Source organism: Comamonas koreensis (assembly GCF_014076495.1).
Classification (GTDB): domain Bacteria; phylum Pseudomonadota; class Gammaproteobacteria; order Burkholderiales; family Burkholderiaceae_C; genus Comamonas; species Comamonas squillarum.
In genome coordinates, this window is the sequence record NZ_CP043575.1 from 4,407,982 (window position 1) to 4,523,324 (window position 115,343).

General features: G+C 62.6%; 95 protein-coding genes, 4 tRNA genes and 3 pseudogenes (2 of these 102 only partly in view). 39 read left to right on the forward strand and 63 right to left on the reverse strand.

Annotated features, from left to right (window positions below):
- Together F0Q04_RS20140 and F0Q04_RS20145 are read left to right on the forward strand one after the other, a co-directional pair.
- A protein-coding gene (locus tag F0Q04_RS20140) for a hypothetical protein (protein ID WP_182343163.1) crosses the window boundary here: on the forward strand, positions 1-134 show its 3' portion. 187 nt of this gene lie to the left of the window's left edge; only the last 134 of its 321 coding nucleotides appear in the window; its start codon lies off the left edge, out of view; its stop codon occupies positions 132-134.
- 268 nt (positions 135-402) lie between these two features.
- A complete protein-coding gene (locus tag F0Q04_RS20145) occupies positions 403-762 on the forward strand; it encodes a hypothetical protein (RefSeq protein ID WP_182345822.1) in 360 nt (119 codons plus the stop codon).
- Positions 763-971: 209 nt separating this feature from the next.
- Here the strand turns inward: F0Q04_RS20145 and F0Q04_RS20150 are convergent.
- Positions 972-1,056 (reverse strand) — tRNA-Ser (locus F0Q04_RS20150).
- Between the two features lie 311 nt (positions 1,057-1,367).
- Positions 1,368-3,614, reverse strand: coding sequence for an IPTL-CTERM sorting domain-containing protein (locus F0Q04_RS20155; RefSeq protein ID WP_182343165.1), 2,247 nt, complete (start codon positions 3,612-3,614; stop codon positions 1,368-1,370).
- A 445-nt stretch (positions 3,615-4,059) separates the two neighbouring features.
- Here F0Q04_RS20155 and F0Q04_RS20160 point away from each other — a divergent pair, with 445 nt between their 5' ends.
- Together F0Q04_RS20160 and F0Q04_RS20165 are read left to right on the forward strand one after the other, a co-directional pair.
- Positions 4,060-4,566 (forward strand): cytochrome b, encoded by a 507-nt coding sequence (locus F0Q04_RS20160; RefSeq protein ID WP_332839213.1) that lies wholly within the window; start codon positions 4,060-4,062, stop codon positions 4,564-4,566.
- 36 nt (positions 4,567-4,602) lie between these two features.
- Positions 4,603-5,298, forward strand: coding sequence for a VIT1/CCC1 transporter family protein (locus F0Q04_RS20165; protein ID WP_182343167.1), 696 nt, complete (start codon positions 4,603-4,605; stop codon positions 5,296-5,298).
- A gap of 468 nt (positions 5,299-5,766) precedes the next feature.
- On the opposite strand, the pseudogene F0Q04_RS20170 reads toward F0Q04_RS20165, so the two are convergent.
- Positions 5,767-6,030: pseudogene (locus F0Q04_RS20170) on the reverse strand (IS3 family transposase); the annotation flags it as partial.
- Between the two features lie 102 nt (positions 6,031-6,132).
- On the opposite strand from F0Q04_RS20170, the gene F0Q04_RS20175 reads away from it, so the two are divergent.
- Positions 6,133-7,080 (forward strand): IS481 family transposase, encoded by a 948-nt coding sequence (locus tag F0Q04_RS20175; RefSeq protein WP_182342099.1) that lies wholly within the window; start codon positions 6,133-6,135, stop codon positions 7,078-7,080.
- Here F0Q04_RS20175 and F0Q04_RS20180 read toward each other — a convergent pair.
- Positions 7,080-7,685 (reverse strand): annotated as a pseudogene (locus F0Q04_RS20180) (IS3 family transposase); the annotation flags it as partial. The gene F0Q04_RS20175 and the pseudogene F0Q04_RS20180 sit on opposite strands and share 1 nt — an antisense overlap.
- Positions 7,686-8,950: 1,265 nt before the next feature.
- Here F0Q04_RS20180 and F0Q04_RS20185 point away from each other — a divergent pair.
- Positions 8,951-11,092 carry an IPTL-CTERM sorting domain-containing protein gene (locus F0Q04_RS20185; RefSeq protein ID WP_165841226.1) on the forward strand — a complete coding sequence of 714 codons (2,142 nt, stop codon included), beginning with the start codon at positions 8,951-8,953 and terminating at the stop codon, positions 11,090-11,092.
- Between the two features lie 1,220 nt (positions 11,093-12,312).
- Here the strand turns inward: F0Q04_RS20185 and F0Q04_RS20190 are convergent.
- Positions 12,313-12,849, reverse strand: coding sequence for a mechanosensitive ion channel domain-containing protein (locus F0Q04_RS20190; RefSeq protein ID WP_182343171.1), 537 nt, complete (start codon positions 12,847-12,849; stop codon positions 12,313-12,315).
- A gap of 438 nt (positions 12,850-13,287) precedes the next feature.
- Positions 13,288-13,554, reverse strand: a pseudogene (locus F0Q04_RS20195) (integrase core domain-containing protein); the annotation flags it as partial.
- 674 nt (positions 13,555-14,228) lie between these two features.
- Between F0Q04_RS20195 and F0Q04_RS20200 the strand changes: the two are divergent.
- The 3 genes from F0Q04_RS20200 to F0Q04_RS20210 all read left to right on the forward strand — a co-directional run bounded on the left by F0Q04_RS20200 (position 14,229) and on the right by F0Q04_RS20210 (position 17,057).
- Entirely contained in the window at positions 14,229-14,528 is a 300-nt protein-coding gene (locus F0Q04_RS20200; protein ID WP_182343173.1) for a hypothetical protein, read from the forward strand.
- A 515-nt stretch (positions 14,529-15,043) separates the two neighbouring features.
- Positions 15,044-16,309, forward strand: coding sequence for a glutamate carboxypeptidase (locus F0Q04_RS20205; RefSeq protein ID WP_232539418.1), 1,266 nt, complete (start codon positions 15,044-15,046; stop codon positions 16,307-16,309).
- A 250-nt stretch (positions 16,310-16,559) separates the two neighbouring features.
- The gene (locus F0Q04_RS20210; protein WP_116927123.1) at positions 16,560-17,057 is read left to right on the forward strand and encodes a DUF421 domain-containing protein; all 498 of its coding nucleotides are present in this window, start codon (positions 16,560-16,562) and stop codon (positions 17,055-17,057) included.
- Here the strand turns inward: F0Q04_RS20210 and aliA are convergent.
- The 4 genes from aliA to F0Q04_RS20230 are packed head-to-tail and all read right to left on the reverse strand — an operon-like array spanning position 17,054 to position 21,502.
- Positions 17,054-18,688 (reverse strand): cyclohexanecarboxylate-CoA ligase, encoded by a 1,635-nt coding sequence (aliA, locus tag F0Q04_RS20215; protein WP_182343175.1) that lies wholly within the window; start codon positions 18,686-18,688, stop codon positions 17,054-17,056. The genes F0Q04_RS20210 and aliA overlap by 4 nt on opposite strands.
- Positions 18,689-18,748: 60 nt before the next feature.
- Positions 18,749-19,900: a cyclohexanecarboxyl-CoA dehydrogenase gene (gene aliB / locus F0Q04_RS20220; protein WP_182343177.1), complete on the reverse strand. Its 1,152-nt coding sequence runs from the start codon at positions 19,898-19,900 to the stop codon at positions 18,749-18,751.
- A 24-nt stretch (positions 19,901-19,924) separates the two neighbouring features.
- The gene (badI, locus tag F0Q04_RS20225) at positions 19,925-20,707 is read right to left on the reverse strand and encodes a 2-ketocyclohexanecarboxyl-CoA hydrolase (protein WP_182343179.1); all 783 of its coding nucleotides are present in this window, start codon (positions 20,705-20,707) and stop codon (positions 19,925-19,927) included.
- Between the two features lie 30 nt (positions 20,708-20,737).
- Complete coding sequence (locus F0Q04_RS20230) at positions 20,738-21,502, reverse strand: glucose 1-dehydrogenase (protein ID WP_182343181.1); 765 nt, start codon at positions 21,500-21,502, stop codon at positions 20,738-20,740.
- Positions 21,503-21,583: 81 nt separating this feature from the next.
- Between F0Q04_RS20230 and F0Q04_RS20235 the strand changes: the two genes are divergently transcribed.
- Positions 21,584-22,102 (forward strand): MarR family winged helix-turn-helix transcriptional regulator, encoded by a 519-nt coding sequence (locus tag F0Q04_RS20235; RefSeq protein WP_116927119.1) that lies wholly within the window; start codon positions 21,584-21,586, stop codon positions 22,100-22,102.
- A gap of 195 nt (positions 22,103-22,297) precedes the next feature.
- Here F0Q04_RS20235 and F0Q04_RS20240 read toward each other — a convergent pair whose 3' ends face one another.
- The 4 genes from F0Q04_RS20240 to F0Q04_RS20255 form a co-directional block, all read right to left on the reverse strand.
- On the reverse strand, positions 22,298-24,418 hold the full coding sequence (locus F0Q04_RS20240) for a hypothetical protein (protein WP_182343182.1): 2,121 nt from the start codon (positions 24,416-24,418) through the stop codon (positions 22,298-22,300).
- Positions 24,419-25,155: 737 nt separating this feature from the next.
- A complete protein-coding gene (locus F0Q04_RS20245; protein ID WP_182343184.1) occupies positions 25,156-25,677 on the reverse strand; it encodes a hypothetical protein in 522 nt (173 codons plus the stop codon).
- A 431-nt stretch (positions 25,678-26,108) separates the two neighbouring features.
- Entirely contained in the window at positions 26,109-27,056 is a 948-nt protein-coding gene (locus F0Q04_RS20250) for a hypothetical protein (RefSeq protein WP_182343187.1), read from the reverse strand.
- Between the two features lie 221 nt (positions 27,057-27,277).
- Positions 27,278-27,421 (reverse strand): hypothetical protein, encoded by a 144-nt coding sequence (locus F0Q04_RS20255; RefSeq protein ID WP_165841243.1) that lies wholly within the window; start codon positions 27,419-27,421, stop codon positions 27,278-27,280.
- 532 nt (positions 27,422-27,953) lie between these two features.
- On the opposite strand from F0Q04_RS20255, the gene F0Q04_RS20260 reads away from it, so the two are divergent.
- Positions 27,954-28,030: transfer RNA gene (locus F0Q04_RS20260), tRNA-Arg, on the forward strand.
- Positions 28,031-28,188: 158 nt separating this feature from the next.
- On the opposite strand, the gene F0Q04_RS20265 is transcribed toward F0Q04_RS20260, so the two are convergent.
- From F0Q04_RS20265 to F0Q04_RS20320, 12 genes are all read right to left on the reverse strand, one after another.
- Positions 28,189-29,661 (reverse strand): DegQ family serine endoprotease, encoded by a 1,473-nt coding sequence (locus F0Q04_RS20265; protein WP_116927555.1) that lies wholly within the window; start codon positions 29,659-29,661, stop codon positions 28,189-28,191.
- Positions 29,662-29,880: 219 nt separating this feature from the next.
- Complete coding sequence (locus F0Q04_RS20270) at positions 29,881-30,642, reverse strand: sigma-E factor negative regulatory protein (protein WP_182343189.1); 762 nt, start codon at positions 30,640-30,642, stop codon at positions 29,881-29,883.
- A 56-nt stretch (positions 30,643-30,698) separates the two neighbouring features.
- On the reverse strand, positions 30,699-31,334 hold the full coding sequence (gene rpoE / locus F0Q04_RS20275; RefSeq protein ID WP_182343191.1) for an RNA polymerase sigma factor RpoE: 636 nt from the start codon (positions 31,332-31,334) through the stop codon (positions 30,699-30,701).
- 61 nt (positions 31,335-31,395) lie between these two features.
- Positions 31,396-31,854 carry a hypothetical protein gene (locus F0Q04_RS20280; protein ID WP_182343193.1) on the reverse strand — a complete coding sequence of 153 codons (459 nt, stop codon included), beginning with the start codon at positions 31,852-31,854 and terminating at the stop codon, positions 31,396-31,398.
- Between the two features lie 214 nt (positions 31,855-32,068).
- Complete coding sequence (fabF, locus tag F0Q04_RS20285; protein ID WP_021027955.1) at positions 32,069-33,313, reverse strand: beta-ketoacyl-ACP synthase II; 1,245 nt, start codon at positions 33,311-33,313, stop codon at positions 32,069-32,071.
- Positions 33,314-33,397: 84 nt separating this feature from the next.
- Complete coding sequence (gene acpP, locus F0Q04_RS20290) at positions 33,398-33,637, reverse strand: acyl carrier protein (protein ID WP_021027954.1); 240 nt, start codon at positions 33,635-33,637, stop codon at positions 33,398-33,400.
- A 105-nt stretch (positions 33,638-33,742) separates the two neighbouring features.
- A complete protein-coding gene (gene fabG / locus F0Q04_RS20295) occupies positions 33,743-34,489 on the reverse strand; it encodes a 3-oxoacyl-ACP reductase FabG (protein WP_116927551.1) in 747 nt (248 codons plus the stop codon).
- The gene (gene fabD, locus F0Q04_RS20300; RefSeq protein WP_116927550.1) at positions 34,486-35,430 is read right to left on the reverse strand and encodes an ACP S-malonyltransferase; all 945 of its coding nucleotides are present in this window, start codon (positions 35,428-35,430) and stop codon (positions 34,486-34,488) included. The genes fabG and fabD overlap by 4 nt, the downstream gene beginning before the upstream one ends.
- A 64-nt stretch (positions 35,431-35,494) precedes the next feature.
- On the reverse strand, positions 35,495-36,475 hold the full coding sequence (locus F0Q04_RS20305; RefSeq protein WP_182343195.1) for a beta-ketoacyl-ACP synthase III: 981 nt from the start codon (positions 36,473-36,475) through the stop codon (positions 35,495-35,497).
- Between the two features lie 5 nt (positions 36,476-36,480).
- Entirely contained in the window at positions 36,481-37,533 is a 1,053-nt protein-coding gene (gene plsX, locus F0Q04_RS20310) for a phosphate acyltransferase PlsX (protein WP_116927548.1), read from the reverse strand.
- 129 nt (positions 37,534-37,662) lie between these two features.
- On the reverse strand, positions 37,663-37,845 hold the full coding sequence (gene rpmF, locus F0Q04_RS20315; protein WP_021027949.1) for a 50S ribosomal protein L32: 183 nt from the start codon (positions 37,843-37,845) through the stop codon (positions 37,663-37,665).
- A gap of 155 nt (positions 37,846-38,000) precedes the next feature.
- A complete protein-coding gene (locus F0Q04_RS20320) occupies positions 38,001-38,558 on the reverse strand; it encodes a YceD family protein (RefSeq protein ID WP_116927547.1) in 558 nt (185 codons plus the stop codon).
- Positions 38,559-38,584: 26 nt separating this feature from the next.
- On the opposite strand from F0Q04_RS20320, the gene F0Q04_RS20325 reads away from it, so the two are divergent.
- Both F0Q04_RS20325 and F0Q04_RS20330 read left to right on the forward strand, forming a co-directional pair.
- Complete coding sequence (locus tag F0Q04_RS20325) at positions 38,585-39,181, forward strand: Maf family nucleotide pyrophosphatase (RefSeq protein WP_116927546.1); 597 nt, start codon at positions 38,585-38,587, stop codon at positions 39,179-39,181.
- Positions 39,178-39,960 (forward strand): SAM-dependent methyltransferase, encoded by a 783-nt coding sequence (locus F0Q04_RS20330; RefSeq protein WP_182343197.1) that lies wholly within the window; start codon positions 39,178-39,180, stop codon positions 39,958-39,960. Before F0Q04_RS20325 ends, F0Q04_RS20330 begins: the two co-directional genes overlap by 4 nt.
- An 87-nt stretch (positions 39,961-40,047) precedes the next feature.
- Here the strand turns inward: F0Q04_RS20330 and F0Q04_RS20335 are convergent, their stop codons facing one another.
- The 4 genes from F0Q04_RS20335 to F0Q04_RS20350 are packed head-to-tail and all read right to left on the reverse strand — an operon-like array spanning position 40,048 to position 43,231.
- Positions 40,048-41,082: a S49 family peptidase gene (locus F0Q04_RS20335; RefSeq protein ID WP_116927544.1), complete on the reverse strand. Its 1,035-nt coding sequence runs from the start codon at positions 41,080-41,082 to the stop codon at positions 40,048-40,050.
- Position 41,083: 1 nt separating this feature from the next.
- Positions 41,084-41,461, reverse strand: coding sequence for a Rieske (2Fe-2S) protein (locus F0Q04_RS20340; protein ID WP_021027944.1), 378 nt, complete (start codon positions 41,459-41,461; stop codon positions 41,084-41,086).
- A 60-nt stretch (positions 41,462-41,521) separates the two neighbouring features.
- Positions 41,522-42,178: an HAD-IA family hydrolase gene (locus F0Q04_RS20345; RefSeq protein ID WP_116927543.1), complete on the reverse strand. Its 657-nt coding sequence runs from the start codon at positions 42,176-42,178 to the stop codon at positions 41,522-41,524.
- A gap of 21 nt (positions 42,179-42,199) precedes the next feature.
- The gene (locus F0Q04_RS20350; protein ID WP_116927542.1) at positions 42,200-43,231 is read right to left on the reverse strand and encodes an RluA family pseudouridine synthase; all 1,032 of its coding nucleotides are present in this window, start codon (positions 43,229-43,231) and stop codon (positions 42,200-42,202) included.
- Between the two features lie 588 nt (positions 43,232-43,819).
- Between F0Q04_RS20350 and F0Q04_RS20355 the strand changes: the two genes are divergently transcribed.
- From F0Q04_RS20355 to queF, 4 genes are all read left to right on the forward strand, one after another.
- Positions 43,820-46,894 (forward strand): Rne/Rng family ribonuclease, encoded by a 3,075-nt coding sequence (locus F0Q04_RS20355; RefSeq protein ID WP_182343199.1) that lies wholly within the window; start codon positions 43,820-43,822, stop codon positions 46,892-46,894.
- A 64-nt stretch (positions 46,895-46,958) separates the two neighbouring features.
- On the forward strand, positions 46,959-47,735 hold the full coding sequence (gene yaaA / locus F0Q04_RS20360) for a peroxide stress protein YaaA (RefSeq protein WP_182343201.1): 777 nt from the start codon (positions 46,959-46,961) through the stop codon (positions 47,733-47,735).
- Positions 47,736-47,773: 38 nt separating this feature from the next.
- Complete coding sequence (locus tag F0Q04_RS20365) at positions 47,774-48,655, forward strand: 2OG-Fe(II) oxygenase (protein ID WP_232539419.1); 882 nt, start codon at positions 47,774-47,776, stop codon at positions 48,653-48,655.
- Between the two features lie 55 nt (positions 48,656-48,710).
- A complete protein-coding gene (gene queF / locus F0Q04_RS20370) occupies positions 48,711-49,568 on the forward strand; it encodes an NADPH-dependent 7-cyano-7-deazaguanine reductase QueF (RefSeq protein WP_182343205.1) in 858 nt (285 codons plus the stop codon).
- On the opposite strand, the gene F0Q04_RS20375 is transcribed toward queF, so the two are convergent.
- The 4 genes from F0Q04_RS20375 to F0Q04_RS20390 all read right to left on the reverse strand — a co-directional run bounded on the left by F0Q04_RS20375 (position 49,569) and on the right by F0Q04_RS20390 (position 54,638).
- Positions 49,569-50,810: a Y-family DNA polymerase gene (locus F0Q04_RS20375; RefSeq protein ID WP_116927538.1), complete on the reverse strand. Its 1,242-nt coding sequence runs from the start codon at positions 50,808-50,810 to the stop codon at positions 49,569-49,571.
- Positions 50,811-50,966: 156 nt separating this feature from the next.
- Positions 50,967-52,310: an MFS family transporter gene (locus F0Q04_RS20380; protein ID WP_182343207.1), complete on the reverse strand. Its 1,344-nt coding sequence runs from the start codon at positions 52,308-52,310 to the stop codon at positions 50,967-50,969.
- 103 nt (positions 52,311-52,413) lie between these two features.
- Positions 52,414-53,325: a DMT family transporter gene (locus tag F0Q04_RS20385; protein WP_182343209.1), complete on the reverse strand. Its 912-nt coding sequence runs from the start codon at positions 53,323-53,325 to the stop codon at positions 52,414-52,416.
- A gap of 143 nt (positions 53,326-53,468) precedes the next feature.
- Entirely contained in the window at positions 53,469-54,638 is a 1,170-nt protein-coding gene (locus F0Q04_RS20390) for an alpha-hydroxy acid oxidase (protein WP_116927535.1), read from the reverse strand.
- A 275-nt stretch (positions 54,639-54,913) separates the two neighbouring features.
- Here F0Q04_RS20390 and F0Q04_RS20395 point away from each other — a divergent pair, with 275 nt between their 5' ends.
- Positions 54,914-56,575, forward strand: a complete 1,662-nt coding sequence (locus tag F0Q04_RS20395) for an L-lactate permease (protein WP_182343211.1) — start codon at positions 54,914-54,916, stop codon at positions 56,573-56,575.
- Between the two features lie 46 nt (positions 56,576-56,621).
- On the opposite strand, the gene F0Q04_RS20400 is transcribed toward F0Q04_RS20395, so the two are convergent.
- The 4 genes from F0Q04_RS20400 to xdhA all read right to left on the reverse strand — a co-directional run bounded on the left by F0Q04_RS20400 (position 56,622) and on the right by xdhA (position 62,977).
- Complete coding sequence (locus F0Q04_RS20400; protein ID WP_182343213.1) at positions 56,622-57,257, reverse strand: YbhB/YbcL family Raf kinase inhibitor-like protein; 636 nt, start codon at positions 57,255-57,257, stop codon at positions 56,622-56,624.
- A gap of 294 nt (positions 57,258-57,551) precedes the next feature.
- Complete coding sequence (locus F0Q04_RS20405; RefSeq protein ID WP_182343215.1) at positions 57,552-58,853, reverse strand: NCS2 family permease; 1,302 nt, start codon at positions 58,851-58,853, stop codon at positions 57,552-57,554.
- A 97-nt stretch (positions 58,854-58,950) separates the two neighbouring features.
- Positions 58,951-61,374 (reverse strand): xanthine dehydrogenase molybdopterin binding subunit, encoded by a 2,424-nt coding sequence (xdhB, locus tag F0Q04_RS20410; RefSeq protein WP_116927532.1) that lies wholly within the window; start codon positions 61,372-61,374, stop codon positions 58,951-58,953.
- 1 nt (position 61,375) lies between these two features.
- Positions 61,376-62,977, reverse strand: a complete 1,602-nt coding sequence (xdhA, locus tag F0Q04_RS20415; protein WP_182343217.1) for a xanthine dehydrogenase small subunit — start codon at positions 62,975-62,977, stop codon at positions 61,376-61,378.
- Between the two features lie 197 nt (positions 62,978-63,174).
- Between xdhA and F0Q04_RS20420 the strand changes: the two genes are divergently transcribed.
- Both F0Q04_RS20420 and F0Q04_RS20425 read left to right on the forward strand, forming a co-directional pair.
- On the forward strand, positions 63,175-64,449 hold the full coding sequence (locus F0Q04_RS20420) for a lytic murein transglycosylase (RefSeq protein ID WP_232539420.1): 1,275 nt from the start codon (positions 63,175-63,177) through the stop codon (positions 64,447-64,449).
- A gap of 18 nt (positions 64,450-64,467) precedes the next feature.
- Positions 64,468-64,788 carry a heavy metal-binding domain-containing protein gene (locus F0Q04_RS20425; RefSeq protein WP_182343220.1) on the forward strand — a complete coding sequence of 107 codons (321 nt, stop codon included), beginning with the start codon at positions 64,468-64,470 and terminating at the stop codon, positions 64,786-64,788.
- A gap of 49 nt (positions 64,789-64,837) precedes the next feature.
- Here F0Q04_RS20425 and pbpC read toward each other — a convergent pair whose 3' ends face one another.
- The 4 genes from pbpC to argH all read right to left on the reverse strand — a co-directional run bounded on the left by pbpC (position 64,838) and on the right by argH (position 75,731).
- Entirely contained in the window at positions 64,838-67,105 is a 2,268-nt protein-coding gene (pbpC, locus tag F0Q04_RS20430; protein ID WP_116927529.1) for a penicillin-binding protein 1C, read from the reverse strand.
- Complete coding sequence (locus F0Q04_RS20435; protein ID WP_232539421.1) at positions 67,102-73,071, reverse strand: MG2 domain-containing protein; 5,970 nt, start codon at positions 73,069-73,071, stop codon at positions 67,102-67,104. Before F0Q04_RS20435 ends, pbpC begins: the two co-directional genes overlap by 4 nt.
- 174 nt (positions 73,072-73,245) lie before the next feature.
- Complete coding sequence (locus F0Q04_RS20440) at positions 73,246-74,232, reverse strand: Bug family tripartite tricarboxylate transporter substrate binding protein (RefSeq protein ID WP_182343222.1); 987 nt, start codon at positions 74,230-74,232, stop codon at positions 73,246-73,248.
- Between the two features lie 41 nt (positions 74,233-74,273).
- A complete protein-coding gene (gene argH / locus F0Q04_RS20445; protein ID WP_116927565.1) occupies positions 74,274-75,731 on the reverse strand; it encodes an argininosuccinate lyase in 1,458 nt (485 codons plus the stop codon).
- Between the two features lie 122 nt (positions 75,732-75,853).
- Between argH and F0Q04_RS20450 the strand changes: the two genes are divergently transcribed.
- Both F0Q04_RS20450 and F0Q04_RS20455 read left to right on the forward strand, forming a co-directional pair.
- The gene (locus tag F0Q04_RS20450) at positions 75,854-76,888 is read left to right on the forward strand and encodes a sensor histidine kinase (protein ID WP_182343224.1); all 1,035 of its coding nucleotides are present in this window, start codon (positions 75,854-75,856) and stop codon (positions 76,886-76,888) included.
- Positions 76,889-76,952: 64 nt separating this feature from the next.
- Positions 76,953-77,744 carry a LytR/AlgR family response regulator transcription factor gene (locus F0Q04_RS20455; protein ID WP_182343226.1) on the forward strand — a complete coding sequence of 264 codons (792 nt, stop codon included), beginning with the start codon at positions 76,953-76,955 and terminating at the stop codon, positions 77,742-77,744.
- Positions 77,745-77,762: 18 nt separating this feature from the next.
- Here F0Q04_RS20455 and F0Q04_RS20460 read toward each other — a convergent pair whose 3' ends face one another.
- Positions 77,763-78,713 (reverse strand): ZIP family metal transporter, encoded by a 951-nt coding sequence (locus F0Q04_RS20460; RefSeq protein ID WP_116927525.1) that lies wholly within the window; start codon positions 78,711-78,713, stop codon positions 77,763-77,765.
- 238 nt (positions 78,714-78,951) lie between these two features.
- Positions 78,952-81,756, reverse strand: a complete 2,805-nt coding sequence (gene polA / locus F0Q04_RS20465; protein WP_182343228.1) for a DNA polymerase I — start codon at positions 81,754-81,756, stop codon at positions 78,952-78,954.
- Between the two features lie 52 nt (positions 81,757-81,808).
- Here polA and F0Q04_RS20470 point away from each other — a divergent pair, with 52 nt between their 5' ends.
- The 3 genes from F0Q04_RS20470 to F0Q04_RS20480 all read left to right on the forward strand — a co-directional run bounded on the left by F0Q04_RS20470 (position 81,809) and on the right by F0Q04_RS20480 (position 84,195).
- Entirely contained in the window at positions 81,809-82,174 is a 366-nt protein-coding gene (locus F0Q04_RS20470; protein WP_116927523.1) for a hypothetical protein, read from the forward strand.
- 127 nt (positions 82,175-82,301) lie between these two features.
- Positions 82,302-83,258, forward strand: coding sequence for a homoserine kinase (locus tag F0Q04_RS20475; RefSeq protein ID WP_182343230.1), 957 nt, complete (start codon positions 82,302-82,304; stop codon positions 83,256-83,258).
- A 139-nt stretch (positions 83,259-83,397) separates the two neighbouring features.
- Positions 83,398-84,195 (forward strand): BPSS1780 family membrane protein, encoded by a 798-nt coding sequence (locus F0Q04_RS20480; RefSeq protein ID WP_182343232.1) that lies wholly within the window; start codon positions 83,398-83,400, stop codon positions 84,193-84,195.
- A 51-nt stretch (positions 84,196-84,246) separates the two neighbouring features.
- Here the strand turns inward: F0Q04_RS20480 and F0Q04_RS20485 are convergent, their stop codons facing one another.
- On the reverse strand, positions 84,247-85,380 hold the full coding sequence (locus F0Q04_RS20485; protein WP_232539422.1) for an FUSC family protein: 1,134 nt from the start codon (positions 85,378-85,380) through the stop codon (positions 84,247-84,249).
- Between the two features lie 296 nt (positions 85,381-85,676).
- On the reverse strand, positions 85,677-88,127 hold the full coding sequence (locus F0Q04_RS20490) for a UvrD-helicase domain-containing protein (protein ID WP_182343234.1): 2,451 nt from the start codon (positions 88,125-88,127) through the stop codon (positions 85,677-85,679).
- Between the two features lie 294 nt (positions 88,128-88,421).
- Here F0Q04_RS20490 and F0Q04_RS20495 point away from each other — a divergent pair, with 294 nt between their 5' ends.
- From F0Q04_RS20495 to F0Q04_RS20525, 7 genes are all read left to right on the forward strand, one after another.
- Positions 88,422-89,399: a GMP reductase gene (locus F0Q04_RS20495; protein WP_021027940.1), complete on the forward strand. Its 978-nt coding sequence runs from the start codon at positions 88,422-88,424 to the stop codon at positions 89,397-89,399.
- Between the two features lie 195 nt (positions 89,400-89,594).
- A tRNA-Lys gene (locus tag F0Q04_RS20500) sits at positions 89,595-89,670 on the forward strand.
- A 67-nt stretch (positions 89,671-89,737) separates the two neighbouring features.
- Positions 89,738-89,813: transfer RNA gene (locus tag F0Q04_RS20505), tRNA-Lys, on the forward strand.
- A gap of 156 nt (positions 89,814-89,969) precedes the next feature.
- Positions 89,970-90,458 (forward strand): copper chaperone PCu(A)C, encoded by a 489-nt coding sequence (locus F0Q04_RS20510; protein WP_116927519.1) that lies wholly within the window; start codon positions 89,970-89,972, stop codon positions 90,456-90,458.
- A gap of 321 nt (positions 90,459-90,779) precedes the next feature.
- Complete coding sequence (locus tag F0Q04_RS20515; protein WP_116927518.1) at positions 90,780-91,679, forward strand: hypothetical protein; 900 nt, start codon at positions 90,780-90,782, stop codon at positions 91,677-91,679.
- Positions 91,680-91,699: 20 nt separating this feature from the next.
- On the forward strand, positions 91,700-92,242 hold the full coding sequence (locus tag F0Q04_RS20520) for a GTP-binding protein (protein ID WP_232539423.1): 543 nt from the start codon (positions 91,700-91,702) through the stop codon (positions 92,240-92,242).
- A gap of 172 nt (positions 92,243-92,414) precedes the next feature.
- A complete protein-coding gene (locus F0Q04_RS20525) occupies positions 92,415-93,653 on the forward strand; it encodes a multidrug effflux MFS transporter (protein ID WP_116927517.1) in 1,239 nt (412 codons plus the stop codon).
- A 111-nt stretch (positions 93,654-93,764) separates the two neighbouring features.
- Here F0Q04_RS20525 and F0Q04_RS20530 read toward each other — a convergent pair whose 3' ends face one another.
- Positions 93,765-95,837 (reverse strand): DEAD/DEAH box helicase, encoded by a 2,073-nt coding sequence (locus F0Q04_RS20530; protein WP_116927562.1) that lies wholly within the window; start codon positions 95,835-95,837, stop codon positions 93,765-93,767.
- A gap of 376 nt (positions 95,838-96,213) precedes the next feature.
- Here F0Q04_RS20530 and F0Q04_RS20535 point away from each other — a divergent pair, with 376 nt between their 5' ends.
- A complete protein-coding gene (locus F0Q04_RS20535) occupies positions 96,214-96,969 on the forward strand; it encodes a hypothetical protein (protein WP_182343236.1) in 756 nt (251 codons plus the stop codon).
- On the opposite strand, the gene orn is transcribed toward F0Q04_RS20535, so the two are convergent.
- Complete coding sequence (gene orn / locus F0Q04_RS20540; protein ID WP_182343238.1) at positions 96,962-97,576, reverse strand: oligoribonuclease; 615 nt, start codon at positions 97,574-97,576, stop codon at positions 96,962-96,964. The two genes, F0Q04_RS20535 and orn, sit on opposite strands and share 8 nt — an antisense overlap.
- 60 nt (positions 97,577-97,636) lie before the next feature.
- Between orn and F0Q04_RS20545 the strand changes: the two genes are divergently transcribed.
- The 3 genes from F0Q04_RS20545 to rsgA are packed head-to-tail and all read left to right on the forward strand — an operon-like array spanning position 97,637 to position 100,252.
- Positions 97,637-98,926, forward strand: a complete 1,290-nt coding sequence (locus F0Q04_RS20545) for a M48 family metallopeptidase (protein WP_420093964.1) — start codon at positions 97,637-97,639, stop codon at positions 98,924-98,926.
- The gene (locus F0Q04_RS20550) at positions 98,919-99,263 is read left to right on the forward strand and encodes a 4a-hydroxytetrahydrobiopterin dehydratase (RefSeq protein WP_021027931.1); all 345 of its coding nucleotides are present in this window, start codon (positions 98,919-98,921) and stop codon (positions 99,261-99,263) included. The genes F0Q04_RS20545 and F0Q04_RS20550 overlap by 8 nt, the downstream gene beginning before the upstream one ends.
- A 5-nt stretch (positions 99,264-99,268) precedes the next feature.
- Entirely contained in the window at positions 99,269-100,252 is a 984-nt protein-coding gene (gene rsgA, locus F0Q04_RS20555; protein WP_021027930.1) for a ribosome small subunit-dependent GTPase A, read from the forward strand.
- A 17-nt stretch (positions 100,253-100,269) separates the two neighbouring features.
- On the opposite strand, the gene F0Q04_RS20560 is transcribed toward rsgA, so the two are convergent.
- A complete protein-coding gene (locus F0Q04_RS20560) occupies positions 100,270-101,235 on the reverse strand; it encodes a LysR family transcriptional regulator (RefSeq protein WP_116927514.1) in 966 nt (321 codons plus the stop codon).
- A 174-nt stretch (positions 101,236-101,409) separates the two neighbouring features.
- On the opposite strand from F0Q04_RS20560, the gene F0Q04_RS20565 reads away from it, so the two are divergent.
- Positions 101,410-102,576, forward strand: a complete 1,167-nt coding sequence (locus tag F0Q04_RS20565) for an MFS transporter (protein ID WP_182343240.1) — start codon at positions 101,410-101,412, stop codon at positions 102,574-102,576.
- 4 nt (positions 102,577-102,580) lie between these two features.
- Here the strand turns inward: F0Q04_RS20565 and F0Q04_RS20570 are convergent, their stop codons facing one another.
- The 6 genes from F0Q04_RS20570 to rpsP form a co-directional block, all read right to left on the reverse strand.
- Positions 102,581-103,558, reverse strand: coding sequence for a CobD/CbiB family protein (locus tag F0Q04_RS20570; protein ID WP_182343242.1), 978 nt, complete (start codon positions 103,556-103,558; stop codon positions 102,581-102,583).
- 47 nt (positions 103,559-103,605) lie between these two features.
- Complete coding sequence (locus F0Q04_RS20575) at positions 103,606-104,349, reverse strand: CoA pyrophosphatase (RefSeq protein WP_116927511.1); 744 nt, start codon at positions 104,347-104,349, stop codon at positions 103,606-103,608.
- A gap of 93 nt (positions 104,350-104,442) precedes the next feature.
- Complete coding sequence (gene rplS, locus F0Q04_RS20580) at positions 104,443-104,826, reverse strand: 50S ribosomal protein L19 (protein WP_027011119.1); 384 nt, start codon at positions 104,824-104,826, stop codon at positions 104,443-104,445.
- Between the two features lie 133 nt (positions 104,827-104,959).
- Complete coding sequence (trmD, locus tag F0Q04_RS20585; RefSeq protein WP_182343244.1) at positions 104,960-105,736, reverse strand: tRNA (guanosine(37)-N1)-methyltransferase TrmD; 777 nt, start codon at positions 105,734-105,736, stop codon at positions 104,960-104,962.
- 39 nt (positions 105,737-105,775) lie between these two features.
- Complete coding sequence (gene rimM, locus F0Q04_RS20590) at positions 105,776-106,348, reverse strand: ribosome maturation factor RimM (RefSeq protein ID WP_116927509.1); 573 nt, start codon at positions 106,346-106,348, stop codon at positions 105,776-105,778.
- A gap of 103 nt (positions 106,349-106,451) precedes the next feature.
- Positions 106,452-106,703: a 30S ribosomal protein S16 gene (gene rpsP, locus F0Q04_RS20595; protein ID WP_116927508.1), complete on the reverse strand. Its 252-nt coding sequence runs from the start codon at positions 106,701-106,703 to the stop codon at positions 106,452-106,454.
- Positions 106,704-106,810: 107 nt separating this feature from the next.
- On the opposite strand from rpsP, the gene F0Q04_RS20600 reads away from it, so the two are divergent.
- Together F0Q04_RS20600 and F0Q04_RS20605 are read left to right on the forward strand one after the other, a co-directional pair.
- Complete coding sequence (locus F0Q04_RS20600; RefSeq protein ID WP_116927507.1) at positions 106,811-107,338, forward strand: GNAT family N-acetyltransferase; 528 nt, start codon at positions 106,811-106,813, stop codon at positions 107,336-107,338.
- A 16-nt stretch (positions 107,339-107,354) separates the two neighbouring features.
- Positions 107,355-107,834, forward strand: a complete 480-nt coding sequence (locus F0Q04_RS20605) for a TM2 domain-containing protein (RefSeq protein ID WP_232539424.1) — start codon at positions 107,355-107,357, stop codon at positions 107,832-107,834.
- Positions 107,835-107,852: 18 nt separating this feature from the next.
- Here the strand turns inward: F0Q04_RS20605 and F0Q04_RS20610 are convergent, their stop codons facing one another.
- The 8 genes from F0Q04_RS20610 to F0Q04_RS20645 all read right to left on the reverse strand — a co-directional run.
- Positions 107,853-108,788 carry an alpha/beta hydrolase gene (locus F0Q04_RS20610; RefSeq protein WP_116927559.1) on the reverse strand — a complete coding sequence of 312 codons (936 nt, stop codon included), beginning with the start codon at positions 108,786-108,788 and terminating at the stop codon, positions 107,853-107,855.
- Positions 108,789-108,860: 72 nt separating this feature from the next.
- Complete coding sequence (locus F0Q04_RS20615; protein WP_116927506.1) at positions 108,861-109,871, reverse strand: inorganic phosphate transporter; 1,011 nt, start codon at positions 109,869-109,871, stop codon at positions 108,861-108,863.
- Between the two features lie 31 nt (positions 109,872-109,902).
- Entirely contained in the window at positions 109,903-110,550 is a 648-nt protein-coding gene (locus F0Q04_RS20620) for a DUF47 domain-containing protein (RefSeq protein ID WP_021027917.1), read from the reverse strand.
- Positions 110,551-110,999: 449 nt separating this feature from the next.
- Entirely contained in the window at positions 111,000-111,731 is a 732-nt protein-coding gene (locus tag F0Q04_RS20625; RefSeq protein WP_116927504.1) for an ABC transporter ATP-binding protein, read from the reverse strand.
- Between the two features lie 2 nt (positions 111,732-111,733).
- Positions 111,734-112,513, reverse strand: coding sequence for an ABC transporter ATP-binding protein (locus F0Q04_RS20630; RefSeq protein ID WP_116927503.1), 780 nt, complete (start codon positions 112,511-112,513; stop codon positions 111,734-111,736).
- Between the two features lie 15 nt (positions 112,514-112,528).
- A complete protein-coding gene (locus F0Q04_RS20635; protein ID WP_021027914.1) occupies positions 112,529-113,605 on the reverse strand; it encodes a branched-chain amino acid ABC transporter permease in 1,077 nt (358 codons plus the stop codon).
- Positions 113,606-113,615: 10 nt separating this feature from the next.
- Positions 113,616-114,545, reverse strand: a complete 930-nt coding sequence (locus F0Q04_RS20640; protein WP_182343246.1) for a branched-chain amino acid ABC transporter permease — start codon at positions 114,543-114,545, stop codon at positions 113,616-113,618.
- A gap of 435 nt (positions 114,546-114,980) precedes the next feature.
- On the reverse strand, positions 114,981-115,343 hold the 3' portion of the coding sequence (locus F0Q04_RS20645) for an electron transfer flavoprotein subunit alpha/FixB family protein (RefSeq protein WP_182343248.1). 570 nt of this gene lie beyond the right edge of the window; 363 of the gene's 933 nt are visible here — the last part of the coding sequence; its start codon lies beyond the right edge, outside the window; it ends in the stop codon at positions 114,981-114,983.

The following is a 115,343-nucleotide window of genomic DNA, read 5'->3' on the forward strand; positions in this document are numbered from 1 at the left end:
TTGGAATTGATAGCTTCGAGTATCTCCTACTATACGCGGTGGAAAGTGTTGAGGAGCGTCAAAAAATCATTCTATTGCGCGATGAATTGACGAAGCACGACTATAGCGTAAATAAATATACTGGTAATGCATAGACTTTCACAAGTACGTGAGCAGATGACAGGAGTGATTGAGTGAATGTCGGCTGCCCTCGTATCGAAACCAAATGCATATAACCTATGAAGAATCAAGCACTAACTCCATTGATGGACGCTACGACACCTCACCAGCAATACATTACTGAGCAAAACGAATTGCAAACGAAGGTCATCGACCAGTTCGAGCAGGATGCAGTCAGTTATGATCGAAGGGTCAGAAATGATCACAAAGATCAGCACACACTCCAGATTGATAGGACTAATTGTGGCAAACCTTACAGACAGCTTGAACGAACTGATGACTCTCGAAGGCGCAACTTGCGCAGCAATCGTCGACTACACCAGCGGGATGACCCTGGCCAGCGCTGGCTCAGGCATCGACATGGAACTGGCCGCAGCTGGCAACACCGAAGTCATGCGCGCCAAGGTCAAAACAATGAAGTCGCTCGGCCTCAATGAACAGATTGACGATATCTTGATTACATTGGGCAAGCAGTATCACGTCCTGCGCCCCTCACACAAGGTCGATGGCGTGTTCATTTACTACGTACTCGATAAGAGCCGCGCTAACCTCGCACTGGCTCGCCGCAAAATTAGCGATGTCGAATCGACTATGACCATGTAATCGTAAAGAATGCAGGATAAGCCGAAAGATAGACGGCACCCAAAACATCGGGTGCTATATTAAATACAGCGATATCCGGATATGCTATAAGCAAGGACGCTGCAAATACTCCCAGTGATACTCCCATATGCCCAGGATCACAGTAGGTAACCTGGAAGGTAGAAATGCAAAACGGGCCACATGGGCCCGTATTTCATAAATTCTTAACTAGGAGGGAGGGATTCGAACCCTCGGTACGTTTGCACGTACGCCTGATTTCGAGTCAGGTACATTCGACCACTCTGCCACCTCTCCGCAGCGCCGAAGCTTCAATTGTAGCAGGCAATTTGAGGGTCTCGGGAAGAAACGCAGATTTCTTGGAAATTGTGATGTGCAGGAGGGTGGTGATTGAGCGGGGTGAGCACCTCGCCTGCTACGGACGGACCAACCTGGAACAGCGGGCAAGGGGGGCCATGGCGGCTGGTGACGGGCAAGCACTGCGAAGATGCTCTCCGGTGCCTGCGTCTCTGTAGCTACTACCCTGGCTAGACCAGGGATGGGTGAGTTGAAGGGGTGGAGCTGACGAGTACCGCCTGGGGCAACGAGCAGTCTCCACCCTCAACAGGTCAGCGCATTCTGGAGCGGCGCAAGCCCATCGCGGTGAAGCCAGCCACGACCAAGGACAGCAGTGCAAGTGCCCATTGGCTGAGCGAAGGCACTGGTGTGGGGGTTGCAGTCGGGGTATTCTGCTTGACGAGCGTGTTTGTGATGACCAGAGTCAAGTTGCCTCCCAATGGCACAGGCCCAGTCGCTGCGGGCAGCGTGGCAGCTCCCCACCCATAACCACTTGGCGCAGCAGGCAACGCACCCTCTGCTACCGAGCAGGAGCTGCCAGCAGTAACCGTGATCGGATCGGCTGCGCCTGCATTGTTCACGACGGCGATGCTGCCTTGCTGGCTGAGGTCGGGCGAGACACAGGTGAGTGTGAACGGAATGCTGCCACTAAATGCTGGAGCACCCTCTGGGCCCACGACCGTCTTGGACACCTGTACCGTGCCCGTATTAGCCTGGGATTGCAGGTACCAGTTGTTACCGATCTTCTGGAGAGAATAGAGAAACTGACCGGCTATCAGTGACCCACCGGGCAAGGCAAACGTACCCGAAGAGCTTCCGTCAACCTGCACAACCAGGATGCCATCGCCGGTAGTAAGCGCGCCCGTTCCACCCAGATTATTAACCTGCAAAATGGTTGTACCCGTCGTGCCTCCCGAGACGTGCAGAACATCCGAAGCAGAGCTGCTGTCTCCCAGCACGGTGTCCAAAGCCAAGCTGCCACCACCAGTGTAGTTACCTGTGACCGTCAAGGTCTCTCCTGCCTGGCCATTGGTCAGAACCAACTGGCCTTGATTGCTTAAATCACTGCTAACGGTAAAGGCCGTTTCTTGCACACGTAAGCTACTGCCTGCGTCCACCACAAGGCCCATAGCCTCGCCCGCCACAGAGCCACCGCCGGCAACCAAAGTGCTGCCAGTCAAGGATAGGTCACTATTGCCTGTTAAACTGATACGTTCCCAGTTAAGAAATTTGGAGCCGGGCTGCGAACCATTGATACCTACCAAGGTCAGGCGATCTATGTATCCATCCGCAAGGGAGACATCATCTCCTCCATCAACTAGCGTTATCTGACTGATATCCGTGCCGTTGATCGTGAGGCTGTCGGAGCCGTCACCCAGAACGACGTTGCCGCTGACAACCGCGCCACTGGCCAAAGTGACGCTGGTATTGCCATTGCCCGGGCCATCAAAAATCGCTCGGCCTGAGGTAGCAGTCAGCTGACCTGCAAGGATGTTGATACTGTTGGCCGCAGCCGTAGAGTTCACTGCGATCGCGTCACCAGTAGTGGCAACTACATTGCCTCCATGCACTTCAACCGTGTTACCCGCAGCGGCTACAGCTTGGATCCCATTGGCACCCTGTACCGTCACCGGCTGCGTACCAATGGTGATAAGGCTCGTTCCTGCTGCTGGATTAGCCGATGTAGGCGAACTATTGCCCAGCGCAACTTGCCCTCCACTGGCAATGATTGAAGTACCGGTTCCACTAATGATTGATGCTGGTATTGGCATATCGATAGTCCCAGCAGAAATATTGATGCCCGTGCCTGCAGTGCTATTGACGCTGGCGGATGACCCTAGCACCTGAATCAACCCAGCACTGTTCGAAATGCCAGTGGCAGAGGTATAAAGCGTAAGCCCATTGTTGAACAGATTAGTTCCAACGGTGCCACTTGAGCCGCTGTTACGAATTCCATCCACCGGCGCTGGGGTTGTGGTTGAGGCATCCGCACCAATGCGCATGTTGCCTGTGACATCTATTACGCCACCGACGTTCTGTACTACAGCCCCACCAGCGCCCAGTGAGCGCATCACTACGAGATTTCCATCCACCTGCAACTTGGATTGTTGGCTGGCAGCATTTGCACCGCCATAGATGTATACGCCTCGGCTATTGGCTCCACGGGATGTGACATTCAAGTTACCTAGCGCATGAACTAACGCAGCAGCCGGTTGCGCACCGATGCCTCCAATATTCATCCCTCCTGAGCTCAGGGTGTAGGTACCGGAGTTGCTGGTGGTCGTGATGCTGGTGCCGGCCTGTAGATTCAGTACTGAACCATCCTGATATGCACCTGCCACATTATTGCCAGTGTAGGCTGTGAGACCGGCACTACACGTGCTGCCTGCGGAGGCCGTTAGAGCAGGATTGCCTGACGCTGCATCAGAGCAGGCGGCCCAAGAGTAGGCTGTACAAGAGAGGGATAGAACAGCCAGAGCGATGGCGTTACGAACAGGATGAGTGAGTGACTGGCTCATTAGAAATCCTTGCGGTAGTACGTATTGTTACTATGCCATAGCATCCTCGATATTTATCAAATATTTCAACAAGATAACAATCATTGAACCTCTGAAGCCTCCACGTACACCAGTGCTTCACCCATCTACTCGTCCATCGTCGCCAGTACCGCACTGGGAGAAACGATCTCAGGTGACATTGCCTCTATTTCACCTAATGCGTTAAGGTCTACATAACCCAGCTACGTCTAAATGATCACGCAGCGGATAAGGCTAGGCAGTGATAGCGATTGATAATCTTTCGCATTCATATACTCGCCCGCTTAAGTGGATGTCGAAATAGAATGCAGCACATCCACCTATACTATGGGCATATCTTCTAGCAGCCTTTTTCAATTGATCACCGGAGATGTTTCACATGAGCATTAAAAATTCGCAACAACGATATAGCTAGTGGGTTATATTTGTGCACTGGCTAACCGTAATTCTCATCGTTGCAGTGTATGCGAGCATGGAACTGCATGGACTATTTCCCAAAGGAAATATTGCACGAGATGTCATGAAGTCATTGCACTTTCTTTTGGGCCTGAGCGTTTTAGCGGTGGTTTTTATAAGAATTCTTGTTCGCAGTCAATCTGGGGTAGGGCCTGATATTGTGCCACCACCGTCTAAATGGCAAACCAGGCTTGCGAGTGCGATGCATTACGCTTTTTACTTATTTATGTTTGCTATGCCACTACTGGGATGGCTCACTTTGAGCGCGTCAGGAAAGCCGATCGTCCTCTTTGGCTTATCTATACCTAGCGTAATCAACCCAGATATCCAACTATCTCGTCAGTTGAAAGATGTACACGAGACGGTTGGCAACCTAGGTTATTACCTTATTGCCGGGCATGCAGCAGCAGCTCTTTTTCATCATTATATAATGCGAGATAACACTCTCACTCGCATGCTTCCAGCGAATCGCGCATAAGCTAGTAAATAGAATTACACAACCCTATATTTGACTATGAGCAAGCTTTTCTATCGCACCCATCTTGAGGCTCATCGCACTGAACATATTGGCTGGCTCCGCGCTGCCGTATTAGGAGCAAATGATGGCATTATTTCTACTGCCAGTCTGATCGCCGGAGTAACTGCAGCCAGTGCGAGTCATGCCAGCATCATCACCACGGCGATTGCGGCTCTAGTTGCAGGTGCTATGTCCATGGCTGCAGGTGAGTTCGTATCTGTTTATTCTCAGGCTGATACAGAAAAAGCAGATCTTTCACGAGAGTCGGAAGAACTATTAAACAATCCAGAAGCAGAGCACAAGGAGCTCACAGCAATTTACATTCAACGCGGTCTTGATCATCAGCTTGCCACACAACTAATGGCTCACGATGCATTGGGCGCTCATGCACGAGATGAATTAGGCATATCCGAGACCTTGAATGCTCGTCCAGTGCAAGCGGCGTTGGCATCAGCGGCAAGTTTTGCCGCAGGCGCGATAATGCCTTTAGTAGTGGTGCTGCTCGCACCTCAAAGCAGCCTGCTTTATTGGATTGTCGCGACAGCCATAATTTTCTTAGCAATGCTCGGAGCTGCGGCTGCCTCTGTGGGAAACACGCCAGTCCTCAAGAGCGCTATCCGGGTATCGTTCTGGGGCACCTTCGCTATGGCCATGACAACCGGGGTAGGGGCAATGTTCAGCACCATTGTATAGAGCAACGACAACCGTACTGCAGCTAGGCACCCACAGTGAGCAATCTGCCAATTTGAAGTTCACAAAGTAGCCATCCTCGCCGCTAAGAAGCAGCATCCGGCATGGGTGAGCCGCAATCGGTCCAATGCTACCTATCGCCCTACCTACCTCAGATTGGCAGTCGCTTGCATTGCGGTGACAAAGCTCGCCCATGAAGCACGCAATCTCTATCAGAATACGCAATGAGCTAGCCGCGCCGCGGCAAATTTGGAGATGTAGATGGACAAACTAGAGGCGCAAGAATATCAAGCACTAACGAAGTCTTCGCAGACGCAGGGATGACCTTAACCATAAACAGTGGCCCCCCAACCGAAAACGAGCTCGCCATGCTCTCTTCCATCGTTCGTGGAATAGAAAACGCACCGAGTAGAGACTACAGCAAATTGGGCTGCTGCCGGAATCATGGACACTGACCTCAGCTTCTTGAGCTTTCTCGAACTCTATCGGACTGACATAGCCGAGCGTGGAATGACGACGCGTCGGGTTGTAGAACCGCTCGATGTAGTCGAACACGTCAGCACGAGCCTGCTCCCTGGAGCGATACACTTTCTTGGCCGTGCGCTCGGTCTTCAATGAACTGAAGAAGCTTTCCATTGCCGAGTTGCCCCAGACCTCGCCCGCGCGGCTCATGCTGCAGGTAATGCCTTGCTCCTTGAGCAATTCCTGGAAGTGCTCGCTGGTGTATTGGCTGCCCTAGTTGTGAAGGTTCAATAGGTTGTATCCGGTGTTCATCCGGGTTGGATTTGAGAGACTGGAAGTCGCCAAACACCCAACCCACTCAGGACAGCCAACCGGATGAACACTCATAAGCATGCCCGACTTACCTTTGCCCGGAGACTGGAGATGGTCAAACAGATGACCTTGCAAGGCCTGGATGCCTCTCAGGCCGGAGCCCTTCAAGGCGTCACCGCACAGACCGCTCGCAAGTGGCTGGGCCGCTACCTCTGGGGCGGCGAAGCAGCCCTGGCCGATGCTTCCTCCAGGCCCATTTGCTCTCCCAAAGCCATCTGCGAGTCCAAGGCCTTACTCATTGTTGAGCTACGCAAACGCCGCATGCTGCAGTCGCGCATTGCCAGCTACGCAGGCGTCTCGGCGTCCACCGTGAGCCGGGTATTGGCCCGTGCGGGCCTGTCTCGACTCAGCGATCTGCAGCCGTCCGAGCCCGTGGTTCGCTATGAGCACGATGCGCCTGGAGACATGCTGCACATCGATACCAAGAAGCTCGGGCGCATCGTTCGGCCCAGCCACCGCGTCACAGGCAATCGGCGCGATTCGGTCGATGGTGCGGGATGGGAGACACTGTTCGTGGCCATTGACGACCACGCACGCATTGCCTTTACCGCTATGCATCCGGACGAGAAAACGCCGCAAGCCGTCGCCTTTCTGCGCAACGCCGTGGCGTACTACGCGGGGCTTGGAGTGAGCATCAAACGCCTGCTGACCGACAACGGTGCGGCATTCCGCTCAAGGGAGTTCGCTGCGGCCTGCAACGCCTTGGGCGTGCAGCACAAGTTCACCAGGCCGTACCGGCCACAGACCAACGGCAAGGCCGAGCGATTCATCCAATCGGCGCTGCGCGAGTGGGCCTATGGTTGGACATACCAGAATTCAGCTGAGCGAACACAAGCCTTACATCGCTGGCAGCATTACTACAACTGGCACAGGCCTCACAGCGGCATTGGTCGAATTACCCCGATGGCCAGGCTCAAATCTGCAAACAACCTCTTGACAGTTCACACCTAGTCCGAGTGATGCAGCAACGCCACCGGCTTGCCCTGGCGCCACATGGCCATCATCAACGCATCGGCCACGAGTTGCGAGGTCATGCTGTCCTGCATCGACCAGCCAACGATGCGACGCTAGTACAGGTCCAGCGCCGCAGCGGCATATAGCCAGCCCTCGGCCGTCCAGATGTAGGTGAAGTCGGCCACCCATTTCTGGTTGGGTGCATCGGCCTGGAACTGACGGTCCAACACGTTGTCGGCGATGGCGCTGCGTTGGTCTCGGTCCTGCGGCAAGCCTCGACGTCGTGGCTTCGCGCGCAGGGGCTGTTCTCGCATGAGCCGTTCAATGCGATGCAATCCGCATTGTTGACCCAGTGCCAGCACGTCATGCCACACGCGCCGCGCGACATAGATGCGGTCGCTGCCCAGAAAGCTTTGGCGCACCTGGCTGCCGAGCACCTCACCGGCCGGACTGCGTTGGCTGCTGGGTCTCATGATCCCTTGCCCGGGGAATGCATGCTGCGGGTCGACCGTCGCATCGCGTATCCACTTGCGCATCACGTTCTCGTGCACATCAAGGTCGCGTGCTGCCTGCGCCACCGCCACGCCTCGCTCCTTAACCAGCTTGACTGCTTCAAGCTTGGACTCTCAGCTGAACTGCCTTCTCGCTCCCATAAACCACCTCAGGTTTCATCTTCCACCTTGACAAAGTGTCTTTGAAACCAGCGGCAGCCCACATCATGCGATTTCGTAACCCAGCCAGCGGACAAATTGAAGAATTCGGGGAAGCCACATGGCTATGGATGCTGCTACTGGGCCCCATCTACCTAGCCTACAAACAGATCAAATCGCAACGACTTCTGAGCATGCTCTTCAGAAACCCTACGTATGGATGATGGTACGCGATGCAGCGGAGCATCAGGGTTGGCAGCAATCACAAGATTTAGCATTCGGCTCTTTTCTGAAAGGACGAGCCGCCGTCGAACCCTGCGGGACCAGGCGGTGCGACCAGTCCAAACGGCGCAATATCTTCCGGGTGTGTAGGCCAGCGCCAAAGATCTATGAAACCACGCTAGCGCCGAGGTTGCACGAGGAGTTACCGATGCGCAGTTCGAAAGACCTAGCCGCTACCCCCATAGTCCAAGTACCTGAGAAATATGCCTAGGTACCACCTCGCATGCCGAAGCTAGGCGCAAGCGGCCGGCATCTGCGAACGCGTTAAAGCGAAAAAATTGAAACTCGGAAATGGGTGACACCCGGCGTTAAGCACACTGATCAGCGTGCTATTGGGTAACTGCCGACGCACGCGGATGTGGGTGCTGCACCAGCCCCACACTGTTGATTACCACGTAATCTGACCCTATCAAGTTGGTGGATCACTTCTGTGTTGGAAATCAACCCATGCCCCTCATCCGCCTGCTTTAGCACGCCGGATTCAACAAGGTGCTTGGCTGTGGCATGTCGAAGAACGACAACAAGGTGCAGACGATGTTTGCCTGAGCCAATCTACGGTTTGCACGCGATCAATTAAGGGGGTGGAAGGATAAGTACGCCTGTGAATAACCTGAGCGAATCAAAATCCACATTTGCGACTTAAAACTGGCGGTAGAAGTGGTCAAAGGCAGGCATGTCAGTGGTGAGCCACCCACTTCTTGATGCAGAGATTTGCATGTTATTTTTTCTATCACAACAGCCATTTTCATCAAGAATTTATTTAATCTTGAGACAATAACAAAAAGCAAATTAATATCAAGAAAAACAAAAAAGCAAAATAGCAAACATAGACAAAATTTCAACTGAGTTTTACTGCTAATGCCAAATGGAACAACGACATGCCTACTAACTTTAATCATTCAGCCCCAATTAAAACACTACTCAAAAGTATTGTAGTGACCGCTCTCGCTGGCGCGCTCGGCATGGCCTATGGGGCGGTATACGCTCCAGATACGTTCGCTTCTGGAGGAGGCACCAATCTGGAGACCATGGTGATGGTCAAGGACGGCAGTGGTCGGGTGGTTATTGGTGGCTTGTTCAACACCGTGGAAGGCCAAGCTGGCTACCAGGGCGTGGCACGTTTCAATACCGACGATTCGCTTGATACCGGCTTCAAGGTGGCGACCAATGACTTCGTCAAGGCCATTGCGGTGCAGCCAGACGGCAAGCTGCTGATTGGCGGCGAATTCACGTCAGTCAAGCCCAAAGGCGCTGCCAGCTTCACCACCTTCTGGGGCATTGCGCGCCTCAATGCCGATGGCACTTTGGATGCGGCCTTCCAGAATGCACCAGCCGGCTCGGTCAAGGCCAATGGCAATGTGCGTGGCATTGCGCTGCAGCCAGATGGTAAGATCATTATTGGTGGTTATTTCAACCGTGTCGATGGCACGGTCGCCAACCGGGTGGCCCGTCTGAATGCGGACGGCACGCTCGATGCCAGCTTCAACGTCGGCACCGGCCCGAACAATGGCATTGAAGATGTCAAGCTGCAGGCAGACGGCAAGATTCTGATCTCGGGAACTTTCTCGCAAGTCAATGGCGTCAATCGTATGAGCGTGGCGCGCCTGAATACCGATGGTTCCGTGGATACCAGCTTTGACGCTGGTCAGGCCATTGCAGGGCGCAATGGCGCTTGGGACGGCTCCTGGCCCGTATATCAGCTGGCGTTGCAGGATGACGGCAAGATCGTATATGCTGGCGGCACGCATCGCTATGCCGATGAAATACACTGGCGCATTGCGCGCTTGAATACCGATGGCACGGTGGATAGCAGCTTCCAGTCCTATGTGAACTGGTGGGCCTCATCGGTGGCCCTGCAGAACGTGGGTGGCGAGCAGAAGATTGTGGTCGGTGGCGATTATGGCCGGGCCGGTGTGACCAACCCTGTCAATGGTGCTGTCCTGACCGACGCTCCGCGCCAGCGTATTGCGCGCTTCAATGCGGATGGCTCGTTAGATACCGAGTTCGATACTTCCTTTAGCGCCAATAGCTGGGTATGGGCCGTGCTGCCCAACAATGATGGAACCGTCTATCTGGGCGGGAAGTTCACCAGCGTTGCCGGCATGGCGCGCCGTGGAATTGCACGTCTGGCCGAGCTCGATCCTACTAAGCAGGTCATCAACTTTCTGGCACCTGAGCCTGGTACCTATTCGGCGATGAATGGCGCTTCGGTTTCCTGGAACCCGACGCCGCCAACCACCAGCAGTGCCAATTTGCCAGTGACTTACAGCAGCGTGACCCCCTCCGTGTGCACGGTGGACTCCACCACAGGCGCTGCTACATTGGTCACACCGGCAGTGACCGGGCTGTGCACGATCGAGGCCAACGCCGCAGCGGGTACCCAAACGATAGGTGGTCTGACCTACGACGTCGACCCCGCACCTGCGGTGCGCCAAAGCATGCAGATCGACGCGCCACCGGACCAAAGCATCACCTTCCCAGCACAGACCTTGCAGCGCAATGTGGCCGATGGGGCGTTCAGCATTGACCCGGCAGCGACGGCCAGCTCAACCCTGGCGGTGAGCTACACAAGCCTAACCCCATCCATCTGCACCGTATCAGGTACCACGGTGACGCCACTGGCTGGTGGTCTGTGCACCATCGCTGCCGACCAGCCGGGGGGCACTGTGGGCATAGTGGCTTTCAACGCTGCCGCGCAGGTGACTCAGAGCGTGACCGTGCAAAGCGCGCAGACCATCACCTTCCCGTCCCAGTCTGCCCACAGCGTGGTGACGGGCAACAGCTTTACGCTGGAACCTGCTGCAACGGCTAGCTCTGGCCTGGCGGTGAGCTACACCAGTCTGACGCCTACCGTATGCACAGTGGCTGGAAGCTCTGTGCGCGTGCTGACAACCGGTACCTGCACCATTGAAGCCAACCAGGAAGGCAACGACTATTTCACGGTGGCTGAGCCTGTGACTCAGTCCATCACTGTCACTGCGCTGCCTGCTGCAACCCCTGTGCCGACGCTGGGAACCTGGTCACTGGCCATGTTGGCTGCGATGCTGGGCTTGGTGGGCTTCCGTCGCCGCGCCTGACAGGTTAGTTAATAAACAATAAGCCTCACCAGTGCCGTAGTGGCGCAGGGGAGGCTTTTTCTATTTTCGGGTGCAAGCCTAAGCATTCCCTTATCGCGTTTTATTACGGCACCTCCCATGATGCTCAGTATGCTGGAAGATCCACAAACTGATACGTCGCTGCACGATCTATTGGCCCTCCAAATGAAGCCTTTAATTAGGAGGGATGGAATTCACACGGTAGATGCAGGTCGCCATGACTACCAGCATCATTTGCTCAAGATGTGTAGCATGGGAAATTTCAGGTTCGATTAAATTAGGGCAGCAATTCTTAGAGCTTGACTCTCCGAAGGCTGTATAAAATTATGCTCTTTTTTCTGGAGTCCATATAGAAGATTCGAAACATGGCATCAAAGTGCCCAAGCTCGAAAAAATAGTCAGAAACAACCACAACCTCGTAGCGCAAGACCTATCGTCCATGCTTATGATCCAGGAAATACGGGCGATGACCCATGAGTGCATGCTTGCCCTCCTCCATGAAGAACATAGGCTGTCCGGCCCTGCTCACTATAACAACCATCATTTATTGGTGCACGAAATCAACCGCCGTGTATGAGCAAGGATCGAGAAGCTGGGCAGTAGTGCCAAGTATCGGGTTCTCGGTGGTTGCTGCTGGCATGTTGTGTATTGTTATGGCTATTGCTTCCTGCGTCGATGGAAGCGCTCCCCTTACGAAGCGCATGCATGAGTTGCAAAATAGTTGGCTCAAGCCCGAAAGCAGCCAAAGCATTACTGGCAGCTGTCTGTCTCCGACCGTCTCGATCATTGAATGACGGAAACAAGCGTCCATCCCCCAGGCTAGCATCATGGTGCAAGTGAATCACAGAGCGCTGAGCCAGACAGCCCCATCCAAGGGAGACGCAGATTCACCTTAGCATAACAAGTGCGCCATGACTAACCCTGGTAGCGCACTCGAACCTCCTGCACCCCGGAAGGCTAAACGGCTGCAGTACACGGTACGTAACTTGTGAACATGCCCAGTGCGGAGTCGAAAGTCAAGCCAGAGAGCTATCAAACTGCTCTTGTTCCGAGGTTGCATGCAGAGTTACCACAGCGCAGCACGAAAAACCTAGGCGGCACTTCCAAAGTCTACGCATCCAAAAAAATCGCCTAGACCTCCTCGGGTGCCGATAAATCATAAATAGCCTACAGGGAGGGAGCTAACAAACAAATACTAATGATCAGAGACCGCGGCTCAATCTTATAATAGAATTACCCATCATTACGCTGTTGGGCACAATTAATTCATGCCCGTCAGCATTAATCAACTGCGTAAACCCTAGAGAGATGACTTCAACCTTAGCGGTCACTACCCCAAGAGGGGAATTAATTTGAATAGTATCCCCAACACGAATTTGTCTATATAGCACCAATGAAAAGCCAGCAATTACGTTGCCCAGCGTACTCTGAGCTGCCATCCCGACTACCACAGACACCACGCTTACTCCTGCAAGTAGCGCTGTACCTAAAGCTCTCAACTCCGGTATCAAATGCGCGTAGAGAACAAACCCAAAGACGCAAGTTAATAGCTGTGCAAACTCGCTCACAAATTGCAGCGCAGTAGTGTCTGATAGGTGTAGTGCCACGTGCCGGACACTTCTACGGATCAGCAATACGACGATAAGTATCAATCCCAGAATCAAAGCACCAATTAATAGTGCGCCAAGAGGAGATCTGGGAGATAAAGCGGTACCGAATGACCCCAAGAAAGCACTCATACAAATCAACCCAGTGTTCGATATATGAAGTGTACCTTGCATAACAGCTATTGACACGAAGATAGTCATAGCTACCATGCCCTGAACTTAAAGAAATGCTGAACATACATAAGTGAAGCCGGAGCTAGCACACACGTCGCATACAGTGCAATCCAGCCACTATCTCCTCCTCCTAGCTCCCACGATCGCAGCGCACTCATACCTCCTGCATCCGGTACCCCCCACCCTCCACCCCTGAAAGGCGTGGCCGGGGGGAAACGAGTGGGGAAGTGGCTACAAGGGTAGCGCGCATGCATCTCGCAAGGCTAACCGACTGCAGGACACAATTTATAGCCAGCGAACACGCCCAAGTGCCGGCATTGGAGTTCAAGCCAGCGAGCCATCAACCTGCGATAGCCACGAAGTTGCATGGTGAGGTACCGAAGTACAGCGCGCAAACTAGCTGTTGATCTGTAATAGGTTGTTCAATCCACGTCGGGAGGCTGGAGGCTTGCGGCCGAAGGCTGAGTGCGGTTTTCGGGCGATGTAGTAAGACAAGAAGGCGGGGAACCACGCAGTGCGCTCTTGGCTGTTCTCCCATATGCACCCGTAAGTCCATTCACGCAGGCACGTCTGGATGAAACGCTCGGCCTTGTCATTGGTTTGCGGGCCATAGGGCCGTTTGAAGGTGTATTTGATACCCATGGCTTGGCAGATACGCGCGAATTCTTAAGGCTGCTCATCCGGCAGAATTCCTCGGAGTTGCTGAAGCGTGGTCACACCAGTTTGCCAGACTTGTCCAGCTGAACAAGCTATTGAAACATCACATGTAGGCAAGCCTCGGAGAATCACCCACCCCTGCATCCGTGACGTCAGCCGGACCCAGAGATCGTGGAGGTCATCGTCCTTTTCGAGGCTGCCTTCCTCCAGCGCAGACAACGTAAAGTTAAAAGGAAGACGCATTGCATTTGCATTGGGGAGAGCCGGGTCAGTCTGGCTAGTGGATCAGGGATAAGCGCCCACCCCCACCTCTGGCTCGTCCAGCCGTTGTCTACAACGACCAGACCTACATATCCAACTCCCGCACCGTTGTGGAAAACATCCACAACAGCACCCATGTGCATGTAGTCAACACGGCTCCAGTGGCAGAGTCAGCCCGACCTGCAATGACCACTGGCGAGCTCCCCGACGGCCACGGGGTCGCGCTGGCAGCCGGCGTAGCAGCGGCAGGCGGCTACGCACTCAGCCAACGCCAGACCATCGACCCGGCTGAGATGCCAATCAGCCCGGGCGTGCAGCCTATGGTCCGCCCCAGTGCCGTGGCACCCATGCAGCCGCTTCCAGACTCCCATGCCCAGACAACCCCGGCACCTGCCCATCAACGGCCCGGCGGGTTGACCATGCCACAACCGATGGCACAGCCGCCAGCACACGGCCAACCCCTGGAAGCACAGCACACACAGCAAGCGCAAGCGCGCCAGCAGCAAATGGCACAGCAGCGCGCACAGCAAGACCAGATACACCAACAGCAGATGGCGCAGCAACGCGCCCAACATGAACAGATGCAACAACAAATAAGAGCCCAACAGCATGCACAAGCAGCGCAAATGCGCCAGCAACAGATGCACCAGCAAGCGCAGTCAAGCGCCCACCCGCAGCTTCGTGAAGGCCAACATGGCGAACGCCGCGACCGCCAGTAAGTCCGCATGGCTGTGTCTGGTGCAGCAGCTGTGCAGGCCATGTGGGGGCTGTGCGGGATGGCTTAATCGCCATAAGGGGCGCAATCTGCTGCACGCACCAGAACGGGAAGCCTAGGCGGCATTCGCCAGCCTCTCCCTGGGGCGACACCCTAGGGCGATGGCTGCACAAACGCAGGCAAGGAATGTCCTCTTTGCGTCGACCTGAGCGCTCTGATTCGGTCCCAGGGGAAGGTCGTGCCGCAGCCGCGGACGGCTACACGATCAACGATGGAGACAACGAAACCCATTGCTTGGCCGTGGTCACGCAGGACCATGGGTATGGCCATATCGCTGCATCCGCGTCGTCAGCGCCGGCATCGCGCCGTAGCAGCCCGGAATGGGCCAACGCGATGACAGGGGCAATGGCCACAGCGCTTGTCTCAGCCGTGACCGCGTTGACGGGGTGCCGTTCTTATCCTTGCATCCGTCGCATGACAATCCCGTGACCCTTTCCGCGGTCTCCTCCCACACCCAAAATGAACATGAAAAAAACCTTGCTGGCCATCGCCGCTGCTGCGGCCCTTTCTTTGAGCGTATCGGGCTGCTCCGACAGCAGCGCCTCCTCGCTGCGCTACAACGCCACGCTGGACCAGGCTTCGCAGGCCGAGAAGGCGGCCGTCCTCCAAACACTGCAGGAGCTGGTCAACATCGAGACAGGTACCAATGACCCCGTTGGCATTCCGCAGATGGGCAACTACCTCGAAGCCCGCCTACAGGCACTCGGCGCCAATGTGGTGCGCCATAAGGCAGAGGCGGGTGTGGTGGGCGACAACATTGTCGGCACTTTCCAGGGCAGCGGCACCAAGAGCCTGCTGCTGATGGCCCACATGGATACCGTGTATGCGAGCGGTATCCTGGCTACGGCGCCTTTCAAGGTCGAAGGCGACAAGGCCTATGGCGCCGGCATTGCCGATGCCAAGGGCGGCATCGCCGTCATCTTGCACAGCCTGGGCCTGCTCAAGGCGCAGAATTTCAGCAAGTTCAAGACCATCACGGTGATGTTCAACACCGATGAGGAAAAGGGCTCCTTCGGTTCGCGCGACCTGATCCAGAAGCTGGCCGCCTCGCACGACTATGTGCTGTCCTACGAGCCTTCCGGCCTGGAAGAAGGCTTTGGCACTGCGACCTCCGGCATTGCCTATGTACAGGCGGTGGTGCATGGCAAGGCATCGCACGCAGGTGTGGCACCGGAGGCGGGCATCAATGCGCTGACCGAGGCCTCGGCCCTGGTGCTGCGCACGCAGGACATCCAGGACAAATCCAAGGAACGCGGCTTTAACTGGACCACGATGACCGCTGGCGGCAGCGCCACCAACATCATCCCGGACAAGGCCGTGGTCAATGCCGACGTGCGCTATGGCAAGAACGAGGATCTGGACCTGATGAAGGGCATGCTCGACAAAGCCGCATCGACGCCCCATGTGCACGGCGCCACCATCGACATCAACCTGACCCGGGGCCGCCCCGCCTTCAACGCCAACGACGAGGGTGTCAAGCTGATCCAGAAGGCGATCACCATCTATGCCGATGTGGGCGGTAAATCGCAGATGTACACCACGCGCGGCGGTGGCGGCTCGGACGCTGCCTATGCCGCGCTGTCGGGCAAGCCAGTCATTGAGGGTCTGGGTCTGCCCGGCGCCAACTACCACTCCAACCTGGCTGAGTATGTGCTGACCGAGCCCATCGCGCGGCGCCTCTACCTGTCGGCACAGCTGATCTCCGATCTGGGACAGGGCATGTAATCCACCCAGCCCACCTCCCCTGTGCAGGCGCCAGCCAACACTGGCGCCTTTTTATTTATGGGGCCCGCCCCATGCACGCGCGGCACTGATGCGTCAGCGGAACTGGCGAAAAAAGACGACGATGCCGGGGCCTGCCAGCGTACGCGGCAGTATCGCGCCCGGCGGCCACTGCGGACTATGATGGCCGGGTCAGTGGGCAGCCCGAGGGTTCATGCAGGCGCTGCCCGCCCCCAGCTTGAGGAGTCATGCCATGTTCTCTATGAGTGTTCCTTGGTGGGAATTTGTCGTTCGCGGCTTTGTCGTCTACGCATTCCTGCTGGTGTTTCTGCGGCTGACCGGCCGGCGCCAGATTGGGCAATACGACCCCTTCGATCTCATCCTGCTGCTGATCCTGTCCAACGCCGTGCAGAACTCGATGAATGCAGGCGACAACTCGCTGATCGGCGGGCTGATCTCAGCCACGACTTTGATCGCCTGCCACTCCATCGTGGCGCAGCTGAGCTACCGCAGCAGGCGGGTGTCGCGCTGGGTCGATGGCATTCCCAAGCGATTGATATCCAACGGCCAGGTCAACCGCCAGGTGATGGATGCCGAACTCCTCACCAGTGATGACCTGAAAGCGGCGCTGCGCGGCGCAGGCTGCCTGCACACCTACGAGGTGGAGCAGGCGACGATTGAGACCAACGGGCAGATAACGATTGTGCTGCGCAACCGCGACAGCTCCTCGGGCGCGTCGGACGCGGTCTAGGCCTTGAGCTGCTCGCGCAGCTTGAACTTCTGGATCTTGCCCGATGGCGTGGCCGGCATGTCTGCGAGCACCACCAGGCGTTCGGGCAGGTAGTGCGGCGCCAGCTTCTGCGTCCGCAAGAACGCGGTCACATCGGCCAGCGCCGGCTCGGCTGCGCCGGGCTTGAGCACGATCACCGCGCAAGCCCGCTCACCCAGGCGCTCGTCCGCATAAGCCACCACCGCGGCCTGCGCCACGGCCGGGTGCTTGTAGAGCAGAGACTCCACCTCCACCACCGGAATGTTCTCGCCACCTCGGATGATCACATCCTTACTGCGGCCGGTGATACGGATATAGCCTTGCGCATCCATGCGCGCCTGGTCGCCGGTATCGAACCAGCCGTCATCGGTGGTGGCATTGAGATGCGGGCGTTTCAGATAGCCACCAAAGTTGGAGTTGGCCCGTACCCACAACTGGCCAATCTCGCCGCGCGGGCGCTCCTGGCCCAGGTCGTCCAGCACCTTGACCTCGGCGCCGGGCAAGGGCAGACCGTCGGTCTCCACCGCGCGCTGCGCGCCATCGCCGGGCAAGGTGGTGGTAACAGCGCCGTTCTCCGACATGCCCCAGGCCGAGATGATCTGCGCGCCCAAGGCCGTTTGCGCCTGCTCCACCAAGGGGCCGGGGATGGGCGCGCCGGCACACAAAAAAGTGCGCAGGCTGGGCACCGCCCCACTGGCAGCCACTTCGCGTGACAGATCGGCCAGAAACGGCGTCGACGCCATCGTGAACGTACAGTGCCATTGCCGTATCAGTTGCGCCGCCGTGGCGGCGTTCCACACATCCAGCAGCACCGCCGTGGCGCCCAGCATCACCGGCATCATCAGCCCGTACATAAAGCCGGTCTGGTGCGCCATGGGCGACGCCATCAGCACCACATCGTCACGCCCCAGCGCCAGGCGCTCGGCATAGGCGTTGATGTTGGCCATCAAGGTATTGGAGGAGTGCATCACGCCCTTGGGCTCACCCGTGGTGCCGCTGGTGTAGATGAGCTGGGTGATGGCATCGGGCGGGACCCGGTGTGAGCTCAGGACCTGCGCGGCATCGGCATCGCGCTCCCAGGCGGGCTGGGTCAGCAGCGCCTCAAAACTGTCTACACCGGCACCACCGATGGCGACCACATGCTGGAGCTGCGGCAACTGTGGCTGAATGCCTTTGAGCATCGCCTCGTAATCGACATTGCGAAAGTCCTTCAGCACCACGACCAGCTTGGCCTCCCCGTGGCCCAGCATGAAGAGCAACTCGCGCTCCCGAAAGATGGGCATCAGGGGGTTGAGCACCGCGCCGATGCGTGCGCATGCCAGGTACAGCACCGTGAACTTCCAGACATTGGGCAACTGGCAGGCCACCACATCGGCAGGCCGCACACCCAGTCGCCACAAACCGATGGCCACGCGGTCGGCCATGCGCGCCAACTGCGCATAGTTGAAGGACTGCGCAGTGTCCTCGCCCGTGCGCTGCGCCACCAGTGCCAGCCGGTCGGGCCAGTGCTGCGCCGCCTGGTCCAGCGCATCGTTGATGGTAGTGTCGCGCCACCAGCCCTGGCTGCGCATCTGCGCACGGCGCGGCGCCAGCAATACGGCATCAAATTGCATGCTTGTCTCCTGTGGGTTGAGGCTCCGCGCTGGTGGGCCGCGCTTGGGAGCAAATCACGGCTATGCCGGCACGGCCTGCCTGCCCGCCCGGTCGCGGGCAATGATGGTCTTCATGATCTGGGCGGTGCCGTCACCAATCTGAAAGCCCAGCACATCGCGCAGGCGCTGCTCCATCACGCCCCGGTCATAGCCGCCATGTCCCAACATCAAGAGGCACTGGTGGATGCAGTCATAGGCCAGCTTGGGGGCCCACCATTTGCACATCGCCGCTTCGGCGCTGTGGGGCTTGCGCTGGTCCTTGAGCCACAGCGCCTGCAGGCACAAAAGGCGTGCGGCGCTGACCTGCGTATCCAAATCCGCCAAAGGGTGCGACACGCCCTGGAACGCCGACAAGGGCTTGCCAAAAGCCTGGCGCTGGGTGACGTACTGCCAGGCATCGTCGAGCGCCGCACGCGCCACGGCCAGAACCTGCAAGCCGATCAGCGCGCGTGAATAGTCAAAGCCCTGCATCACCTGCACAAAGCCCTGGTTCTCCTCACCCAGGCGATGCGAGAGCGGCACACGCACATGGTCAAAAAACAGCGAGCCCCTGCCAATGGCGCGCTGGCCATGGCAATCCAAGCGGCTGCGCGTGATGCCAGGCAAGTCCATCGGCACCAGCAACGCCGTCACGCCATGCGCGCCCGATTCCACCGTGCCGGTGCGGCCAAACACCACGGCGATATCGCACTGGTCTGCGGCAGAGATCGAGGTCTTCTCGCCGTTGATCACATAGCCTTGTGCATCGCGCTCTACGCGCAGGCGCAGGTTGGCCGCGTCCGAGCCACCGCGCGGCTCGGTCAGCGCAATGGCACACAGCGCCTCGCCCGCCACCATTTTTTGCAACCAGCGCTCCGCCACCTCCGGCTGGCCGTGGGCGGCCAGAATCTGCGCATTGAGCGAGGCCAGCAGCGGCACATAGGACATGCTCAGATCGGCGCGCGCCAGCTCCTCATGCACCACGCCAGCGGCCAGGCAACCCAGGCCCTGCCCGCCCAACTGCTCGGGCAGCTCAGGGGCGATCAGGCCCATGGCGCCCATCTCACGCATCAGCGCACGGTCCAGCACGCGGGTCCGGTCGCGCTCCAAAAAGCCCGGCGCCACGCGCGCATCGGCAAACCGGCGCACCGATGCAGCCAGGCTCATCAAGTCATCGTTCAAGTACGGATTCATGGACACCTCTCGCGGCAGGCTGCGTTACTTGGCGTGTTTGCGGAAATCGGGCTTGCGCTTTTCCTTGAGTGCAGCCACGCCTTCGCGCGACTCGTCGGTGTCGTAATACAGCTTGAGCGCGTACATGCCCATGCCGGCAATGCCCGCCTGGTGCGCGGTGTCCATGTTGAAGCTGCGCTTGGCAATCGCAATCGCGGTGGGGCTGCGCTCGCAGATAGTCTCGGCCCATTCCTGCACGGTGGCATCGAGCTGCTCTGGCGCCACGCAGATATTGGCCAGCCCCATGGCGACCGCCTCTTCGCCGGAGTAGCGCTTGTTCAGGTACCAGATCTCGCGGGCCTTTTTCTCGCCCACCACGCGCGCCAGGAATGCCGTGCCATAGCCCGGGTCGACCGAGCCCATCTTGGGGCCTACCTGGCCAAAGATGGCCTTGTCCGAGCAGATCGTCAGATCACAGATGGTGCACAGCACATTGCCGCCGCCAATCGCATAGCCCTGCACGCGGGCAATCACCGGCTTGGGCACATTGCGGATGGCGTCGTGCAGCTCTTCCATCGGCAGGCCGATGGTGCCACGGCCATCGTAGTTGCCATCGTGCGCCGACTGGTCGCCGCCGGTACAAAAAGCCTTGTCGCCCGCGCCGGCCAGCACGATGCAACCCACGCTTTTGTCATAGCCCGCCTTGTTCAGCGCGCGGATCAGCTCGTCGCAGGTGGTGCCGCGAAAGGCGTTCATCTTCTCGGGCCGGTTGATGGTGATCCAGGCCACATGGTTGCGCACGTCGTAGAGGATGTCTTCAAATTCCATACCAGTCTCCTTATTTATTGGGGGGGGCCTTCAGCCGGCCATCGTCAAGCCGCCCGATACGCTGATGACCTGGCCGGTCACATAGGAGGCGTCGCCCGAGGCAAAGAACAGGATTGCGCCGGGCAGGTCCTCGGGCTGGCCGATGCGGCCCAGCGGGATCGCACGGGTAAAGGCCTCGAGCAGCCTGTCGGGGTTGCCCGCGCCCTCCTTGTAGCTGGCAAACAAGGCGGTATCGGTGGGGCCGGGGCAAACCACGTTCACGGTGATGTTGTGGCGGGCATGCTCGCGTGCCAGGGTTTTGGACAGCGCCACCAGCCCGCCCTTGCAGGCGGCATACACCGCCTCGCCTGAGGAGCCCACGCGCGCCGCGTCAGACGCGATGTTGACGATGCGCCCCGCCTTGCGCTCTGCCATGTGCGGCAGCACCGCGTGGTGCATGTGCAGGGCACCCACCAGGTTGATGGCAATGAGCTGCTGCCATTCGCCCTCATGGGTCTTGGTGAAGGGCTTGAACACATCCCAGCCCGCGTTGTTGACGAGCACATCAATCGCAGCCCATTGCTCGGCCTGCTGCACGGCCGCATCGACACTCGCCCGGTCGGTGATATCACAGGCCAGCGCCTGCGCCAGGCCGCCCGCCGCTGCAATCGCATCGGCCACCGCCTGTGCGGCGCCCAGCTGCTTGTCGAGCACGGTCACCCGGGCGCCTTCAGCGGCAAAGCGTTTGCAGGTAGCCCCACCAATGCCGCCACCCCCACCGGTTACTACAACATGTTGCCCATCAAAACGTGCCATGATCCCACCTTTCTTGTGCATTGCATCGTTTAATTAGACAATATATTTACACAAATGCCATGCCATGGCAATATCGGAATCATGAGCAAACTCGCCAAAGACCCTAGAGAAAACCCGCAGCAACTGCGCACCGACCTGGCCAATCGTCTGTATTTCAAGCTCTACCAATGCGCCAACATGTTGCATAAAACTGGGACCAAGGCCGTTGAAGCCCAGGGCCTGACCACACAGCAGTGGGCGGTGATGGGCGCGCTGTCGCGGCCCGAATCAGAGCAGGGCATGGGCATGGGCGACCTGGCCCGCTACCTGTTGGTGAGCCGCCAGAACCTCACCGGCCTGCTGTCACGCATGGAGGCCGCCGGCTATGTGCACAGCGTGCCCGACCCGGCAGACAAACGCTCCCGTCTGGTGCAATTGACGCCAGCCGGGCAGCAGGTGTGGCAGCACGATGCAGCCGAGTCGATTGGCCGCTATTACGAGCAGGCGCTCGAGGGGTTCTCGAGCAATGACATGGTTCACACCCTGCACTACCTGCTCAAGCTGCTGGACAACATGAAGGCGATCGATGCGCAGCAGAATGCGGGCAAGGAGGAGAGTTGAGCGCAGCTCTTTTCCGCGCATGCCGGCAGAGCCGGGCAATGGCTGCAAGGATTGACCGGCACCAAGTGGCTTAAGAACGGTTACGCAGGCCAGGGCCGAAATCAATCAATACATCTACGTTGCCCTGGTTGGCGATACACGGCCTGCGCATACCTGGCTTGCGGTCTTTACCCCGTCTCCACCGCGTCAACTCTGCTACAAATTAACGCGCAAAACTGCACTCTCACTCGCTAGAACCAGGGTGCGGTCATCCAGCGCAGTCAGACCGTATACCCAGTTAAGACTGCCGGGCAGCGCTCCAAGACGGACACCCAGGTTACCCAGCGCTTCGCTGCCAGCCACCAAGCGAAGACCACCGCCGGGCTCCATGGCATAGATAGCACTACTTCCCCCGACAAAATCCGGCTGCGTTGACGACACAAAGATCTGGCCGGAAGGCGAAACGGCCATCTGGTCAAAGGTGGAAACGTCGCTTTCACTTCGCCATAGCTTGCTGGGTTCTGCGCCCTGCCCATCAACGCGGTACACCGCAGCACGCCCGCTGCTGCTGTACAGGTAGACGCGGCCTTGCGAGTCGACCTTGCTATTCCATAGCTGCCATGCCGGCGAGTAGTCCGGGAAAGGCCGCTCCAATACCTGGCCTGGCGTGCCAGCATAGGTGGTCACGCTGCCATCTGGGGTGATACGGCGCAAGGTCTGTCCATACCACAGTCGCAGCACTCGAGGGCTAGGAAGCGCGACACCGCCTCGCTCATATTCATACGCCGGTGCATCGATGACCCAGAGGTTGCCAGCCTGGTCGAACGACAGACCTCTAGGCGATGCAAACCGCGCTTGCAAAGCAGAACCGTCTGCATAGCCCTTCTCTTCGACGTTGCCCGCAAATACCGCCAGACTGCCATCGGCCTTCAGTTGCATGATGGCGCAGCCTGAGGCATAGAAGATGTTGTCGTTCCCATCGGCGGCAATCTCCGTCACGCGGTCAGATAATTTGCCGGGCAATGTAGTAACAGCGCCATCGGGCCTTATTTTTCTGACAACTTGGCGATATGCATCAGCATTGGAGTACATGCCCCCATAGCCCTCAAGCACGAAAATGTCGCCTTTGGCATTGACCGCCATGCCGTTCATGACGCCCGTGAAGCGCGCATTGGACCCCAGGCCATCCACCGAAATACTATCAACGTTGGCGCCCACCCAGGAGCTGACCTTTCTGGTTTGCAGATTGATCCTGCGCAGTGCGTTGGAATCCTCGCCAATGAGCAGATCACCATCAGGCAATTGCACCATAGAGGACGGGCGCTGCAAACGCGCATCCTCGCCCACACCATCGTTCACGTGCCAGAGGTCCAGATGCGCATCCGGAATTCCCACGAACGGCGTGAAGGAGCCGTCCAAACCCAGCTGGACAACGCGGCTGCCCTCCAAGGCATAGAACGACGTGGCGCTGGTCTGCACCAGATTACTGACATTTGTACGCAACTCGTTGGCATTGGACATAGTGTGGACCTGACCGTCCAGTGTGATGCTGCGGAAATGCCTCCTATCCAGCGCCAGAAGGCTGCCGTCCGGTTGCCCGAGCAGTTGGATGAGATCGACAAAGCCTGCTTCGCTGCCTTGACCATCCCTGCGCTCTAGCGGAAGACCTTGCCGCCCCGCAACAGTAACAATCTGACCACCGCTCGTCAGCTTACGAACCATCATGTCTTCCGGCATTCCAAACACGGTTCCTTTGTCGATAAAGTACAAACTACCGTCCGCACCCAACACCGGGGATGCCACATAACCCATCCGTGCGGACGCGCCATCGCCATCGGCGTAGCCAGCCTCCGAAGGATTTCCGGCAATGGGTATCCAGCCGGTGTCGCTTTGGCGGTAAACGCAGGCCAAAGCAAAGGCATGAAGCCGCCCTTGGGCATCTGCAGCTATTTGGTATTCTGAACCTGCAGGGGGACCTGGAACGAGACTGAGCTGCGCATCCTGGTCGACCTTCGCAAGACGACCACCATTGATCGGGATGTAGACAGTGCCACCGGGAGCAATACTCAAGTAATTACGAATTGGCAACCGCGCCTCTGCGCCTTTGCCCTCCAGCAAACCGGCTCCGCCCAGTTGACCAGCCAGAAGAAAAATGCCGGGCTTCTGCACAGCGGGTGGAGGTGCTGGCACCACTTCACCGCCCTCTGAGTCAGAACCTCCGCCGCAGCCTGTCAATACCAATGCCCCCCCACCGAGTGCAGAAAGAAATACCCGCCGACTAAGCCCGTCCAGGCGCACCAAGCCACTTTTCTGTGATTCATTCTGGGTAAATTTCAAGCCACTCTCCTTGTAATTCATCTATCAAATAGCGATTCCACAAAACACTATAGATGAAATACTTTCAACCCATCCAGCATTTGGCACTGGGACCCGGAAATTCTGATGCCCATACTGAGCAATCCATTTACTCCGCCAACAATGCTCGGGGAGCATTTGACTGCGTCCATTGACTGCTGTGGATTAAAGTTGCATTCAATCCAACCGAGGACTTGAAGCCACGCAGACATTGGCTACCGCGGTTTTCCATCGTCCAGAACCCGCGCATCAAACAGCGCCGCCAACGATAGTCGAAGCACCTCCAAATAACATGGATGGACGGTTTCTCTACGTAGAAATCCGGTTGACATACCAGAATCAGGCCGTGCTGAGGAAGAGAATGAATCACGCTTATGCAACAAACTGCAACCACCCCAACTTGCTCCCACGGTGCGAATCATTGCTGACGTTCTGAAAAAGTATTCAGTATTCATAGGACCTCGTACAGGGCGTTGCTTGCAACCAATGCACAGCAAAAACCAGCCCTCAATGGCCAGTTTCGACTACCACGAAGATCGGAAAAGCAGTGATGCAAACCCAAGAGCGAGCCAAGAAAATCAATTCACGTTTTCTTGCCACTCAAGGGCACACCGCAATACGCCCAGCCTCGGTCTCAGCAAGGGTTCGAGCGATCCGAGCCCATCCTATTGGGCGAGCGCATTGCAAAGGGCCCGAGCATGTGCGCGAGCGCCATGCATTCAACGGATTCGGCATCTCGGATAGGCTTCCGCTTCCACTACCGAGCCATCTAGGTTCGTGATGTCCATCGTGCAGCCACTTCCATCTGGGCTCTTGCGCAGGTGAACCCGGTATTGCTTGCCCCTTTCGCCAACAACGAGCTTGTTCTCAGCACTACAACCTCTGCCCGGCGAGATCGATTTGGTACCGAAAGTCGTGTTCGTGGATGTTGTCGCGTACTGAAACCAGCCACCGGATATCACCACAGGTTGCCCGGCAGGCGCAACAATCTTCCAAGGACCTTTCAGGCTTGAATCGCGGTAGTAAGAATCCATTGATTGCATATATGCAACCCCCTGCCGGCTCTTGCACAGATTGGCGTTTCTGACAGGATTGATCTGCGCGGTAAAGCCGGTATCTATCCCGAAGTCAGACTCCAGAAAAAAAACCGGGTCGTCTGCTGCACCAGCATAGTTATATTGCGGTTTGGGCCGCGTCACGCATGCACCGAGGCATGCTGCCAAACCCAAGATCAACGCCATGTGTGCGACATGGGCGCTCTTTATTTTTGAAAGCCTCTGCACGGCGACCTCTTCTATCGGAAAAATAAAGCCGATAGCATAACCGCCTGAGCCCTATTGAAAAAGTACACCGGCCCTTGACTGGGCAAACGAATGTAAACACAGCCTTTCGCTTAAGCAATGAGGGGGGGCTAATCAGAGAAAGAAAGCTCCCTTGGCAATACAGCACAAGTGTCCTATTACGGTGGAATTGGTCGTCAGCCAAAAACGAGAAATCTGACGAGAACAAGATACCCCACCTCTCGTCAAGGCTTGCCAGTGCGTCGAATGAGCATGGCACCGCAAGCCAACAAGCCAAGCGATAGCGTCGCAAACATTCCGTGCGAGAGCACTGGAACAGGTATTGAGGTTGCGCCGACCGGCGCAGCAGCCTCCCCGTCTTCATCGGCAATCTAAATGGAAGCCACCGATGTGCCCGCCAGCAAGCTGTAGCCGCCAGGGTTGGCCGCTGGCACGATGGCGACCGACACGCTGACCTGGCCATCGCCTCCCACGGTATTGGCGATGGCCGTGACCGTGCAGCTCGCCGTGCTGGCGCCCTCTGCAATCTCCAGCGGACCGGCGCAACCACTGTAGCGCGCCGTGTCCCCGGAGGTGCTCAGCACAATGGTCAGCGCAGCCTGCGCAGGCCGGCTCAATCTCAGGGTGCAGCTAGCAGTTTGCCCGTCGGAATCCAACAGCTGCGTCTTGTCGCACAGTATGGAGGCCGTAGGCGGCACCACTTCGAAGTTGGCCGATACCGAGGCCAGCGGCCCGACCACTTCGATATTGTCGATGGCGCCCACAAAGCCGCTGGATCCATTGCCGGCGCCACCCTCGACGGCAAAGACCACCATGTCGGCAAAGCGCGGGTCGGCCTGGAAGTCCGAAAATGGCCGTCGTATGTTGGGATCAAAGCCACCTTGCGCCGCACTGCGCCCTTGCCAAACGATGCCGTGGAGCATATCGGCGGTGGTCCACTGGTTGAGGCCCACACCGTGCACGCCGGCGATGTCCGGGGTGTAGACCAGGGTCTGCGTATGCACCCCTTGCGCATTGCGCAGGTACAGCCGCAGCACGGGCGCCTGGTCGACCACATCGGTGCTGTGCACCAGCCATTGGTAGGAGACGGTGGTCAGCTCCGACAGCTTGCCGAAGGTGGCAGCAGGGTAGTAAGCGAGCCCGGCCTTGGATGAGGTGACATGCAAGTCAAGGCGCAGCGAGCCATTGCCGCTGTTGGGAAAGTCGGTGGTGACCCAGGCCAGGCCTGCACTGGTCTGCCCCACCTGCCCCCACTGGTCGGGGCCGCTGCTGCCCCATTGGAATGTCGCCTCCGGCACCACATCCGCTGCGGCAACCACGGCAGCGCTCGCGCCCGGTGCCCATAAGCATGCCCAAAACCAGACCGCGCCTACTGAAAAAATGCGAAACAACAGCTTCATAGTCACTTCAAACGTTGGAACGCATTGTTGCTTCTAGATGTAAACAAGCCCAGCATTTTATTATTTATTTCTATCGCAATGATGTTTTTTGGGAATGCGTGGAGGGGCCAGAGGCGACTGTGTCAGCACGGAGCATGCGGTCATTCCGCCGTTTCACGGTGCCAGCGCAGGCTTAAAAATCCCAGCACCAGTGCGAAGACCGTCAACAACACCAGTAGCAGCCCACCCAGCTTGGGAGCGGGCCGAGACAGGACACCAGACGCCTGCTCGGTCACGGCCTCCATGCTGTGTCGCACACGGTGGAAAACCGTGCCATCGTCTGGCGCAAGCGCCGTGGCGGCAGCCTGCATGTCAGGGCTGGGCACCGCCACCCCTTGTGCCCATGCGCTGGCCCGCCGTCCTGCGTAGAGCCCTTGGCTATCTGCCCCTGTGTGCTGTGACCCCAGGTTGTGGGCTGCCGACAGGTCTCCGGATGAGGCAGCCGTGGGCACGGCATGCGTGAGCATGCAGCCCGATGCCATCCACCAGCCTAGAACCAAACACCTGCACCACCTCATATCAGCAGCCATATACAGAAATTAACAATGTCGCTAACTATCGGACTGTGCCTGCCAACGGTCAATCCCCAAAATTAGTGAATATCTACTACGGCTGCCGTGGGCGCTGCAGGCTGCTGGCCTCACCTCTGGTGCCGCAATAATGGGCGCAGCACCTCCAGATCCGGATGCAGCAAGTGCCTCTCGACCACCGTGCTTGCTGCCAGCACATCAGAAAGATGGCAGTGATCAAAAATTGCGTGCTATAATCGACCGCTTAGCGGCTGTAGCTCAGCTGGATAGAGTACTTGGCTACGAACCAAGGGGTCGTGGGTTCGATTCCTGCCAGCCGCACCAAACGTAAAGCCTCAGAGTAGCAATGCTCTGAGGCTTTTTCGTTGCTGGGTATTGGGTATTGGGCAGTGCCTGGCTCTTTCACACCCATCCATGAAAAAAGCCGATTTCCATGGCGGAAACCGGCTTGTGGTCAGCACAGCGACAAAGCGCGCAGTGACTTACTTCGTCGGGCGGATCAGCACATATTGCGTCCACTCACCACGGCGGAACAGCACGTTGACGGGCTTGGACTTGTCGGCCTTGGCCACGGCAGCGTCGAACTGCTTGACGTCATTGATCTCGGTGTTGGCAATGCCCAGGATCACATCACCTTGCTTGAGACCAGCACGGGCAGCGGCTTCATCGGCCGACACAATCTGCACTCCACCCTTGAGGTGCATGGACTTGCGCTGCGCATCGGTCAGATCCGTGACCACCAGACCCAGTTGCTGGGCAGCAGTGGAAGGCTTGGACTTCTCTGGCTCCTTACTGGTGGCAGCAGCGTCTGCAGCAGCATCCGACGGAATTTCGATGATGGTGATCGGCAGGTCCAAGGTCTTGCCCCGGCGGAACACCGTGACGGTGCTCTTCGAGCCTGGCTTGGTGTTGCCCACCCAGCGCGGCAGATCCGCCAGCTTCTCCAGCGGCTTGCCATCGAACTTGGTGATGATGTCACCCGCTTCGACGCCCGCCTTCTCGGCGGGCGAGCCGCTTTCCACACCCGTTACCATCGCGCCCTGGGCCTTGCCCAGACCGATGGATTCAGCCACATCCTTGCTCACGGTGGAGATTTGCACACCAATCTTGCCACGCACCACACGGCCGGTGGCGCGCAGCTGGTCGCTCACGCGCACCGCTTCATCGATAGGGATCGAGAACGAGATGCCCATGAAGCCACCCGAGCGCGAGTAAATCTGGCTGTTGATGCCCACCACCTCGCCTCGCATGTTCAACAGCGGGCCGCCCGAGTTGCCGGGATTGATGGCCACATCGGTCTGGATAAAGGGCAGGTAGTCGCCCGTGTCGCGCTGCTTGGCAGAGACAATGCCGGCGGTCACCGAGTTTTCCAGGCCAAAGGGCGAGCCGATCGCCATCACCCACTCGCCCACGCGCAGGCGGTTCACGTCGCCAATCTTGACGGCGGGCAAGCCGGTGGCATCGATCTTCACCACAGCCACATCGGTGCGCTTGTCGGCGCCCACGATCTTGGCCTTGAACTCGCGCTTGTCGGTCAGCGTCACGATCACTTCATCGGCACCATCCACCACATGCGCGTTGGTCATCACATAGCCGTCGGCCGTCAGGATAAAACCCGAACCCAGGCCGCTGGGCACCTCATCGCCATCGGCGCCGGGGCGCTGGGGGCGTTGCTGCTTGGGGATGCTGGGCACCGGCAAGCCAAAGCGCTTGAAGAACTCCAGCATCTCCGGATCGAGGCCGCTTTGGCTTTGGCGGTTGGACACCTTCTCCATCGTGCGGATATTGACCACCGATGGGCCCACCTGGTCGACCAGGTCGGTGAAATCGGGCAGGCCACGCACCACAGCAGGTGCAGGGGTCTGGGCCGCTGCCGGCAGCATCATCGCGCTGCTGACGGACAGGATGGCCGCCAGTGCACTGATCTGAAAAGGCTTCCAACGCTTTAGAGACATATCACTCCTCAATTTGACAATATGGCGGCACCGTATACGCAGTGATTCAATCGCGTCGCTCGTGGTGCCCTGCCGCAATTGGAGGGGCAATAGGCCTCAAGGTTCCAAGCGTGCATCACCATCAGATAGGCAGCAAAACCCAGGTTTCAAGCCTTTGCGCGCGAAAGGCATAAAAAAACACCTGCCATGCAGGTGTTATTTGAGGGGTTCAGCGCATCATCAGCACAAACGTGAAGCCTTGTCGGGGCAGCCATCGCTGCGCTTTTCGGCATTGAAAGTGGCATTGCGCAAGAAGCCCGCTGGCATTTGCAGGTTGGCGGTGCCGCCAATCTGCCCGCGTGCCGCCAGCAGCTCATCCAGGCGCGGATCGCGCAGCATGATGCTGGAGTTCTGGCCCACCGTGACCTGCTGCTGCACCAGGCCTTGGGCATTGGACGCGGCAGACCTTGGTGACGCAGCCGAGGCAACCACCTGCGGCGCAGCAGCTGCTGCCATCTGCTGGCGAGCCTCATTGCCTGCGCCACCCGAGAGCAAACCGATGCTGTTCCAGCCGACCATCGCCACAGCGGCCACGGTAGCAAAGCCAGCCACCATCTTCCAGCGGAAGACCGAATGGTTCGCAGCATCCTGCGCGGCTGGCTGGACGGTCTGCACAGCGGCAGCGGCCACCGCCGGCACGGCGACAGCACCAGGCACGGGCTGGCCCTGGTCGGCCAACGGCGGCTCCAGTGCAATCTTGGCATTGAGCGCATCCAGGAATGCCAGGCTGTCGGAGCACGGTGTGTGCGCCGAGCGCATCAGATCGCCAATGACCTGGTAGGACTGCACCGAGGCGTAGCAGGCCTCGTCCTGGGCCAACTCCGGCAGCTCGGCCAGCAGCTGGCCGAGCGCCTGGTCGTCCAGCTCACCATCGACCCAGGCGGACAACTGCTCACAGGCCGCCTGCATGCTCATGTTCGATGCTTGGTTTTCGAGATTCATAGCCATATTCCTAGCGGGCCCCAGGCCCTTGCAGCCAGTCATCACACTCATATCAGCTACCAACGCTTGCCAGACTGGCGTTCAAGCATGGGCTTTACCTTGGCGGAAATCGCCTCGCGGGCGCGGAAAATACGCGACCGTACCGTACCGATGGGGCAATCCATCGCAGCGGCAATGTCTTCATAAGACATGCCTTCAATCTCACGCAGCACGATGGCCTGTCGCAGGTCCTCGGGCAACGCGTCCATCGCCGTGTTCACCGCCTGGGCAATTTCCTGGGCGGCAATCACCGTTTCAGGCGTCTCATCGGTCGTTAGTTCGCGCCCGGGCACATAAGTTTCATCGTCATCGTCTTTTCCGCGCAGCGCGCTCTCGGTCATCACCGGGTTGCGGCTGAGCTCGACCATCGCCTTCTTGGCGGTATTGACGGCAATTCGGTACAGCCAGGTGTAGAACTGCGCATCACCCCGGAACTGCGGCAGCGCGCGGTAGGCGCGCAAAAAGGTTTCCTGGGCCAGATCGGGCACCAGATCCACATCGCGCACCATGCGCCCGATCAGGCGCTCGATGCGGCGCTGGTACTTGAGCACCAGCAGGCCATAGGCTTTTTGATCTCCTGCCACCGTGCGCTGCACCAGGTGCAGATCGCTGTCATTTGCATTCGGGGTACTGGCCGTTGGCGTTCCCGTCATAAAAGAGGCCCTCTTGGCGCTACAAGCTTGCAGCTATTGTTGTGGTTGTTCAGCTGTAGGCTTACACCTGATGGATGTTCTGCGGTTCAGCGGCAAGCGACGAGTATAAAACCCGACGAATATCCGGCCAGCGCTCTGGATTAGCGGCTCTCGCCACAAGCAGCCACTGACTGGGGCACCGGCTTGGCAACCCCTGGGCCTGCAGCAATATCCAGGATTGCCCATCCATCAGCACGGTCAGTGGCCCCAGTTCCTGGCGCTGCTCCAGCGCCAACGGGGCTGGCCCAAGGCACCACTGAGAGCCAGTCCAGTGCAAACAAGTTCCCTGCGGCCACAGCGGCATGCGCCAGACCAGCCCTACCGCCAATGCCATTACCGCCACTGCCAAGGCGCGCGGCAAGGCCGTAGGAGCTGCTGCATGCATCCAGGCCAGGCACAGAAGCGCGACCAGGCAGACCCAGCCGGCCAACAGCAGGCGGACGCGGCTTGGGCTCACCAGCGCAAAGGACTGCAAGGCCATCAAGGCAGTTGGGCGATGGTGGGGCATGGCTGGGCGGCTATTGACAGAGGCATCACCCCATTCTGCAGTGCACCCATCAGCGATCCCGCAGGGCAAACCCCGTGTTGAAGCGCCAACACCGTGCTGACCGAAGCAGCGCAAAAACAACAAAGGCCTCTGTCACAGAGGCCTTATCCCAGCGTGGCTGGTGTGACGCACCAGGCGCCAACCACCATCAAACGCGTTTGAACACCAGGGTGCCGTTGGTACCGCCAAAACCAAAGTTGTTCTTGACGGCGATGTCCAGCTTGGCATCGCGCGCGGTGTTGGCGCAGTAGTCCAGATCGCATTCCGGATCCTGGTCCACCAGATTGATGGTCGGAGGAATCTTCTGGTCCTTCAAGGCCATCACGGTAAAGACGCTCTCCAGACCGCCAGCACCACCGAGCAAATGGCCGGTCATGGACTTGGTCGAGCTGACCACCAGCTTCTTGGCATGCTCGCCCATGGCTGCCTTGATGGCATTGGTCTCATTGAGGTCACCCAGCGGCGTGGAGGTGCCGTGGGCATTGAGGTAGTCCACCTGGTCGGCGTTGACACCTGCATTGCGCAGAGCAGCCAGCATGGCGCGGCGCGGGCCGTCCATATTGGGCGCGGTCATGTGACCGGCGTCAGCGCTCATGCCGTAACCCAGCAACTCGGCATAGATCTTGGCACCACGGGCCTTGGCGTGTTCGTACTCTTCGAGCACCACGATACCGGCACCCTCACCCAGCACAAAGCCGTCACGGCCCTTGTCCCAGGGGCGCGATGCCGCCTTGGGATCGTCATTGCGTGTGGACAGCGCGCGCATCGCTGCGAACCCCCCCACACCCAATGGAGAAACAGTTGCTTCGGTACCACCTGCAATCATGACGTCGGCATCGCCGTACTCGATCATGCGACCGGCTTCACCAATGCAGTGCAAACCTGTCGTGCAAGCAGTCACCACCGACAGGTTCGGGCCCTTGAAGCCAAAACGCATCGATACATGACCTGCGACCATATTGATGATGGACGCGGGAACAAAGAAAGGCGTGATGCGACGCGCACCACGGCGCTCATATTCACCGTGCGTGTTCTCAATCAGTGGCAGACCACCGATACCCGAACCAATCACACAGCCAATACGAGTTGCGAGCTCTTCATCCAGTGCCTCGCCCAAAGGCAGGCCGGCGTCTTTCACTGCCTCTTGGGCAGCGGCAATGCCGTAATGAATGAAGGAGTCCATCGTGCGTGCTTCCTTGGCACTCATATAGGACTCAAGGTCGAAGCCCTTGACCTCACCTGCAATCTTGCAGCTGAAATCCGTGGTGTCGAACTTGGTAATGAGGTCAATGCCGGATTGACCGGCCAAAATGTTGGACCAGGCTTCAGCAACCGTGTTACCCACGGGGCTGATGCAACCCAGACCAGTCACGACGACGCGACGGCGACTCATGCGTTACAACTTTCTTGTTGATCTCTCGGAAGATTGGCAGCAAGACACTTGCGCCACAAGGGCGCCAAGTGCATGCGCAATCAATTAAGCCTTTTGGTGGCTGTTGGCGTAGTCGATGGCGTTCTGCACCGTCGTGATCTTCTCTGCGTCTTCGTCAGGGATCTCGATCTCGAACTCATCTTCCAAAGCCATCACCAGTTCCACGGTGTCCAGCGAGTCAGCGCCCAGGTCGGCTACAAAAGCCTTTTCGTTCGTTACTTGAGACTCTTCCACGCCGAGTTGCTCGGCGATGATTTTCTTGACACGTGCTTCGATATCGCTCATGGTTTCCCTCTGGGGGTTGTGAATGAACCCGCGATTCTAGCTGCTTCAGCAATACCTGAGTGCAACTTGCCGTCGCGAGGAAACGGCATTCAACTTTCGTCAAATCTACATATACATGCCGCCATTGACATGCAACTCCTGCCCGGTCACATAACCGGCGCCATCTGAGGCCAAATAGACCACAGCGTTGGCAATGTCTTGCGGCTGTCCCAGCTTGCCCAAGGCAATCTGCGACTGCAGTGCTTTCTTCTGCTCTTCGGGCAACTGGGCCGTCATATCGGTCTCGATAAAACCAGGCGCCACGCAGTTGACCGTGATGCCACGGCTGCCCAACTCCTTGGCCAGCGAGCGCGTCATACCTGCCACACCCGCCTTGGCGGCCGCGTAGTTGGCCTGACCGGCATTGCCCGATGCACCCACCACACTGGTGATGCTGATGATACGGCCAAAACGCTGCTTCATCATCGGACGGATGGCAGCGCGGCTGGCGCCGAACACGGCCTTCAGATTGGTGCCCAGCACGGCATCCCAGTCCTCGTCCTTCATGCGCATGGCCAGCGTGTCGCGGGTGATGCCGGCGTTGTTGACCAGCACATGCAAGCCGCCCTGGGTCTTGACCAGGCTGTCGATCAGCGCTTCGACGGCGGCGCCATTGTTCACATCCAGCGCCACACCACGCGAGCCGGCAAAGGCCGACAGCGCTTGCGAGATCTTGGCAGCGCCGTCTTCGGTCGTTGCCGTGCCGATCACTTGGTAGCCGGCAGCGCCGAGCGCCTGGGCAATGGCTGCGCCAATACCGCGCGATGCGCCGGTAACCAGGGCGACTTTGGCTGTTGAAGTGGTTTCAGTCATGCGATGGCTTCTTTGGTTTCTTGCAAAGTGGCGGGGTCATACAGAGCCACACCGACGAGTTCAGGGTCGATGCGCTTGGTCATGCCGGTGAGCACCTTGCCCGGGCCGCACTCGACCAGGTGGGTCGCGCCCAGCGCACGCAGGCGCTGCACGCACTCCACCCAGCGCACGGGGCCAAAGGCCTGGCGGTAGAGCGCATCACGGATCGCATCGGCATCGGTAGGCATCGCCACATCGATGTTGTTGAGCACCGGAATCTGGGGCGCGGCCAGTTGCAGCTCTGCCAGTGCCAGCTTGAGCTTTTCAGCGGCGGGCTTCATCAGGCTGGAATGGAAAGGCGCAGACACGGGCAGCGGCAGCGCGCGCTTGGCACCGGCTTCCTTCACGGCCAGGCTGGCCGCTTCCACCGCAGCCTTGGAGCCGGCGATAACCGTCTGGCCAGGGTCGTTGAAGTTCACTGCCTCGACCACTTCGGCGCCGCCCAGCTGGGCCGTCACCTGGGCGCACACGGCCTTGACCTTGTCCGCATCCAGGCCCAGCACTGCCGCCATGGCGCCAGCACCCACAGGCACGGCCTCTTGCATGGCAGCACCCCGCAGGCGCACCAGCGGCGCGGCCTGGCTCAGGGTCAGCACACCGGCAGCCACCAGCGCGGAATACTCGCCCAGCGAGTGGCCTGCAACCGCTATCGGCATGGGGCCGCCTTCGGCTTGCCAGACACGCCATGCGGCCACGCCAGCGACCAGCATCACCGGTTGGGTATTGGCGGTCAGCGCCAGCGTTTCTTTGGGGCCGTTCTGGATCAGCGCGCCCAGGTCTTCACCCAGCGCATCCGAAGCCTCTTGCAGCGCCTGAACCACTGCGGGGTGGCCACCCCAGGCATCGAGCATGCCCACAGACTGCGAGCCTTGGCCCGGAAATACAAATGCAAAAGCGCTCATGTCTCGGTTCAATCAGTTTTTATCAATCAGCGGATGACAGCGGTCTCGGCAACGCCGAGCCATGCTACATCGTCAGCAGCACGGCACCCCAGGTGAAGCCACCGCCCACGCCTTCGAGCATCACATTCTGCCCGGGCTTGACCTGGCCGCTGCGCACGGCGTGGTCTAGCGCCAGCGGGATCGAGGCCGCCGAGGTGTTGCCATGCTGGTCGACGGTAACGACCACCTTCTCCGGCGCGAGCTTGAGCTTGCGCGCCGTGCTCATCATGATGCGCAGGTTGGCCTGGTGCGGAATCAGCCAATCGATATCGGCTTCCTGCATCTTGGCCTTTTCGAGCGCGGCGCGTGCGGCCTTGTCCAGCACACCGACGGCGAGCTTGAACACCGCCTGGCCATCCATGCGCAGCAGCGGCGAGCCAATCACCTGGCCACCCGAGACATTGCCCGGCACGCACAGAATGTCGACATGGCTGCCATCGGCATGCAGCTCGGTGGCCAGGATGCCGGGCTTGTCAGACGCTTCCAGCACCACAGCGCCGGCGCCATCGCCAAACAGCACGCAGGTCGTGCGGTCATTGAAGTCGAGAATGCGGCTGAACACCTCGGCACCCACCACCAGCACGCGCTTGGCGCTGCCGGACTTGATCATCGAGTCCGCCACCGTCAGTGCGTAGACAAAACCGCTGCACACCGCCTGCATGTCAAACACCGGGCAGCCATTGGCAATGCCCAGCTTGTGCTGCAGGATCGCGGCGGTCGAGGGGAACACCATGTCCGGCGTCGAGGTCGCGACAATGATCAGGTCGATATCGCTGGCCTGGATACTGGCGGCCTGGAGCGCGTTCTTCGACGCCTCCAGCGCCAGATCGCTGGCTACGACATCGGGCGCTGCAAAATGGCGCGCCTTGATACCGGTGCGCTCCACAATCCACTCGTCGGAGGTTTCCAGACCGCGCGTGGCCATCTCAGCGGCCAACTCATCATTGGTGACACGACGTGGCGGCAAATAGCTGCCAGTGCCGATAATGCGGGAATAAATACTCATCGAATTCAGGTAGGAGACGTCACGGTTTTGGCAGCAGCATTGCTGTCTGCCGACATCAGCAGGGGCGCTGCCGTCTGAATCTTGGTCTGCACACGCCCCAGCAAATCATTGCGGGCGGCATCATAGGCGCGCCGCAAGGCATGCTCATACGCCACCGCGTCGGCCGAGCCATGGCTTTTGAAAACCAGGCCGCGCAATCCGAGCAATGCAGCCCCATTGTAGCGGCGGTGGTCCACCCGCTTCATCAAGCGCGCCAGCACCGGGTAAGCGATCACTGCGGCGATCTTCGTGAGCAGGTTGCGTTTGAACTCTTGTTTGAGCCCGTTGCTGATCATGCTGGCCACGCCTTCGCTGGCCTTGAGCGCGACATTGCCGACAAAGCCATCACAGGTCACGATATCAACCGTGCCCTTGAAGATGTCATTGCCTTCGACATTGCCGTAAAAATTGAGGTAACCCGACTGGCCAGCGGTGCGCAGCAGCTCGCCGGCGCGCTTAATGACCTCGCTGCCCTTGATGGCTTCTTCACCAATATTGAGCAGGCCAACGGTGGGGTTTTCTTTGTTTTCCAGGGCGCTGACCAAGGCCGAGCCCATGACGGCGAACTGCAGCAGATGCTCTGCACTGCAATCCACATTGGCGCCCAGGTCCAGCACCGTGGTGGCGCCGCCCTTGGCGTGGGGAAGTTGGGTGGCGATAGCCGGGCGGTCAATGCCCTCCAGCGTCTTGAGCACATAACGGGCAATGGCCATCAGCGCCCCGGTATTGCCCGCCGACACGGCTGCCAGTGCGGCGCCCGACTTCACCTGGCTGATGGCAACCCGCATCGAAGAATCCTTCTTCTTGCGCAGCGCCACTTCCACCGGGTCATCCATAGTGACCACTTCGCTTGCAGGCACGATGGTGGCACGCTCGTGCTGAAAAGACTGCAATGCCTCAGCCTGCCCGACCATCAACAGATGGGCATCAGGGTGGCTATCCAAAAACTTCTTGCATGCGGGTAGCGTGACACGGATACCTGCGTCCCCACCCATGCAATCCACGGCCAGTGTGATCATTCGTTCGGTAATTCTTTGACGTTGTTCGCACCGAGTTCCAGCTCGGCGCGCAGCGCGCCGCAAACTGGCAAGAAATAAAAAAGGCCCGCGCTACTATGTAGCTGCGGGCCTTTTTTATACAGCTATGGCTTAGGCTTCCGACTTGTTCTTCAGCACTTGGCGGCCACGGTAGAAACCGTTGGGGCTGATGTGGTGACGCATATGGGTTTCACCGGTGGTGGGTTCCACAGCGATGCCAGGCACGTTCAGTGCGTTGTGCGAACGGTGCATGCCGCGCTTGGAAGGGGATTTCTTGTTTTGTTGAACAGCCATGATGGCTCCTGAGTCTTGAAAGGGTTGGTGACATGGCCTGCGCAATCACAAACGCATGCCCGAAATTTACGCGACTAGCCCATTAAAGACACGAGGGATTCGCGCGAAGCCTCAAATTATAGCAAAGATCGCAAGCAGGCTTCAAGCCACCCGAACTAGGATTGGGTTTTATCAATGCGCAGCGATGCCAGCGCCGCGAAGGGATTGGCTTTTTCCGCAGGGCGGTCGTCAAAATCCTGGGTGGCGGACTCCAGCTTCACATCGACGGGGCAGACTTCGTGCATGGGCACCATGGGCAGTGCCATCAGCAACTCATCCTCGATCAGCTCCAGCGCATCAATCTGGGGCGCCAGGACCAGCACATCCTCTTCGCTCTCGTCATCGAGCGCTGCCGCCGTGGCCTCGTCCTTCACAAAGCGAAAGGAGCGGCTGCTTTCCACCGCCACATCCACCGGGCGCATGCAGCGCTGGCACTGCAGCTGCACCTGGGTTTCGGCATGCAGATGCAGCCAGGCCTGGCCTGGGCCGCCGGTCGATTCCACCCATTCACCATCGAGCACCCAGCGCACGGGCTCGGCGGCAGCGGCCTCGCCGCGCTGGTCTTCGGCCAGCAAGCGGGCCAGCTGCCCCAGGGGCAGCTCGCCTTCCAGCGCCGCGTTTTGGTGGGCAAAAGCCTTGATCTCAAGGCGATTGACAGAAAATTCCTTTGTCATGCGCGCCAGTGTAAGAGAATCTGGGCATGTCTGAATCCCTGATGCCCCGCGCCCTTGTACTGGGCTCCACCTCCCGCTACCGGCGAGAGCTTCTGTCGCGCTTTCGCCTGCCCTTCGAGACCGCCTCGCCCGATGTGGATGAAACCCCACAGCCCGGCGAAAGCCCCGCCGCGCTGGCGCTGCGCCTGGCGCTGGCCAAGGCCCATGCGGTGGCCGCCCAGTACCCCGATGCCATCGTGATTGGCTCGGACCAGGTGGCCGACCTGCACGGCCAGCCGCTGGGCAAGCCGATGGTGCATGACAAAGCCGTGGAGCAGTTGCGCGCGATGAGCGGGCAAAGCATGCAGTTCCACACCGCCGTGGCCGTGGTCTGCCAGGCCACTGGCTTTGCGCAGGCCGATACCGCCGTGGTGCGCACGGTGTTCCGCCCGCTCGAAGACGCTGAGATCGAGCGTTATCTGGTGGCAGAAACACCCTATGACTGCGCCGGCAGCGCCAAGAGCGAAGGCCTGGGCATCACCCTGCTCGACGCCATCGAGAGCGACGACCCCACCGCCTTGATCGGCCTGCCCCTGATCCGCACAGCCCGTTTGCTGCGCGCTGCCGGATTGGTGTTGCCATGAACCAACAAACAACCAAAGGGCGCCTGTTCCTGGTGCCGACCCCCCTCGATTTTGGCTGCGCCACCGAGGCGCCGCTGACCGATGTGCTGCCGCTGCACACCGTGCAAGCCGCCGCCCGCATCACCCACTGGATCTGCGAGAACGCCAAAAGCTGCCGCGCCTTTCTCAAGCGTGTGGATGCGGTGGCGCCCCTGGCGCTGCCGCTGCAGCAGCAAAACATTGCCGAGCTGCCGCGCGAAGCCCATAAAAAAGGCGACCACCACCCGCAGACCAGCGCTGGGAGCGATAGCAGCAGCCTGATTGCCGCTGCGCTGCAAGGCCATGATATGGGCCTGGTGAGCGAAGCGGGCATGCCCGCGATTGCCGACCCCGGCAGCTCGGTGGTGCGCGCCGCCCATGACGCAGGCATCGACGTGGTTCCGCTGGTTGGCCCCACCTCGCTGCTGCTGGCACTGGCCGCCAGCGGCCTCAATGGCCAGAACTTTGCGTTTGTCGGCTATGTGCCCAGCGACGCCTCCGATCGCAGCGCCCGCCTGCGTGAGCTCGAGCAACTGGCGCTGCGCCAGGGCCAGACCCAGATCTTCATCGAGACGCCCTACCGCAACCAGGCGCTGCTGGGTGCGCTGCTGCAAACCCTGCAGCCCAACACGCGCCTGTCCATCTCCAGCGGACTGACCCTGGAGAGCGCCAATACGCAAAGCCGCCTGGTCAAGCAGTGGAAGCCACTCAACACCAGCCTGGACAACCGCACGCCCATGGTGTTTGCCATTGGCCGCTAAGCCCCGTTAATGGCTGCAGCCGTTGCGGCACGCCCATGAAAAAAGCGGTGCCTCGGCACCGCTTTGTCATTCAAGCCTTGAAGGCTGTCAGCGCACGCTGGGCAGCAGCGACATCGAGCGCAGGGTGCCGACCGCGCCCGCGCCGACCGAGGCACCAAAACGCTTGGCAAAGCGCTCGGCCACATTGTCGCGGCGCGTGTAGTCCACCACCTCTTCGGCACCCACGACATCGCGGGCCACCTGGTCGAGGCTGCCCAGGCCATCGGCCAGGCCCAGCTTCACGGCCTCCTGGCCCGTCCAGAACAGGCCGCTGAAGGTGTCCTCGGTTTCCTTCAAACGGTCACCCCGGCCCTGGCGCACGACCTGGATGAACTGCTGGTGAATCTGGCTCAGCATCTGCTGCGCATAGGCCTTTTGCTTGTCATTCATGGGGCTGAATGGATCGAGCATGCCCTTGTTGGCGCCAGCGGTGAGCAAGCGGCGCTCCACGCCCAGCTTTTCCATCGTGCCGGTAAAACCAAAACCATCCATCAGCACGCCAATGCTGCCGACGATGCTGGCCTTGTCGACATAGATGCTGTCAGCCGCAGAGGCAATGTAATACGCGGCAGAGGCGCAGGACTCCTCGACCACCGCATACATCGGCTTCTTGTACTGGGCCTTGAGGCGCACGATCTCGTCATTGATCATGCCCGCCTGCACGGGGCTGCCACCGGGCGAGTTGATCAGCAGCACCACGGCCTTGGCGCCGTCATCCTCAAAAGCGGTGCGCAGGGCCGCAATCACAAATTCGGCACTGGCGTCCGCGCCGGAGGCGATCTCCCCCTTGAGCTCGACCACAGCCGTGTGCTCGGTCGAGGTCTTGGCGGCCGATCCGTCCGAGCCAAACAGGTAGCTGACAAACGCAACCACCAAGCCCAGCCAGACCAGGCGAAAGAAAATCTTCCAGCGGCGCGCTGCGCGCTGCTCCTTGAGCGTGTCAAAGGCCAGGCGCTCCAGCACCGAGCGCTCCCAGCCCGGGCTGGGTGCTGCGGCAGCGGCAGGCGCCGCTGCGGCCGTCTGCCCCCACAGGTCGGGCGCCGGCGGCGGATTGTGCTGAGGGTTGTTGTCCATGGGGTTCATCTTAAAAATCAAGAGGTTGGAGACGGTTATCCGTGTGCCAATAGACCACGCCATCACTCTCACTCAGCGCAACCTTGACCAAACCGCCACGACAGGGACCGCCGGCACAGGCTCCAGTATCGGGCACATAGGCGGCGCCATGGGTGGCGCAGAGCAACCAATTACCTGTGTCGTCGAAAAACCGCCCCGGCTGGTAGTCCATCTCCATCGCCACATGGGTGCATCGGTTCAGATAGGCATGGACTCCCGCGTGGTAGCGGATGGCAAAGGCCTGGCAGGTCTGACCGGCATAGACCACATCAAAGGCCACCGCGCGCCCACCGTGCAGCAGCGCATCGCTCTGGCACAAGGCAATCATCTGCGCCGGTACTTCCGCCATCACCGCACCTGTTCACCGAGGTTCATCTGACTGTACATACAGACAGTAATTGCACCATAGCTAGGCATGATCCGCCATCCACTGTTGCAGTTCAGCAACGGTATGGGCCACATACAAGGGGTTGAAGGCCTCAAAACCCACATGGTGGTGGGCGCCGTAGCTCACTCCCACGCTGGCGCAGCCGGCATTGACGGCCATTTGCAGGTCATGCGTGGTGTCGCCCACCATCAGCAGACGCTCGGGCGCCACATCCAGCTCGGCCATCAGCTCCTGCAGCATCAGCGGATGGGGCTTGCCAGCCGTCTCGTCCGAGGTGCGCGTCGCATGGAAGCGCCCCTTGAGCAAGGTCGTATCCAGCACACGGTCCAGCCCCCGGCGGTTCTTGCCGGTGGCAATGGCCAGCAGGTGGCCGCTGGCGGTCAGCTGGTCGAGCAGCTCCAGCACGCCGTCAAACAAGGTCACCTGCTCCTGGCGCTTGAGGAAATGCAGCCGGTAGCGGTTGGTCAGCGCCACCATCTGGTCCTCCGGCACATCGGGCGCGGCATGGCGCAGCGCGCTTTGCAGGCTCATGCCGATCACATACTTGGCATCCGCCAGGCTGGGCACCGTGCCACCCACATCCCGCACCGCATCCTGGATCGACAGCGCAATGGCCGCGGTCGAGTCAAACAGGGTGCCATCCCAGTCAAAGGCAATCAGGTCAAATTGGCGGGCCATGGGGTTCTCTTTCTATATCTGTCACAAAACTGATCCATCGGCCGCCGAGGCCGCCGCCACAAAGTCTGCCAGCTCCAGCGGCAGCTCGGCGCCCAGTTGCACGCGCTCTGCCGTCTGCGGGTGGTTGAACTGCAGGCGCCAGGCGTGCAGGAACATGCGCTTGAGGCCATGTTTGGCCAGGCGCTTGTTCAGATCGAAGTCGCCATATTTCTCATCGCCGGCAATCGCATGGCCGCTGCTGGCCAGGTGCACGCGGATCTGGTGGGTGCGGCCGGTCTTGATGGTCACCTCCAGCAGGCTCATCGCTGGCAGGCCCAGCTGGTGCCGGGCCGCAAACACCTGTTGCACCTTGACCAGCGAGACCGAGCGCATGCCCTCGGGGTCATCGGCCGTGGTGGCGCGCACGCGGCGCTCGCCATCGGGCAGCAGGTATTTGCGCAGGGGGGTGTCGATCACCTTCTTGTTGGCCGTCCATTCGCCGATGACCAGCGCCAGGTAGGTCTTGCCGGTCTCCCGCTCGCGGAACTGGTCCTGCAGATGGGTCAGCGCCGAGCGCTTCTTGGCCACCAGCAGGATGCCCGAGGTTTCGCGGTCGAGCCGGTGCACCAGCTCCAGAAAGCGGGCATCGGGGTGGGCGCGGCGCAGCTGCTCGATCACGCCAAAGCTGACGCCCGAGCCCCCATGCACGGCCACGCCTGCGGGTTTGTTGATCGCCAGCATGACATCGTCATCGAGCAACAAGGGAAACTCCCTAGCTGGCACCGCGCGCTCGGCTTCGTCCGGTTTTGCTGCGACGCGCACCGGCGGAATCCGCACCACATCGCCGGGCTGGACGCGAGTGTCCGCTGTCGCGCGGCCCTTGTTGATACGGACTTCACCCTGGCGGATGATGCGGTAGACATGGGTCTTGGGTACGCCCTTGAGGTGGCGCATCAGAAAATTGTCCAGGCGCTGGCCTGCGTCGTCGGGGTGGACCTCGACCAGCCTTACAGCCACTGGGGGTGCTTGTGGACTACGGGGCTCGCCCGGTTTGCCCCCTATAATATGTTTCACCTGCGCGATAGAGTTATTGGTTTACCGGTGAGCAGTTTAATTCACCCACCAGTACCCGCACAGGCCGGTCGATGTCTGGCTGATCGCCTTGCCGCCCCACCTGCATACCAAAAGATTGCGCAGGGGACGCCAAGTGAATCAGGCGGACAGACACATTGAAACAACGAAAAAACAGATTTTTGGCGACAGCTGTCGCAAAGGCCTGCAACCAGGCCCCGCCCAGCTGATCGTCTTCACACCAAACATGTTGATTTTGTGGGCTTGGATGGCAACTCTCTGGCACAGCAGCAGCTGTGCGCCAGTGCGTCTTGCTGTGCCCGCTGTGCGCATGTTCTCAGGGCAAATATCCCAGCCGGAGGCAGCCCAGCGCTGGCTGGCTGCTTATTTACATGCCCTCTCCCGCGTGCCTAGATCCCCTGTGCTGACATAAGTATTACCAGCAAACATGACACGCTCTGTGAATTCTTTCGTTTCTCTGCGTCTGTCCCGGCATCTGTGGCTCCAGTAAGAGCCTGTTTATTGTTGGGATTGGAGACAGGTGCCTGACTGACAAAGGCAGCCTGTCCCGCATTACGAAGGACGCGCATCATGAAACGGATGCTGATCAACGCCACGCAAGCTGAAGAGCGCCGCCTCGCCATTGTTGATGGCCAAAAGCTGCTGGACTACGAAATTGAAATCGAAGGCCGCGAACAACGCAAAGGCAATATCTACAAAGCCGTTGTTACCCGGGTCGAGCCCTCCCTGGAAGCCTGCTTTGTCGACTACGGCGAAGACCGCCACGGCTTTCTGCCCTTCAAGGAAATCTCCAAGCAGTATTTCGCCGAAGGCGTCTCCCCCAGCCAGGCCCGCATCAATGATGTGATCAAGGAAGGCCAGGAGCTGATCGTTCAGGTCGAGAAGGAAGAGCGTGGCAACAAGGGCGCGGCCCTGACCACCTTCATCTCGCTGGCAGGTCGCTATGTGGTGCTGATGCCCAACAACCCCCGGGGTGGTGGTGTCTCGCGCCGCATCGAGGGCGACGAGCGCGCCGAGCTCAAGGAGGCCATGGACCAGCTCGAATACCCCAAGGGCATGTCCATCATCGCGCGCACGGCCGGCATTGGCCGCAGCGCGCCTGAGCTGCAATGGGACCTGAACTACCTGCTCAAGCTCTGGGGCGCCATCGACGGCGCAGCCAAGTCGGGCAAGGGCGCCTTCCTGATCTACCAGGAATCGAGCCTGGTGATCCGTGCGATCCGCGACTATTTCCACAATGACATCGGCGACATCCTGATCGACACCGATGACATTTATGAACAAGCCCAGCAGTTCATGGCCCATGTGATGCCTGAGCACGCTGCCCGCGTCAAGCGCTACCGCGATGACGCGCCGCTGTTCAGCCGCTTCCAGATCGAGCACCAGATCGAGTCGGCCTACTCGCGCACCGTGACGCTGCCATCGGGCGGCGCCATCGTGATCGACCACACCGAAGCGCTGGTCTCCATCGACGTGAACTCGGCCCGCGCCATCAAGGGCGGTGATATCGAGGAAACCGCCACCCGCACCAACCTGGAAGCCGCTGACGAAGTGGCCCGCCAGATGCGCCTGCGCGACCTGGGTGGCCTGATCGTGATCGACTTCATCGACATGGAAGAGTCGAAGAACCGCCGCGATGTGGAAAGCCGCCTGCGTGACGCGCTGCGCCAGGACCGCGCCCGCGTGCAGTTCGGCACCATCAGCAAGTTCGGCCTGATGGAGATGAGCCGCCAGCGCCTCAAGCCGGCGCTGAGCGAAGGCGCCCACATCAACTGCCCACGCTGCGGCGGCTCCGGCCACATCCGCGATGCGGAAAGCTCGGCGCTGCAGATCCTGCGCATCATCCAGGAAGAGTCGATGAAGGACAACACGGCAGCGGTGAACTGCCAGGTGCCTGTCGAAGTCGCCTCCTTCCTGCTCAACGAAAAGCGCACCGAAATCCAGAAGATCGAGCTCAAGCAGCGCGTGTCCGTCACCATGGTGCCCAACAAGGCACTGGAGACCCCGCACTACAAGCTCGAGCGCATGAAGCACGACGACCCGCGTCTGGACTCGATGGAAGCGAGCTACAAGCTGGCCGACCCCGAAGAGGAAAGCCTGGGCTTTACCCGCCGCTCGCAAGAGCCGACCAACAAGCAGACCCCCGTCATCAAGGGCGTGCTGCCCGATGCACCGGCACCGATTGCCGAGCCACGCCCGGCGCCCGCTGCCCGTACGGCCAGCCCGCACAACGGCAAGCCCGCTGGCACCCCCGCCGCAGCGCCTGCTGCCGCACCGGTGGCTGCCCCGCAAAAGGGCTTCTTCGCCTGGCTCAAGCGCTTTTTCGGCATGGCCCCTGAGCCCGCACCAGCGCCCGTGCCTGCACCCGCAGCAGCACCTGCTGGCGAGGCCCGCCGTGAAAACCGCGATGGCCGCAACGCCAACAACCGTGGCGGCCGGGGTGACCGTGCAGAGCGCGGCGACCGCGGTGAGCGCAAGGATGGCAACCGCCCCGCCCGTGGCGAGCGCGCCGAAGGCGAACAACGCGGCGAGCGCAATGGCCGCGGCAACAACGGCGCAGCCGATGGCAGCCGCAGCCCCCGTGGTGGCGACCAGGAAGGCCGCAACCGCCGTGGTGAGCGCGGTGACCGCCAGGAGCGCAACCGCCGTGACGACGCCCCGCTGAACCCGCAAGCCGGCGACAACGCCGCAGCCAATGGCGAGCGCCAGGAACGCGCACCCCGCCCCGAGCGCGCTCCCCGCGAGCCGCGTGAAGGCCGCCGTGACCGTGGTGCTGAACGTGGTGAGCGCCAAGACCGCCGCAACAACGGTGACGAGGCGGCCCAGCCCCTCAACGCCGTGGCACCGGCGCCGATCAACGCCGATGCGGTGATTGCCTCGCTGCCATCGCTGGACCTGGAGACCGGCAACCAGACGGCCCCAGCCGCCGATGCAGATGGCGCAACGCCTGAGCGCCGTGAGCGCCGCTCGCGTGACCGCTATGGCCGCGACCGCCGCAACCGTGGTGAGCGCGAGCGCAATGGCCGCGACGAGCAGGCCGAAGGCGACAACGCCGCCGCCGACTCGGGCTTTGGCGCCGATGTCGTCCCGGCCTCCTCCAGCGTGTCGCAAGATGGCGACGAGGCACCCCGCCGCAGCTACTTCAACGCAGCGCCTGCCGCGGCATCGGCAGATACCCCGGCGCCTGCGGTGGCCGATGGGGCAGCAGCTCCTGCGCCTGTGGCCCAGGGCGAGGTACCGGTTGCCGCTCAGCAAGCTGCTCCCGCAGTGGCTCCAGCAGCCCCCGCAGTGTCTGATGCGCCTGCTGCACCTGTGGCGCCTGTCGCAGCAGCACCGGTCGCCGCCCCAGCCCCTGCGCCTGCCGCTGCAGCGCCTGCCAAGGCCGGTCTGCCAGCGATTGCCAGCTACGCGCTGCCCCTGGATGCACTGCACCAGATCGCCAGCACCGCAGGTCTGCAATGGATCAACTCCGATGCCGACAAGATCGCAGCCGTGCAAGCGGCCATTGCGGCCGAGCCCAAGCCCGTGCATGTGCCGCGTGAGCGCCAGCCCGTGGTGCAGATCGACCAGGGCCCGCTGATCCTTGTCGAGACGCGCAAGGATCTGACCGACCTGGTGCTGCCTTTTGAGCGCGAATCCGCTTAAAAAGCGCTGACCCCGCAACCCTCAGGCCGGAGCGATCCGGCCTGTTTCATTGATGGAGCCCCTGATGCTGTTTCTGCTCTCGCCCGCCAAATCTCTGGACTATGAAACCCCGCTGCCTGCGGGCCTCGCCAGCACGCAGCCCCAGTTCATTCCCCAGTCCAAGGCCTTGATCGCAGTGCTGCGCACGCAGTCGCCCCAGCAGATTGCCAGCCTGATGGACATCAGCGACAAGCTCGCTGCGCTGAATGTGGCCCGCTATGAGGCCTGGTCGCCCAAATTCAGCAGCAAGAACGCGCGCCAGGCCATCATGGCTTTCAACGGCGATGTCTACGACGGCCTGCAGGCCCCCACCTTGAGCGCCAAGCAGCTCGACTGGGCGCAGTCCCACCTGTGCATGCTCAGCGGCCTCTACGGCGTGCTGCGCCCGCTCGACCTGATGCAGCCCTACCGGCTGGAGATGGGCACGCGCCTGGCGACCGACCAGGGCAGCAACCTCTACCACTTCTGGGGCACGCAGATCGCCGACTACCTCAATGCGCAGCAGGCGGACGAAGACAAGCCCGTGGTCGTCAACCTGGCCTCGCAGGAGTACTTCAAATCGGTCGACCGCAAGGTGCTGCGCGCCCGCGTCATCGACTGCAGCTTTGAAGACTACAAGAACGGCCAGTACAAGATCATCAGCTTCTTTGCCAAGAAGGCACGCGGCCTGATGGCGCGCTACGCCATCGAGCACCAGACCAAGACGCCGGCGGCCTTGAAGAAGTTCAGCACCGCCGGTTATGCCTTCGCGCCCGAGGCCTCGAGTGAAGACCATTTCGTGTTCAGGCGCAAAGTCGATTGATGCGACTTTGATGCACAATGGGCCGCGAAAGGAATCTGATGACAGCCTCGCAACCCCTCACCCCGGAACTGCGCGCCTGGATCATTGATCAGGCCAGCGCCGGCGTCAGCGCCGACCGCGTCTTCAAAGCCATGTGCGATGCCGGCTGGAACGCCGATGTCGCCGAGTCCGCGATGGAATCGGTGCTGACCGAGCACCTCGCGCAGTTGCAGGCGAGCAAGGACACCGCCGCTGCGGCGGCCTCCCTGCCAGCTGCCCTGTCCCGTCCCCTGCCCGAGCCCAACCTGGGCCAATCGCCCTCCACCATCGATGTCGGTGACCGCGAGGTCAGCGTGTTGCTGGCCCTGCAGCACCCGCGCGTCGTCGTATTCGGCAATCTGCTGTCCGACGAGGAGTGCGACGCCATCATCGCTGCGGCCGAGCCGCGCATGCAGCGCTCGCTGACCGTTGAGACCCAGACCGGTGGCGAAGAAGTCAATGCCGACCGCACCAGCGACGGCATGTTCTTCCAGCGCGAGGAGACGCCCGCCGTCGCCGCGCTGGAGCGCCGCATCGCCAAGCTGGTCAACTGGCCGGAAAACCATGGCGAGGGCCTGCAGGTGCTGCACTACCGGCCTGGCGCCGAGTACAAGCCGCACTACGACTATTTCGACCCGACCCAGCCGGGCACGCCGACGATTTTGAAGCGTGGCGGCCAGCGCCTGGCCACCTTGGTGATCTACCTGAACAACCCGCAAGCCGGCGGCGGCACCAGCTTCCCCGATGTGGGGCTGGAAGTGGCGCCGCGCCGCGGCAATGCGGTGTTCTTCAGCTACCCCGCGCCCGACCCCGCAACCAAAAGCCTGCATGGCGGCTCACCGGTGATTGCCGGCGAGAAATGGATCGCCACCAAGTGGTTGCGCGAGGGCGAATTCAAGTAAACCGCTGCCGCCGCCGGGCCCCCGCGCCGGCAGCGGCCGCTTTTTGTTCCACAGCATGACCGTCTCCCCTTCGCCCGAGCAATCGCCCCTGGGCCAGCGCTCCGCATACATCGACCAGTACGACCCCACCCTGCTCTTTCCGCTGCCGCGCCAGGCCAAGCGCGACGAGATTGGCCTGCAAGCCGACAAGCTGCCCTTTTTTGGCGCCGACCTGTGGACGGCCTATGAGGTCTCCTGGCTCAACCTGCGCGGCAAGCCCCAGGTGGCCCTGGTGAGCTTCACCATCCCTTGCGAGACGCCCAATATCGTCGAGAGCAAGTCCTTCAAGCTCTACCTCAACAGCTTCAACAACAGCCGCTTTGGCTCAGTCGATGAGGTACGCGCCAAGCTGCTCGCCGATATCAGCGAAGCCGTATGGCGCGGCGCGCCCTACCAGGCCTCCGTCGGCGTGCAGATGATCGACCCGGAGGTGTTCGACACCCTGCCGCTGCAAGAGCTCGACGGCCTGAACCTGGACCGGCTGGACATCGACTGCGAGCACTACCAGCCCCAACCCCAGCTGCTGCGCGCCGCCTTTGATGAGGCGCCTGTCACCGAGACGCTCAGCAGCCGCCTGCTCAAGAGCAACTGCCTGGTCACCGGCCAGCCCGACTGGGGCAGCGTGCGCATCAGCTATACCGGCCCGGCGATCGACCAGGAACGCCTGCTGCAGTACATCGTGAGCTTTCGCAACCACAACGAATTCCATGAGCAGTGTGTCGAGCGCATGTTTGTCGATATCTGGAAGCACTGCAAGCCGATCCGCCTGACGGTCTATGCCCGTTACACGCGCCGGGGAGGCCTGGACATCAACCCGCTGCGCACCAGCCAGCCGATGGCCCTGCCGGCCAATATCCGCACCGCACGCCAGTAATCAGTCCAGATCGCCGAACAGCGGCAAGGTGTAGGGGTCGGCCTTGTGCTCGGCTATGGCCGGGCGGCTTTGGGCCTGGCGCAATGCCTGGCGCATGGCCTGCCAGTCGCCCACCAAGCCTTGCGCCAAGGCCTGCTCCAGCGGCAGCAGCCCACCCACCCGCACCCCCAGGAGCCGCAGGCGCTGGTCCAATGGCGCGCGCTTCAAGCACTGGCCCGCCGCATGCCGGATGGCAGCGGCATCCTGGGTGTAGAGCGGCAGGCTGTGGTCGCGCGTGGCGATGCGAAAGTCCGGGTAGCGCAGCTTGATGCCAATCGTGCGCCCCACATAGCCTTTGCGCTGCAGGTCAGCCGCCACCATCTGGCACAGCTCGGTAAAGATCGCGCCGAGCTCGGCCTTGTCGCGCACCGCATGCAGGTCGCGGTCAAACGTGGTCTCGCGGCTCATCGATACCGGCTCGCTCTCGGTCACCACGGGCCGGCTGTCCCGCCCCCAGCTCGATGCATGCAGCCAGGCGCCGTAGCTGCGGCCAAAGTGTGCCACCAACCAGGGCAGGTCCTTGGCGGCCAGATCGCCCAATGTGTTAATGCCCAGTGCCTGCAGCTTGGCATCGGCCTTGGGGCCCACGCCATTGATCTTGCGGCAGGCCAGCGGCCAGATCATCGTTTGCAGATCGCTCTCGAGCACAATGGACACGCCATTGGGCTTGTTGAATTCGCTGGCCATCTTGGCCAGCTGCTTGTTGGGGGCCACCCCGACCGAGCAGGTCAGCCCGGTGGCCGCATGAATGGCCGCCTGCATGCGCAACGCCAGGCTGCGGCCATGGTCTTCCTGGCCGCCTTCGACATGGGTGAAGTCGATATAGACCTCGTCCACGCCCCGGTCCTCCATCTGAGGCGCCATCGCGGTGATGATGGCCTTGAACTGGCGCGAGAAATGCCGGTAGCGCGCAAAGTCCACCGGCAGCAGAATAGCCTGCGGGCAGAGCTTGGCCGCCTTCATCATGCCCATGGCCGAGCCCACGCCAAAGGCGCGCGCCGGGTAGGTGGCCGTCGTGATCACGCCCCGGCCCACATAGTCTTTGAGCTGAGGAAAGGCCTCGGGCGGGATCTCGTCCAGGCGCTCGCCATAGCGCGCTTTCAGCGCCTCATCTTCTGCCCGGCGGCCCCCGCCGATGATGACGGGCAGCCCCTTGAGCTGCGGGTAGCGCAGCAGCTCGGCCGAGGCATAGAAGGCATCCATGTCCAGATGCGCAATGCGGCGGCGCGGCGGCAGAACAACAGGCGATGGCGAGGGGGAGGAGCACACCCGGCTATTGTCTCCCAGCGCGGCGCGGCTTGCAGCCCCCAGTCGCGCAAAACCGGCAGCGGAGGCTGCCGAGCCGGCTGCTGCGGGCGGTCAGTGGTCGTGGTGCAAATAGGCGGCCTGCTTGGGCAGGCGCAGGCTGAACAAAAAGGCAATCACCATCATCACCGACACATACCAGAAGAAGGCATTTTCATGGCCGGCGTTCTTCAGCGCCAGCGCGACAAACTCGGCCGAGCCACCAAAAATGGCATTGGCCACCGCATAGGCCAGGCCCACGCCCAGCGCGCGCACCTCGGGCGGAAACATCTCCGCTTTGACGATGCCCGAGATCGAGGTGTAGAAGCTCACAATCGCCAGCGCCACCAGGATCAGCAGGCCAGCCGTGACCGGCGACGAGGCCTGGTGCATGGTGGTCAGAATCGGCACGGTGCCCAGCGCACCCAGCGCACCAAACAGCATCATGCTGGTGCGCCGGCCAATGCGGTCGGACAGCGCGCCAAACAGCGGCTGCATGCACATGTACACAAACAGGCACACGGTCATCACGTAACTGGCGGTCTTGATCGGCAGGCCCACGCTGTTGACCAGGTACTTCTGCATATAGGTGGTGAAGGTGTAGAAGATCAGCGAGCCGCCGGCCGTATAGCCCAGCACGGTGACAAAGGCGCGCCAGTGGTGCTTGAACAAGTTGGCCAGGGTGCCGGTTTCCTTGTTCTGCATCGCCTCGGTGGACTGGGTTTCATGCAGAGTCCGGCGCAGCAGCATGGCCACAACGGCCGCCGCAGCGCCCACTACAAATGGAATGCGCCAGCCCCAGGCACGCAGCTCGGCGTCCGTCAGTACCGCTTCCAAAATCACAATCAGCAGCACGGCCAGCAGCTGGCCGCCGATCAGGGTCACATACTGGAACGACGAGAAAAAGCCGCGCTGGCCCTTGAGCGCCACTTCGCTCATATAGGTGGCTGTCGTGCCATATTCACCGCCCACCGACAGGCCCTGGAACAAGCGGCACATCAGCAGCAAAAACGGCGCCCATGCCCCAATCTGCGCATAGGTGGGCAGGCAGGCAATCACCAGGGAGCCGGCGCACATCATGGTCACCGAGATCAGCATCGACTTCTTGCGGCCGTACTTGTCGGCAATGCGGCCAAACAGCCAGCCGCCGATGGGGCGCATCAAAAAGCCGGCGGCAAACACCCCGGCGGTGTTGAGCAGCTGTAAGGTGGGATCACCCTTAGGGAAGAAGGCGGCGGCAAAGTAGATGGCCGAGAACGCATAGACATAGAAGTCAAACCATTCGACCAGGTTGCCCGACGAGGCCGCCATGATAGAGAAAATGCGGTGGCGCTTTTCTTCAGGGCTGTAATGGGGAGGGGTATTGGCCGAAGTCTGGGCGGCCGATGGCCCAGATCCTGGCACGGAGGGTGTTGTCATTGGAATGGTCCCGTGTAGCAATGCAGACCATGATGCGCCGCCTGCGAGACCCTCTGATGTCAGACGGGCGCTGAATTTCCACCGCCCGCACCCACCCCATTGGCTAAAGCTGGGTGCAGATCACCACAATACCGACCAGCATCAGCGCAATGCCCCATTTCTCATTGCGGCGCAGCTGCTCCTTGAGCACCCGGCGCGAGACCAGGTAGCTGAACACCACCTCGACCATGCCCAGGGTGCGTACCGACGCGGCGCTTTGCAGCGCGTACGCGCTGAACCAGGCGAGCGACGCCGCACTGCCCATGCAGCCCGCCAACAGCGACACGCGCCAGGCCTGGGCAATGCGGACCAGCACGCTGCGGTCACTCCAGACAAACCAGGCGCCCATCGCCAAGGTCTGCATGCACTGCGCAATGAACACGCCCCAGGCGCCCGACAGCAGCGCGCTGGGCGCATTGAGCGCCAGCGCCGCACCGCGAAAGCCCACTGTCGCAATCGCAAAGCAGGCGCCGCAGATCAGGCCATACATCGCAGCCTTGCTGCGCCAGTCGAGCTTGGCGCCGATCTGGCGCGGCGGCAAGGACAGCAGCGCCACGCCAATGGTGGCAATGGCCATCGCTGCCAGCGCCCAGTAGGTGGGCAGCTCGCCCAGAAAGACCGCGCCAAACAGCGCCACCTGCAGCACCTCGGTCTTGGACAGCGTGACGGCGACGGCAAAATTGCGCTGCTGCATCGCCAGCAGCAAGGCGCCAGTGGCGGCGATCTGGAAGAACGCGCCCAGCGCCAGCCAGCCAAAATAGGCGCCAGTCCAATGCGCAACCTCAGGCGCCTTGGCGGGCAAGGTGTAGAGCAGCACCAGCGCCAGCGCAGCCAGCGGCAGGCCGTAGAGAAAACGCACCAAGGTGGCGGGCCAGGTGCCCAGATCGCGGGTCAGCGAGCGCTGCGCCGCATTGCGCGCCGTCTGCGCGATGGCGGCAAACACCACCAGCGCCATCCACCAACCACCGCATTGCATTCCCGCTCCGTCAGCCATTACCGCATCCACTTCATCACAAGGCCACCGATGGTAGGCCATCGGCGCTACCCGTGCGCCTGCATTTGGCGATGCGAGCCTGCGGCATCAAGAGGGGCCAGCACGCTGCCGGCCCCCTGCTCCGCTCAATAAGGCTGGGGATAGGTGCCGGGCACCAGAATGCGCGGGTCCACATTGTTGATGTTGGTGTGGCCGCAAAAGGCCATCGACACATCGAGCTCCTTGTGGATGATCTGCAGCGCGCGCGTCACGCCCTCTTGGCCATAAGCGCCCAGGCCGTACAGAAAGCTGCGGCCGATCAACGTGCCCTGGGCGCCCAGCGCGCGGGCCTTGAGGACATCCTGGCCACTGCGGATGCCGCTGTCCAGCCAGACCTCGATGTCCTTGCCGGCAGCCTGCACGATGGACGGCAGCGCATCAATCGTCGCAGGCGCGCCATCGAGCTGGCGGCCGCCATGGTTGCTGACGATCAGTGCATCGGCCCCGGTCTCGGCAGCCAGCCGCGCATCCTCGGCCTCCATGATGCCCTTGAGGATCAGCTTGCCACCCCAGCGCTTCTTGATCCACTCCACATCGCCCCAGTTCAGGCAGGGGTCGAACTGGTCGGCCGTCCACGACGACAGCGAGCTCACATCGGCCACGCCATCGACATGGCCGACGATATTGCCAAAAGTGCGGCGCTTGGTGCCCAGCATGCCCATGCACCAGCGCGGCTTGGTCGCCAGGTTGATGAGGTTCTTGATCGTCGGCTTGGGCGGTGTGGACAGGCCGTTCTTGATGTCCTTGTGGCGCTGGCCCAGGATCTGCAGGTCCAGCGTTAGCTGCAGCGCCGAGCAATTGGCCGCCTTGGCGCGGTCGATCAGGCGCTCCATAAAGCCCCGGTCGCGCATCACATAGAGCTGGAACCAGAAGGGGTGGCGGCCCGTGTGCTCGGCCACATCTTCGAGCGAGCAGATGCTCATCGTCGACAAGGTGAACGGGATGCCAAAGGCCTTGGCCGCGCGGGCCGCCAGGATTTCGCCATCGGCATGCTGCATGCCCGTGAGGCCCGTGGGCGCAATGGCCACGGGCATGCTGACCTCTTGCCCCACCATGGTGCTGCGCGTGCTGCGCCCTTCCATATTGACTGCCACGCGCTGGCGCAACTTGATCTTGTGGAAGGCTGCCTCGTTGTCGCGGTAGGTGCCCTGGGTGTAGGAGCCCGAGTCCGCATAGTCGTAAAACATCCGCGGCACACGCTTTTCAGCCAGGACGCGCAAATCTTCAATACATGTGATCTTGGATAAATCAGCCACAAATCTTCCTTGTTATCAAGCCACTGCAGCGGCGCTGGTGGCCAGGCCCCTGTGTAACCCGCTGTGCCCGGCGTCCTTGTCACGCAGGCGGCAAACCCCACACCTTCGTTACAAGAGCTAGGGGTTTTACAGGACTACGGGCAGACAGCTAGGCCGACATTATGTCGATGTTCTATCCATCCAGGTGTTTTTGGCATAACAGCAGTGCATAGCCATCCTGGTGGTGCATGGCCTCCGGCCGCGCGCTTGCGCTGCGCTACAACGAGGAGTCAGGCATGGTTTGGCAACAGATCTACAACCCGGTGGGCAATATGGTGCTCTCCACCTTGCTGGCGGCGCTGCCGGTGGTGGTGATGCTCGTAGGGCTGGGTTTTCTCCACCTCAAGGCACATATTGCGGCCGGCGCCGGCCTGGTCTGCGCACTGCTCATAGCGATCGTCGTCTATGGCATGCCGGCCGATATGGCGGGCCGCGCAGCGGTCTTCGGCGGTTTGACCGGACTGCTGCCCATTGGCTGGATCGTGCTGAACATCATCTTTTTGCACCAGCTGACGGAGCACAACGGCAGCTTCAAGATCCTGCAGGACTCGATTGCCGGAATCACCGAGGACCGCCGCATCCAGCTGCTGCTGATCGCCTTTGCCTTTGGCGCCTTTTTTGAAGGTGCGGCAGGCTTTGGCACGCCAGTCGCAGTCACGGCGGCGATTCTGATCGGCCTGGGTTTTTCGCCGCTGGCCGCCTCGGGCCTGTCGCTGATTGCCAATACCGCGCCCGTCGCCTTTGGCGCGCTGGGCACGCCGGTGATCACCTTGGCCAAGGTCCATGGCTATGACCTGATGGAGGTCACCGCGATGGTGGGCCGCCAGCTGCCCTTCTTCTCGGTGCTGGTTCCGTTCTGGCTGATCTGGGCCTTTGCAGGCCGCAAGGCCATGGTGGAGATCTGGCCGGCCATCCTCGTCACCGGCCTGTCGTTTGCGATTCCGCAGTATCTCGTGTCCAACTTCATCGGCCCGGAGTTGGTTGACATCATTGCCGCCATCGTCTCCATGGGCTGCCTGATCGGATTTCTGCGCGTGTGGCAGCCCAAGAACATCTGGCGCAGCACCTCGCTCAAGAGCCGCGACACCAGCGAAGACAGCACGGCCAAGCCGCGCGCCGTGGTGGCCCATGCCCGCGCCGATGTGATCCGCGCCTGGACGCCCTGGGCCATCCTGACGGTGTTTGTGTTCATCTGGGGCCTGCCCTCGGTCAAGGCCGCGCTCAACGGCCTGTTTGCGCCATCCTTCCCGATGACGGGGCTGCACAACATGATCGAGAAGGTGCCACCTGTCGTGCCTCAGCCCACCAAGGAAGGCGCGGTCTATGTACTCAACCTGCTGTCAGCCACCGGCACCGGCATTCTGCTGTCGGCCATCGTCGGCGGCCTGGTGATGAGGTACAGCCCGCTGGCCCTCATCAAGCAGTTCTTCAAGACGATCTGGCTGGTACGCTTTTCGCTGCTGACCATTGTGCTGATGCTGGCGCTGGGCACCCTCACCCGCTACTCCGGCACCGACACCACCTTGGGCCTGGCCTTTGCCAACAGCGGCGTGTTCTACCCCTTCTTTGGCACGATGATGGGCTGGCTGGGCGTGGCGCTGACGGGTTCGGACACGGCATCCAACGTGCTGTTTGGCGGCATGCAGAAGGTCGCTGCCGAGCAGCTGGGCCTGTCACCCAACCTGATGGGCGCGGCCAACAGCTCGGGCGGCGTGATGGGCAAGATGATCGATGCGCAGTCCATCGTCGTGGCTTCCACTGCCACGCGCTGGTTCAACCATGAGGGCGACATCCTGCGCTATGTGTTCTTCCACTCGGTGGCGCTCGCCACCTTGGTGGGCATCTTTGTCACCTTGCAGGCCTATGTCTACCCCTTCACCTTGATGGTGGTGAAGTAAGCACCACGGGGCTCCCAGAGGAGCCCCGTTCATCGCATCCCAGTTGTTAAACAGCAGGGACCGCAGGGTTGAGGCTGTACAAGCCGGTAATGCTGGCTTGGCCCAGCACCGGGGCCTGGGCCAGCGCGGCGCGCACATTGGCACCCGTCAGTGCACCGTCGACTGACAAGCTGGGCGTGGCCAGCGCATAGACCGTGAACACATAGTGGTGCACCAGGCTGTCGTTCCAGGGTGGGCAGGGGCCGTCATAGCCGTAGTACTCGCCTTGCATCTGCGCATCGGCGGCAAACCAGCCGGTGTAGTCGTTGATGCCATGGCGCAGGCCCTGGGGCGCAGCGGGGCCCGGCTTGCCATGGGCGGTGATGCCGTCTGACTGTGCACCGGCGGCGATCTCGGTGGTGCCCACTGGAATGTCCAGCAGCAACCAGTGGAAGAAATCGACCCGGGGCAGATCGGCCGGCACCGTGCGGCCTTCCTGGTTCACATCATCGCCCCGGCTGGGCACATCGGGATCATGGCAGACGATGACAAAGGACTGCGTGCCGGCGGGCACATCGCGCCAGGCCAGGTGCGGATTGCGGTTGGACGACAGCAAGACATGGGCTGTCGCATCGGGCACGGCAAAAGCGAACTCGCCAGGAATGGCCTGGCCGTCTTGAAAGCTATGGCTGCTGAGCTGCATCTGATAAATCCTTTGCGGGTATGAAAAAAGCCAAAGGGCCTCGACCGGGGTCAGGGCACTTTGGCAAATTCTAGGGATCTTCTGTAAAACCCTCGCCAAGCGGGATGGATGCGGATCGGGATGAGACGCAAGGCGTCTTTTGCAGTCAATAGCCGTAGCTATTGACAAGGAAGACAACGCAGCGGATCGCCCGAGACCGCGTTCAGACCACGGCAGGGAGTTTTGCAGAGGATCCCCGCGGGCTGCTGCGCAGCTGTCAGTCATCCCCCTCCCGCAAACCGATAGGGCCAGGCCTCAATGCCCGCCGATATAGGCAAACTTGAACAGGAACAGCGCCGCAATGATCCAGACCATCCAGTGCACCTCGCGGGCGCGGCCGGTGAACAGCTTGATGGCCGCATAGGAGATAAAGCCAAAGGCCAGGCCGTTGGCGATCGAGTAGGTGAAGGGCATCATCACTGCAGTGATGGCAGCGGGAATGGCCTCGGTCGTATCGGCCCAGTCCACCTCGGTCAGCTCTTTGAGCATCAGGCAGGCGACGAACAGCAGCGCAGGAGCAGTGGCATAAGCGGGTACCGAGCCAGCCAAAGGCGCAATGAACAAGCAGGCCAGGAACAGCACCGCCACGGTGACAGCGGTCAGGCCTGTGCGGCCACCGGCCTGCACACCCGAGGCGCTCTCGACATAGGCGGTGGCGCTGGACGTGCCCAGCAGCGAGCCGGCAAAGATCGCACCACTGTCGGCCAGCAGCGAGCGGTGAAAGCGCTCCATCTTGCCGGGCACCAGGAGGCCGGCGCGCTTGGCCACGCCCATCAGGGTGCCGGTGGCATCAAACAGCTCGACCAGAAAAAACACCAGCACCACATTCAGAAAGCCGCTGGACAGCGCGGTCTTGATATCGAGCTGCAGGAAAGTGGGCGCGATCGATGGCGGTGCCGAGAACACGCCCTGGAACTGGTTGCCGCCAAAGATGAAAGAGGCCACGGTGACGGCCAGAATGCCGATCAGGATGGCGCCGGGCACGCGCAGCCGGTCGAGCACCACGATCAGGAAAAAGCCCAGCGTGAACAGGATCACCGACGGCGAATGCAGATCACCCAAGGTCACCAAGGTGGCCTTGGATTCGACCACCACCCCGGCACTCTTGAGCGCAATCAGCGCCAGAAAGAGCCCGATACCGACGGTGATGGCCACGCGGATCGAAGCCGGTATGCCGTTGATGATCTGGTCGCGTATGCGAAAGATGGTCACCAGCAAGAACAGGCACCCCGAGACAAACACCGCCCCCAGCGCCGCCTGCCAGGTGTAGCCCATGCCCAGCACCACCACATAGGCAAAGTAGGCGTTCAGCCCCATGCCGGGCGCCACCGCAATCGGGTAGTTGGCATACAGCCCCATCAGCACCGAGCCCAGCGCCGCAATCAGGCAGGTGGCGACAAACACCGAGCCCTTGGGCATGCCCGCATCCCCCAGGATGGAGGGGTTGACGAACATGATGTAGGCCATCGTCAAAAAGGTGGTGATCCCCGCCAGCACCTCGGTCCGCACCGTTGTGCCGTGCTCTCCCAGCTTGAAATAATTGTCCAGCGCGCTCATGGCTGCTCCTCGTGGTTATGCATCGTTAATGGGAAGCTGATTCGTATCGAAGGCGGCGAGTATCGCAGCTGCCCGCGCAGGCTGCCGGGCTGCGCCGTCAAAGCCCTGTCTGCACGGCCGCGATGGCGTCGAGCACCGCCTCGGCCGTGGCCGGTGCGCGCAGCGGTGGGCAGCAACCGGGCGCGCCGGTTGCAGCCACCGCATCGCGTATCGCAAACAGCACCGAGAACGGCAGCAGCAGCGGCGGCTCGCCCACCGCCTTGCTGCGGTGGATGGTCTCGTGCGGGTTGGCGCCGTCAAACAGCTGCACGTTCAGCACGGGCGGGCAGTCGTTGGCGGTCGGGATCTTGTAGGTGCTGGGGGCATGGGTCATCAAGGCACCGGTCTTGGGGTGCCAGACCAGCTGCTCCATCGTGAGCCAGCCCATGCCCTGGATAAACGCGCCCTCGACCTGGCCAATGTCCACGGCCGGGTTCAGCGACTGGCCCACATCATGGATCACATCGGCGCGCAGCAGCTTGCTCTCGCCGGTCAAGGTGTCCACCACCACTTCGCTCACAGCCGCGCCGTAGGCAAAGTAGAAGAAGGGCCGGCCGCGCATTGCCGCCCCATCCCAGGACAGGCCAGGCGTCGCATAAAAGCCATCGGACCACAGCTGCACCCGCTCCAGATAGGCCTGCTTGACCAGGGCTTCAAAACGCAGGCTCTGGCCCGCGCAATGCACCTCGTCATTGACAAAGCGCACCGATGCCGGGTCGGCTCCGTGCTGCGCCGCCAGGCAGGCCGCCAGGCGTTCGCGGATCTGGCGCGCCGCATCCTGCGCGGCCTTGCCGTTCAGGTCGGTACCGGTCGATGCCGCCGTCGCCGAGGTGTTGGCCACCTTGGTCGTGTCGGTAGCCGTCACCCGCACCCGCTCAAAGGCCACGCCCAGCTCATGCGCGACCACCTGGGCCACCTTGGTGTTCAGGCCCTGGCCCATCTCGGTGCCACCATGATTGACCAGGATGGAGCCATCGTTGTAGACATGGACCAGGGCGCCGGCCTGGTTGAAGTGCTTGACGTTGAAGGAGATGCCGAACTTGACCGGTGTCAGCGCCAGGCCACGCTTGAGCACGGGGCTCGTGGCATTGAAGGCATCGACCTGCGCGCGCCGCGCCCGGTAGTCGCTGCGCGCCTCCAGCTGCGCCACCAGCTCGTCGATGATGTTGTCGTCCACCTCCTGGCCATAGGGCGTGCACTGCCCGCTGTCCTTGGCATAGAAATTGGCGCGGCGCACATCGAGCGCATCCTTGCCCAGCTGCCGCGCGATCGAGTCCATGATGTTCTCCATCACGATCGCGCCCTGCGGCCCGCCAAAGCCGCGAAACGCGGTATTGCTCTGGGTATTGGTCTTGCCCATGAAGCCGCGCATGCGCACATTGGGCAGCCAGTAGGCATTGTCGAAATGGCAGAGCGCGCGGGTCATCACCGGCGCCGACAGATCGGCCGAGTGGCCGGCGCGCGAGACCATGGTCACCTCGGCGCCCAGAATGCGGCCAGCATCGTCATAGCCAATGTCGTACTCGTACCAGAAGCAATGGCGCCGGCCGGTGATCATGAAGTCATCGTCGCGGTCCAGCCGCAGCTTGACGGGCCGGCCCAGCTTGCGCGCCGCCACCGCCGCCACGCAGGCAAACAGCGCCGATTGCGATTCCTTGCCGCCAAAGCCGCCGCCCATGCGCCGGCATTCCACATGCACCGCATGCGACTGCACACCCAGCGCATGCGCGACCAGGTGCTGCATCTCGCTGGGATGCTGGGTGGAGCACAGCACATGCATCGCGCCGCCCTCCTTGGGGATGGCGTAGCTGATCTGGCCTTCGAGGTAGAACTGCTCCTGGCCGCCCACCTCCCAGGTTCCCTGCAGCCGGTGCGGGGCCTGGGCGATGGCCTGGGGGGCGCCGCCGGCATCGGTCTCGCGCACCAGCTGCATCGGTGGCATCACATACTGGCCCAGCGCATGGGCCTGCTGCGGCGTCAGCACCGGCTCGGCCTCCTCTACCGTGACCAGCTTGCGCGCCATCGCGGCCACACGCCGCGCGGTTTGCCGGTCGCGGGCCAGCACCGCAAACATCGGCTGGCCCAGGTAACGGATCTCGCCATCGCAGAGGATGGGGTCGTCATGGATGATGGAGCCGCAGTCATTGACGCCGGGAATATCGGCCGCCGTCAGCACCGCCACCACACCGGGCTGGGCGCGCAGCGCGTCCACATCCATGGAGAGCAGGCGGCCATGGGCAATGGGCGACAGGCCCAGCGCGCAATGCAGGCTGCCAGCCAGCTCAGGCATATCGTCGATATAGGCGGCCTCACCGGCCACATGCCAGGCGGCAGACTCATGGCTGCGGCTGATGCCGACCTGGTGGCCCTGCTGGCGCGCCCGCGCTTCCTGCGCCACGTCGATGCGTGCCTTTTGGTTGTCGCGGTAATCGGCAAAGGCTTCGGCGCCTGCCAACACATGCTTGGGGATCGAGGTGTTCATATCAGGCTCCGGTGGCTGCGGCCTGCGGGGCCTGGGCGCTGCTGACCCAATGCGGCATCGCGGCCCAGACGGTGGTGGCATCGGCTGGCAAGGGGGCATCGGCCCGGGTCTCCAGCCACAGGCGCTGCAGCAGGTTCTGCGCTACCTTGAGGCGGTAGGCGGCGCTCGCCCGCATATCGGTCATCGGCTGAAAATCCTCGGCCAGCGCGGCCTGGGCGCGCTGCACGGCCTGCGCCGTCCAGGCCTGGCCCAGCAGTGCGGCTTCTGCCTTGGCGGCGCGCCGCACCGTGGCGGCCATGCCGCCAAAGGCCAGGCGCACGGTCTCCACCTGGCCCTGGGCATCCAGTTGCAGCGAAAAGCCCGCGCACAGCGCCGAGATGTCGCAGTCAAAGCGCTTGCTGATCTTGTAGGCCCGCACCTGGCGCGCCTGCACCGCCAGCGGCACGCGCAGGCCCTGCACCCACTCGCCGGGCTCCAGCTGGTTTTTCATGTAGTCCAGGTAAAACTCGGTCAGCGGCATGCGCCGCAGGCGCTCGCCCAGGCGCAGCTCGATCTCGGCATCCAGCGCCATCAGCACCGGCGGGGCATCGCCAATCGGCGAGCCATTGGCCACATTGCCGCCCATGGTGCCGGCATGGCGCACAGGGGGCGATGCAAAGCGCAGCCAGACCTCGGTGAGCGAGGGAAAACGCTGGGCTAGTGCGGCCCAGGCCGATTCCAGCGAAGCACCCGCACCAATGCAGAGCATGCCATCGCGCTCTTCGATGCGGCGCAGCTCCGCCACGCGCCCCACGGCAATCAAATCGCCCAGCGGCCGGAACTGCTTGTTGATCCACAAGGCCACATCGGTGGTGCCGCCGATCAGGCGGGCATCGGGCAGCGCGGCGCGCAGCTGGGCCAGGCTCTCAACGCAGGCCGGCGCGTGGAAATGTTGGGGCTGGCCGCCGCTGGGGCTGTAGGCATAGCTCCAGTCAGCATCGCTGCGCAGCGCCTGCAGGGCCGTCACCACGGGCGCCGCATCCAGCTGGCGGGCGGGCAGGTCCAGCATCTGCTGGCCGGCATCCAGAATCGGCCGGTAGCCGGTGCAGCGGCAGAGGTTGCCGCTCAGCGCATCGGCCAGCTGCTGGCGCGTGGGCGCCGCGCCCTGGCTGGCCTGCTGCCGCTCATACACGGACCACAGAGACATGACAAAACCGGGCGTGCAAAAGCCGCATTGCGAGCCATGGCAGTCCACCATGGCCTGCTGCACCGGGTGCAGATCGCCGCAAGCCTTGCCGGCATCTTTGGGGCGGCAGCTGGTCTTCATGTCTTCCACCGTAAAGAGCGCCTTGCCATGCAGGCTGGGCAGCAGCTGGATGCAGGCATTGACGGTCTGCAGCTTGAGGCCTTGCACGGCCTGCGGATCGCCCGGTTCGGCCAGCTCAGCGAGCATCACCGTGCAGGCGCCGCAATCGCCTTCATTGCAGCCCTCCTTGGTGCCGGTGCAGCGCGCATCCTCGCGCAGCCAGTCCAGCACACTGCGCGTGGGGGCCAGGCCTTCAACGTCAGTGATACGGCCTTGGTGGTAGAAACGGATGGCTTGTGGGGCGGTCATGGGGCTCATGGTGGGGCTCGGTCGCGCATTGCCGCGCCGGTCTGCAAAACTGTGTACAAGCGTAGTGTGCCGCGCAGCGCCAGGCATAACAAGCCAGCGATAGGCGCTATGGTGCAGCGCGTATATTTTTGGGTTAACCCGTATCTTTCTGGCCCGCAAAAACGTAAGCAATGGTCGCGCCTTGCGGGTTTACCAGGGCTGCGGCCATGGCAAGCAGGTATATTGCCTGGATGATGTTCCGCCGCCCCCACCCTGCGATGCGCCAGCTCGCCACCGCCGTCAGCCTGGGCCTTGCCGCCTGCGCCGTATTTGCCCAGACCAGCGCGCCGCAAGAGCCGCCGAATCTGAGCCAGGCCGAGTTCCAGTCCTGTCTGAGCGAGCTGCGCAGCAGCAAGGCCTTTGCCGCGATCACGCCGGCCACCTTCAGCCAGTACACCGCCCAGCTCCAGCCCGATGCCACGGTGCTGCCTCTGCTCAACCGCCAGCCCGAGTTCACGATGCCCGTCTGGGACTACATCGCCGTGCTGGTCGACGAGCAGCGCGTGGCCGAGGGCCGCGCCGCCTATGCCAAGTGGAAGGACACCCTGGACCAGATCGAACAGAGCACCGGCGTTGCCCCGCAGATCGTCATCGGCGTCTGGGGTGTGGAGAGCAACTTCGGCCAGAACCTGGGCGGGCGCTCGCTGGTGCAGTCGCTGGGCACCCTGTCCTGCTTTGGCCGCCGCCAGGCCTATTTCCGGGGCGAGTTCGCCAGCGCGCTGCGCATTCTGCAAGAAGGCCATATTGCCGAGTCCAAGCTGGTGGGCTCCTGGGCGGGCGCCTTTGGCCAGACCCAGTTCATGCCCTCCACCTTTTTCCGCAGCGCCGTGGACTTTGACGGCGATGGCCGCCGCGACATCGTCGACAGCGTGCCCGATGCGCTGGCCTCGACCGCCATGTTCCTGAAGAACGCCGGCTACCGCCCGGGCCAGCCCTGGGGATTTGAAGTCAAGCTGCCCAGTGGCTTCAGCACCGCCGATGCCGGCCGCAAGAACAAGAAGCCGCTGGACTTCTGGCGCTCGTCCGGCGTCACCCTGGCCAATGGCGATCCACTGCCCGATTCGCTGCCATCGGCCGGCCTGATGATCCCTGCCGCCGGCGGCCCCGCCTTTCTGGTAGGACGCAATTTTGATGCGCTCTACAGCTACAACGCCTCGGAAAACTATGGCCTGGCCATTGCGCAGCTGTCCAACCTGGTGGCCGACACCCAGCAGCGCCAGATCAGCTTTGTCACCCCCTGGCCCACCGACGACCTGGGCCTGTCGCGCGCGCAGAACAAGGAGCTGCAGCAGGCGCTGCTGACCCGGGGCTATGCGATTGGCGAGCCCGATGGAATGATTGGCGCCAAGACACGCGAAGCCATCAAGGCCGAACAAAACCGCCTGGGCATGAAGGCCAATGGCCGCGCCGGCCAAAAGCTGCTGCGCTCGCTCGCCAACTGATACCGCTGGAGCCACACCATGATCGTCACCACCACCCCCAGCATTGAAGGCAAGCGCATCAGCCGCTACTGCGGCATCGTCAACGGCGAAGCCATTTTGGGCGCCAACTTTTTCAAGGACTGGTTTGCCGGCATCCGCGATATCGTCGGCGGCCGCTCGGGCACCTACGAAAAAGAGCTGCAAAAGGCCAGAGACATTGCACTCAATGAGCTGCAGGAGCGCGCCAAGGCGCTGGGCGCCAATGCCGTCGTCGGCATCGACCTCGACTACGAAGTGCTGGGCAAGGACAACGGCATGCTGATGGTATCGGCCAGCGGCACGGCCGTGGTGGTCGATTAAGAGCGGCTGTCATCGCTGCAGCAGCCCCCTTGGTGGCTGCCGCATATCGTTAGCGCTTGGCCTGTTTGACGCCCGCGCCGCGCACTTCCAGGCGGATGCTGTCTAGCACCTCGCCCTGTGCATTGACCAGCTCCACCTGGTGGCGGCCCGGCCAGGGCAGCCAGGCCCAGCGCGCGCCGCGCGCAACATCCTTGCCATCGATGCGCCAGCGGGCAGCGGCCGAATCGGCGACAAACTGCAGGCGCTGGCGCTCGGGTGGAATGTCCGGGTCCACCGCGACAATCGTGCCGTTGGCCGGGGCCAGAATGCGCACTGCAGGCGGGGCTGCTGCGCCGTTGCCGTCAGCCGATCGCCCGGCAACGCTGCGGCCGCCGACCATCTCATCGACCCCGGTCGCCTGGCCATCGAGCGCAAAGCGCGGCTGCGCGGTGCCGGCCAGGAACCACTCCTCACGCCGCGCCTCCAGCGCGAAACCGGCGCCCGATTGCCCAGCAGGCGCGGGGCCAAAATCCACCCATTGCGCCTGCAAACCGGCCGGCGCCTTGGGCGCGCGGCTGGGCTGGCCCTGGTGCAAAAAGGCCATGATGCTGGCCCAGACGGGTGCCGCGCCGCTGGTGCCGCTGACCGAATGCATGGCTTCACCACTGGCATTGCCGACCCAGACGCCCACCGTGTAGCGGTCTGACCAGCCGACGGCCCAGTTGTCGCGCATGTCCTTGCTGGTGCCGGTTTTCACCGCCGCCCAGCTGCGCGTGCCCAGCACGCTATCGAGGCCAAAGGTGCGCACGCGGGCATTGCCATCGGCCAGCATATCGCCCACCACATAGGCGGCGCCCGCATCCATGGCCTGGCGGAACTGCGGCTTGCCACCACGCGTATAGGCCACCGGGCTGTAGCGCCCGCCGTTGGCCAGCGCGCGGTAGGCATTGGTCAGCTGCACCAGCGGAATATCGGGGCTGCCCAGCGCCAGGCTGTAGCCAAAATAGCTGCCGCTCTCGCGCATCGGCATGCCCAGGCGCACCAGCTGGTCAAAGAAATCGTCGACGCCCACCATCACCAGGGTGCGCACCGCCGGCACATTGAGCGAGGCGCCCAGCGCCGTGCGCACCGACACCCAGCCTTTGAAGCTGCGGTCGTAGTTCTGTGGAATATAGAGGCCGCTGGCCGTGGGAATGCGCGCGGGCGAGTCCTCGATCAAGGACGCAGCCGTCAGCTTGTGCTCGGCAATCGCCTGGCCATAGAGAAAGGGCTTCAAGGTCGAGCCCGGCTGGCGCGGCGCCAGCACCGCATCCACAGCATGTGCCTGGCTCAGTGCGCCAGAGGACCCGACCCAGGCCAGCACCTCGCCGCTGGCATTGTCCAGCACCAGCACCGCGCCGTCCTGCACATTGCTGCCCTGCAAGGCCTGCAGGTGCTGGCCCAGCATATCGACCGCATAGCGCTGCAGCGGCGCGCTCAAGGTGGTGCGCAGGCTGGCCATGGCCGCCTGCTGGGTTTTGCCATCCGCGCCTTGCCGTGCCTCGCGCAGCGCAATGCGGCTGAAGTGCGGCGCAATGCCTTCGCTGGCATCAAAGGCACGCTTTTTCAGCGCGATCTCGGTGAAGAACACGATCGCTTCGCAGTCGAGCTTGGGATCGCGCCGCATCTCCTTGAGCACCCCGCAGGCGCGCTGGCCCACCTGGCTGGGCCGCGCATTGGGCGCGCGCACCAGCGCGGCGGCCACCGCCGCCTCGCGGTCGTCCAAGCCATGGGGAGCCTTGTCAAACAAGGTGCGCGACAGCGCATCAATGCCCACCAGCTCGCCCCTAAAAGGCACCAGGTTCAGGTAGGCCTCCAGGATCTGGGTTTTCTGCCATCGCCTATCCAGCACCTGGGCAGCGACCGTCTGGCCGACCTTTTGCACCACCGAGCGGCCACCATTGCTGCGCCGCCAGTCGCCGTCAAGCAGGCCGGCCAGCTGCATGCTGATGGTGCTGGCCCCGCGTGTGCGCTGGTTCCAGAGGTTGCCCCAGGCAGCCGATGTGACGGCAGCCCAGTCCACCCCGCTGTGCTCGTAAAAGCGCTTGTCCTCGCTCAACAGCATGGCGGTGCGCAGCGCAGCCGACACATCGCCCAGTGCCACCCAATCGCCCCGGCGCACCGTGCTGTCGGTGCGCACCCTCTGCAGCAGTTCGCCTTCGCGCGACAGCACGCGCGTCTCCGACGAACTGAAGTCCTGCCGCACCTCGCCAAAGCTGGGCACGGCCTGGGCCAGTGGTGCATGCACCAGGCAGGCCAGGGCCAGCAGCCGCCAGCGAGCTATAGCGCGCAGCCTCATGGCGCCACGGGCACAACCGTCACCTTGGGGTTGGGCGCCATGCCGAACATCTCGGGCGCATACAGCGCCTCGACGCGGGTCGATGGCAGCGCAAACTCACCGGTGTTGTTGACGCGGTAGCTGTACTGCAGGCTGAGCTTGCCCTGGGGCAGGTAGCCGTAGTAGGCGCGGTAGCTCTCAAAGGACCGCTCCTCAAAGGCCTTCCAGCCCCAGCCGGTCGATTTCTCGCCCGCCGTGGACAGTGCCGAGTCCCGGCCCAGGCCGCTGCCCAGGATGGTGGCGCCGCCCGGGATCGGATCGGTGATCGCCACCCAGGTCATGTTGGCGCTGGCGTTGACCTCCAGGGTCACGCGCAGCACATCGCCCCGGGTGTACTGGCCGGCGGGCAGGTTCTTGTTGGCCTGCTCGACGGCCACCACGGTCTTGCTGATGGTGTAGCCGGCCGACAGCGGCTGCTTGAGCGGCACGGCCGCCTGCGACTGCACGGTCAACCAGGGCTTGCCGGTGCCTTTTTGCTGTACCTTCAAGCTCTGGTTGCCAGCGGCCCACGGCAGGTCAATGGTGTTGTTGAGCCACTGCGCGACCTGCTCGGTCGGGCCGGGCGTGCGCTTGCCGCCCTGCGCCAGCAGCTCAATCGCGTCCTGCGCCTTGGTTACGCGACTCCAGTCCACCGTACCGGACTTGCCGGCCATGCTGGCCTCGGTCGTGCCGGTCACGGGTGTGGACTCATAGGTGCGCGAGAAGCGCTCCAGCGCCAGCGCGCCCCAGAGGTTGGCCGTGGTCGTCGTCCAGGCACCGCTCTTTTGGCGGCTGATGAAGCTGCTGGCCAGGCGTGGCATGTCGTCCTTCCAGGCCGGGTCGTCCATCACCACCAGCAGGAAGCGCGCCAGGGTGGTATCGCCGTTTTGCATCAGCCACCACCAGTAGTCGTTGTTCTCATTGGCGAACAGCACCTTGGTGCCCTGGTAGCTCAGGCGCGCACGCAGGATCTGGTTGGCCTCTTCGAGCAGCTTGCTGCGGTTGGGCACATCCTTCATATGGCCCAGAATCGACAGCCAGTCCACCACAGTCTGGGTGGGCCAGTCATTGGGTGCAATCTGGATGCTGGTCAGCATGCGCGGTTGCGCCTTGCCATACAGCGCCAACGCATTGATGGCAGCGAGCTTACGCACTTCCAGGTCGGAGCGCGGGCTCCAGAACTTGCGCTCGATGCGGCCATCGATGAAGCGGGACAGCGCGTCCTGCATGCGGCCCAGCGGCGCGGCCGGGATCGCAAAGGCGGGGTCGATGCGCTTCATCTCGAAAGCGGCCTGCAGCAGGTGGGCGGTCAGCGCATCGCTGCCGGTGTTGCTGCTGCCCGCTTGCGGCGGGAAGTAATTGGCCAGGCCGTCGCCATCGAGGTAGGTGGGCAGGCGTTCCATCGTGCTCTTCCACAGCGCAGCATCCTGCATGCCGATGGATTTGCTGGTGGTCTGCTCCAGGCAGGCATACGGGTAGGCACGCCACCAGTCACGCACACCGGGCAAGCCTTCTGCCAGGCGCGGCACCAGCGACAGCTTCAAACCGCCACGGCCGGGCAAGGCATCGGCCGGTGCGCTGACGGGCATCTCCAGGCTGCCGTCGAGCTGCACCAAGGTGGCCTGCAGGGTCTCCACCGCCACAGCGGGCACCACGCGCTGGCTGACCTTGAGCGCATCGGCGGCATCGCCCTGCTTGTCCTTGGCGCTGATCTCCCAGAGCAGCTCGCCCTGGCGGCTTTGCGACATGTCGGCAGGCGCCGTCACGCTCCAGCTCACGGTGCGGGCCTCGTTCGCGGCCACGTCCACTGTCTGCGGCTCGAGCTGCAGCAAGGTGGCCTTGGGGGTGACCAGCACCTGCATGGGCTTGCTGGTGGTATTGCGCAAGGTGACCTGGGCGTCATAGCGGTCACCATCGCGCACCAAAGGCGGCAGGCCGCTGATGATCTGCAGCTCCTGCGTGGTGCGGATCTGGGTGGTGCCGGTGCCAAACAGCTCCAGACCGCTCTCGGCCACGGCCACGATCTTGAAGCTGGTCAGTGCGTCGTTGAGCGGCACATCGACCTCGGCGCGGCCATTCGCATCCAGCACCACATTGGGCTGCCACAGCAGCAGGGTGTCGAGCAGCTCGCGGGTCTGGCCATTGCCACCACCACCGCCCGCTGCCACGGCCTTGCGGCCATAGTGGCGCCGGCCAATGATTTCCATCTGGGCGGTGGAGGTCTCCACGCCCCAGGATCGCTTTTGGTACATGGCTTCGAGCAGTGCCCAGGTGTCATTGCTCTTGAGTTCGAGCAAGGCCTGGTCCACAGCCGCCACCGACACGGCCGCGCCCGCAGCTGGCTTGCCATTGGGCAGCTTGGCTTCGATCGTGACCTTGGCGGTATTGCGGATGCGGTAGCTTTCCTTGTCGCTCTTGACGGTCACGGCCAGCTGGCGGTCGGCAATGCCGACACGGATCTCGGCCGCGCCCAGGCGGTAGGCGGGCTTGGACAGGTCCACCAGGGCGGTGGGCGCCACATATTCCTTGCCCTCGTACCAGAACGAGGTCCACCATTCACGCGGCGACTTGAAGCCCCAGGTGAAGAAGCTGTACCAAGGCACTTCGCGCAGGCGGCCACGCAGCGCCATCACGCTGACGTAGACATTCGGGCCCCAGCCCTCTTGCACCTTCAGGTTGACCGTGGGGTCATCGCCGCGCAGGGTGACCACCTGGCTGGAGAGCACGCCTTCGCGCTCCACCGTCACCAGCGCCGTCGCTTCGCGGAAGGGCATGCGCACCTGAAAGCGCGCAGTGTCCCCCACCTTGTAGGATTTCTTCTCTGGCAGCAGGTCCATGCGGTCGGTGTCTTCACCGCCAAACCACAGCTCGCCCTGCTTGGTCACCCAGACCGAGGTCGCAGCCTTGGAGCTGCGGCTCTTGTCATCCGTCGCCTCGGCGATCAGCTCGGTCTCGCCGCCTTCGCTCAGCTGGGTGCTGCAGTCGAGCAGGCCCTTGGCATCGCTCTTGCCGCTGCACACCACGCCCAGGTCCTTGTAGCTCTCATGGTTCTCGTAGCTGTAAAAGCCCCCGACCATGCGCTTGCGCGTGGAGGTGACGATGCGCGCCACCGCCCGCACCTGCAGCTTGACGCCCGAGACGGGCTTGCCCGACGGCGTCAGCGACAGCGCCTGGAAGCTCAGCTTCTTGTCGGTGGAGGCCCAGTTCTCGGCCTTGATGCCAGCAACCACCGATGCAGGCCAGATCACGCTGTGGTGGCTGATGGTCTGCACCTCGCCATTGGGGTCGGAAAAACTCGCCTCCAGCAGCAGATCCTGCGGCGCCACCGAGCTGGGCACCTGCTCAATCTCGGCCTTGCCCACGCCATTGGCATCCAGGGTCAGCGCCAGCTTGTCGGCAATCACGCGGCGGTCATTGCTGTAGTCCTCGCCATCGTTGCCCGCGCCGGGCAGCTTGCGGCTCAGATAAGGCCGGCCAAACGAGAACGTGTCATAGTCCTCAAAGCTCACCGCATGCGACTGGATCGCGGCCGAGACCTTGACCGCCTCCTTGGCCGCTGCGCCGCCCGAGAGGTAGGACAGCTGCACCTGGGCGCCGAGCTTGCCCGGCTGCACGATGGGTGCAGGCTGGTCCGGCGTCACGCTGCCCTTGAACACCGGCAGGCGGTACTCTTCCACCCGGAACGAGCCGGTCTGCATCTCCATCGAGCCCCATTTGCCCTTGCCGCCCTTGAGCGTGATGCGGTAGGTGCCCAGCTTGGCGGCTTTGGGAATCTTGAACTCGGACACGGCCGACAGGCCCTGGCCCGGACGCTCCAAGCTGATGGGCAGCTCAAACTCATCATTGCTGCCCACATGGGTGATGACCACCTGGTTGGGCAACTGCTCCTTGCCGGGCAGCCCCAGGCCGCCCATGGTCTGGCTGCGGATCAGGTGCTTCATCGACACCGTCTCGCCAGCGCGCAGCAGGCTGCGGTCCAGCACCGTGTGGGCGATCACATCCTGCACCGGGCTGCTGTCGGTCTCGAGGTTGAAGCGCCAGCTCTCGATGCCGCGCTGCCAGTCGCTCCAGACAAAGGCCATGTCCTGCTTGCCGTCGACCGTGGCGCGCGCGCTCACAAAGTAGGCAGCGCTGGTGTCGCTGTTGGAGCCGGCCTCGCAGCGCACCTGCGCCTGGGTGTCGAGCTTGTCAAAACGGGCCACGCCGTCCTTGTCGGTCGTGCCCTGCACCAGCGTCTTGCCGTCGCAGCTGGAGATACGCACCTGCGCATTGGCCACCGGCTTGCCCTTGTCCAGGCTGGTCACCCAGGCCATCGCGTTTTCACGGCCCAGCTTGAAGTGCACGCCCAGGTTGGTCACCAATGCCGAGCTGCGCACAAACATCACGCGGCGGGCGCTGTCGTAGTCGGTGTTGAGCAGCGCGTCACCCAGCATTGGCGAGGCGATCTCGACCACATGGAAACCGGTCTCCAGCGGAATGCCCACGACCTCGAAGGGGCGCGGGTCCTTGCTGTCTGTCTTGGGCAGCGCCAGCTTCTTGCTAGTGGCCTGGCCTTCGAGCAGCGAGAGCATGCGGGTCTCGACATAGTTCTTGTCGCCATCGGGCAGCACATTGGGCAGCGGTATCTTGCTGTCCTGCGCCGCCTGCTTGCGGCTGACCTGCCAGTTGTCATAGCGCTGCAGTTTGCGGTACCAGCGGATGATGTCGGCATCGCTTTGCAGCTGCAGGGTCGAGACAGTGCCCTTGTCCTCGATCGACAGGCCCTGGATCTGCAGGTCCTGCTCCACATTGCGCAGGGTTACCGGGAACATCGCCGGGCCCTTGTCGCCTTCGGCAAAGCGCTCGACCACGCCAAACGGCGAGGCGGCAAACTTGGCCAGCGGCGGCATCAGCCCGCTTTGCACCTGCAGCGGGAACAGGTTGGCATTGGCCAGCGGCCGGTCCGATTCGTCCTTGAAGCCCTGGGGCAGCACGATACGCATCGTCTCCTTCTCGCCAAAGGGCGGCGCAAACTGCAGGCGGTTGACCTCGCCCTCTTCGCCGTCATCGGGAAAGCTCGCCTTGACCCGGCCCTTGGAAGTCTCCAGGAAGATGCCTTCGGCGAGCTTGCGGTCTACCGAAGCGCTGAAAAGCAGGTTGAGCGGGCGGATCGGCAGGCAGCCGGCCTGCGCATTGGCGCGCTCGCAGCTGAACTCGGCCGTGAACGGCGGGCGCACCTGGTAGTCGAAGCGGCGCTCACGCGTCTGCTTGACGCCGTTGTCGGTGCTCACCCCCGCGCCCACCACCAGGCTCATCTGGGCGCCCTCGGGCAAGGCCCGCTGGCATTGCAAGGCGACATGGCGGCGTGGCCGCTGCTGCAAGCTATCGCGGCCAAACTGGCTTTGCATGAAGTCATCGGACTCCGAGGCGGAGAGGATGCGCACTGGAATGCGCTCCCCAATGCCCTTGACCGTGCACCAGGTGTTGTCCTGCACCGAGCTGGTCACGACATCGGCATTGAACTGCAGGCCAAAGAACTGGCGGCTGTCGAGCGGCTGGTAGCTGCTGGGCACCACGCGCGTCACCGACGGCCCTCCGGTGGCAAAGCGGTACTGGGCCGCGCCCTTGACCGGCTCGCCGGCAACATCCTTGAGGTTGGCGACCTTTTCGACCGTGCAACGCACACCGGGCGGCAGGTCATCGGCCAGGTCAAACACCCATTCGCGCGGGCCCGTCCAGCGTCCCGTCCCCTGGCTCTGGGCCTGTTTGTTGTCGCAGTCGAGTTTGACGGGCGCTGCCGCACGCAGATCGCCCATCGGCACCACCGCCGCATCGAACTTGACGACTATTTGCCGGACCCGGGCCACCTCGCCCTGCGGTGACACCGATGTGATGCTTGTGGCATGGGCGGACAGGCCCAGCGCGGCCCAGCCGGCGCCCGCCAGCCAGCGTTGTAATGTTGTATTCACGGAGCTCTCCCCTAGGATGGTGAGAGCGTACCAAAATTAGCCTGCGCCAGTGTTGGCTGGCCGCCCAGGGCAGCCAGGTGTTTCATTTGGCAACAAGATGACGCTATGGATTAGGCCAATGGCTTGCCGGGGCTCTGCCGATGCATGCCATGGTGCGAGCTGCGCAAGCCAAGGTCACTGGGGCTGGAAGCCGCTGTCGCGGATGATGCGGGCCCAGACGGCCGAATAGGCGCGCTCGCGGGCCAGCAGCTGCTCGGGTGTCATATAGCCCACGCTCAGCCCCATGCCCACCAGCTGCTCATGCACATCGGGGGCGGCCACGGCCTTGGCAACCGCCTGCGATGCGGCCTGCACCATCTCGGGGGGCGTGCCGGCGGCGGCGTATATGCCGTAGTAGGGCATGTCTTCCAGGCCCGGCAGGCCCAGTTCGCTCAAGGTCGGCACATCGGGCAAGGCCTGCTGGCGCTTGCCGCCCAGCACGGCCAGCACGCGGATCTTGCCGGCCTTGTGGCTTGCGATGAAATCCTGCACCGAGCCGATGCCCGCAGGGATCTGGTTGCCCATCATGTCGGCCAGCATCGGCGCGCTGCCCCGGTAGGGCACGGACACCAGGTCGGTCTTGAAGCGCTGGTTCAGCACCCGCACCAGGAACTCCGGCGTCGATGCCGGCGCTGGAATGCCCACCGCACTCTTGCCGCCCTGCTTTTTGAGCCACTGCAGATAGGCCTCGAAGCTGCGCACGCCCAGGCCGTCGGAGACCGCAATCGCATTGACAAAGCTGGCAAAGCCCGCCACCGGCACAAAGTCCGCATGCGGGTCAAACCCCGGGTTCTTGATGACCTGGGGCAGGATGGAGATCGTGTGGTCGTGGGTGACGAAAAAGGTCGCGCCATCGGCTGGTGAGGCCTTGAGGATCTGGGCCGCAATCTGGCCGCCGGCGCCGGGCTTGTTCTCCACCACCACCGAGGTACCCAGGCTGTCCTTCATCTTCTCGGCCAGCAGGCGCGCGATCACATCGGTGCCGCCGCCAGGTGGAAAGCCCACCAGCAGCCGCACCGGCTTGCCCTTGTTGTAGCCCGCTGCCCAGCTGGGGCCAGCCAGCCACCCGGCCGCAGCAGCGGCCAGCAGTTGCAGGGAGACATGGCGGCGGCTCAAGGACATGCGTAGCTTTCAAGAAGAAGGACAAGCCAATCAAGCAAGGCTTATGCCAGGCGCGTGCGGTGCTTGGCCAGCTGGGCACGCACCTGCACGGGCGCGGTGCCCCCCAGCGTGTTGCGGGCATTGAGCGAGCCTTCGAGGCTCAGCGCCTCGAACACATTGGCTTCGATGTTGGGGTTGAAGGCCTGCAGCTCGGCCAGTGGCAGCTCGGTCAGGTCCACGCCCTTTTGCGAGGCCAGCTTGACGGCATGGGCCACGGTCTCGTGGGCATCGCGGAAAGGCAGGCCCTTCTTGACCAGGTAATCGGCCAGGTCGGTGGCAGTGGCATAGCCCTTGAGCGCAGCGGCGCGCATATTGTCGGCGTTCACGGTGATGCCGCCTTCCTTGGCGCCAGTCGCTGGGTTGACCTGGCCGCCGATCATCTCGGCGAAGATGCGCAAGGTGTCCTTCAGGGTGTCCACGGTGTCGAACAGCGGCTCCTTGTCTTCCTGGTTGTCCTTGTTGTAGGCCAGCGGCTGGCCCTTCATCAAGGTGATCAGGCCCATCAGGTGGCCGACCACGCGGCCGGTCTTGCCGCGTGCCAGCTCGGGCACATCAGGGTTCTTCTTTTGCGGCATGATCGACGAGCCGGTGGTGAAGCGGTCGGCAATGCGCACAAAGCCAAAGTTCTGGCTCATCCAGATGATCAGCTCTTCCGACAGGCGGCTGATGTGCACCATGCACAGCGAGGCTGCTGCGGTGAACTCAATCGCGAAATCGCGGTCGCTGACGCCGTCCAGCGAGTTCTGGGACACGCCTTCCATGCCCAGCGTCTGGGCCACGCGCTCGCGGTCCAGAGGGTAGGTGGTGCCGGCCAGCGCGGCGCTGCCCAGCGGCAGCACATTGACGCGCTTGCGCACATCCAGCATGCGCTCGGCATCGCGCTTGAACATTTCCACATAGGCCAGCAGATGGTGGGCAAAGCTCACCGGCTGGGCCACCTGCAGGTGGGTAAAGCCCGGCAGGATCACGTCGACATTCTTCTCGGCCACTTCGACCAGTGACAGCTGCAGCTCGCCCAGCAGGCCTTCGATCAGGTCGATCTCACCGCGCAGCCACAGGCGCACGTCGGTGGCGACCTGGTCATTGCGGCTGCGGCCCGTGTGCAGGCGCTTGCCCGCGTCGCCCACCAGCTGGGTCAGGCGCGCCTCGATGTTCAGGTGCACGTCTTCGAGGTCCAGCTTCCACTCAAAGCTGCCCGCTTCGATCTCCGAGGTGATCTGCGCCATGCCCTGCTCGATGGAGGCCAGGTCCTGCTCGCCGATGATCTTCTGGGCGCAGAGCATCTGCGCGTGGGCCAGGCTGCCCTGGATGTCTGCCTGCCACAGGCGCTTGTCGAAAAACACACTGGAGGTGTAGCGCTTGACCAGATCGCTCATGGGTTCGGAGAACAGCGCCGACCAGGCTTCGGACTTGGAATCGAGCTGGTTGTGCGAAGGAGACGAAGCTTGTGGTGTAGACATGAAGGTCGCAATATTCGGGTTAAGCTGCCAGTTGCGCTGCGGAAACACAGCCCGCGGTGCTGTGCCTGAGGCCCGCCAAAGCCCTGGGCGAAAAACCAGGATTTTATCGACCCTGCAGGACCATGCCAGCAACATCAACTAATCCAGCACCGCGCGAAGCCATCGTCGGCACCGCCTATGTGTTTGATGCCTGCACCGCCAGCGTGATCGGCCGCACCGTGGCCCTGGTCGAGACCGTGGTGGCCATTGCCGCCGCCTTTGGTGCCAGCGGCCTGGCTGACTGGTTCTTTCAACTCGCCCTGCTTACCGCCGTGGTTCTGCCCGCCAGCCTGCTGTGGCTGGTGCTGGCCTGCCAGCAAAAAAAGCTGCTGCAGCGCTGCAGCACGCGCGTGCAGTACCTGGCGGGCGCCGCGCTGGGCGTAGTCTGCGGGCTCTTGGCAGCTCTGCTCTACCAGTGGACCACCTTGTCGGCGCAAACGGCCTGGCTGGCCAGCGCAGCGGCCGGGGGCTTCTTGGCAGCGATGGTGGTGGTGGGCCTGCAGTGGCGCGCCCAGGCCCGCACGCCGGCGGCCACCACCGCGCGCCTGGCCGAGCTGCAGGCGCGCATCCGCCCGCACTTCCTCTTCAATGCGCTCAACAGCGCCATTGCGCTGGTGCAGGACCACCCGCAAAAAGCCGAGGCCATGCTCGAAGACCTGAGCGACCTGTTCCGCCATGCGCTGACCGAAAAGCGCGAGGCCTCGACCCTGGCCGAGGAGGTGATGCTGGCGCGCCGCTACCTGTCGATCGAGCAAATCCGCTTTGACGACCGCATGGCCGTGCGCTGGAACCTGGACTCGCGCGCCGATGACGCCACCGTGCCGCCGCTGTTTTTGCAGCCGCTGGTGGAGAACGCCGTCAAGCACGGCATCGAGCCCAGCCATGGCCATGGCCGCATCAGCATTGCCACGCGCCGGCGGGGCAATATGGTGCAGATCCAAATCATCAACACCACGCCACGCCCTTTTAGCGCCCCCCAGCCCGAGCGGCGCGCCGGCACCGGCACGGCCATCCTGAATGTGAAAAAGCGCCTGCGCCTGCTCTACGACCTCGAATACGACTTCAAGGCGACGAGCAAGGACGGCATCTACATGGTGCGCATCAGCATCCCCGCCTGAGCGGGGGCAAATACACGATGGCCGGTGTTGGCAGGCGGCACCGGGCTCCGCTAGCATAGCGGCCATGCGAGTATTGATTGTGGATGATGAAGCGCTGGCCCGAAGCCGGCTGCGGCGCCTGCTGGTCGAGATAACACCAGCGCCCAGCGCCGTGCACGAGGCCGCCAACGCCGCAGAGGCACTGCAGGCGCTGGCCAGCGCCTCGGCGCAGAGCCTGCCCTTTGATGTGCTGCTGCTGGACATCCATATGCCGGGCCACAGCGGCATGGACCTGGCGCGCCAGCTGCAGCAGCAGCCCACAGCCCCCGCCGTGGTCTTTGTCACCGCCCACCCGGAGCATGCGCTGAGCGCCTTCGAGGTCAATGCCGCCGACTACCTGACCAAGCCGGTGCGGCGCGAGCGCCTGGCCGCTGCGCTGCACAAGGTGGCCCTGGTCGCCCAGGCCCATGCGCTGCGCCAGGCGCCGGCCCAGACCGAGCCGGATGCCGAGACCGACACCTTGCTGATCACCGACCGGGGCCGCACCGAACGGGTGCGCCTGGCCGATGTGCTGTATTTCAAATCCGAGCTGAAATATGTGACCGTGCGCACCGCCACCCATGCCTACCTGTGGTCGGGCAGCCTCAATGATCTGGAGACGCGCTTTGCCAAGCGCTATTTGCGCGTGCACCGCAATGCGCTGGTGGCGCCGTCTGCGATACGCTGCCTGGAAAAAGCCTGGGGCGGGGACGACAGCGACGGCTGGCAGCTGCGCCTGTTTGGCATCGAGGATGTGCTGCTGGTCTCGCGGCGCCAGCTGCCGGTGGTGCGGGCCTTGCTGGCCAACAAGGGCAACGGCCTGCGCGCAGGCGCCTGATACCCGCCCTCTTATGCCTCAGTGTTTGTGCCCGTCGTGGTCCCCATGCGCGTCATTCGCGCCATGGGCCTCATGCTGCGCGGCCGGGCCATGCCCATGGTGGTCATGGTCGCCATGCGCCCAGGTGCTGACCGCGCTCACCACCACCATGCCGATGGCCAGCCAGACCACCTGCTGCACCGTCTGCTTGGCCGTCAGCTGGCGCTGCAGCTGCGGGATCAGATCGGCGAGGGCCACATAGATAAAGCTGCTCGACGCAATGGCCAGAAAGTACGGTAGAAAGTCCGCCAGTGAGCTGACCAGGAAATAGCCGACGACGCCGCCCAGCGCCGTCACCGCGCCGGCGAGCGATAGCTTGAGCAGCGCCACCTTGCTCTGGCTGCGGCTGCCGTTGCCCGACAGCACGACCAGGTCACCCATGTGGTGGGGCACCTCATGGGCCAGCACCGAGATGGCCGCCACAATGCCCAGCCACATATCGGCCATGAAGGCCGAGGCAATCAGAATGCCATCGCCAAAGCAGTGCACGCTGTCGCCGGTCAGCAGCGACCAGCCGCCCGCGCTGTTGTTGTGCGTGTGGCCGTGGTGGTGGTGTGCATGGCCATGCTGGCCATCGGCGTGCTCGCCGTCCGCATGCTCGCCATGGGCATGGCCGCGCTCTTCGGGCAGCGCATGGCGGTGCTCATGGCCGTGGTGCCAGAGCTCCGCCTTGTCCAGCAAAAAGAAAAATACCAGCCCCAGCAGCAGCACCACAAACAGCGCCTTGGGGTTGATCTGGCTCTCGAAAGCCTCGGGCAGCAAATGCACAAAGGCGGTAGCGAGCAAGGCGCCTGCGGCCAGGCTCAGCAGGTGCTGGGCACCAAAGCGGCTGCCCTGGCTGCCAATGCCCGTGCGCATCAGCGCTGCGGCCACCCACACGCTGCCCAAACCGGCAGCAAGGGTCGCCAGCACGATTGCGATCAAAGTCATGAAACCATCCTTCAGCGGGGCCGGGCTTGGCAAAAACGCCGCCAACCCGGGCGGGCCCATCGCTCACCCGCGCAGCCCCCGGGCACCCGTGCCCCCTCCAACATGCCGCGCATGGTAGCACTTTGTTGCAACGCAGTTGCATTAACCGCCCCAAATCCTGTGCGAGTGACAGGGCTTGGGGCGGTGGGTCTGGCACCTGAGCGACTGCCCGCATCAGGCAGCGCTACAGGCATCAGGGTCAGTGCGCTTTTTCCCAGTTCGGGCCAAAGCCGATCTCGGCGATCAACGGCACCTTCAGGTCGGCCACGCTGGCCATGATGGCCGGGATCTCCGTGCGCAGCCATTCCTGCTCGGCAGCGGGCAGCTCGAACACCAGTTCATCGTGCACCTGCATGATGACCAGCACCTCGGGCTTGTCTGCATCGAGCTTGGCCTGCACAGCGACCATGGCCTTCTTGATCAAATCGGCCGCCGTGCCCTGCATGGGGGCATTGATCGCAGCGCGCTCTGCCGCTTTCTTGCGCGGGCCATTGCCGCCATTGATCTCGGGCAGCACCAGGCGCCGGCCGAACACGGTCTCGACATAGCCCTGCGCATGGGCCAGCTCGACGGTCTGGTCCATGTAGCGCTTGACGCCGGGGTAGCGCTGGAAATACTTGTCGATATAGGCGGCAGCGGCCTTGGTCTCGATGCCCAGGTTCTTGGCCAGGCCAAAACTGCTCATGCCGTAGATCAGGCCAAAGTTGATGACCTTGGCATAGCGGCGCTGCTCGCTGCTGACCTGGTCCAGCGCCACACCAAACACCTCGGCGGCGGTGGCGCGGTGCACATCCAGCCCATCGCGGAAGGCGTTGAGCAAGGCCTCGTCACCCGACAGATGCGCCATGATGCGCAGCTCGATCTGCGAGTAGTCGGCGCTGGCAATCAGCTTGCCCTCGGGCGCAACAAAGGCTTCGCGAATGCGCCGGCCTTCGGCCGTGCGCACGGGGATGTTCTGCAGGTTGGGGTCGTTGCTGGACAGGCGTCCGGTGACGGCCACCGCCTGCGCATAGTGCGTGTGCACGCGGCCATCGCTGGGCAGCGCCATCTGCGCGAGCTTGTCGGTATAGGTGCCCTTGAGCTTGGACAGCGAGCGGTGCTCCAGGATCTTGGCCGGCAGCGGGTAGTCCTCGGCCAGCTTTTCCAGCACTTCTTCGTCGGTGCTGCGCGCGCCGGTGGCGGTTTTCTTCACCACCGGCAGGCCCAGCTTGTCAAAAAAGATCTCGCCCAGCTGCTTGGGGCTGCTCAGGTTGAACTGCTGGCCGGCAATCTCATAGGCCTCGGCCTCCAGCGCCAGAATGCGCCGGCCCAGGTCATTGCTCTGACGCGCCAGCTCGGGCGCATCGATGCGCACGCCATTGCGCTCGATGCGGAACAGCGCCTCGCTGGTCTGCATCTCCAGCGCGTAGATGTGCGCGAGGCCGGCATTGGCCTCGATGCGCGGCCACAGCACGCGGTGTACATCCAGGGTCTGGTCCGAGTCTTCGCAGCTGTAGGCTGCGGCCTTGTCCACCGGCACCTGGGCAAATGGGATCTGGCCCTTGCCCTTGCCGCAGAGGTCTTCGTAGCTGATGCCGGTGCGGCCCGTGTGGCGCAGCGCCAGGCTGCCCAGGTTGTGGGGGCGGTCGGCTTCGAGCACATAGGACTGCAGCATGGTGTCATGCGCATAGCCCTGCACGCGGATGCCATGGTTGGCCAGCACATGCTGGTCGTATTTGACATGCTGGCCCAGCTTCTTTTTGCTGGCGTCTTCCAGCCAGGGCTTGAGCTTGGCCAGCACCAGGTCGATGGGCAACTGCTCGGGCACATCCAGGCCTTCATGGCGCAGCGGCACGTAGGCGGCCTCACCCACCTGCACGCTGAACGAGATGCCGACAATGCGGGCCTGCATTTCGTCGAGCGAATCGGTTTCGGTATCCAGCGCGGTCAGCTCGGCTGCCTGCAGCTTGCGCAGCCAGGCATCCAGATCGGCCTCGGTCAGGATGGTGTGGTAGACCACATCGCGCTGCTGGGCCTCGATGGCCACCTCGGTCACGGCGGCATCGGCGCTGTCAAACAGGCCCGCCTGGCCGGAAGCGCTGTCGCCCGCCGCCTTGGCCGACGCCGGGGCAGCGGCAGAGCCCAGCGCACGCGCCAGGCCCTTGAAGCCATATTGCTCGTAGAACGGCACCAAGGCCACGGCATCGGGCTCGCCCAAGGTGATGCCATCGAACGCAGGCAGGCCCTGGATATAGTCGTCCAGCGCGCAATCGGTCTTCATCGTCACCAGTTGGCGGCTAAGCGCCAACTGGCCGCTGGCGATGGCATCGCGCAGGTTCTGGCCGGCAACGCCCTTGATCGTGTCGGCCTTGGCGATCAACTGGTCGAGCGAGCCGTGCTCCTCCAGCCATTTGGCAGCGGTCTTGGGGCCCACCTTGCTGACGCCGGGCACGTTGTCGACCGTATCGCCTACCAGGGCCTGGTAGTCGACCATCTGCGAGGGCGGCACGCCAAACTCGGCGGTGACGCCGGCGACATCGCGGCGCTTGCCGTTCATCGTGTCGATGATGGTCACATGCTCATTGACCAGCTGGCTCAAATCCTTGTCACCGCTGGAGACGATCACCTGGATGCCTTGCTGCGAGGCCATCTGCGCCAAGGTGGCGATCACGTCATCGGCCTCGACACCGGGCACGGCCAGAATCTTCCAGCCCAGCAGCTGCACCACCTCGTGGATCGGGGCGATCTGCGAGCGCAGATCATCGGGCATCGGTGAGCGCGTAGCCTTGTACTCGGTGTAGAGCGTGTCGCGGAAGGTCGGGCCACTGGCATCGAAAACACAGACCGCGTAGTCGGCCTGTATGTCTTTACGCAACGCCTGCATCATGTTGACCATGCCGCGGATGGCGCCGGTGGCCGGGCTGGCAGGATCGCCGGGAACCGCCCGAAGATCGGGCATGGCATGGTAGGCACGGTACAGATAGCTGGAACCGTCCACCAGCACTAAAGTAGGAGGATTACGCATATTGACATTGTGCCCGGTACGCAAACACCGGGTGACAACTTACAATTGGGCCATGCGCGCAATTACCACTTCTTTCATCGCCCAGGCCCTGGCACTGGTGCTGGCAGCCCCTGCGCTGGCCCAGCAACCCGCAGTTCCTGCCCCGGCGCCTGCGGCGCAACCCGCTGCACAGCCTGCCGACGCGGCGCCCGCCAACGACAAGTACAACCAGAAGGCCGAGTACATCCGGGTGGAAGACGCGGGCAGCCGCATCGACGAGGTGCGCATTGGTGGCCAGACCCAGAGCATCCATGTGCAGCCCAAGGTGGGCAATATGCCCGCCTACGAGGTCAAGCCCACCGACGGCGCCCGCGCCCGCCCTGACGGTTTTGGCGACACCCCAAGCAAGAAGCGCGTCTGGAACATCGGCAATTTCTGAGCGCGATACCAGAGCGAATAGCCCAGCGCCGCGCAGGCTTGCGATAATCGCCCCTTTGCACCCGCCGCTTTGCGGGCCAGGCCAGCCACAGAGGCTGGCCTTGTTTTTGTAGTGACGATATACATCCATGGCTGTTTTCACCGAAGTATCCGACAAGGCTGCCAAGGCCTTGCTCAAGCGCGTCCCACTGGGCGATTTCGTCTCGTTGCGCGGTATTGAAGGCGGTATTGAAAACACCAACTACTTTCTGACCACCAGCCAGGGCGAGTATGTCTTGACCCTGTTTGAGCGCCTGCGCGCCGACCAGCTGCCGTTTTATCTGTACCTGATGAAGCACCTGGCCAAGGCCGGCGTACCCGTGCCCGAGCCCCAGGCCGATGGCAAGACCGGCGACATCCTGCTGCAGGTTGAGGGCAAGCCCGCGGCCATCGTTGGCAAGCTGCCCGGCAAGAGCCAGCTGGCGCCGCAAGCGGCGCATTGCCAGTCGCTGGGCGAGGTGCTGGCCAAAATGCACCAGGCCGCCCTCGACTACCCGCGCCAGCAGCCCAATCTGCGTGGCCTGCCCTGGTGGAACGAGACCGTGCCCGTCGTGCTGCCCTACCTGGACAGCGCGACTGCCGAGCTGCTGCGCAGCGAGCTGGCCTACCAGAACCATGTGGCGCAAAGCTCGGCCTATACCGCGCTGCCGCGCGGCCCGGTGCATGCCGACCTGTTCCGCGACAACGCCATGTTCGAGGGCGAGACCTTGACCGGCATCTTTGACTTCTATTTCGCCGGCGTCGACACCTGGCTGTTCGACATCGCCGTCGTCATCAACGACTGGTGCATCGACCTGGCCACCGGCGCCATCGACCTGACACGTGCTGATGCGCTGCTGGCCGCCTACCAGGCCGTGCGCCCGCTGCAAGCCTGCGAGCGCGAACTGCTCAACGCCATGCTGCGCGCAGGCGCGCTGCGTTTTTGGATCTCGCGCCTCTGGGACTTCTACCTGCCGCGCGAAGCCTCGCTGCTCAAGCCGCACGACCCGACCCATTTCGAGCGGGTGCTGCGCGAGCGCCTGGCCACGCCTTACCAGCTGAAATAAGCGACCTGCTCAAAGCCACGCAGGGCGCGCCCGCGCGCACCATGCCCATATAGGCGCCTGCCCCTTGGGCGCATGGGTTACAGTGCGCCATCCCCTTTGATTTTTTATCGCTGCAGCCCACGCTGCAGCGCGCTGGTGCATGAAACTTCGTATCGCCACTGCCCGCCAGGGTGTTGCCTGGGTGCAAGACGGCTTCAAAACCTTCAAGACACAGGCCCTGGCCCTGACCTCGCTGTTCTTTCTGTCGATGATGGTGATGTCCCTGATCGGCGCCATCCCGATTGCCGGCACCTTTATCGCGCTGGCGCTGCTGCCGGTTTCCACGCTGTGCATGATGATTGGCGCCGCGTTGAGCACGCAGGGCGCGCGCCCGACCTTGCCGGTGGTGCTGGCTGCGCTGCGTGTCGACAAGGAGCGGCGCAACGCTTTTGTCGTGCTGGGCGTCTTTTATGCGCTGTCGTTCCTGCTGGTGTTGGGGTTTTCTGCGCTGTTTGATGGCGGCCAGTTCGCGCGCCTGAACCTGATGGGCGGCGAGATCACGCGTGAGATCGTCGAGCAGCCCGCTTTCCAGCAGGCCATGTTCGCCACGATGCTGCTGTACATCCCGCTGTCGCTGCTGTTCTGGCATGCGCCTGGCCTCATTTACTGGCACCGCGTGCCTGCCATCAAGGCCGTGTTCTTCAGCCTGATCGCCTGCAGCCGCAATATCGGCGCCTTCACGATGTTTGGCCTGGCCTGGATGGCTGTAGGCATCGGCTTTGGCATCGCGATGGCGCTGCTGTCAGCCTTGCTGGGCACTTTGCTGGGCGCCTGGGCCGCCGCCGCCATTGCCATTGCCGGCTCGCTGATGCTGGCCGCCATGTTTCTGACCTCGGTGGTGTTTAGCTTTCGCGACTGCTTTGAAGCGCCGGAGCAGACCGACAGCATCGCACTCTGAATCCCACCCGCATATCCCAGCCCGGCCTGTGCCCCACAGCCCGGGCTTTTTTCATCGCTGGGAGCCTTCGCCGTGGTGCAGGCGGTGCAGGTTCGTTCGGTCTTCCAGGCTGGACAGCGCCCGCGCAAACACAATGCCCAGCGCCGCGCCCAGTACCGTGTCGAGCACCCGCTCCAGCGGCATGGCCAAGGGGGCCTGGGGCGAAGAAGCCAGGTGCGTCATCAGCAAGGCCATCGGCGTGACGGTGATCTGGCCCAAGGCGTAGTTGTAGCCAATGCTCACCTCGGTGATGAACTGCAGCGCGACGATGGCAGCGGCAATCCACCAAAACGATGGATCCAACGCCAGAATCAGACCAGCGACCAGCGCGCCCAGCATCGTGCCCACCATGCGCTGCAGCGCCCGATTCATCGTGATGTGCAGATGGCTGCCCTGCATCACCGCGGTGGCACCAATCGCCGCCCAGGCCGGATGCTGCCAGCCAGCGGCCTGGGCCACCCAGGCGGCCAGACCGGCACCGAGCACAATGCGGCCGGCAGCGGCCAGCTCGGCGGGCCAGGGCTGCTGCGGCTGCGCAGGCAGCTGCACGCGCTGCACCGCGTTATGGCGCAGGCCATCGGTGGCCCAGCAGACCAGCGCGGCCAGCAGGCCACCGGCCAAGGTGCCCAAGGTCCGCTCCAGCAGCTGCTGCCCGCTGTGCACTGGCGCCAGTGACGCACCAGCTGCGAACACCACAATCACCGCGCCCGGCCCACCCAGGCGCCAGTGGCTGACGGCCAAGGTGGCCGCTCCCGCCACCAGCGCCAGCACCGCGACCATGCCCTGGGCGGGCATCCCGGCCCAGGAGGCAAGCGATGGCACAAACACCGCCGCGCACAGCATGACCGCGCAAATACCAACGATGCGCATGCGCCGACCGGGTGCGGCAAAACGGCCAAACAAGGCGGCCAACGCACCTAGCCCCAAGGGCCCCACCAGCTGTGGCCAGGGCGACAGGCGCGCCACCACCAGGGCCAGCAGCACTGCAAGTGCTGCCTGCATGGCCGCGACCAGCGCAATGTGCAGGGAGGGAAGCGGTTGCAGGCGGACGCTGTCACGCAGCTGGCGCAGCGACAGCAGGTGGCGCAGCGCCTGGTGGCGGCCAATGGCGGGGGTGGACATATCGATCTTGCGGACTGGGGTCATGGACATCCTCGTCTACCCAGCGCCTGACCAACGCGCAAACCGGCCGGCGCAGCGGCCAGGCAGTCTGGCTGGGATAGGAAAGTGGAGACTCACCCGCTAAAAAAGCAGCATGGGCGCCATCCCTGTGCGCATACAAGGATGGCTCGCGCAGGTCCTGGCAGGGATGCCGGACCGGGACGCGGCAAGGCTGCGCATGCCGATGAGTAAGCGATATAGTATCCTATGCAACTATTAATGGCAAGTCTGAGGTTGGTACCCACTATCCCAAAGCCACCTGCCAGGCTTGCAATGGAGGTTTACACCACCGTCAGCTTGGCCACCGACAGCGCCAGCCACTTGGTGCCATGGCGCGGAAAATTCACCTGGGCGCGCGCATCGTCACCCGTGCCCTCCACCGCCAGCACCTTGCCTTCGCCAAACTTGTTGTGGAACACATGGGCGCCCTTTTTGATGCCATGCGCGGGCTCGGCCTTTTGCGCTGGCACGGGGGTTTTGCCCCACATGCTGGGCGCGGCATCGCCGTAACCACCGCCCGATGAGCGGCCGCCGCCTCCCCCGCCGTAAGCCAGGCTGCCCATGCCACTGCCAAAGCCCGAATGCTTGGGCGTGAGCCATTTGAGCGCGCCTTCGGGCAGCTCATCGAGAAAGCGGCTCCTCACGTTGTAGCGCGTCGTGCCGTGGAGCATGCGCGTCTGCGAGGTGCTCAGGTACAGGCGCTTGCGCGCCCGGGTGATGGCCACATACATCAGGCGGCGCTCTTCTTCGAGCCCGCCGGTGTCGGTCATCGCATTCTCGTGCGGGAACAGGCCCTCTTCGAGCCCGCCGATAAAGACCACATCAAACTCCAGGCCCTTGCTGGCATGCACGGTCATCATCTGCACGGCATCCTGGCCCGCCTGGGCCTGGTTGTCACCGGCCTCCAGTGCGGCATGCGTGAGGAATGCCACGAGCGGCGACAAGGTCTCGCCGGTGTCGGGGTTCACCATCGCCGGATTGGCGGCATCGGGCAGCGGGGTATCGAGCAGCGGGGCATCCGGGTCCAGCCCTTGGCTCACGGGGCTTTGGCCACTGCCTGGCACGCCCATGGCCTGCTGCTCATCAAGCGGTATCGCTATGGCATCCTTGCCAAAGCCTTCCTGCGTGACAAAGCTCTCGGCGGCGGTCACCAGTTCGCCCAGGTTGTCGATGCGGTCGGCGCCTTCCTTTTCGCTCTGGTAGTGCTCGATCAGGCCGCTCACCACCAGCATGCGCTCGATGGTCTCGCGCAAGGTCTTGCCCTGGGTTTCCTCGCGCAGCACATCGATCATCGCGACAAAGGACTGCAGCTTGGTGCCCGCCTTGCCGGCGACGGCGGTGACCGCGTCGTACAAGGAGCAACCAGCGGCCTGCGCGCCTTCCTGCAGTTGCTCGGTGGTGCGCGCACCAATGCCGCGTGGCGGAAAGTTCACCACCCGCATGAAGCTGGTGTCGTCATGCGGGTTCTCGAGCAGGCGCAGATAGGCCAGCGCATGCTTGATTTCCGCACGCTCGAAAAAGCGCAGGCCGCCATACACGCGGTAGGGCACACCGGCATTGAATAGGCTGGTTTCCAGAATCCGGCTTTGGGCATTGCTTCGGTAGAGCACGGCAATCTCGCTGCGCGCAAAGCCATCGCTCTTGATCAGCGACTTGATCTCCTCGACCATCCACTGCGCCTCGGCCATGTCGGTGGCGCTCTCGGACACCCGCACCGGCTCGCCCGGGCCCTGGTCGGTGCGCAGGTTCTTACCCAGGCGGTTGCTGTTGTGGCTGATCAGCGCATTGGCGCTGTCGAGGATGTTGCTGTAGCTGCGGTAGTTCTGCTCGAGCTTGATCTGCTGGCGCACCTCGAACTCACGCACAAAATCCTGCATATTGCCCACGCGCGCTCCGCGGAAGGCATAGATGCTCTGGTCGTCGTCGCCCACGGCAATCACGCTGCTGTGGGACTGGAACTTGCCGCCCACCATGTCGCCGGCCAGCTGCTTGAGCCAGAGGTACTGCAGGCGGTTGGTGTCCTGGAACTCGTCGACCAGCATATGGCGAAAACGGTGCTGGTAGTGCTGGCGGATCGGCAGGTTGTCGCGCAGCAGCTCGTAGGAGCGCAGCATCAGCTCGCCAAAATCGACCACGCCTTCGCGCAGACATTGCTCTTCGTAGAGCTGGTAGAGCTCGACCTTCTTGCGCTCGGCCATGTCGCGGGCCTGCACATCCGACGGGCGCAGCCCCTCTTCCTTGCAGCCGCTGATGAAGTACTGCAGCTGCTTGGGTGGGAGCGCCTCCTCATCGACCTGGAACTGCTTGCACAGGCGCTTGATGGCCGAGAGCTGGTCTTGCGTGTCCAGGATCTGGAAGGTCTGGGGCAGGTTGGCCGATTTGTAATGCGCGCGCAGCATGCGGTTGCACAGCCCGTGGAAGGTGCCGATCCACATGCCGCGCACATTGATGGGCAGCATCGCCGACAGGCGGGTGAGCATCTCCTTGGCGGCCTTGTTCGTAAAGGTCACCGCCAGAATGCCGCCGGGCGTGGCACGGCCCGTCTGCAGCAGCCAGGCGATGCGCGTGGTCAGCACCCGGGTCTTGCCCGAGCCGGCGCCGGCCAGAATCAGCGCATGGCCGCCCTCCAAGGTGGCAGCGGCGAGCTGCTCGTCGTTGAGGCCATTGAGCAGTGGCAAATGGCCAGAACCACCGGCAACGGGCGGCAGCGCAAACAAATCATTCGAATCCATGCCAGCATTGTAGGGAGATCGGCAGGCCGGCGAGGCACCCGCCCGGCAAGCGCTTGGTGGTCTTGCTCACCGCCTGCGCATACTGCAGCGGCCGGCAAGGCTTTTGCAAAGCCGGTGCATGCTGCTAGAATCAGTCACCGGGCCCAAGTTTCTTGTGACCCGGTTTTTTTGTGCCCGCAACAGCGCAAAAGAGGGCTTTCCAACGCGAAGCGCCCTGCTCCGACCGGTCTCCAAGCCAAGCGCCCCATCGCTGCGAAATAGTTCGCTGCGACCTTTTATGGAGCTTGGAATCAAATGGAAATCTTCGACTACGACAACATTCTTTTGCTGCCCCGCAAGTGCCGCGTGGAGAGCCGCTCCGAATGTGACGCCAGCGTTGTCCTGGGCAACCGCACCTTCCGCCTGCCGGTGGTGCCTGCCAACATGAAGACCGTGCTGGACGAGAAGATCTGCAAGTTTTTGGCGCAACACGGCTACTTCTATGTGATGCACCGCTTTGACATCGACAATGTGGCCTTCACCAAGGCCATGCAGTCGCAAGGCCTGTTCGCCTCGATCTCGCTGGGCGTCAAGCAAGCGGACTACGACGTGGTCGACCGCTTTGTCGCCGACGACATCTGCCCCGAATACATCACCATCGACATCGCCCATGGCCATGCCGACAGCGTGAAGAACATGATCGGCTACCTGAAAGCAAAGCTGCCCGAGGCCTTTGTGATTGCCGGCAACGTGGCCACGCCCGAGGCCGTGATCGATCTGGAAAACTGGGGCGCCGATGCCACCAAGGTGGGCGTGGGCCCGGGCAAGGTCTGCATCACCAAGCTCAAGACCGGTTTTGGCACGGGCGGCTGGCAGCTGTCGGCGCTCAAATGGTGCGCACGCGTGGCGACCAAGCCCATCATTGCCGACGGCGGCATCCGCAGCCATGGCGATATCGCCAAGAGCATCCGCTTTGGCGCCACCATGGTGATGATCGGCTCGCTGTTCGCTGGCCATGAAGAATCGCCCGGCAAGACCGTTGAGCTCGACGGCGAGCTGTTCAAGGAGTACTACGGCTCGGCCAGCGACTTCAACAAGGGCGAGTACAAGCACGTCGAAGGCAAGCGCATCCTCGAGCCCATCAAGGGCAAGCTGCAGGACACGCTGATCGAGATGGAGCAGGACGTGCAGTCCTCGATCAGCTACGCAGGCGGCAAGCACCTGATGGACATCCGCAAGGTGAACTATGTGATCTTGGGCGGCGACAACGCCGGCGAACATCTGCTGATGTAAGCGCCTTCCTCGCGCGAGCCAGGCCCGGACTGGCTCGAACGGGCACGGCCCGGCAGCTTGCGGGCCATTTTTGCCTCTGCGGCAACGGGCCTGCCTGAAAAAACCGGAGTTGATATCGGTATTTTTCCGAGCAGGCGTAAAAATTAGTGCATAATACAAGGCTTGCTGCAGCACACTGCTGACAGCAAAAAATGTGGGCTCTTAGCTCAGTTGGTAGAGCAGCGGACTCTTAATCCGTTGGTCGAGTGTTCGAATCACTCAGGGCCCACCACATTTTTAGGCTTGCGATTGACCGCGCAGGCCAACGAAACAAAGCATTTCCAAGGTGCGACAGTTTCGGGCTCTTAGCTCAGTTGGTAGAGCAGCGGACTCTTAATCCGTTGGTCGAGTGTTCGAATCACTCAGGGCCCACCAAGTTCAACGGCCTAGGCTTATCGCCTAGGCCGTTTTTTATTTCCTCGCCCGCCCGTCCCTCATGCAACGCACCAGCGCGTGCGGTGCGTGATCGCCCTGCGCTTGTAGAATGCAGGAATCCGTCCTATCCCATCGCTATTTCTCCTCAGCCCTACCATGCGTCCCCTGTTCCCCTCCTTGCTCGCCGCCTTTGCGTTTGCAACCGCCTCCAGCGCTTTTGCCCATGTCACGGTCAGCAATCCCTGGGCACGCGCCACGGTCGCGCAGCAACAGGCCTCGGGCGTGTTCATGGAGCTGCGCTCGGCGCATGACAATGCCCAGCTCGTGGGCGTGAAGACCGACGCGGCCAGCAGCGCCGAAGTGCACGAGATGCGCATGGAAGACAACGTGATGAAGATGCGGGCTGTGCCCAGCGTCAGCCTGCCCAGCGGCCAGACCGTAAGCCTCAAGCCGGGCGGCTACCACATCATGCTGATGGGCCTGAAAAAACCGCTGACCGCTGGCGAAAACGTCGACCTGACGCTCGAAGTGCTGCACGCCGACGGCGCCAAGGAGAGCATTGCCGTCAGCGCCCCGGTGCGTGCCCTGGCTCCGGCAGCCAGCGCGCACCCACCGGCATCAGGCGGCCACCAGCACCAGCACTGATGGATTACAGCAGCAGGCCTGATCAGGCCTGTTGTTTATTTGAGCACTAAATAAGCCTTTGTATACAACTCAAGGGTGTACCCGGGGCTTCGCCACATAGCTGCCAAGAAAGCTAGTTACACTTTTCAAGCATGCCCGCGAATAATCTGGCTCAGAGAGCATAATATAGTTGCGCTCCATCAATTGTTCATTATTAATATATCCGAGATATTGACATATTATTACAAGCTTTGAAAATGGAACGGCGTCCATGCAAGGCATGTCTTGCACGAGCTGCTGTTTCCGCAACGCTTGAAGGTGAATGTGCCAGGGAGAGTTGTTATGTCCGAGTTGATCCTGCATGCCGCCCATTTGAGTGAAGCCCATCAACTGCGCTTTAGCTATTTGTTTGAAGTCGCAGCCAAGCACTGGCGCGACAAACAGCCTTCTCAGACCGCCAAGACCGCCACTGAGTTGTGGGTGATCGACGCCCACAGCGCGCCCGACGCCATCCAGAACCGCTCCAACAGCTCCTTCGTGCTGCTGATCGCCACCGATGACCAGGCCCAGGCTGCGCGCGCGCAGTGGCCCGACCAGATCGATGCCCAACTGCCGCCCGACTACAGCGTGGGGCGCCTGACCCAGCTGCTCGAACATATCAGCGTGCAAGCGCATGGCAAACGGCTGCGTGAGACCCTCAAGACCCGCCGCCAGCACAGCATGACCCTGTCGCATGATGTGCAGGTCAAGAATGCCGATGCCGCCTTCCTCAAGGCCACCGACCTGAACCAGCCCACGCTGGTGGTGGCCGAGCCTGCACCCGAGCCCGTGCTGGAGGCGCCCGCCACAACTGCCACAGCCCCCGCTGCCGCCCTGGGCAACCTGCCCGCTCCGGGCACGCGTTTTCGCATCAAGCGCTGGACCCAGCTGACCGGCAGCATGGCAGGCCAGGCGCACCGGCAGCTGCTGGCCGCGATGATCTCCGGTGACCGCGGTCTGGACGAACTGGCCGAACGCACCCAGCTCGAGCGCGGCGAGATCCTGCGCGTGCTGCAGGTCTTGCGCGGCAAAGGCGTGCTGGTAGAGACGGCAGCACCGGCAGCTGCTGAACCGGTGGCCCTGGCCACCCTTGCACCCCCGGCAACCCACACCGCCGAGCCCGGCCCGGCAGCGGCCAAGCTGGGCCTTTTCCGACAACTGAGCCGCTGGATCCACCAGAACCGGGCCAGCGACCCGCATTGACCACCTGACGGGAGGACCGCATGCACCACCCCATCAAACGCATCGTGCTGCTGGGCCCCATGGGCATCGGCAAGACCACGGCGATCCGCAGCCTCTGCGGCAGTCTGGCCATCGAGTGCGATGTCCCCAACCTGGACAAGCAGGCTCACGCCAAAGAGACCACCACGGTGGGCCTGGATTTTGGCGAAATCAAGCTCGACGATGAGGATACCTTGCAGGTCTACGGCTGCCCCGGCCAGGAGCGCTACGACTTTGTGCGCGAATGGGCGCTGTCGCTGGCCTTTGGTGCCATCGTGATGGTCGATATCCATGAGCCCCAGGCGATGGAGCAAACCATCGATCTGATCCAGCAGTGCCATGCGGCGCCCAATATCCAGGCTGTCGTGGTGCTGATTGCCCGGCCTGCATCGGCCGCGCAGCAGGAGATGTTCACGGTGCGCCTCTCGGCCCATGCCGAATGCGCCGTGCCCGTGCTCAGCGCCGACCCGCGCAACCCCTCGCAAATGCTCGACACCCTGGACATCATCGCCGCGATGCTGCCCGACGAAGTACAGCCCCGCTAGACCGCTCCACACTGCGCTGCCGCCCATACCGCAGCGACTGCAGCGCGCTGGCGCTTGAGGTAAGCTCGGCGCCTGCTGCTAGCGCACCGGGCAGACCCCAGGCTGCAGCAGCCCACGCTCTTTCCCCTTTTTTTGACGACGCTCCCTGCCCACGGCCGGTGGCGCGCAGGCCATGAACCCACCACGCCCCGCAGACGCATCCGCCCAGCCCACACCGCAATGGATTCTGGCGGTCATGCTGGCCCTGCTGGGCATGCTGGGGCCCTTCTCGATCGACACCTACCTGCCCGCCTTTGACGGGATTGCCGCCTCGCTCCAGGCTTCGCCGCTGCAGATGCAGCAGACGCTGTCGGCCTATCTGTTTGGCTTTGCGTTCATGAACCTGTTCCACGGCGCGCTGTCGGACAGCTTTGGCCGCCGCCCCGTCGTGCTGTGGGGGCTGGCCACCTTTGCGCTGACATCGGCCGGCTGCGCACTGGCCCAGACGCCCGAGCAACTGATCGTGTTCCGCGCACTGCAAGGCTGCACCACGGGCGCGGGCATTGTGGTCTCGCGCGCGGTGGTGCGCGACCTGTTCCCCCCCGCCCAGGCCCAGCGGGTGATGAGCCAGATCACCATCTACTTTGGCATCGCGCCGGCGGTCGCGCCGATGATTGGCGGCGTCTTTATCGCCTACGCCAGCTGGCAATCGATCTTCTGGCTGCTCACCGCCATTGGCGCGCTGCTGTGGGCCTACAACTGGCGCCTGCTGCCCGAGAGCCTGCCGCCCGAGAAGCGCCAGGCCTTTGATGTGCGCAACCTGATGCGCGGCTACTGGCAGCTGTGCAGCAGCCCGCGCTTTTTGCTGCTGGCCGCCGCCAGCGGCGTGCCCTTCAACGGCATGTTCATCTATATCCTGTCGGCCCCCACCTTCCTGGGCACCCACATGCACATGCGGCCCACCCAGTTCTTCTGGTTCTTCATCTGCACCATTGGCGGCATCATGCTGGGCGCCTGGGTCAGCGGCCGGCTGGCGGGCAAGATTCCGCCCAAGCGCCAGGTACGGCATGGCTTTCTGATCATGTTCCTGACCTCCTGCATCTACCTGGCGCTGAACCTGGTGCTGCCGCCGCACCCGGCCTGGGCCTTGCTGCCACTGGGCATCTATTCGTTTGGCTGGGCCTTGATGACCCCGGTGGTCACCCTGCTGGTGCTGGACCTGCACCCTGAGCGCCGGGGCCTGGCCTCTTCGCTGCAGGCGGTTGTCACCTCGGTGGCCAATGGCATCGTCGCGGGCGTGCTTGCCCCGCTGGTCATGCATTCGACGGTGGCGCTCGCCATCGCATCGATGGGTTTGATGCTGACCGGCCTGCTCAGCTGGATCTATTTTCACCACCGCTGGCCCGATATCGGCCGCCATAACGCGGTCTGAGCAATGCCTCCAACGGCGCTTCGCAGGCGCCGTCATCCACCCAGCGGCCTGAACCAGGCATAAAAAAAGAGCTTCCCATGGGAAGCTCTTGTTCATCGTGCGATGCGCTGCTTAGCGGCTGCGCTCGGTGCGCTTGCGGTCACCACCAGCGGGGCTGTAGGGACGGCCACCGCGCTCGCCACCAAAGCGGCTGTCACCGCCTGGACGGCGCTGGGCAAAGTCACCACCACCGGCGTGGCGTGGGGCTGCACTGCGCGGGCCCCGGCTGTCAGCACCACGGCTGTCGCCACCAAAGCGGTCGGCACGGCGCTCAGGCGCACGGTCAAAGCTGCGGCCTTCGGGGCGGGGTGCGCGGTCCTGGAAGCGGTCTGCACCACGGTCCTGGACGCGATCGGCGCCGCGCTCCTGAAAACGGTCCGGGGCACGGTCCTGGAAGCGGTCGCCACCACGGTCAGCACGCGGCTCAAAGCGCGGTGCGCGGTCATCGCGCTGCTCGAAACGGGGACGGCTGTCGCCACCACGTGGGCCACCACCGAAGCCAGCGCTTTCGCCAAAACCTGGCTTGCGGCCATAGCCTTCGCCATCACGGCGGCCACCAAAACCACGGTCGGCACCAAAGCCGCCACCGCCACGGCGCTCGCCACCACGGCCAGCACCTGGACGGCCACGGTCACCACCGCGACCTGCGCCGCGAGGGCCGCCTTCGCTGCGGGCGGGGAAGCGTTGCTGCGGCTCCATGCCTGGAATCACTTCCGGCTTGAACTGCTGCTTGGTGTAGGCCTCGATATCGAACACACGGCGGCGGTCGCGGAACTCGGCGAAAGTGATCGCCAGACCCGAGCGGCCAGCACGGCCGGTACGGCCAATGCGGTGGGTGTAGTCTTCGGCCTTCATCGGCAGGCCGTAGTTGAAGACGTGGGTGATGGTGGGCACGTCGATACCGCGCGCAGCCACATCGGTGGCTACCAGGATCTGTACCTGGCCATTGCGCAGCGCCATCAGGCGGCGGTTACGCAGGCCCTGGCTCAGCGCGCCGTGCAGTGCCACCGCAGAGAAGCCTTCTTGCTGCAGGTCGTTGGCCAGGCCATCACATTCCACCTGGGTGGATGCAAAGACGATGGCCTGGTTGATCGAGGCATCACGCAGCCAGTGGTCCAGCAGCTTGCGCTTGTGCTGGGAGTTGTCGGCCCAGAACAGCACCTGCTTGATGTTGGCATGCTTTTCCTGGGGCGAATCGATGGTGATCTTCTGCACACTGGCGCCGTTGTCATGCATCACGCGCATGGCCAACTGCTGGATGCGCGGCGCGAAGGTCGCGCTGAACATCATGGTTTGCTTGCGCTGCACCGTCAGTTGGTTGACTTCGGCCAGGTCGTCCGAGAAGCCCAGGTCGAGCATGCGGTCGGCTTCGTCGACGACCAGGAACTGCACCTTGTCGAGCTTGATCTGCATCGAGCGCTGCAGGTCGAGCAGACGGCCAGGCGTTGCCACGACCAGATCGGCATTTTGCAGCTTGGCGATTTGCAGCTGGTAGGGCATGCCGCCGACGATATTGGCCACGCGCAGACCACGGCAATGGCGCACCAGCTCGATCGCGTCATGGGCCACTTGCTGGGCCAGCTCACGGGTGGGGCACAGAATCAGGGCACCCGGTTGGGCAGCCTTGAAATTGCGCGGGCTCAGCGGGTTCTTGCGCTTGGCGCGCTTGGGGGCTTGTTCGCCACGGGCCAGGGCTTCGGCCACCAGACGCTCGTGCTCGGCGCGCTCAGCGGCTTCGGCCTGGCCTTGCTGCTGGATCAAGGTGTGCAGCACCGGCAGCAGGAAGGCGGCGGTCTTGCCCGAGCCGGTCTGGCTGGAGACCATCAGGTCAGCAAAGTGCTGCGACGCTTCACCGTCGTTGATCATCGCCAGCGGGATGGCGCGCAATTGCACAGCGGTCGGTTGGGTGTAGCCCAGGTCCTTGACGGCCTGCACCAGCTCGGGCGCCAGGCCCAGCTCGACGAAGCCATTGGGCTCTTCAGGCAGCACTTCGGCTTCGGCCTCAGCCACCAGCGCGGTGCTGTCTTCTTGCAAAGCGTCTTCGGCCAGGGCCGACAGGGGAGAGGTATTGACGATATCTTGGGTAGCGTCAACAGTGTTTTGCGCAGGCGCGGCTTCGCCCTGCAGATGGAGGTCTTGCGTCATTTTGAACAATAGCAATAGGTCGGCTCCTGCGCGTTTCGCGACGCAGTTCCGTACCGTTCATGGTTTTAAATACATCAACCATCAAACGGTAACGGCCGTACAAATTGCCGCGGGCTTGTTCAAATCGGCCATGCTGCGAATCGCATGGCCTGGACGCCCAGAGAATGAAGGGAGATGTGCGTATCAACCGCCTGTTTGGCGGGGAAGCGCAAATTATCGCACATTTCGGGTTTTCCCGCATCAATGGAAGGACTTCTGTGTCCCATGCGCCACGAGCCAGCGCAGAGCCTTGGGGAAACGCAAGGACCCGGGTCACGGGGGTTGACCGGGGACATGCTTGTCCTAGGATGGGCCCGACATCATAAAAGGAGACCGCATGACCCGCTATTCACGCACCTGCACCACCATGACTGGCTTTCTCAGCGCCGCCCTGCTGGCCGCTTGCGGCGGCGGCAGCGACAGTCCAGAAGCAGCCAAGGACTCCAGCGACTGCTTCAACGCCGGCTTTTACCGCCAGGACACGCAGATCTACACCAGCCAGAGCAGCCGCTTGAATGGTGCGCCGGCCTCGACCAACCTTGTCTACCAGTGGGTGACCAGCCAGGCGGTAGAGAACGGCATCAACCATATTTACATCAGTCCCGCGCCAGACAACGGGCGCGCCAGCCTGCACTACAGCATCGAGGGCGGTGCGCTGCTCTACCACGGCTACAACGCCTTCAATATTGGCGCCACCAGCCGCCAAAGCCTGGCCCCGCCCCGCCAGTCGCTTATGGCGATGGCGCCCGGCCAGACCACCTCCCAAACCATCGTACAAACGGATAGCCTCTCGACCTCTGCCGGAGAAACAAAGACCGTGACCACGCTGGCCGAGACCCGAACCTACGAAGGCAGAGAAACCATCACCACGGCGCTCGGTACGGTGGAGGCCTGCCGCTTCCTCAGCACGGTTGCGGCCAGCCAGGAAGGCAAACCAGACGAGACCCGAGAGACGCAGGCCACCACCTGGGTGGCATCAGCGGGCCCTTATCGCGGGCTCACGCTCAAGGAGAGCGCCAGCACCCGCAAAGCCGGAAAAACCGACACCTTGGTGACGGAGACCAGCCAGGTCAACCGCTTCGACATCAAGTAGCCGCGGCTACGGGCGCCAGCTGCAGAAAATGCGTCCGGTAGTACCGTAATTCGTCGATCGACTCATGCACATCGGCCAGCGCGGTGTGCTTTTGCGCCTTCTTGAAGCCGGTGACCAGCTCGGGGCGCCAGCGCCGTGCCAGCTCCTTGAGCGTGCTCACATCGACATTGCGGTAGTGGAAGTAGGCCTCCAGATCGGGCATGTAGCGCGCCAGAAAACGGCGGTCCTGGCCAATGCTGTTGCCGCACATGGGCACCTTGGCCTTGGGCACGTAGCGTTTCATGAAGCGCAGCACCTCGGCCTGCGCAGTGGCCTCGTCGATCTGCGAGGCCTTGACCCGCTCTGTCAGGCCGCTGCGGCCATGGGTGCCGCGGTTCCAGGCATCCATCTTGGCCAGCTCCTCATCGCTTTGGTGGATCGCAATCACCGGCCCTTCGACGCGCACGCTCAGATCGGCATTGGTGACCACCAGCGCGATCTCGATCACGCGGTGCTCTTGCGGGTTCAAACCGGTCATTTCGCAGTCGAGCCAGACCAGGTTCAGATCGGACTTGGCCAGCTCGGGCACGGGTGCCAGCGGCGTATCCAGGGTGTTCTTGTTTTGCATGGGGGCGATTGTCGCCTATGCCCTACACTGTCCGGTATTCGCCAACCAACACCCCCACTTGTGACTCTATCGCTGCTGTTCACCCTGCTATTCGCGATCGCACTGGCTGCCAGTGTGCTGACCAAACTCTGGCTGGCCAGCCGCCAGATGCGCCATGTGGCCGCCCACCGCGATGCGGTCCCTGCCCTGTTTGCCGACCGCATCAGCCTGGCAGCGCACCACAAGGCGGCTGACTACACGATCGCCAAGACCCGCTTTGGGCTGCTGGGGCTGGCCATCGGCACGGCTGCGCTGCTGGGCTGGACCCTGCTGGGGGGCCTGGATCTGCTCAACGCCAGTCTGCTGGAAGCGCTGGGTGGCGGCATGTGGCAGCAGCTGGCCCTGGTCGCCGCCTTTGCGCTGATCAGCGGCCTCATCGATCTGCCGGCCAGCTACTACCAGACCTTTGTGCTGGAGCAGCGTTTTGGCTTCAACAAGATGACGCCCGGCCTGTGGCTAGCCGACCTGGTCAAAGGCACGGTCATGGGCGCGCTGGTGGGCCTGCCCATTCTGGCCGTCATCCTGTGGCTGATGGGATCGGCCGGCCAGTGGTGGTGGCTCTGGGCCTGGGCCTTCTGGGTGGGCTTCAACCTGCTGCTGATGGTCATCTATCCGGCCTTCATCGCGCCGCTGTTCAACAAGTTCCAGCCACTGGAGGACGAGAGCCTCAAGGCCCGCGTGCAGGCGCTGATGCAGCGCTGCGGCTTTGCGGCCAAGGGCCTGTTTGTGATGGATGGCAGCCGCCGCAGTGCGCATGCCAATGCCTATTTCACCGGCTTTGGTGCCAGCAAGCGCGTGGTGTTTTTCGACACCTTGCTGCACAAGCTCAATGGCGACGAGGTCGAAGCGGTGCTCGCCCATGAGCTGGGCCACTTCAAGCACAGGCACATCCTCAAGCGCATGCTGGGCCTGTTTGGCCTGACTTTGCTGGGCTTTGCGCTGCTGGGCTGGCTGTCGCAGCAGGGCTGGTTCTACACCGGCCTGGGCGTGACGCCCAACCTGAACATCCCGGGCGTGCCCGGCGCCAGCCCCAACGATGCACTGGCGCTGCTGCTGTTCATGCTGGCCGTGCCGGTGTTCAGCAGCTTTGTCTCGCCGCTGATGGCGCACTCGTCGCGCAAGCACGAGTTCGAGGCCGATGCCTATGCCGTCCAGCAGACGCGCGCGGCCGATTTGCAGTCGGCCCTGCTCAAGCTCTACGAGGACAATGCCTCGACCCTGACGCCCGACCCGGTCTATGTGCGCTATTACTATTCGCACCCGCCCGCCGTAGAGCGTATCCGCCACATGCAACAATTGGCCCATGACTGAATCCCACCTGCCCCAACAAGACTGGTCCACCCAAAGCCGCCGCGCGCTGTCCGCCTCCGAGGTGGTGACCCAGCTGAGCCCACTGACCGGTTGGGTGCTGAGCGGTGATGGCGCCGAGGTGGCCATCGAGAAGACCTTCCGCTTTGCCAACTACTACGAGACCATGGCCTTTGTGAATGGGGTCGCGCTGGTGGCCCATACGCAGGACCACCATCCAGACCTGTCGGTGCACTACAACCGCTGCGTGGTGCGCTTCAACACCCATGATGTGCATGGGCTGTCGGTCACCGACTTCGAATGTGCGCGCCGCATCGAAGCCATGCTGCAGCTGGCCTGAGAGACATGGCAAAACCTGCAAGACGCGCCAGCGCGCCCAGCCAGACGGGTACGCAGACGGGCCTGGTCGTGGCCAGCTATGGCCGCCACTGTGTGGTCGAAACCCCGGACGGCGTGCGCCGCATCTGCCACCCCCGGGGCAAGAAGAGCCAGGCCGTGGTCGGCGACCAGGTGCGCTGGCTGGCCCCGCCGCCCGGCCAGGGCGAGGAAGGCACGATAGAGAAAGTGCTGGAGCGGCGCAATGTCTTCTACCGCCAGGACGACATCCGCACCAAGACCTTTGCCGCCAACCTGGACCAGCTGCTGATCCTGATCGCGGCCGAGCCGGTCTTCAGCGAGGTGCAGCTGGCACGCGCGCTGATTGCGGCAGAAGCGGCGCACATCACGCCCATCATTGCGCTCAACAAGATGGACCTGGAAGAGCCCTTTTTGCGCGCCTGGGAGCGGCTGGAGCCCTACCGCACGATGCGCGACCAGGCCGAGGACCCGCCGCACTACATGGTGCTGCCCTTTGCGCTGGAAGGCGCCGACGAGGAAGACCGTGATGCCATCTACGGCCTGCTCGAAGGCAAGACCACCTTGGTGCTCGGCCCCTCGGGCGTGGGCAAGAGCACGCTCATCAACCTGCTGATACCGGGCGCCAATGTGGCGACCAACGAGATCTCGCAGGCGCTGAACACCGGCAAGCACACGACCACCAGCACGACCCTGTACTGGGTGGACGAGGCGCGCAAGACCGCGCTGATCGACTCGCCCGGTTTCCAGGAGTTTGGCCTCTACCACATCGCGCCCACGCAGCTGGCCGCCTGCATGCCCGACATCGGCGCCCATGCCAAGGAGTGCAAGTTCTACAACTGCACGCATTTGCACGAGCCCGGCTGCGGCGTCATCCATGCGGTGCAAAACGGCCATGCCGAGCTGCCGATCAGCGACAACCGCTACCGCATCTACAGCGAGCTGTTTGACGAGCTCAATCTGAGCGCTTACTGAGCCTGTTACGACAGACCTCAGCCCCGGCACCACTGCTTGGGCAAGGTCTCGGCATGGCCCAGGTCCACATGGGCCTTTAGAAAATCAAGCACTGCCCGGGTGCGCGACGGCAGGCGCTCGGGCTTGCCCAGGTAGACCGCATGGATGGGTTCCAGCACACCGGTGTTGAAGGCCTCCAGCACCACCTGCAACCGGCCCGCAGCGATATCGTGCCAGGCGTGGAACAGCGACAGCCGCGCCAGGCCCACGCCTTCGACAGCCAGGTTACGCATCACATCGCCATCGTTGACGCGCAGCAGCTCGCCAATGGCGACCTCCACATCCTGGCCCGCCAGCCGGAACGGCCAGTGCGGCACCGTGCGCTGGTAGTTCCAGCCAATGCGCACATGGCCGCCCAGCATATCGGGGTGCGTGGGCACACCATGGGCATCCAGATACGCGGGTGCTGCCACAATGACCTGGCGGGTATGGCCCAAGAGGCGGGCCACCATGTCCGAGGCGGGCAGCTTGCCCCAGCGGATCGCGATATCGGCCCGTGCCTCCATCAGGTCCACCACCTCGTCGGTAAAGCTCAGGTCCAGCACCAGGCCGGGGTACTGCTGCATCAGCCGGCCCACCAGCGGCACCAGGATGGCCTGCCCGGTCGATGAGCTGGAGTTGATGCGCACGACGCCCTTGGGCGTGCTGCGCAAAGATGCAGCCGCTTCGGCCTCCTGCAGATCGGCCAGCACGCGCTGGCCACGCTCGTAGAGCTGGCGGCCCTCGGGCGTCAGCTGCACGCGGCGCGTGCTGCGCAGCAGCAGCTGCGCGCCCAGGCGTGCCTCCATGCGCGCGACGATCTTGCTGGTGGCCGACGGCGACACACCCAGGTGGCGGGCCGCTGCCGAGAAGCTGCCGTGTTCGGCCACCTGCACAAACACCTCCAGCTCGCCGGAGCGGTTGGTCTCGAAGGTCGGGCTGGCGGGAAAAGCAGGGTTGCGCATGGTCAAAAGCGTCATAGCGCCAGATGGTGGTGGCAAATTCTGCCTTTATTTATTCCGTTTGGGAACAAATACCTTTCCACTGTTCCGGCTACACAAGAATCAGGCCGCGCTTCACAATCCCATTCCTCAGTGACGGTCATCCGGCCTTCGCCCCAACACACAAGGAATCCTCCCATGCCTGTCTCATTGCTGGCACTCGCCGCCGGTGCCTTTGGCATCGGCACCACCGAATTCATCATCATGGGCCTGCTCACCCAGGTCAGCCAGGACCTGGGCATCAGCATCCCCACGGCCGGCACCCTGATTTCCGGCTACGCCTTTGGCGTGGCCATCGGCGCGCCCGTGCTCACCCTGGCCACGCGCCACTGGCCGCGCAAATGGCTGCTGCTGGGCCTGATGCTGATCTTTATCGCGGGCAACATCACTGCGGCCATGGCCCCCAGCTATGGCTGGCTGATGGGCGCGCGCATGCTCACCTCGCTCACCCATGGCACCTTCTTTGGCGTGGGGGCCGTGGTGGCTACCGGCCTGGTCGCCAAGGACAAGCAGGCCTCGGCCATTGCGCTGATGTTCTCGGGCCTGACCCTGGCCACCTTGCTGGGCGTGCCGGCCGGCACCTGGATCGGCCAGCATTTTGGCTGGCGCATGGCCTTTGCCGCCGTGGCCGTGATCGGCGTGGTCGCGCTGGGCATTCTGGCCGCCTTCGTGCCCAGCAAGCTCCAGCAGGCCGCACCTGCTGCGCTGCGCGATGAGCTGTCCATCCTGGCGAGCACGCCCCTGTGGCTGGGCCTGGGCATGACGGTGTTTGGCTTTGGTGGTGTGTTTGCGCTCTACACCTATGTGGAGCCGCTGCTCTCGCAGATCACCCAGATGGGAAACACCGGCGTGGCGCTGAGCCTGCTGCTGTTTGGCGCCGGCTCGGCCGTGGGCAATATTGCCGGCGGCAAGCTGGCCGACCGGGGCGTGGTGCGCGCGCTATGGATCACCCTGGGCGCCCTGGTGGCCGTGTTGTTGGCGGGCCGCTGGGCCTTTGGCATCTCGGCTGCCGTGGCCATGGCCTATGTGACCGTGCTGGGTGTTGTCGCCTTTGCCACCGTCGCCCCCATGCAGATGCGGGTGATGCAAGGCGTGGGCAGCCAGGGTGCGACGCTGGCCTCCAGCCTGAACATTGCGGCCTTCAATCTGGGCAATGCGCTGGGTGCCTGGGTGGGCGGCAGCCTGATTGCCGGCGCAGGCCTGCTGTCGATCATCTGGGGCGCTGCAGCGCTGTCGGCCATCGGCCTGGTGCTGGTGGCAATGGGCCAGCGCCGCAGCCCTGCCGCTGCACTGCAGACGGCCTGAGCTATTACCCCAGCAGGCGCGCCAAGGTGAGCAGCGCCAAGAGCAGCATCCAGACCACGACGGAGCGCCACACCAGGCCCACCACGCTGCGCAGGTGGGCCACTTCCGGGTCACGGCCGGGGGTGGTGGCGCCATCGCCCTGGATCTGCAGGGGCGCGGCGGCATCGATATCGACGCTGCGGGCGCGCAAGGCCACCCCGCCCAGGCGGATGTCGATGGCACCGGCGGTCGCGGCCAGGATCACGCCATCGTTGTCATTGGGGAAATGCTGGGTCTGAAAGCGCCAGCCGTCGATGGCCTCTTCAAAATTGCCCACCACGGCAAAGCTCAGCGCCGTGAGCCGGGAAGGCAGCCAGTCCACGATGGACCAGGCCTTGGCCGCAACCGTCTCGAAAGCGCCTTGCACCATGACCGCGGGCTGCACCGATGGGCGCGCAAAGCGCGAGGCGTATTCAGCCATGCGGAAAAACACCGCGCCGGCAGGCCCCAGGCCCAGTGCCGAGCCGATGGAGTAGCAGGCCAGCACGCCAAACACATGGCGGTGCGCGGCCAGCACCGAGTACTCGATCACATGGCGCACGATCTCGCGGCGCGGCAGATCATCGGCGTTGACCTGCTGCCAGTCGGCCAGGTACTGGCGCGCCTGGTCCTCATCGCCGGACTCCAGCGCATGGCGGATGCGCGTGAAATGGTGGCTGAACTGGCGAAAGCCCAAGGTCACATACAGCACCAGCACATGCCAGGCCATCGCCAGGGGCCAGCCCACCAGGGCCACCAGCAGCCAGTGCATGCCCATGGCCAGGGCCGTGGGCAGCAGTACCGCCACGCTCCAGGCCAGCCAGCCGTGGCGCTGCTCGCCGGCATCGAGGTTGCGGCTGAGCCATTGCACCCAGGCCCGCACACCGGCATAAACCGGATTGTCGCGAGACAGGGATTTGGCCTGCTCCAGCAGCAGGGCCATCAGCGTGGCGAAAAAACTCATGGACAGTGATCATACCGGCTGTGATGTATCACACAAGCCGTTACAAACTAGGAAGCGGGTGGAAAGGCCAAAAACCGGTACAAATTGCGCAGCATGCTGGCCGTTGCCCCCCAGATAAAGCGCTGCTGGCCCGATGCGGGATCGTCATAGGGCATCGACAGCCAGCGCCGGCTGAACTCGGGTGTATCGAGCTGCTGCCAGCGGTGGTGCGCAGGGTTCATCAAGAAGGACAGCGGCACCTCGAACACCTCGTCCACCTCGCCCGGGTTGGCCTGCAGGCTAAGCGGTGGCTGCACCAGCCCGACGATGGGCGTCACCTCAAAGCCCGAGCCGGTCGCGTACTCGGGCAGGCGGCCAATGATTTCAACCCGCTCGCGCGCCAGTCCCACCTCTTCCCAGGCCTCGCGCAGCGCGGTGTCGTTGATATCACGGTCCTCCGGGTCCTGGCGGCCGCCAGGAAAGGCAATCTGCCCCGAATGGTTCGTCAGGCCGGCGCTACGCTGGGTCAGCAGCACATGCATCTCCTGGCGCTGCACCAGTGCTACCAGCACGGCGGCCTTGGCCGGGGGCCGGTCCGTCCAGCTGCGCTCGCGGAAGATTTCCGGCTCACCGCCATGGGGATGGGCGACAAAAGCCTGGCGCAGCGAATCGGCCCGCAACAGGCGCGGAGCGACCGCCGGCAGGGCCGAGTCGATCTGCACGACCGGCGCGCGGCGCGGGTCCATGATGGACGACACCCGCGCAGCGGCGGCGGGCGGTGATGAAGGCGAGAGGGAGGAGGCGTTAGACATAGACAACAGGCAGCAAGCACGGTGGCCCATGTAAAAAAGCCGCCACAGCTTGCACTGTAGCGGCTTTCAGCACTGGGCTCTGTCGCAGCGTGATTACGCAGCTGCCACAGGTGCTGCCTTGCGTGCTGGCAGCTTTTCCTTGATACGAGCCGACTTGCCGCTGCGTTCACGCAGGTAGTACAGCTTGGCACGGCGCACATCGCCGCGGCGCTTGACTTCGATACCGGCGATCATAGGGCTGTAGGTTTGGAACGTACGTTCCACGCCTTCGCCGCTGGAGATCTTGCGCACGGTGAAGCCGCTGTTCAGACCGCGATTGCGCTTGGCAATCACCACGCCTTCGTAAGCCTGCACGCGCTTGCGCGTACCTTCAACAACGTTCACACTCACGATCACGGTATCGCCAGGGGCAAATTCAGGAATGGTCTTGTTCAGGCGAGCAATTTCTTCTTGCTCGAGAATCTGGATCAGGTTCATGGTTTCATCCAACGATCATACGCGCGCCATGAATTTGGCAGCCGCGCCCGGCACGGTGTGCTGGGCATCTGCGGCGTGTTGCTTCTCTCACCATTGAAAAAAGCGGCCGTGTAGAGGATCGTAAAACTAGCAATTATAGCGGTTTTGCCAAATTTACCAAATCGGCACTGGCCAGCAGCTGCTCATCCTTGCGGCTGAGCTGCTTGCGGCTGCGCGCCCGGTCCAGCAGCTCAGGGCGGTGGATGGCCGTGTTGCGCAGGCTTTGCTCGCGGCGCCAGCGCTCGATATTGGCATGGTGGCCCGACAGCAGGGCTGCGGGCACCGGCTCGCCCTCCCAGACCTCGGGCCGGGTGTAGTGGGGGCAATCCAACAGACCGTCGAGCGCGGGGTTGAAGCTGTCGAACTGGTGGCTGCCCTCGTCATGCAGCACACCGGGTTGCAGGCGGGCCACGGCGTCAAGCAAGGCCATCGCGGCAATCTCGCCGCCCGAGAGCACAAAATCGCCCAGGCTCAGCTGCACATCGACATGGCGGTCAATAAAGCGCTGGTCCACGCCCTCGTAGCGGCCGCACAGCAAGATGGCACCCTGCGAATCGGACCAGCGCTGCACCTGGGCATGGTCGATACGCTCGCCAATCGGCGAGAACAGCACCAGCGGCGCGGGCTGCGCCTCGGCACGCGCTTCGCGGATGGCGGCCAGGCAGTCGGCCAGCGGCTGGGCCATCATCACCATGCCGGGGCCGCCGCCAAAGGGGCGGTCATCGACGCGGCGGTAGTTGCCTGGGGCGTAATCGCGCGGGTTCCAGCACTGCACCGCCACCTGGCCGCTGCTGTAGGCACGGCGCGTCACGCCCACCTCGACAAAGGGACCGAACAGCTCGGGGAACAAGGTGATGATGTCAAAGCGCATAGAAATTCTCCCCGCTGGCGGCCTGCGTGTCCGGCACGATCAGTAGTCCGGCTGCCAGTCGACCGTGATGCGCTTGGTGGGCAGCGAGACCTCGTCGACAAAGGCGCCGACAAACGGAATCAGGCGCTCCTGCGTCTTGCCGTCTTCTTCGTAGTTCAGCACCAGCACGGTCTGGGGGCCCGAGGCCATCAGGTCGCTCACGGTGCCCAGCGCCACGCCTTCACGGTTGACCACGGCCAGACCCAGCAGGTCCACCCAGTAGTACTCGCCGTCATCGGTCTTGGGGAAATCGGCGCGCGAGATGAACACCCGCGCACCTTTGAGTTTTTCGGCCTGGTCGCGGTCGTCCACGCCCTGGGCCCAGCCCACCATACCATCGCCATGGAAACGCGCTTGGCGCATCTCGAGCTGAGCAACGCCCTGGAAGTGGCGTGCGCCCTTCTCGGGCGGCTGGATGAACCACAGCTTGGATTTGAGCAGCGCCTGCGGGTCGGGGCTGAGGGCAATCACCTTGAACCAGCCCTTGACGCCCCAGGCATCGGCAATGCGCGCCACTTCAATGGCGTCATCGGGCAAGGTGGCAGGGCTTAACAACAACTCGGTAGCGGGCATGGCAGTTCAACAGGGCAATAAAAAACGGGCCGCAGTGCTCATCGCAGCAGCGGCCCGCATGCACGAATGGTACCGAAGCACCACCCGTGATGAGAGAGGCAAATTAAGCAGCCTTGGCAGCAGCTTGCTTGACCAGACGGTCCACGGTGGTGGAAGCCTGAGCACCAACGCTCTTCCAGTAAGCCACGCGGTCCAGAGCAACGCGCAGGCCTTCAACGCCTTCCTTGGCCAGTGGGTTGTAGAAACCCACGCGCTCGATGAACGAGCCGTCACGGCGCACGCGCTTGTCAGCAACGACGATGTTGTAGAACGGACGGGCCTTGGAGCCGCCGCGGGAGAGTCGAATAACGACCATAATAATCCTTCGGGTGGTTAGTTTTCTTACCACGTTTGAGACACGCAACTAGCCACCCGGCCAGCGACACGCAGTAAAGCCGCAAATTATACAAACTTATTTCAACCATGCCAAGTGTTCGTGCCAGCATCCCCCAGGATCTCCCCGCCATCACCCGCATTTATGCCCACCATGTGCTGCATGGCACGGGCAGCTTCGAGACCGAAGCCCCCAGCGAAGCAGAAATGTCCCGGCGCCGTGACGAGGTATTGTCGCGCCAGCTGCCCTACCTGGTCGCCGAGGACGCCGACGGCCAGATCCTGGGCTTTGCCTATGCGAACTGGTTCAAGGCCCGGCCGGCCTACCGCTTCTCGGCCGAGGACTCGATCTATGTGGCCGATGGGCAACATGGCCGGGGCCTGGGGCGCCTCTTGATGAACGCCTTGATCGACCACTGCGAGGCAGCTGGCGTGCGCAAGCTCATCGCCGTGATCGGGGACTCCAACAACGCCGGCTCGGTCGGTGTGCACCGCGCAGCCGGTTTTACCCAGGTGGGCGTGATGCGCTCGGTGGGCTGGAAATTTGGCCGCTGGTTGGATATCGTGATGATGGAAAAAACCCTGGGCGATGGCGACAACAGCGCCCCCACCACCTAAACACCCCCCCCACCCTATGAGCCACCCCATCACCCACGCGATGCCGCGCAGCAAGAGCAAGACCCTCGCCACATGGCTGGCCTTTCTGGGCGGGCCTTTGGGCCTGCACCGCTTCTACCTGCATGGCCTGGGTGACATGGTCGGCTGGATGCTGCCCATCCCCACAGCGCTGGGCCTGTATGGCATGGAGCGCATTGCCAGCCATGGCATTGACGACCAGGTCAGCTGGGTTCTGGTGCCGCTGCTGGGCTTTACCATTGCGGCCTGCGCACTGACGGCCATCGTCTACGGGTTGATGGCGCCCGAGAAGTGGAACGCCCGCCACAACCCCGGCCTGCCCGAGGACGCGCTGCCCGGCCGCACCCGCTGGATGACGATCTTCGGCATCGTGGCCTCGCTCTTGATCGGCACCACGATCCTGATGGCCAGCCTGGCCTACAGCTTTGAGCATTACTTCCAGTACCAGATCGAGGAAGCGCGCAAGATTTCGCAGTAAAGGGATAACTGTGCAAGGTCAGCGCGATTGCTCATTCACCTGCAGATGCGTGCGGAGAAAGCCAAACACCTGCGCCTCATAGGCCTGCGGCGCAAACTGGTGCAGATCCACATGCGCCGCGCCCGGCACCAGCCATAGCGGTTGCGGCGACTGCTGCGCCTGGCTTGCGGCCTCCGCCATCTGCCGGGTTTCAGCGGGCGGGGTGTAGCGGTCTTGCGTGCCGCCCAGTACCATCACTGGCCGGGTCCAACCGGCCAGGCGGTCGATAGGCCGCAGCTGGTGGGGATCCAGGCCCAGGCGCAGCGGCATCTGCCAGAGCAACAACGGCGTGGCAATCGGCGCCAACGGGGTCAAGGAGCCCAGCACCGCACGCACCCGGTTGTCCACGGCGGCCACCATGCTCGGGAACACGGCTTCGAGCACCACCGCATCGGGCAGCCGCGCCAGCTCCGCCATCAATAGCCCGGCGCCGCCGAGCGATGCGCCGATCACTGCCACCCTCTCCGTCGGCTGCTGCGCCTGCAACCAGGCCAGCGCAGCGGCAATGCCCAGGCCCTCCCGGGGCCCGAAGGACAGTATCTCCCCATCGCTTTGGCCATGGGCCGGCAAATCGATCAGCAGCACCCCATGGCCGCGCGCATGCAGCGCCAGCGCCCGGGGCAGCATCGCACGCCGGTCAGCGCGCACACCGTGCAGCAGCAGCACGGCACCCTGCCCGGGCGTGCCCGCTGCATACCAGCCCCGCACCATGCCTTGCGCCGTGGCGATCTCGACGGCGTTGGCACCCAGCGCCGCCGGGGGCTCAGCGATCTGCTGGCGGTAGGGCTGCGAAAGCCAGCCTGCCGCCCACCAGGCCAGCGCCAGTACCACCAGCATCAATACGGCCAGTGCAGCCGCAACCCAGGCCAGCGGATGCAGCGAAAAGATCGAAGGGGTCAGTGCGGGGTCGGTCATGCCTTGGCCAAAAATCAAAACGGCTGGCAGATCATATCCGCCAGCCGCCTTTTGGCTATCGCACTGCGACCATCAATAGAGCTGCAGGCTCACCCAGTAGGCAAAGGCCGCCACAAAGGCGCTGGCCGGGATGGTCAGCACCCAGGCCCAGACGATATTGCCGGCCACACCCCAGCGCACTGCGCTCATGCGCTGGGTCGAGCCCACGCCGACGATGGCGCCGGTGATGGTGTGCGTGGTCGACACGGGGATACCCAGCGCGGTGGCGATGAACAAGGTCATCGCGCCACCGGTTTCGGCGCAGAAGCCGCCGACGGGCTTGAGCTTGGTGATCTTCTGGCCCATGGTCTTGACAATGCGCCAGCCACCAAACATCGTGCCCAGTCCAATGGCCGCATAGCACGAGATGATGGCCCAGGCAGGAGGATCGGCATCGTTGGGCGATGCGTAGCCGGTGGACAGCAGCAGCAGCCAGATGATGCCGATGGTCTTTTGCGCATCATTGCCGCCGTGGCCCAGGCTGTAGGCACCGGCAGAGACCAGCTGCAGACGGCGGAACCACTTGTCGACCCGGCCCGGCGTGGTGCGGCGGAACAGCCAGGCCACGATCACCATCATGATCGAGCCGAGCAAAAAGCCCAGCACCGGAGAGACAAAGATGAAGGCCACCGTCTTCCAGATGCCGCTGGCGACCAGCGCGCCCGAGCCCGCCTTCGCAATCACCGCGCCCACGATGCCGCCGATCAGCGCATGCGAGGAGCTCGACGGGATGCCGTAGTACCAGGTGATCAGGTTCCAGGCGATGGCGCCCACGAGGGCGCCAAAGATCACATGGGTGTCGACAATGCCCGGGTGAACAATGCCTTTGCCGATGGTCGCCGCCACGCTCAGGTGGAAGACAAAGATCGCGACAAAGTTGAAAAATGCCGCAAACACCACCGCTTGGGTGGGCTTGAGCACGCCAGTAGAGACAACGGTCGCAATCGAATTGGCCGCGTCATGAAACCCGTTCATGAAGTCGAACAAGATGGCCAGCGCCACCAGCACGACAATCACCCACAGGGCTGTTTGCATCGGTTCCATGGAAGTTCAGTCTCCTGCTTGCTGCAACGGATCAGGAGTTTTCCAGGATGATGCCTTCGATGTGGTTGGCCACATCCTCGCACTTGTCGGTGATGGTCTCGAGCAGCTCGTAGATGGCCTTGAGCTTGATCACCTCGCGCACATCGGGCTCCTCGCGGAACAGCTTGCTCATCGCCGAGCGCATCACGCGGTCGGCATCGCTCTCGAGGCGGTCGATCTCTTCGCAGGTCTTGATGGCCGCTTCGGTGGTCGAGGGATCGGCAATGCGGTCGAGCATCTTGACGGCATCACGCACGCGCTCGCAGCACTTGACGCTCAGGTCCGTCAGGCGGGTGATTTCTTCGGTCATGTGGCGCACATCGTAGAGCGCCATGGTCTCGGCCGAGTCCTGGATCAGGTCGGCCACATCGTCCATGGTGTTGATCAGCGAGTGGATCTGTTCACGGTCGATGGGGGTGATGAAGGTCTTGTGCAAGGTGCGGTTGACCTCGTGGGTCACGCGGTCGGCAGCGCGCTCGGCATTGTCCACGTCCTGGTTGTATTTTTCGCGCAGATGGGGGTCGTTGTAATTGGCCACCAGTTGGGAGAACGCGTGGGCCGCTTCAACGATGCGGTCGGCGTGCTGGTTGAACAGTTCGAAGAAATTGCCTTCGCGCGGCAAGAGTTTGCCAAAGAGCATGGGTGCACCTATTCGGTTTCAATGCAAAAAAGGGAAAAACCTGCGCACACCCGGCCGGAATCTGGCTTGTCAGCCCCGCTCCCTGGCCCTGCCGCCACCCTGCAACTCCTTGAATTGCCAGCGGTGTCAGCGGTTTGCAGTGCGCAAAATCTGTCATTCACGGCGCATTGCTGCACTGCAAAATTCACCAATTTTAAATGCAATTGTCATTTCTTTGTCGCATTTGAGGCCGCCACGCCGAAAACAGCGCAGCCCGCGCCCTGCCCGCCGCGCCTGGTACAGAGGGAGAACGGCAGCGCTGGCGCTGTCTCCCAAAGCGCGCTACCTTGCGCTTGCCGCCATCGGCTCCCACCGTGTTTTTGCGCGGCGATGGCCCAATGCGCGCGCCAACCGGCAGCGATAAAAAAAGCACTGCCGGGCAGTGCTTGGGGGATGCATGCGCGCTGCCGCTATTCGCCCAGATAGGCGGCGCGCACCTTGGGGTCGGCCAGCAGCTGCTGGCCCGGGCCGGTCATCGTGATGATGCCCGACTCCATCACATAGCCCCGGTCGGCAATGGCCAGCGCGCGGCTGGCGTTCTGCTCCACCAGCACGATGGTCACGCCCATCGCATAGACATTGCGCACCACCTCGAAGATCTTGTCCACCATGATCGGCGACAGCCCCATCGATGGCTCATCGAGCAGCAGCAACTTGGGCTGCGCCATCAGCGCGCGCGCCATCGCCAGCATCTGCTGCTCGCCGCCGGACATGGTGCCCGCCAGCTGGTCCTTGCGTTCGCGCAGGCGCGGGAAGATGTTAAACATCTTCTCGATATCGGCCTGGATGCCGGCCTTGTCCTTGCGCAGGTAGGCGCCCAGCATCAGGTTGTCGGTGATGGTCTGGCGCGTGAAGACGCCCCGCCCTTCTGGCACCATCACCAGGCCCTTGGCCACCAGGTCCCAGGCGCCCCGGCCCTTGAGGTTCTCGCCCAGAAACTCGATCTGCCCGTCATTGATGGCCTGCGTGGCCGTCACCGCCTTCATCGTCGTGGTCTTGCCCGCACCGTTGGAGCCGATCAGCGATACCAGCTCGCCCTCATGCACCTCGAAATCGACGCCCTTGACGGCCTGAATGCCCCCATAGGCCACTTTCAGCCCTCGCACCTTCAGCAGTACGGGGTTGGATGTCTTGTCAACCATGCTCAGTGTCCTCCGGTGCCCAGATAGGCCTCAATCACTTTTTCGTCTTTCTGCACCTCGGCGGGCGACCCCTCGGCCAGCCGCTTGCCGTAGTCGAGCACGGTCACCCGGTCGCACAGTCCCATCACCAGCTTCACATCATGCTCGATCAGCAAGATCGTGCGGTTGTCGTTGCGGATGCGGTCGATCAGCTCGCGCAGCTGCACCTTCTCGGTCGCATTCATGCCGGCGGCGGGCTCGTCGAGCGCAATCAGTTGCGGGTCGGTGGCCAGCGCGCGCGCAATCTCCAGGCGGCGCTGGTCGCCGTAAGACAAGGTGCGCGCCTTGTAATCGGCATAGCGCTCAATGCCCACATAGGCGAGCAGCTCGCGGGCACGCTCCGCAATGGCCCGCTCCTCGGCCTTGAAGCCCGGTGTGCGAAAGATCGCGCCCAGGAGGCCCGAATGGCTGCGCACATGGCGGCCCACCATCACGTTCTCCAGCGCCGTCATGTCGGAGAACAGACGGATGTTCTGGAACGTGCGCGCAATGCCGGCCTTGGCCACCAGGTGCACGGCCTTGGGCTCGTAGGGCTTGCCAGCGAGCTCAAAGCTGCCGCTGTCGGGCGTGTACAGGCCGGTGATCACATTGAAGAACGTGGTCTTGCCCGCACCGTTGGGGCCGATCAGGCCATAGACCTGGCCGCGCTCGATGGTCAGACCCACATCCGAGAGGGCCTGCAAGCCGCCAAAGCGCTTGGAAATACCTGCCACCTTGAGTGTAGGAGCTTGTGTGTTCGTCATGCTCGTCTCTCCTGCTCAGTCTTTCTGGATCGCGCTCTTGCCATGCTCGGGTGCCGGCCACAGGCCGCGTGGGCGCAGCAGCATCACCACGATCATCGCCACCGCAATCAAGAGCTGGCGCAGGATGGAGGCATCCAGACGGCCATCGGTCATCTGCTGCAGCGGGCCGGCCACATAGCGCAGCACCTCAGGCAGCGCCGACAGCAGCACGGCACCCAGAATCACACCGGGGATATGGCCCAGGCCGCCGAGCACCACCATGGCGACGATCATGATCGACTCCATCAGGCTGAAGGACTCGGGCGAGACAAAACCCTGGAAGCCGGCAAACATCGCGCCGGACACGCCACCGAACGTGGCACCCATGCCAAAGGCCATCAGCTTGAGGTTGCGGGTGTTGATGCCCATGGCCTTGGCGGCAATCTCGTCCTCGCGGATGGCCATCCAGGCGCGGCCGATGCGCGAGTCCTGCAGGCGGTAGCAGATCACCACACTGGCCACGACCAGCAGCAGGAACAGGTAGTAGTACAAGGTGACCGACGAGACCGTGTAGCTGCCGATCTCCAGCGGCTTGGCAAAGTCAAAGCCAAAGATCTTGATCGAGTCGATCTGGCCCAGGCCCTTGGGCCCATTGGTGATGTTGACGGGCTGGTCCAGGTTCAGCATGAAGATGCGGATGATCTCGCCAAAACCCAGGGTCACGATGGCCAGGTAGTCCCCGCGCAGCTTGAGCACCGGAAAGCCCAAGATCATCCCCGCTATCGCCGCCAGCAACGCGGCCAGCGGTATCACCAGCCAGATGGAGGTGTGCAGGCCATTGGGGAACATGGCCTTGAAGCCTTCAAAGGTCTCGGCCAGGTGGGGCGAGGCCATCAGGCCCAGCATATAGGCGCCCACCGCGTAGAAGGCCACATAGCCCAGGTCCAGCAGGCCGGCAAAGCCCACGACGATGTTCAGGCCCAGGGCCAGCAGGACATAGAGCAGTGCCAGGTCGGCAATGCGCACCCAGGCGTTGCCAAAGGACTGCAGGATCAGCGGCAATACCAGCAGCGCAATCGCGCCCACAATGAACTGTGCTTTGTTGTTCTTCATGCTGTTCCCCTTAAGCCCGATCGGCCACCCGCTCACCCAGCAGACCCGAGGGGCGCAGCGTCAGCACGATGATCAGCACGATGAACGAGAAGATATCGACATACTGGCTGCCCAGCACGCCTCCGGTGAGCTGGCCGATGTAGCCCGCGCCAATGGCTTCGACCAGGCCCAGGATCATCGCACCCACCACGGCGCCGGCCAGGTTGCCGATACCGCCAAACACCGCCGCAATAAAGGCCTTGAGGCCAGGCAAAAAGCCCATGGTGTGCTGCGCCGTGCCGTAGTTCGAGGCCCAGAGCACGCCGGCGATCGCCGCCAGCACCGCACCGATCACAAAGGTGGCCGAGATCACCATGTCGGGCTTGATGCCCATCAGCGCCGCCACGCGGGGGTTCTCTGCCGTGGCCCGCATCGCGCGGCCCAGGCGAGTGTAGTTCACCAGGTACATCAATACCGCCAGCACCATGGCCGTCACGCCCAGCACCAGGATCTGGGTCGGCGTGATCACCGCACCGGCCAGGTCAAAGGGCTCCATCGGCAGCAAGGTTGGATAGGGCTTGTAGTTGGGCTTCCAGATGATCATCGCCAGCGTCTGCAGCAGGATAGACATGCCGATCGCGGTGATCAGCGGCGCCAGGCGCGGGCTGTTGCGCAGCGGCCGGTAGGCCAGCTTCTCGATGGTGAAATTGAGCACCGCCGCCACCACACAGGCAATGAGCGTCGCTATCAGCAAGATGACCCAGCCCGGCGTTCCCGGCATGGCCTCCTGCATCACGCCGATGATGCTCCAGCTGGTCAGCACCCCGATCATCAGCACTTCGCCGTGCGCGAAGTTAATCAATTGAATAATGCCGTACACCATGGTGTAGCCCAAGGCTATCAAAGCGTACATGCTGCCCAATACCAGACCATTAATGATCTGCTGCAGCAAAATATCCATACAACCAACCCTTCAGCTTGGAACCACAACAGCGAAAACTGCATGAAACGGGGGTCTCCCGCGATGCAGCCGCCTCTAACCGCGATAACAGTTTTATGCGGATCGAAACAATTCTATAGACGCGCCCTCGGTTTTTCGGCGACTAGCCCGCTAGCGCTTTCCCTAGTGACCCATGCGCAAACCGCATGAATGCAGGTGAGACCGCAGCGATCACCTAGGGAATTTACTAGGTATCGATTCAACGAATCACCACACACTTTTTACAATTGATGCCGCAAACACAATAATCAAATAATTGGCTGCGTCTCGCGGTTGGGACACTGGTGTAAATACCTATATCGGCTTTAAGTTGCATAAACAACCAAATACACAGGCTGGCGAACAGGCATAAAAAACGCGGCCTGGGCCGCGTTCTAGGACGAGGTCGATCCGCGTTTAGAGCTTGCCCGCCATCTCAGGCACAGCCTCAAACAGGTCGGCCACCAGGCCATAGTCGGCCACGCTGAAGATCGGCGCTTCTTCGTCCTTGTTGATCGCCACGATCACCTTGGAGTCCTTCATACCCGCCAAATGCTGGATGGCGCCCGAGATGCCCGCTGCCACGTACAGCTGGGGCGCGACGATCTTGCCGGTCTGGCCCACTTGCAGGTCGTTGGGCGCGTAGCCCGCGTCCACCGCTGCGCGGCTCGCGCCAATGGCTGCGCCCAGCTTGTCGGCCAGCGGGGTCATCACTTCGTTGAACTTCTCGGCGCTGCCCAGCGCGCGGCCACCGGAGACGATGATCTTCGCTGCCGTGAG

Coding starts and splice junctions, on each gene's coding strand:
- F0Q04_RS20155 (WP_182343165.1), bottom strand. CDS start 3,614: ATGAGCCAGTCACTCACTCATCCTGTTCGTAACGCCATCGCTCTGGCT.
- xdhA (WP_182343217.1), bottom strand. CDS start 62,977: ATGAGCCCCATGACCGCCCCACAAGCCATCCGTTTCTACCACCAAGGC.
- F0Q04_RS20640 (WP_182343246.1), bottom strand. CDS start 114,545: ATGGATATTTTGCTGCAGCAGATCATTAATGGTCTGGTATTGGGCAGC.
- F0Q04_RS20510 (WP_116927519.1), top strand. CDS start 89,970: ATGCGTCCCCTGTTCCCCTCCTTGCTCGCCGCCTTTGCGTTTGCAACC.
- F0Q04_RS20355 (WP_182343199.1), top strand. CDS start 43,820: ATGAAACGGATGCTGATCAACGCCACGCAAGCTGAAGAGCGCCGCCTC.
- F0Q04_RS20320 (WP_116927547.1), bottom strand. CDS start 38,558: ATGACAAAGGAATTTTCTGTCAATCGCCTTGAGATCAAGGCTTTTGCC.
- rpoE (WP_182343191.1), bottom strand. CDS start 31,334: ATGACGGGAACGCCAACGGCCAGTACCCCGAATGCAAATGACAGCGAT.
- F0Q04_RS20615 (WP_116927506.1), bottom strand. CDS start 109,871: ATGGAACCGATGCAAACAGCCCTGTGGGTGATTGTCGTGCTGGTGGCG.
- F0Q04_RS20210 (WP_116927123.1), top strand. CDS start 16,560: ATGTTCTCTATGAGTGTTCCTTGGTGGGAATTTGTCGTTCGCGGCTTT.
- F0Q04_RS20440 (WP_182343222.1), bottom strand. CDS start 74,232: ATGTCCTTGAGCCGCCGCCATGTCTCCCTGCAACTGCTGGCCGCTGCT.
- F0Q04_RS20255 (WP_165841243.1), bottom strand. CDS start 27,421: ATGGAGGCCGTGACCGAGCAGGCGTCTGGTGTCCTGTCTCGGCCCGCT.
- F0Q04_RS20270 (WP_182343189.1), bottom strand. CDS start 30,642: ATGAATCTCGAAAACCAAGCATCGAACATGAGCATGCAGGCGGCCTGT.
- F0Q04_RS20330 (WP_182343197.1), top strand. CDS start 39,178: ATGAACCAACAAACAACCAAAGGGCGCCTGTTCCTGGTGCCGACCCCC.
- F0Q04_RS20620 (WP_021027917.1), bottom strand. CDS start 110,550: ATGCTCTTTGGCAAACTCTTGCCGCGCGAAGGCAATTTCTTCGAACTG.
- F0Q04_RS20495 (WP_021027940.1), top strand. CDS start 88,422: ATGGAAATCTTCGACTACGACAACATTCTTTTGCTGCCCCGCAAGTGC.
- F0Q04_RS20385 (WP_182343209.1), bottom strand. CDS start 53,325: ATGCAATGCGGTGGTTGGTGGATGGCGCTGGTGGTGTTTGCCGCCATC.
- fabD (WP_116927550.1), bottom strand. CDS start 35,430: ATGAGCGCTTTTGCATTTGTATTTCCGGGCCAAGGCTCGCAGTCTGTG.
- F0Q04_RS20475 (WP_182343230.1), top strand. CDS start 82,302: ATGGCTGTTTTCACCGAAGTATCCGACAAGGCTGCCAAGGCCTTGCTC.
- F0Q04_RS20305 (WP_182343195.1), bottom strand. CDS start 36,475: ATGAGTATTTATTCCCGCATTATCGGCACTGGCAGCTATTTGCCGCCA.
- F0Q04_RS20245 (WP_182343184.1), bottom strand. CDS start 25,677: ATGGCGTTGATCTTGGGTTTGGCAGCATGCCTCGGTGCATGCGTGACG.
- F0Q04_RS20455 (WP_182343226.1), top strand. CDS start 76,953: ATGCGAGTATTGATTGTGGATGATGAAGCGCTGGCCCGAAGCCGGCTG.
- F0Q04_RS20480 (WP_182343232.1), top strand. CDS start 83,398: ATGAAACTTCGTATCGCCACTGCCCGCCAGGGTGTTGCCTGGGTGCAA.
- F0Q04_RS20405 (WP_182343215.1), bottom strand. CDS start 58,853: ATGAGCGCGCTGGACAATTATTTCAAGCTGGGAGAGCACGGCACAACG.
- rpmF (WP_021027949.1), bottom strand. CDS start 37,845: ATGGCTGTTCAACAAAACAAGAAATCCCCTTCCAAGCGCGGCATGCAC.
- F0Q04_RS20600 (WP_116927507.1), top strand. CDS start 106,811: ATGCCAAGTGTTCGTGCCAGCATCCCCCAGGATCTCCCCGCCATCACC.
- rpsP (WP_116927508.1), bottom strand. CDS start 106,703: ATGGTCGTTATTCGACTCTCCCGCGGCGGCTCCAAGGCCCGTCCGTTC.
- F0Q04_RS20200 (WP_182343173.1), top strand. CDS start 14,229: ATGCCACAACCGATGGCACAGCCGCCAGCACACGGCCAACCCCTGGAA.
- F0Q04_RS20470 (WP_116927523.1), top strand. CDS start 81,809: ATGCGCGCAATTACCACTTCTTTCATCGCCCAGGCCCTGGCACTGGTG.
- F0Q04_RS20265 (WP_116927555.1), bottom strand. CDS start 29,661: ATGTCTCTAAAGCGTTGGAAGCCTTTTCAGATCAGTGCACTGGCGGCC.
- F0Q04_RS20520 (WP_232539423.1), top strand. CDS start 91,700: ATGCACCACCCCATCAAACGCATCGTGCTGCTGGGCCCCATGGGCATC.
- F0Q04_RS20605 (WP_232539424.1), top strand. CDS start 107,355: ATGAGCCACCCCATCACCCACGCGATGCCGCGCAGCAAGAGCAAGACC.
- F0Q04_RS20610 (WP_116927559.1), bottom strand. CDS start 108,788: ATGACCGACCCCGCACTGACCCCTTCGATCTTTTCGCTGCATCCGCTG.
- F0Q04_RS20515 (WP_116927518.1), top strand. CDS start 90,780: ATGTCCGAGTTGATCCTGCATGCCGCCCATTTGAGTGAAGCCCATCAA.
- queF (WP_182343205.1), top strand. CDS start 48,711: ATGACCGTCTCCCCTTCGCCCGAGCAATCGCCCCTGGGCCAGCGCTCC.
- rimM (WP_116927509.1), bottom strand. CDS start 106,348: ATGCCCGCTACCGAGTTGTTGTTAAGCCCTGCCACCTTGCCCGATGAC.
- F0Q04_RS20575 (WP_116927511.1), bottom strand. CDS start 104,349: ATGTCTAACGCCTCCTCCCTCTCGCCTTCATCACCGCCCGCCGCCGCT.
- F0Q04_RS20450 (WP_182343224.1), top strand. CDS start 75,854: ATGCCAGCAACATCAACTAATCCAGCACCGCGCGAAGCCATCGTCGGC.
- rplS (WP_027011119.1), bottom strand. CDS start 104,826: ATGAACCTGATCCAGATTCTCGAGCAAGAAGAAATTGCTCGCCTGAAC.
- F0Q04_RS20550 (WP_021027931.1), top strand. CDS start 98,919: ATGACTGAATCCCACCTGCCCCAACAAGACTGGTCCACCCAAAGCCGC.
- F0Q04_RS20425 (WP_182343220.1), top strand. CDS start 64,468: ATGATCGTCACCACCACCCCCAGCATTGAAGGCAAGCGCATCAGCCGC.
- F0Q04_RS20630 (WP_116927503.1), bottom strand. CDS start 112,513: ATGACGAACACACAAGCTCCTACACTCAAGGTGGCAGGTATTTCCAAG.
- F0Q04_RS20335 (WP_116927544.1), bottom strand. CDS start 41,082: ATGAACCCCATGGACAACAACCCTCAGCACAATCCGCCGCCGGCGCCC.
- F0Q04_RS20345 (WP_116927543.1), bottom strand. CDS start 42,178: ATGGCCCGCCAATTTGACCTGATTGCCTTTGACTGGGATGGCACCCTG.
- F0Q04_RS20235 (WP_116927119.1), top strand. CDS start 21,584: ATGAGCAAACTCGCCAAAGACCCTAGAGAAAACCCGCAGCAACTGCGC.
- pbpC (WP_116927529.1), bottom strand. CDS start 67,105: ATGAGGCTGCGCGCTATAGCTCGCTGGCGGCTGCTGGCCCTGGCCTGC.
- F0Q04_RS20205 (WP_232539418.1), top strand. CDS start 15,044: ATGAACATGAAAAAAACCTTGCTGGCCATCGCCGCTGCTGCGGCCCTT.
- F0Q04_RS20490 (WP_182343234.1), bottom strand. CDS start 88,127: ATGGATTCGAATGATTTGTTTGCGCTGCCGCCCGTTGCCGGTGGTTCT.
- fabG (WP_116927551.1), bottom strand. CDS start 34,489: ATGACTGAAACCACTTCAACAGCCAAAGTCGCCCTGGTTACCGGCGCA.
- argH (WP_116927565.1), bottom strand. CDS start 75,731: ATGTCTACACCACAAGCTTCGTCTCCTTCGCACAACCAGCTCGATTCC.
- yaaA (WP_182343201.1), top strand. CDS start 46,959: ATGCTGTTTCTGCTCTCGCCCGCCAAATCTCTGGACTATGAAACCCCG.
- F0Q04_RS20380 (WP_182343207.1), bottom strand. CDS start 52,310: ATGACAACACCCTCCGTGCCAGGATCTGGGCCATCGGCCGCCCAGACT.
- plsX (WP_116927548.1), bottom strand. CDS start 37,533: ATGATCACACTGGCCGTGGATTGCATGGGTGGGGACGCAGGTATCCGT.
- badI (WP_182343179.1), bottom strand. CDS start 20,707: ATGGAATTTGAAGACATCCTCTACGACGTGCGCAACCATGTGGCCTGG.
- F0Q04_RS20175 (WP_182342099.1), top strand. CDS start 6,133: ATGAACACTCATAAGCATGCCCGACTTACCTTTGCCCGGAGACTGGAG.
- F0Q04_RS20535 (WP_182343236.1), top strand. CDS start 96,214: ATGACCCGCTATTCACGCACCTGCACCACCATGACTGGCTTTCTCAGC.
- F0Q04_RS20395 (WP_182343211.1), top strand. CDS start 54,914: ATGGTTTGGCAACAGATCTACAACCCGGTGGGCAATATGGTGCTCTCC.
- F0Q04_RS20420 (WP_232539420.1), top strand. CDS start 63,175: ATGGCAAGCAGGTATATTGCCTGGATGATGTTCCGCCGCCCCCACCCT.
- xdhB (WP_116927532.1), bottom strand. CDS start 61,374: ATGAACACCTCGATCCCCAAGCATGTGTTGGCAGGCGCCGAAGCCTTT.
- F0Q04_RS20485 (WP_232539422.1), bottom strand. CDS start 85,380: ATGACCCCAGTCCGCAAGATCGATATGTCCACCCCCGCCATTGGCCGC.
- F0Q04_RS20280 (WP_182343193.1), bottom strand. CDS start 31,854: ATGGCCTTGCAGTCCTTTGCGCTGGTGAGCCCAAGCCGCGTCCGCCTG.
- aliA (WP_182343175.1), bottom strand. CDS start 18,688: ATGCAATTTGATGCCGTATTGCTGGCGCCGCGCCGTGCGCAGATGCGC.
- aliB (WP_182343177.1), bottom strand. CDS start 19,900: ATGAATCCGTACTTGAACGATGACTTGATGAGCCTGGCTGCATCGGTG.
- trmD (WP_182343244.1), bottom strand. CDS start 105,736: ATGCGCTTTGACATCATCACCTTGTTCCCCGAGCTGTTCGGTCCCTTT.
- F0Q04_RS20165 (WP_182343167.1), top strand. CDS start 4,603: ATGAGCAAGCTTTTCTATCGCACCCATCTTGAGGCTCATCGCACTGAA.
- F0Q04_RS20565 (WP_182343240.1), top strand. CDS start 101,410: ATGCCTGTCTCATTGCTGGCACTCGCCGCCGGTGCCTTTGGCATCGGC.
- F0Q04_RS20325 (WP_116927546.1), top strand. CDS start 38,585: ATGTCTGAATCCCTGATGCCCCGCGCCCTTGTACTGGGCTCCACCTCC.
- orn (WP_182343238.1), bottom strand. CDS start 97,576: ATGCAAAACAAGAACACCCTGGATACGCCGCTGGCACCCGTGCCCGAG.
- rsgA (WP_021027930.1), top strand. CDS start 99,269: ATGGCAAAACCTGCAAGACGCGCCAGCGCGCCCAGCCAGACGGGTACG.
- F0Q04_RS20190 (WP_182343171.1), bottom strand. CDS start 12,849: ATGAGTGCTTTCTTGGGGTCATTCGGTACCGCTTTATCTCCCAGATCT.
- F0Q04_RS20400 (WP_182343213.1), bottom strand. CDS start 57,257: ATGCAGCTCAGCAGCCATAGCTTTCAAGACGGCCAGGCCATTCCTGGC.
- fabF (WP_021027955.1), bottom strand. CDS start 33,313: ATGAGTCGCCGTCGCGTCGTCGTGACTGGTCTGGGTTGCATCAGCCCC.
- F0Q04_RS20365 (WP_232539419.1), top strand. CDS start 47,774: ATGACAGCCTCGCAACCCCTCACCCCGGAACTGCGCGCCTGGATCATT.
- acpP (WP_021027954.1), bottom strand. CDS start 33,637: ATGAGCGATATCGAAGCACGTGTCAAGAAAATCATCGCCGAGCAACTC.
- F0Q04_RS20635 (WP_021027914.1), bottom strand. CDS start 113,605: ATGAAGAACAACAAAGCACAGTTCATTGTGGGCGCGATTGCGCTGCTG.
- polA (WP_182343228.1), bottom strand. CDS start 81,756: ATGCGTAATCCTCCTACTTTAGTGCTGGTGGACGGTTCCAGCTATCTG.
- F0Q04_RS20460 (WP_116927525.1), bottom strand. CDS start 78,713: ATGACTTTGATCGCAATCGTGCTGGCGACCCTTGCTGCCGGTTTGGGC.
- F0Q04_RS20230 (WP_182343181.1), bottom strand. CDS start 21,502: ATGGCACGTTTTGATGGGCAACATGTTGTAGTAACCGGTGGGGGTGGC.
- F0Q04_RS20625 (WP_116927504.1), bottom strand. CDS start 111,731: ATGGTTGACAAGACATCCAACCCCGTACTGCTGAAGGTGCGAGGGCTG.
- F0Q04_RS20340 (WP_021027944.1), bottom strand. CDS start 41,461: ATGGCGGAAGTACCGGCGCAGATGATTGCCTTGTGCCAGAGCGATGCG.
- F0Q04_RS20530 (WP_116927562.1), bottom strand. CDS start 95,837: ATGACGCAAGACCTCCATCTGCAGGGCGAAGCCGCGCCTGCGCAAAAC.
- F0Q04_RS20525 (WP_116927517.1), top strand. CDS start 92,415: ATGAACCCACCACGCCCCGCAGACGCATCCGCCCAGCCCACACCGCAA.
- F0Q04_RS20375 (WP_116927538.1), bottom strand. CDS start 50,810: ATGGATGCCTTCTATGCCTCGGCCGAGCTGCTGCGCTACCCGCAGCTC.
- F0Q04_RS20560 (WP_116927514.1), bottom strand. CDS start 101,235: ATGCGCAACCCTGCTTTTCCCGCCAGCCCGACCTTCGAGACCAACCGC.
- F0Q04_RS20570 (WP_182343242.1), bottom strand. CDS start 103,558: ATGAGTTTTTTCGCCACGCTGATGGCCCTGCTGCTGGAGCAGGCCAAA.